The sequence below is a fragment of the Zwartia panacis genome (genome assembly GCF_030410395.1).
Lineage (GTDB): Bacteria > Pseudomonadota > Gammaproteobacteria > Burkholderiales > Burkholderiaceae_B > Zwartia > Zwartia panacis.
Map to the genome: position 1 here is coordinate 1 of NZ_JAUHHF010000005.1, position 113611 is coordinate 113611.

General features: G+C 51.6%; 111 protein-coding genes and 4 tRNA genes (1 of these 115 cut by a window edge). 38 read left to right on the forward strand and 77 right to left on the reverse strand.

The genetic code is table 11. The annotated features are described in order from the left end of the window. The 10 genes from QWY30_RS08500 to QWY30_RS08545 form a co-directional block, all read right to left on the reverse strand. A partial coding sequence (locus tag QWY30_RS08500) for a GTP-binding protein (RefSeq protein ID WP_290240118.1) occupies window positions 1–451 on the reverse strand: 451 nt, incomplete at its 3' end. Between the two features lie 87 nt (window positions 452–538). Next, window positions 539–613: transfer RNA gene (locus QWY30_RS08505), tRNA-Thr, on the reverse strand. Between the two features lie 101 nt (window positions 614–714). Next, a tRNA-Gly gene (locus QWY30_RS08510) sits at window positions 715–788 on the reverse strand. Window positions 789–824: 36 nt separating this feature from the next. Then, window positions 825–911: transfer RNA gene (locus QWY30_RS08515), tRNA-Tyr, on the reverse strand. A gap of 130 nt (window positions 912–1041) precedes the next feature. After that, the gene (locus QWY30_RS08520; protein ID WP_290240119.1) at window positions 1042–2637 is read right to left on the reverse strand and encodes a rhodanese-like domain-containing protein; all 1596 of its coding nucleotides are present in this window, start codon (window positions 2635–2637) and stop codon (window positions 1042–1044) included. Between the two features lie 28 nt (window positions 2638–2665). Continuing rightward, entirely contained in the window at window positions 2666–3574 is a 909-nt protein-coding gene (locus QWY30_RS08525) for a ParB/RepB/Spo0J family partition protein (RefSeq protein ID WP_290240120.1), read from the reverse strand. Continuing rightward, entirely contained in the window at window positions 3564–4382 is an 819-nt protein-coding gene (locus tag QWY30_RS08530) for a ParA family protein (protein WP_290240121.1), read from the reverse strand. The genes QWY30_RS08525 and QWY30_RS08530 overlap by 11 nt, the downstream gene beginning before the upstream one ends. Then, the gene (gene rsmG / locus QWY30_RS08535; RefSeq protein WP_290240122.1) at window positions 4375–5061 is read right to left on the reverse strand and encodes a 16S rRNA (guanine(527)-N(7))-methyltransferase RsmG; all 687 of its coding nucleotides are present in this window, start codon (window positions 5059–5061) and stop codon (window positions 4375–4377) included. The genes QWY30_RS08530 and rsmG overlap by 8 nt, the downstream gene beginning before the upstream one ends. Further along, on the reverse strand, window positions 5058–6974 hold the full coding sequence (mnmG, locus tag QWY30_RS08540) for a tRNA uridine-5-carboxymethylaminomethyl(34) synthesis enzyme MnmG (protein ID WP_290240123.1): 1917 nt from the start codon (window positions 6972–6974) through the stop codon (window positions 5058–5060). The genes rsmG and mnmG overlap by 4 nt, the downstream gene beginning before the upstream one ends. Window positions 6975–7142: 168 nt before the next feature. Further along, entirely contained in the window at window positions 7143–8204 is a 1062-nt protein-coding gene (locus QWY30_RS08545) for an AbrB family transcriptional regulator (RefSeq protein ID WP_290240125.1), read from the reverse strand. Between the two features lie 34 nt (window positions 8205–8238). Between QWY30_RS08545 and QWY30_RS08550 the strand changes: the two genes are divergently transcribed. After that, window positions 8239–9435: a methionine aminotransferase gene (locus QWY30_RS08550; protein ID WP_290240126.1), complete on the forward strand. Its 1197-nt coding sequence runs from the start codon at window positions 8239–8241 to the stop codon at window positions 9433–9435. 426 nt (window positions 9436–9861) lie between these two features. On the opposite strand, the gene mnmE is transcribed toward QWY30_RS08550, so the two are convergent. The 5 genes from mnmE to rpmH are packed head-to-tail and all read right to left on the reverse strand — an operon-like array spanning window position 9862 to window position 13837. Beyond that, entirely contained in the window at window positions 9862–11214 is a 1353-nt protein-coding gene (gene mnmE, locus QWY30_RS08555; protein WP_290240127.1) for a tRNA uridine-5-carboxymethylaminomethyl(34) synthesis GTPase MnmE, read from the reverse strand. Between the two features lie 20 nt (window positions 11215–11234). After that, a complete protein-coding gene (gene yidC, locus QWY30_RS08560; protein WP_290240128.1) occupies window positions 11235–12968 on the reverse strand; it encodes a membrane protein insertase YidC in 1734 nt (577 codons plus the stop codon). A 48-nt stretch (window positions 12969–13016) separates the two neighbouring features. Beyond that, entirely contained in the window at window positions 13017–13256 is a 240-nt protein-coding gene (gene yidD, locus QWY30_RS08565; RefSeq protein ID WP_290240129.1) for a membrane protein insertion efficiency factor YidD, read from the reverse strand. Continuing rightward, window positions 13253–13645: a ribonuclease P protein component gene (locus tag QWY30_RS08570; protein ID WP_290240130.1), complete on the reverse strand. Its 393-nt coding sequence runs from the start codon at window positions 13643–13645 to the stop codon at window positions 13253–13255. The genes yidD and QWY30_RS08570 overlap by 4 nt, the downstream gene beginning before the upstream one ends. Window positions 13646–13702: 57 nt before the next feature. Further along, a complete protein-coding gene (rpmH, locus tag QWY30_RS08575; RefSeq protein ID WP_006578231.1) occupies window positions 13703–13837 on the reverse strand; it encodes a 50S ribosomal protein L34 in 135 nt (44 codons plus the stop codon). 178 nt (window positions 13838–14015) lie between these two features. On the opposite strand from rpmH, the gene dnaA reads away from it, so the two are divergent. Genes dnaA through QWY30_RS08595 form a run of 4 tightly spaced genes read left to right on the forward strand, consistent with a single transcriptional unit; the run spans window position 14016 to window position 20277 of the window. Next, window positions 14016–15515 carry a chromosomal replication initiator protein DnaA gene (dnaA, locus tag QWY30_RS08580; RefSeq protein ID WP_290240131.1) on the forward strand — a complete coding sequence of 500 codons (1500 nt, stop codon included), beginning with the start codon at window positions 14016–14018 and terminating at the stop codon, window positions 15513–15515. A 3-nt stretch (window positions 15516–15518) separates the two neighbouring features. Further along, window positions 15519–16628, forward strand: a complete 1110-nt coding sequence (gene dnaN, locus QWY30_RS08585; RefSeq protein WP_290240132.1) for a DNA polymerase III subunit beta — start codon at window positions 15519–15521, stop codon at window positions 16626–16628. A gap of 2 nt (window positions 16629–16630) precedes the next feature. Next, window positions 16631–19096, forward strand: coding sequence for a DNA topoisomerase (ATP-hydrolyzing) subunit B (gyrB, locus tag QWY30_RS08590; protein ID WP_290240133.1), 2466 nt, complete (start codon window positions 16631–16633; stop codon window positions 19094–19096). Between the two features lie 26 nt (window positions 19097–19122). After that, the gene (locus QWY30_RS08595) at window positions 19123–20277 is read left to right on the forward strand and encodes an iron-containing alcohol dehydrogenase (RefSeq protein ID WP_290240134.1); all 1155 of its coding nucleotides are present in this window, start codon (window positions 19123–19125) and stop codon (window positions 20275–20277) included. 25 nt (window positions 20278–20302) lie between these two features. On the opposite strand, the gene QWY30_RS08600 is transcribed toward QWY30_RS08595, so the two are convergent. Next, entirely contained in the window at window positions 20303–20644 is a 342-nt protein-coding gene (locus QWY30_RS08600; protein WP_290240135.1) for a DUF1840 domain-containing protein, read from the reverse strand. Window positions 20645–20723: 79 nt separating this feature from the next. On the opposite strand from QWY30_RS08600, the gene argS reads away from it, so the two are divergent. The 3 genes from argS to QWY30_RS08615 are packed head-to-tail and all read left to right on the forward strand — an operon-like array spanning window position 20724 to window position 23809. After that, window positions 20724–22409 carry an arginine--tRNA ligase gene (gene argS, locus QWY30_RS08605; protein ID WP_290240136.1) on the forward strand — a complete coding sequence of 562 codons (1686 nt, stop codon included), beginning with the start codon at window positions 20724–20726 and terminating at the stop codon, window positions 22407–22409. Window positions 22410–22418: 9 nt separating this feature from the next. Then, complete coding sequence (locus QWY30_RS08610; protein WP_290240137.1) at window positions 22419–23141, forward strand: SPOR domain-containing protein; 723 nt, start codon at window positions 22419–22421, stop codon at window positions 23139–23141. A 29-nt stretch (window positions 23142–23170) separates the two neighbouring features. Continuing rightward, window positions 23171–23809 (forward strand): thiol:disulfide interchange protein DsbA/DsbL, encoded by a 639-nt coding sequence (locus tag QWY30_RS08615; RefSeq protein ID WP_290240138.1) that lies wholly within the window; start codon window positions 23171–23173, stop codon window positions 23807–23809. Window positions 23810–23875: 66 nt separating this feature from the next. Here the strand turns inward: QWY30_RS08615 and QWY30_RS08620 are convergent, their stop codons facing one another. The 3 genes from QWY30_RS08620 to QWY30_RS08630 are packed head-to-tail and all read right to left on the reverse strand — an operon-like array spanning window position 23876 to window position 26448. Beyond that, on the reverse strand, window positions 23876–24178 hold the full coding sequence (locus tag QWY30_RS08620) for a DUF1330 domain-containing protein (RefSeq protein WP_290240139.1): 303 nt from the start codon (window positions 24176–24178) through the stop codon (window positions 23876–23878). Between the two features lie 13 nt (window positions 24179–24191). Continuing rightward, window positions 24192–25418, reverse strand: a complete 1227-nt coding sequence (metC, locus tag QWY30_RS08625) for a cystathionine beta-lyase (protein WP_435433383.1) — start codon at window positions 25416–25418, stop codon at window positions 24192–24194. Beyond that, window positions 25390–26448 (reverse strand): MBL fold metallo-hydrolase, encoded by a 1059-nt coding sequence (locus QWY30_RS08630; RefSeq protein ID WP_290240141.1) that lies wholly within the window; start codon window positions 26446–26448, stop codon window positions 25390–25392. Before QWY30_RS08630 ends, metC begins: the two co-directional genes overlap by 29 nt. 77 nt (window positions 26449–26525) lie before the next feature. On the opposite strand from QWY30_RS08630, the gene QWY30_RS08635 reads away from it, so the two are divergent. From QWY30_RS08635 to QWY30_RS08680, 10 genes are all read left to right on the forward strand, one after another. Further along, the gene (locus QWY30_RS08635; protein ID WP_290240142.1) at window positions 26526–26906 is read left to right on the forward strand and encodes a MerR family transcriptional regulator; all 381 of its coding nucleotides are present in this window, start codon (window positions 26526–26528) and stop codon (window positions 26904–26906) included. A gap of 105 nt (window positions 26907–27011) precedes the next feature. Further along, a complete protein-coding gene (locus tag QWY30_RS08640) occupies window positions 27012–28619 on the forward strand; it encodes a carboxyl transferase domain-containing protein (RefSeq protein WP_290240143.1) in 1608 nt (535 codons plus the stop codon). Window positions 28620–28640: 21 nt separating this feature from the next. Further along, on the forward strand, window positions 28641–30659 hold the full coding sequence (locus tag QWY30_RS08645) for an acetyl/propionyl/methylcrotonyl-CoA carboxylase subunit alpha (RefSeq protein ID WP_290240144.1): 2019 nt from the start codon (window positions 28641–28643) through the stop codon (window positions 30657–30659). Between the two features lie 96 nt (window positions 30660–30755). Further along, on the forward strand, window positions 30756–31718 hold the full coding sequence (locus tag QWY30_RS08650) for a TAXI family TRAP transporter solute-binding subunit (RefSeq protein WP_290240145.1): 963 nt from the start codon (window positions 30756–30758) through the stop codon (window positions 31716–31718). Between the two features lie 133 nt (window positions 31719–31851). After that, window positions 31852–33876: a TRAP transporter permease gene (locus tag QWY30_RS08655; RefSeq protein ID WP_290240146.1), complete on the forward strand. Its 2025-nt coding sequence runs from the start codon at window positions 31852–31854 to the stop codon at window positions 33874–33876. Window positions 33877–33987: 111 nt separating this feature from the next. Then, window positions 33988–34446, forward strand: coding sequence for a Smg family protein (locus QWY30_RS08660; protein WP_290240147.1), 459 nt, complete (start codon window positions 33988–33990; stop codon window positions 34444–34446). 16 nt (window positions 34447–34462) lie between these two features. Next, entirely contained in the window at window positions 34463–35377 is a 915-nt protein-coding gene (gluQRS, locus tag QWY30_RS08665; protein ID WP_290240149.1) for a tRNA glutamyl-Q(34) synthetase GluQRS, read from the forward strand. A gap of 62 nt (window positions 35378–35439) precedes the next feature. Then, window positions 35440–38130, forward strand: coding sequence for a DNA topoisomerase III (locus QWY30_RS08670; protein WP_290240150.1), 2691 nt, complete (start codon window positions 35440–35442; stop codon window positions 38128–38130). 13 nt (window positions 38131–38143) lie between these two features. After that, entirely contained in the window at window positions 38144–38965 is an 822-nt protein-coding gene (gene panB, locus QWY30_RS08675) for a 3-methyl-2-oxobutanoate hydroxymethyltransferase (protein ID WP_290240151.1), read from the forward strand. Between the two features lie 18 nt (window positions 38966–38983). Next, a complete protein-coding gene (locus QWY30_RS08680) occupies window positions 38984–39478 on the forward strand; it encodes an SET domain-containing protein (RefSeq protein WP_290240152.1) in 495 nt (164 codons plus the stop codon). Window positions 39479–39512: 34 nt separating this feature from the next. Here QWY30_RS08680 and QWY30_RS08685 read toward each other — a convergent pair whose 3' ends face one another. Then, on the reverse strand, window positions 39513–39992 hold the full coding sequence (locus tag QWY30_RS08685; RefSeq protein ID WP_290240154.1) for a DUF3429 domain-containing protein: 480 nt from the start codon (window positions 39990–39992) through the stop codon (window positions 39513–39515). A 43-nt stretch (window positions 39993–40035) separates the two neighbouring features. Between QWY30_RS08685 and QWY30_RS08690 the strand changes: the two genes are divergently transcribed. Continuing rightward, window positions 40036–40815, forward strand: coding sequence for a ferritin-like domain-containing protein (locus QWY30_RS08690; RefSeq protein ID WP_435433380.1), 780 nt, complete (start codon window positions 40036–40038; stop codon window positions 40813–40815). Here QWY30_RS08690 and leuA read toward each other — a convergent pair. Further along, a complete protein-coding gene (gene leuA, locus QWY30_RS08695; RefSeq protein ID WP_290240156.1) occupies window positions 40805–42472 on the reverse strand; it encodes a 2-isopropylmalate synthase in 1668 nt (555 codons plus the stop codon). The two genes, QWY30_RS08690 and leuA, sit on opposite strands and share 11 nt — an antisense overlap. A gap of 374 nt (window positions 42473–42846) precedes the next feature. Further along, window positions 42847–43470: a hypothetical protein gene (locus QWY30_RS08700; RefSeq protein ID WP_290240158.1), complete on the reverse strand. Its 624-nt coding sequence runs from the start codon at window positions 43468–43470 to the stop codon at window positions 42847–42849. 16 nt (window positions 43471–43486) lie between these two features. Between QWY30_RS08700 and rpoN the strand changes: the two genes are divergently transcribed. Next, window positions 43487–44977 (forward strand): RNA polymerase factor sigma-54, encoded by a 1491-nt coding sequence (rpoN, locus tag QWY30_RS08705; RefSeq protein ID WP_494338497.1) that lies wholly within the window; start codon window positions 43487–43489, stop codon window positions 44975–44977. Window positions 44978–44991: 14 nt separating this feature from the next. On the opposite strand, the gene QWY30_RS08710 is transcribed toward rpoN, so the two are convergent. From QWY30_RS08710 to QWY30_RS08730, 5 genes are all read right to left on the reverse strand, one after another. Next, window positions 44992–45624 carry a hypothetical protein gene (locus QWY30_RS08710; RefSeq protein ID WP_290240161.1) on the reverse strand — a complete coding sequence of 211 codons (633 nt, stop codon included), beginning with the start codon at window positions 45622–45624 and terminating at the stop codon, window positions 44992–44994. Between the two features lie 23 nt (window positions 45625–45647). Continuing rightward, window positions 45648–47258 (reverse strand): peptide chain release factor 3, encoded by a 1611-nt coding sequence (locus tag QWY30_RS08715; RefSeq protein WP_290240163.1) that lies wholly within the window; start codon window positions 47256–47258, stop codon window positions 45648–45650. 47 nt (window positions 47259–47305) lie between these two features. Next, window positions 47306–48763, reverse strand: a complete 1458-nt coding sequence (locus QWY30_RS08720) for a DEAD/DEAH box helicase (protein ID WP_290240164.1) — start codon at window positions 48761–48763, stop codon at window positions 47306–47308. Window positions 48764–48966: 203 nt separating this feature from the next. Continuing rightward, window positions 48967–49980, reverse strand: a complete 1014-nt coding sequence (locus QWY30_RS08725; RefSeq protein ID WP_290240166.1) for a D-2-hydroxyacid dehydrogenase — start codon at window positions 49978–49980, stop codon at window positions 48967–48969. A gap of 30 nt (window positions 49981–50010) precedes the next feature. Next, window positions 50011–50799 carry a class II aldolase/adducin family protein gene (locus QWY30_RS08730; RefSeq protein WP_290240168.1) on the reverse strand — a complete coding sequence of 263 codons (789 nt, stop codon included), beginning with the start codon at window positions 50797–50799 and terminating at the stop codon, window positions 50011–50013. Window positions 50800–50886: 87 nt separating this feature from the next. Here QWY30_RS08730 and QWY30_RS08735 point away from each other — a divergent pair, with 87 nt between their 5' ends. Next, complete coding sequence (locus tag QWY30_RS08735; RefSeq protein WP_290240170.1) at window positions 50887–51231, forward strand: hypothetical protein; 345 nt, start codon at window positions 50887–50889, stop codon at window positions 51229–51231. Here QWY30_RS08735 and QWY30_RS08740 read toward each other — a convergent pair. From QWY30_RS08740 to QWY30_RS08750, 3 genes are read right to left on the reverse strand one after another with little or no spacing between them, the layout of a single operon-like run. Further along, window positions 51228–51878 carry an FMN-binding negative transcriptional regulator gene (locus QWY30_RS08740; protein WP_290240171.1) on the reverse strand — a complete coding sequence of 217 codons (651 nt, stop codon included), beginning with the start codon at window positions 51876–51878 and terminating at the stop codon, window positions 51228–51230. The genes QWY30_RS08735 and QWY30_RS08740 overlap by 4 nt on opposite strands. Window positions 51879–51880: 2 nt before the next feature. Then, entirely contained in the window at window positions 51881–53455 is a 1575-nt protein-coding gene (locus QWY30_RS08745; protein WP_290240173.1) for a gamma-glutamyltransferase family protein, read from the reverse strand. A gap of 10 nt (window positions 53456–53465) precedes the next feature. Next, window positions 53466–54287 carry an alpha/beta fold hydrolase gene (locus QWY30_RS08750; protein ID WP_290240175.1) on the reverse strand — a complete coding sequence of 274 codons (822 nt, stop codon included), beginning with the start codon at window positions 54285–54287 and terminating at the stop codon, window positions 53466–53468. Window positions 54288–54396: 109 nt separating this feature from the next. On the opposite strand from QWY30_RS08750, the gene QWY30_RS08755 reads away from it, so the two are divergent. Further along, on the forward strand, window positions 54397–54726 hold the full coding sequence (locus QWY30_RS08755) for an ATPase with chaperone activity (protein ID WP_290240177.1): 330 nt from the start codon (window positions 54397–54399) through the stop codon (window positions 54724–54726). Between the two features lie 26 nt (window positions 54727–54752). Here QWY30_RS08755 and ppa read toward each other — a convergent pair whose 3' ends face one another. After that, window positions 54753–55292, reverse strand: coding sequence for an inorganic diphosphatase (gene ppa / locus QWY30_RS08760; RefSeq protein WP_290240179.1), 540 nt, complete (start codon window positions 55290–55292; stop codon window positions 54753–54755). 202 nt (window positions 55293–55494) lie between these two features. On the opposite strand from ppa, the gene QWY30_RS08765 reads away from it, so the two are divergent. Next, the gene (locus QWY30_RS08765; protein ID WP_290240180.1) at window positions 55495–57555 is read left to right on the forward strand and encodes a sodium-translocating pyrophosphatase; all 2061 of its coding nucleotides are present in this window, start codon (window positions 55495–55497) and stop codon (window positions 57553–57555) included. Here the strand turns inward: QWY30_RS08765 and QWY30_RS08770 are convergent. Beyond that, window positions 57544–60213 carry a bifunctional diguanylate cyclase/phosphodiesterase gene (locus QWY30_RS08770; protein ID WP_290240183.1) on the reverse strand — a complete coding sequence of 890 codons (2670 nt, stop codon included), beginning with the start codon at window positions 60211–60213 and terminating at the stop codon, window positions 57544–57546. The genes QWY30_RS08765 and QWY30_RS08770 overlap by 12 nt on opposite strands. Window positions 60214–60521: 308 nt before the next feature. On the opposite strand from QWY30_RS08770, the gene QWY30_RS08775 reads away from it, so the two are divergent. Next, window positions 60522–60971 carry a TlpA disulfide reductase family protein gene (locus QWY30_RS08775; protein ID WP_290240184.1) on the forward strand — a complete coding sequence of 150 codons (450 nt, stop codon included), beginning with the start codon at window positions 60522–60524 and terminating at the stop codon, window positions 60969–60971. A 2-nt stretch (window positions 60972–60973) separates the two neighbouring features. Here QWY30_RS08775 and QWY30_RS08780 read toward each other — a convergent pair whose 3' ends face one another. From QWY30_RS08780 to soxC, 9 genes are all read right to left on the reverse strand, one after another. Beyond that, window positions 60974–61924, reverse strand: a complete 951-nt coding sequence (locus QWY30_RS08780) for an MBL fold metallo-hydrolase (protein ID WP_290240186.1) — start codon at window positions 61922–61924, stop codon at window positions 60974–60976. 8 nt (window positions 61925–61932) lie between these two features. Further along, window positions 61933–62379 (reverse strand): DsrE family protein, encoded by a 447-nt coding sequence (locus QWY30_RS08785; protein WP_290240188.1) that lies wholly within the window; start codon window positions 62377–62379, stop codon window positions 61933–61935. 3 nt (window positions 62380–62382) lie between these two features. Then, window positions 62383–64101, reverse strand: coding sequence for a thiosulfohydrolase SoxB (soxB, locus tag QWY30_RS08790; protein WP_290240190.1), 1719 nt, complete (start codon window positions 64099–64101; stop codon window positions 62383–62385). Between the two features lie 45 nt (window positions 64102–64146). After that, complete coding sequence (gene soxX / locus QWY30_RS08795) at window positions 64147–64779, reverse strand: sulfur oxidation c-type cytochrome SoxX (protein WP_290240192.1); 633 nt, start codon at window positions 64777–64779, stop codon at window positions 64147–64149. Window positions 64780–64796: 17 nt separating this feature from the next. Then, on the reverse strand, window positions 64797–65597 hold the full coding sequence (gene soxA, locus QWY30_RS08800) for a sulfur oxidation c-type cytochrome SoxA (RefSeq protein WP_290240195.1): 801 nt from the start codon (window positions 65595–65597) through the stop codon (window positions 64797–64799). A gap of 66 nt (window positions 65598–65663) precedes the next feature. Continuing rightward, a complete protein-coding gene (gene soxZ / locus QWY30_RS08805) occupies window positions 65664–65978 on the reverse strand; it encodes a thiosulfate oxidation carrier complex protein SoxZ (RefSeq protein ID WP_290240197.1) in 315 nt (104 codons plus the stop codon). 84 nt (window positions 65979–66062) lie between these two features. After that, the gene (soxY, locus tag QWY30_RS08810) at window positions 66063–66515 is read right to left on the reverse strand and encodes a thiosulfate oxidation carrier protein SoxY (RefSeq protein ID WP_290240199.1); all 453 of its coding nucleotides are present in this window, start codon (window positions 66513–66515) and stop codon (window positions 66063–66065) included. Between the two features lie 70 nt (window positions 66516–66585). Further along, window positions 66586–67695, reverse strand: a complete 1110-nt coding sequence (locus QWY30_RS08815; protein WP_290240200.1) for a c-type cytochrome — start codon at window positions 67693–67695, stop codon at window positions 66586–66588. Further along, window positions 67679–69040, reverse strand: coding sequence for a sulfite dehydrogenase (soxC, locus tag QWY30_RS08820; RefSeq protein WP_290240203.1), 1362 nt, complete (start codon window positions 69038–69040; stop codon window positions 67679–67681). The genes QWY30_RS08815 and soxC overlap by 17 nt, the downstream gene beginning before the upstream one ends. 207 nt (window positions 69041–69247) lie before the next feature. Between soxC and QWY30_RS08825 the strand changes: the two genes are divergently transcribed. From QWY30_RS08825 to QWY30_RS08835, 3 genes are all read left to right on the forward strand, one after another. After that, window positions 69248–70147 (forward strand): dienelactone hydrolase family protein, encoded by a 900-nt coding sequence (locus QWY30_RS08825; RefSeq protein ID WP_290240205.1) that lies wholly within the window; start codon window positions 69248–69250, stop codon window positions 70145–70147. Window positions 70148–70242: 95 nt separating this feature from the next. Next, a complete protein-coding gene (locus tag QWY30_RS08830) occupies window positions 70243–70575 on the forward strand; it encodes a c-type cytochrome (RefSeq protein WP_290240207.1) in 333 nt (110 codons plus the stop codon). Between the two features lie 12 nt (window positions 70576–70587). After that, window positions 70588–71865, forward strand: coding sequence for an NAD(P)/FAD-dependent oxidoreductase (locus QWY30_RS08835; protein WP_290240209.1), 1278 nt, complete (start codon window positions 70588–70590; stop codon window positions 71863–71865). A 74-nt stretch (window positions 71866–71939) separates the two neighbouring features. Here the strand turns inward: QWY30_RS08835 and QWY30_RS08840 are convergent. From QWY30_RS08840 to petA, 6 genes are all read right to left on the reverse strand, one after another. Next, window positions 71940–72015 (reverse strand) — tRNA-Thr (locus QWY30_RS08840). Window positions 72016–72091: 76 nt separating this feature from the next. Further along, the gene (locus tag QWY30_RS08845) at window positions 72092–72529 is read right to left on the reverse strand and encodes a ClpXP protease specificity-enhancing factor (protein ID WP_290240211.1); all 438 of its coding nucleotides are present in this window, start codon (window positions 72527–72529) and stop codon (window positions 72092–72094) included. Between the two features lie 42 nt (window positions 72530–72571). Then, window positions 72572–73183 (reverse strand): glutathione S-transferase N-terminal domain-containing protein, encoded by a 612-nt coding sequence (locus QWY30_RS08850; RefSeq protein ID WP_290197006.1) that lies wholly within the window; start codon window positions 73181–73183, stop codon window positions 72572–72574. Between the two features lie 89 nt (window positions 73184–73272). Further along, on the reverse strand, window positions 73273–74130 hold the full coding sequence (locus QWY30_RS08855; protein WP_290240463.1) for a cytochrome c1: 858 nt from the start codon (window positions 74128–74130) through the stop codon (window positions 73273–73275). A gap of 19 nt (window positions 74131–74149) precedes the next feature. After that, window positions 74150–75529, reverse strand: coding sequence for a cytochrome b (locus QWY30_RS08860; protein WP_290240213.1), 1380 nt, complete (start codon window positions 75527–75529; stop codon window positions 74150–74152). A 57-nt stretch (window positions 75530–75586) separates the two neighbouring features. Beyond that, complete coding sequence (gene petA / locus QWY30_RS08865; protein WP_290240215.1) at window positions 75587–76228, reverse strand: ubiquinol-cytochrome c reductase iron-sulfur subunit; 642 nt, start codon at window positions 76226–76228, stop codon at window positions 75587–75589. A 133-nt stretch (window positions 76229–76361) separates the two neighbouring features. Between petA and mscL the strand changes: the two genes are divergently transcribed. Next, window positions 76362–76811, forward strand: a complete 450-nt coding sequence (gene mscL, locus QWY30_RS08870) for a large conductance mechanosensitive channel protein MscL (RefSeq protein WP_290240217.1) — start codon at window positions 76362–76364, stop codon at window positions 76809–76811. A 16-nt stretch (window positions 76812–76827) separates the two neighbouring features. Here the strand turns inward: mscL and QWY30_RS08875 are convergent, their stop codons facing one another. Beyond that, window positions 76828–77586 (reverse strand): Nif3-like dinuclear metal center hexameric protein, encoded by a 759-nt coding sequence (locus QWY30_RS08875; protein WP_290240219.1) that lies wholly within the window; start codon window positions 77584–77586, stop codon window positions 76828–76830. Window positions 77587–77605: 19 nt separating this feature from the next. Between QWY30_RS08875 and QWY30_RS08880 the strand changes: the two genes are divergently transcribed. After that, on the forward strand, window positions 77606–78757 hold the full coding sequence (locus tag QWY30_RS08880) for a trypsin-like peptidase domain-containing protein (protein ID WP_290240221.1): 1152 nt from the start codon (window positions 77606–77608) through the stop codon (window positions 78755–78757). Between the two features lie 8 nt (window positions 78758–78765). On the opposite strand, the gene QWY30_RS08885 is transcribed toward QWY30_RS08880, so the two are convergent. The 27 genes from QWY30_RS08885 to QWY30_RS09015 all read right to left on the reverse strand — a co-directional run bounded on the left by QWY30_RS08885 (window position 78766) and on the right by QWY30_RS09015 (window position 102942). Continuing rightward, window positions 78766–79128, reverse strand: coding sequence for a helix-turn-helix domain-containing protein (locus QWY30_RS08885; protein WP_290240223.1), 363 nt, complete (start codon window positions 79126–79128; stop codon window positions 78766–78768). Between the two features lie 268 nt (window positions 79129–79396). Then, on the reverse strand, window positions 79397–80134 hold the full coding sequence (gene tatC, locus QWY30_RS08890; RefSeq protein WP_290240225.1) for a twin-arginine translocase subunit TatC: 738 nt from the start codon (window positions 80132–80134) through the stop codon (window positions 79397–79399). A gap of 47 nt (window positions 80135–80181) precedes the next feature. After that, window positions 80182–80667, reverse strand: a complete 486-nt coding sequence (gene tatB, locus QWY30_RS08895; protein ID WP_290240226.1) for a Sec-independent protein translocase protein TatB — start codon at window positions 80665–80667, stop codon at window positions 80182–80184. A 51-nt stretch (window positions 80668–80718) separates the two neighbouring features. Continuing rightward, entirely contained in the window at window positions 80719–80970 is a 252-nt protein-coding gene (tatA, locus tag QWY30_RS08900) for a Sec-independent protein translocase subunit TatA (RefSeq protein ID WP_290240228.1), read from the reverse strand. A gap of 14 nt (window positions 80971–80984) precedes the next feature. Further along, window positions 80985–81353: a histidine triad nucleotide-binding protein gene (locus QWY30_RS08905; protein WP_290240229.1), complete on the reverse strand. Its 369-nt coding sequence runs from the start codon at window positions 81351–81353 to the stop codon at window positions 80985–80987. Between the two features lie 15 nt (window positions 81354–81368). Continuing rightward, complete coding sequence (locus tag QWY30_RS08910) at window positions 81369–81731, reverse strand: phosphoribosyl-ATP diphosphatase (RefSeq protein WP_290240231.1); 363 nt, start codon at window positions 81729–81731, stop codon at window positions 81369–81371. Further along, window positions 81728–82153: a phosphoribosyl-AMP cyclohydrolase gene (hisI, locus tag QWY30_RS08915; RefSeq protein WP_290240233.1), complete on the reverse strand. Its 426-nt coding sequence runs from the start codon at window positions 82151–82153 to the stop codon at window positions 81728–81730. The genes QWY30_RS08910 and hisI overlap by 4 nt, the downstream gene beginning before the upstream one ends. Before the next feature lies 1 nt (window position 82154). Continuing rightward, window positions 82155–82958, reverse strand: a complete 804-nt coding sequence (gene hisF / locus QWY30_RS08920) for an imidazole glycerol phosphate synthase subunit HisF (RefSeq protein ID WP_290240236.1) — start codon at window positions 82956–82958, stop codon at window positions 82155–82157. After that, on the reverse strand, window positions 82955–83695 hold the full coding sequence (gene hisA, locus QWY30_RS08925; protein ID WP_290240238.1) for a 1-(5-phosphoribosyl)-5-[(5-phosphoribosylamino)methylideneamino]imidazole-4-carboxamide isomerase: 741 nt from the start codon (window positions 83693–83695) through the stop codon (window positions 82955–82957). Before hisA ends, hisF begins: the two co-directional genes overlap by 4 nt. 30 nt (window positions 83696–83725) lie before the next feature. Next, window positions 83726–84382 (reverse strand): imidazole glycerol phosphate synthase subunit HisH, encoded by a 657-nt coding sequence (hisH, locus tag QWY30_RS08930; RefSeq protein WP_290240241.1) that lies wholly within the window; start codon window positions 84380–84382, stop codon window positions 83726–83728. A 3-nt stretch (window positions 84383–84385) separates the two neighbouring features. Next, a complete protein-coding gene (hisB, locus tag QWY30_RS08935) occupies window positions 84386–84973 on the reverse strand; it encodes an imidazoleglycerol-phosphate dehydratase HisB (RefSeq protein WP_290240243.1) in 588 nt (195 codons plus the stop codon). 38 nt (window positions 84974–85011) lie between these two features. After that, window positions 85012–86319, reverse strand: coding sequence for a histidinol dehydrogenase (gene hisD, locus QWY30_RS08940; protein WP_290240464.1), 1308 nt, complete (start codon window positions 86317–86319; stop codon window positions 85012–85014). Window positions 86320–86369: 50 nt separating this feature from the next. Further along, window positions 86370–87050, reverse strand: a complete 681-nt coding sequence (gene hisG / locus QWY30_RS08945) for an ATP phosphoribosyltransferase (protein WP_290240245.1) — start codon at window positions 87048–87050, stop codon at window positions 86370–86372. Window positions 87051–87061: 11 nt separating this feature from the next. Further along, window positions 87062–88318, reverse strand: a complete 1257-nt coding sequence (gene murA, locus QWY30_RS08950) for a UDP-N-acetylglucosamine 1-carboxyvinyltransferase (protein WP_290240247.1) — start codon at window positions 88316–88318, stop codon at window positions 87062–87064. Beyond that, complete coding sequence (locus QWY30_RS08955) at window positions 88319–88561, reverse strand: BolA family protein (protein ID WP_290240249.1); 243 nt, start codon at window positions 88559–88561, stop codon at window positions 88319–88321. Window positions 88562–88630: 69 nt separating this feature from the next. Further along, window positions 88631–89422 (reverse strand): ABC transporter permease, encoded by a 792-nt coding sequence (locus QWY30_RS08960; RefSeq protein WP_290240251.1) that lies wholly within the window; start codon window positions 89420–89422, stop codon window positions 88631–88633. Next, entirely contained in the window at window positions 89419–90210 is a 792-nt protein-coding gene (locus tag QWY30_RS08965; protein ID WP_290240253.1) for an ABC transporter ATP-binding protein, read from the reverse strand. Before QWY30_RS08965 ends, QWY30_RS08960 begins: the two co-directional genes overlap by 4 nt. 4 nt (window positions 90211–90214) lie before the next feature. Continuing rightward, complete coding sequence (locus QWY30_RS08970; protein WP_290240255.1) at window positions 90215–90841, reverse strand: MlaC/ttg2D family ABC transporter substrate-binding protein; 627 nt, start codon at window positions 90839–90841, stop codon at window positions 90215–90217. 9 nt (window positions 90842–90850) lie between these two features. Beyond that, entirely contained in the window at window positions 90851–91639 is a 789-nt protein-coding gene (locus tag QWY30_RS08975; RefSeq protein WP_290240257.1) for an MlaA family lipoprotein, read from the reverse strand. Between the two features lie 14 nt (window positions 91640–91653). After that, on the reverse strand, window positions 91654–92157 hold the full coding sequence (gene mlaD, locus QWY30_RS08980) for an outer membrane lipid asymmetry maintenance protein MlaD (protein WP_290240259.1): 504 nt from the start codon (window positions 92155–92157) through the stop codon (window positions 91654–91656). Window positions 92158–92170: 13 nt separating this feature from the next. Continuing rightward, window positions 92171–92956 carry a lipid asymmetry maintenance ABC transporter permease subunit MlaE gene (mlaE, locus tag QWY30_RS08985; protein ID WP_290240261.1) on the reverse strand — a complete coding sequence of 262 codons (786 nt, stop codon included), beginning with the start codon at window positions 92954–92956 and terminating at the stop codon, window positions 92171–92173. Continuing rightward, on the reverse strand, window positions 92953–93786 hold the full coding sequence (locus QWY30_RS08990; protein WP_290240262.1) for an ABC transporter ATP-binding protein: 834 nt from the start codon (window positions 93784–93786) through the stop codon (window positions 92953–92955). The genes mlaE and QWY30_RS08990 overlap by 4 nt, the downstream gene beginning before the upstream one ends. Before the next feature lie 123 nt (window positions 93787–93909). After that, the gene (locus QWY30_RS08995) at window positions 93910–94896 is read right to left on the reverse strand and encodes a Bug family tripartite tricarboxylate transporter substrate binding protein (protein WP_435433384.1); all 987 of its coding nucleotides are present in this window, start codon (window positions 94894–94896) and stop codon (window positions 93910–93912) included. A 37-nt stretch (window positions 94897–94933) separates the two neighbouring features. Then, window positions 94934–96400: a glutamate synthase subunit beta gene (locus tag QWY30_RS09000; protein ID WP_290240267.1), complete on the reverse strand. Its 1467-nt coding sequence runs from the start codon at window positions 96398–96400 to the stop codon at window positions 94934–94936. A gap of 9 nt (window positions 96401–96409) precedes the next feature. Then, the gene (locus QWY30_RS09005) at window positions 96410–101146 is read right to left on the reverse strand and encodes a glutamate synthase-related protein (protein WP_290240269.1); all 4737 of its coding nucleotides are present in this window, start codon (window positions 101144–101146) and stop codon (window positions 96410–96412) included. Window positions 101147–101289: 143 nt separating this feature from the next. Then, on the reverse strand, window positions 101290–101976 hold the full coding sequence (locus tag QWY30_RS09010; protein WP_290240271.1) for a hypothetical protein: 687 nt from the start codon (window positions 101974–101976) through the stop codon (window positions 101290–101292). A 21-nt stretch (window positions 101977–101997) separates the two neighbouring features. Continuing rightward, entirely contained in the window at window positions 101998–102942 is a 945-nt protein-coding gene (locus QWY30_RS09015; RefSeq protein WP_290240273.1) for an SdiA-regulated domain-containing protein, read from the reverse strand. Window positions 102943–103127: 185 nt separating this feature from the next. On the opposite strand from QWY30_RS09015, the gene rpoH reads away from it, so the two are divergent. Both rpoH and QWY30_RS09025 read left to right on the forward strand, forming a co-directional pair. Beyond that, window positions 103128–104009, forward strand: a complete 882-nt coding sequence (gene rpoH, locus QWY30_RS09020) for an RNA polymerase sigma factor RpoH (protein WP_290240274.1) — start codon at window positions 103128–103130, stop codon at window positions 104007–104009. Between the two features lie 86 nt (window positions 104010–104095). After that, a complete protein-coding gene (locus QWY30_RS09025; protein WP_290240276.1) occupies window positions 104096–106681 on the forward strand; it encodes a cation:proton antiporter in 2586 nt (861 codons plus the stop codon). On the opposite strand, the gene QWY30_RS09030 is transcribed toward QWY30_RS09025, so the two are convergent. Further along, complete coding sequence (locus tag QWY30_RS09030) at window positions 106647–107492, reverse strand: NUDIX hydrolase (protein ID WP_290240278.1); 846 nt, start codon at window positions 107490–107492, stop codon at window positions 106647–106649. The genes QWY30_RS09025 and QWY30_RS09030 overlap by 35 nt on opposite strands. Window positions 107493–107712: 220 nt before the next feature. Here QWY30_RS09030 and coxB point away from each other — a divergent pair, with 220 nt between their 5' ends. The 5 genes from coxB (at window position 107713) to QWY30_RS09050 (ending at window position 111888) form a co-directional block, all read left to right on the forward strand. Next, a complete protein-coding gene (gene coxB, locus QWY30_RS09035; protein ID WP_290240280.1) occupies window positions 107713–108870 on the forward strand; it encodes a cytochrome c oxidase subunit II in 1158 nt (385 codons plus the stop codon). A gap of 107 nt (window positions 108871–108977) precedes the next feature. Then, window positions 108978–110606: a cytochrome c oxidase subunit I gene (ctaD, locus tag QWY30_RS09040; RefSeq protein ID WP_290240282.1), complete on the forward strand. Its 1629-nt coding sequence runs from the start codon at window positions 108978–108980 to the stop codon at window positions 110604–110606. An 8-nt stretch (window positions 110607–110614) separates the two neighbouring features. Next, window positions 110615–110731, forward strand: a complete 117-nt coding sequence (locus QWY30_RS15970; RefSeq protein WP_028817143.1) for a hypothetical protein — start codon at window positions 110615–110617, stop codon at window positions 110729–110731. Between the two features lie 21 nt (window positions 110732–110752). Continuing rightward, the gene (locus tag QWY30_RS09045) at window positions 110753–110977 is read left to right on the forward strand and encodes a DUF2970 domain-containing protein (RefSeq protein ID WP_290240284.1); all 225 of its coding nucleotides are present in this window, start codon (window positions 110753–110755) and stop codon (window positions 110975–110977) included. Window positions 110978–111012: 35 nt separating this feature from the next. Beyond that, window positions 111013–111888: a cytochrome c oxidase subunit 3 gene (locus QWY30_RS09050; RefSeq protein ID WP_290240286.1), complete on the forward strand. Its 876-nt coding sequence runs from the start codon at window positions 111013–111015 to the stop codon at window positions 111886–111888. A gap of 84 nt (window positions 111889–111972) precedes the next feature. Here the strand turns inward: QWY30_RS09050 and QWY30_RS09055 are convergent, their stop codons facing one another. After that, the gene (locus tag QWY30_RS09055; RefSeq protein ID WP_290240288.1) at window positions 111973–112176 is read right to left on the reverse strand and encodes a twin transmembrane helix small protein; all 204 of its coding nucleotides are present in this window, start codon (window positions 112174–112176) and stop codon (window positions 111973–111975) included. 35 nt (window positions 112177–112211) lie between these two features. On the opposite strand from QWY30_RS09055, the gene QWY30_RS09060 reads away from it, so the two are divergent. Then, window positions 112212–113006: an SURF1 family protein gene (locus QWY30_RS09060; RefSeq protein WP_290240290.1), complete on the forward strand. Its 795-nt coding sequence runs from the start codon at window positions 112212–112214 to the stop codon at window positions 113004–113006. Window positions 113007–113181: 175 nt separating this feature from the next. Then, window positions 113182–113611 carry the 5' portion of an SCO family protein gene (locus tag QWY30_RS09065; RefSeq protein WP_290240466.1) on the forward strand. 149 nt of this gene lie beyond the right edge of the window, so 430 of the gene's 579 nt are visible here — the first part of the coding sequence; its start codon is at window positions 113182–113184; the stop codon falls past the right edge of the window.

Consider the following 113611-nt stretch of genomic DNA (forward strand, 5'->3'; position numbering starts at 1 on the left):
CGACCAGCTCAAGCAGCTCAGCATCATCAACCATGTCGGCCTTGTTCAGGAACACGATGATGTAAGGCACGCCCACCTGACGCGACAGCAGGATGTGCTCGCGAGTCTGGGGCATTGGGCCGTCAGCGGCGGACACCACCAAGATTGCGCCGTCCATCTGGGCAGCGCCCGTGATCATGTTCTTGACGTAGTCGGCGTGGCCGGGGCAGTCAACGTGAGCGTAGTGACGGTTAGCCGTCTCGTACTCGACGTGGGCAGTGTTGATGGTAATACCGCGTGCGCGCTCTTCGGGAGCGGCGTCGATCTGCGAGTAGTCTTTTGCTTCGCCACCAAACTTCTTGGACAGAACAGTCGTGATCGCTGCGGTCAACGTCGTTTTGCCGTGGTCAACGTGGCCGATTGTGCCGACGTTAACGTGTGGTTTAGTACGTTCAAACTTGCCTTTTGCCATGGCTGACTCCTGACCTGAGTTGAAGCTAATTAAATTGATGAAAATAAAATGTTGTTGTACTAGCAGCGCTAAATACTGTAAGGCTTCTGGTGCCCATGACGCGGATCGAACGCGTGACCTCTCCCTTACCAAGGGAGTGCTCTACCACTGAGCCACATGGGCGCATTCGCCGGGCACGCCCCACGAACCTAAAATCTGTAAATCTTATCCTGCAACGTGAACTATTTTTACTACCTTACTGCTTAGGTACCTGCACTTGCCGCTGGAGCGGGTGAAGGGAATCGAACCCTCGTCGTAAGCTTGGAAGGCTTCTGCTCTACCATTGAGCTACACCCGCCCTATCGAGTTTGCGTCCGTCTAAACAGTCGCTACTTGGTGGAGAAGGTTGGATTCGAACCAACGTAGGCGCAAGGCCAACAGATTTACAGTCTGCCCCCTTTAACCACTCGGGCACCTCTCCACAAGAGAACCAACGATTATGAACGAACAATTCCTAATTGTCAAGAGCTTAGCTTCTTAACATGACAGAATAGCTTCAAAATTTGCTTTCAGGTTTCCTAAGTGAGCTAAATATTATTTATGTTTGGAGCCTAGTGCGGCAATCTAAATCCGTTTCGCTCTTGTTCGTCAATTTGGGCGAGCAAATTCATTTCCCAAGCCAGATATTGTCTAGCTGCCGCTTTGTTTCCATCATGGCGATCGTGCACAAAAAACAGATAATCGATGCACTCTTCATCAGTTGGGTTATTTTCAGTGGCTTCAAGCGGCAGATTTTCTTCTTTCCAGGTTGCGGGGGAATCGAGATTGACGCAAATCTCCTGAGTCCCCATTTCCCTGAGATCTTTTGCAGCCAATTCTGCTGTTTCCATATCTTCGGCAAGTAAAAGAACAGGGCTGTTTCCAAGTTTTGTTGATAACTTGCTCAAAACAGGACGAATCGACCACAAGGCGTTTTTAATGTGAGATTCGCGATATTTCATACTTGGTCTTAGGTCAATGAGTTTTGCTCCGGCTTTCATATATTCAGCAATTTCTTTGGCTTGAATTTTGTTCAAACGCAAATTTTTGTTTTGATGCTTCGACTCAACAGTTTTTAATTCTTTCGCTTCTTCAAACGCGTTCTCCCACACGGATACATCCCAACCAAGCATAGCTAACCATGAAGCCATTGCCGGGGCGCGAACACCTTCCTGATCGATCAAGACGAGTCGGGCACCTCTTACGCCAACATATTGATCCGTTGCCTGAACGAGCTGGCCTCCTGGCGTATGTTGCGCACCTGGGATTGTTCCGCTTGCATATTCTTCGGGTGTACGGACATCACAAAGAAATGTTGTGCGCTCAGAATCATCCAGCCATTTTTGGACGGTTTTCACATCCACAAAAGCAACATGATGTTTTTCAGCCAATCTTCTTGCGCGTTCTTTTCGGACATTGATCGACTCAAAATTTATCTGCTCTGGATACTTTCTACTTTCACCATGATCCAGTTTGAAGTCTTCCAAATACCAGCCCTGGGTACCATTTTCAAGTGCCAGAACCTTGTTCGGTATGCCGAGATTAATCAGCGTTTGCGCACCAATAATGCTTCTGGTTCTTCCTGCGCAATTAATCACTATCGTTGTATCTGCATGTGGAACGATTTCCTCAATACGGAGTGCCAGTTCTCCATTCGGGCAGCAGATTGCCGTTGGAATACTCATCTTTTTGTATTCGGTAAAAGGGCGCCCGTCCAGAACAACTAGGTTCTCTTTGTTGGCTATTTTTTGATTCAGTTCTGCCGCAGTAATTCTTGGGGTGTTGAACGCATGTTCTGCGAGCTCTCCAAATGCTTTGCTAGGTAAATTTACACCGGCAAACACTTCGTACCCTGCTGCCCGCCATGCCGGCATGCCACCTTCGAGTACGTGTATGTGTTGATATCCAAGTTCGCTTAATCGCCGACATGCTTTGTTTGATAACTCACCAGATACGTCGCCTATCAACACCATACGTACATTTTTACGGGGAACCAATCTGACGACTTCAGTTTCAAGTTTGCTATATGGAACCGATACAACATAAAAAAGGTGCTCTTCTCCATATTGTCCGTGTTCACGCACATCTAGTAATGCGATTTCTTGGCCATCGTGCAACCATTGTTTGAGTAAGGGTGCTTTGATCTGCTCAGGTTTATTCTGACTCATTTGTTTTGTCTCTTTTTTCGTATGATCTTTATTGATCTAGCTCTTCTTTGAGTTGCATTTTTTCGATCAATGCTGAGCAATGATCCCAACCATGGAATTCAATGATGATTTGTCCTTTACCTTTCGCGTTTGCTTTTAATGACAATTTGGTTCCAAGCTGATCTGAAAGCGTTTCTTCCAACCTTGCAATATCTCTTGAGCCTGATGCATCACGTTTGGCTGGTTTCGATGTGTTTTCAACGCCTGCGCGTGTCACGAGCTTTTCGGCATCGCGAACAGATAATCTTTTTGCAATGATTTGGTTAGCAAGTTTAATCTGTGTCGCGGTATCAACAGCAAGCAACGCTCGAGCGTGACCCATATCAATATCACCCGCAAGCAACATCGTTTGAACAGGTACGGCCAAATTCAACAGCCTTAATAAATTGCTTGTAGCGGATCTTGAGCGACCAATTGCGGTAGCTGCCTGTTCATGTGTCAGGCCAAACTCATCTAATAAACGCTTTACTCCCTGTGCTTCCTCTAAAGGATTAAGATCTTCACGCTGAATATTTTCAATCAGCGCCATGGCTGCCGCGTGTTCGTCTGCGACCTCCCGCACCAATACAGGCACCTCTGTTAGACCCGCTAACTGTGCGGCTCTGAAGCGTCTTTCACCTGCGATAATTTCATAGCGTCCTTTGGCGTCCTCGAGTGGACGTACCAAAATTGGCTGCATGATTCCTTGCGCCCGTATTGAATCGGCAAGCTCTGCCAACGCACCTTCATCCATTCTTGTTCTTGGCTGGTATTTTCCAGCTTGGAGTTTTGAAACAGACAATACATTGGGCGAAGTTGTCTGCTGTTCTGTCTGTCCTAGCTGGTTTAAACCGGGCGCATCTGCTCCAAGCAGCGCTTCGAGTCCGCGACCCAGACCCTTGGGTTTTTTAGTTGCCATCTTTATTCCTGTCATGAGTGTTTTTCTTGACGCGTTCAATGACTTCAGCACCGAACGCAATGTAGGCTTGCGCACCGCGTGAGCTCGGGTCATAGTTGACGCCCGGCATTCCATGACTCGGGGCTTCCGCTAACCTGACATTACGTGGGACAACTGTTTTAAATACTTTGTCACCAAAGTGTGCTTCTAGTTGGGCTGAGACTTGTTGTTGCAACGTGACGCGAGGATCGTACATGACCCTTAAAAGACCAATCAAACTCAGTTCTGGATTAATGTTTCGATGAACTCGTTTGATGGTATTGACCAGATCAGACAAGCCTTCCAGTGCAAAATATTCACATTGCATCGGAATGATGACGCCGTGTGCCGCCGCTAATCCGTTGAGCGTTAGCAGTGATAGTGTTGGTGGGCAATCAATCAGTACAAAATCATAATCTTGCGCGACATCATCTATTGCTTGTTTAAGTTGAAGCTCACGCTCATCCATGCCGACTAGATCTATTTCTGCACCTGATAACTCTCTATTTGCAGGAAGCACATCGTATCCACCATTTTCTGAGGAAACTCTTGCTTCTTTGATTGTCGCTTCTCCGATTAGTACATCGTATAAGTTATGCGCCAATGCACTTTTATCAATCCCGCTACCCATCGTTGCGTTGCCTTGAGGGTCAAGATCAATGAGTAATACACGTTGTTTGTGTTTGGCGAGTCCTGCAGCCAAATTGATTGCCGTCGTTGTTTTTCCCACACCACCTTTTTGATTTGCGATACAAAACACGCGTGCCTTTTGTGGAATTTGATCAGTCATTGTGTTCCTTTTTTTTCATCCATACCAGGCACCGCTGGGCATTCAATTCGGGTACGTTCAAATTTTCAATTTTATCGACATGCCAGTTGGTGTTTTTTTCTAGTTCTTCGATTTCTTGATGAGGCTCTTTTCCTTTCATCCCAAGCAACACCCCATCTTTTTTTACGTGTTCACCTGCTAACTGAGCAAAATCTACGAGGCTTGAAAAAGCTCTGGATGTCACGATATCGTAGGGCTCTGCTTTTAACTGTTCGACTCGCGACTGAATTGCCGATAGGTTACTTAACTTTAATACCCCGGCAATTTGTCTGACAAAGGTCATTTTTTTTCCAACAGTATCTACACAAGTCACTTCCGTATTTGGAATCATTATTGCGATCACCACACCAGGCAATCCTGCGCCCGAACCAACATCTAATATTCTGATTGTGTTCAGATTTTGCTCTTTGATATGTTTTAACAACGGAGCAATGATCGCCAAGCTATCGAAGACATGTTGTACAAGCGCTTGTTTAGGCTCCCTAATCGCCGTGAGGTTGTACGTTTTGTTCCATTTTAATAGTTGAGTTAAATACTCAAGTAGTTGCTTTTTTTCTTCATTTGTCGCTTGTAGCGCTAAATCCGAACATGCTTGATCTAAATCCCGAGCATGTTGAGTCGTAAATATATCTGTAATCATTCAGTCGCTTTATTAGATTGACCGTAGTGGTGTCTCTTTAGATGAATCAGCAAAAGTGATATTGCTGCCGGCGTGATCCCAGATATTCTTGAAGCTTGGCCAACTGTTTCTGGTCGGTGCATTCTGAGCTTTTGTCTGACCTCAAAGGACAGACTTGTAATCGCATCAAAATCTAATGTGGAAGGAATTTCTTGGGTCTCATACGACTGTTGACGGTTGATTTCTTCTTGCTGTCTAGCAATGTAACCCTCGTATTTAATCTGTATTTCTACTTGTTCTGACTGTTCACCCGGGGGTAAACCTTCTGGCATCTCGACATGTTTAAGAAAGCGCATAGACATCAAGTCTTGGTAAGTAACGTTAGGGCGCTTTAATAAATCTGATAGTAAGTACTCGCGTGCAATCTCTTTGCCCAAAGCGCTTTCTGCCGCTTCTGGCGCTAACATTCTTGGATTAACCCAAGTACTTCTTAATCTTTGTATTTCTTTTTCAACAGCCTCATGTTTCTCATTGAATGCTTTCCATCGAACGTCATCCACTAAATTAAACTTTCTTCCAATTTCTGTTAATCGCCAATCTGCATTATCTTCTCTTAAGCTTAATCTGTACTCAGCTCTTGATGTAAACATACGATAGGGCTCAGTCACACCTTTTGTGACAAGATCATCGACTAGAACACCGATATACGCTTGATCTCTTCTTAACAAAAGTGGACTTTGGTCACGTGAATATTGCGCAGCATTGATACCTGCTAATAAGCCTTGGGCTGCAGCTTCTTCGTAACCAGTCGTGCCATTGATTTGGCCAGCAAAAAACAAACCTTCAATGGACTTTGTTTCAAAGGATGACTTAAGTTCTCTTGGATCAAAATAATCATATTCAATCGCATAACCCGGCCGAACAATATGTGCGTTTTCAAGACCTTTTAGCGAGCGAATGAGATTTAATTGAACATCAAAAGGTAAAGAAGTTGATACTCCGTTTGGATAAACCTCATGTGTGTCTAAACCTTCTGGCTCAAGAAAAACCTGATGAGAATTCTTATCTGCGAACCGGTGAACCTTATCCTCTATAGAGGGACAATATCTTGGACCAACTCCCTCAATTACTCCACTATACATAGGTGAGCGATCAAGTCCCCCACGAATGATTGCATGCGTTTGTTCATTTGTATGAGTCACCCAACAAGGTATCTGTCTTGGATGCATTGCTGTTGATCCAAGAAAAGAAAATACCGGTACAGGATCTAAGTCACCCGGTTGTTCTTCAAGGATTGCGTAATTAATTGTTCTACCGTCTATTCGAGGTGGCGTACCTGTTTTTAGTCGTCCTTGTGGAAGACTCATTTCTTTGAGTCTTCGACCCAGAGAAGTTGAGGAGGGGTCTCCGGCTCGGCCCGCTGTGTAATTTTCAAGGCCTACGTGAATGAGTCCATTTAAAAAAGTACCTGCAGTGAGTACGACGGCTTTAGTTCGAAACACTACGCCTGTTTGGGTAACTGCGGCAACAACTCGATTTCCTTCTACGAGCAGATCGTCTACAGATTGTTGAAATAACCATAAGTTTTCTTGATTCTCCAACCGCGTACGAATTGCTTTTCTATATAAAACACGATCTGCCTGAGCACGTGTTGCTCGAACTGCGGGACCTTTCGAACTATTCAATATTTTGAACTGTATGCCAGCTTCATCTGTTGCAATTGCCATTGCACCACCAAGAGCATCTATTTCTTTTACCAAATGCCCTTTTCCAATTCCTCCAATAGATGGATTGCATGACATCTGACCCAAAGTTTCGATGTTATGCGTCAACAATAGCGTTTTTGCACCACTTCGCGCAGAAGCCAACGCTGCCTCTGTTCCAGCATGTCCGCCACCAATTACGATTACATCAAATATTTTTGGGTAGTCCATGACTTATCTTCCAACTGACAGCACTCATTATAAACTTCCGCATGTTCCACGTGAAACACTCGATTTAATTCCATCTTTATGCAAAATTAACTATGTCATTACTATTTATGTTTCACGTGGAACATAACAAATATTTTGTGGATAAGTTATGTATAACCTGAGGAATAACTATGTATAAGTCGGGAAAACTTTCGTAGACTTTTCGAATCTAGAGACCACGAATTGATAAAGAGGACCCGTTAAAAGAACCACTCCAACCATTCTAGAAACTTGAAAGGCTGTCACAACAGGAACACCAAGTTGTAAAACTTTTGCAGTAATAGCCATTTCGGCAATACCACCAGGCGCTACGCTCACGGCTAAAGTTGAAAGTGGCAATTCAGTAAATTGATCTAACAGTAGGGCATATCCAAAGGCTAGAAGCAAAGCAGTCGCACTAAAAATAACTACATAAAACAAAAACTGCGGCGCTTTCTTAAAAAACCCTGGACGAAACCTGTCACCAAGTGACCACCCAATGAAAAGTTGAGCAATTTTAGAAAGTTCTGGCGGAACGATTGAAAAATGAATTTGATTAATCGTTAAAGCCATTGCAACAAACATGGGTCCTAATACCCAAGCATTCGGTATTTTGAAATACTGGCCAATCAAGCCACCTAAAGCGGTTAATACACCCAACCAAATCAAACCAGAGAAAGAAAAAGCTCTACTTTCAATAGTTGTGAGATCGATACCTGCCACATTAAACAACTCACAAGCAAATGGTACGGCTAGAACCACTAAAATGACTCTAACTGTATGTGCGCTAGCCACCAAGTCTGGTCTGACGCCGTAACGTTCAGCCAAGACCGCCATTTCATTTGCACCGCCAATTGCAGAAGAAAACCAGGCCGTTTTAAGATCAACATGTCCCAAACGATGAAGTAAACAAGTCCCGTAAACTGCAAGCAATAAAGCAAGAAATAAACCTAAAAGCATGGCAAACCAATGGCTTGCAACAACTGCGATCACTTGTGGAGTGAAATAAAGGCCAAGAGTGAGACCAATAACCCATTGGCCAAAGTTTCGCAAAGGGGAGGCACTACAGACAGGGACTGCCAACAACCTCAATGCAGCAACAACAAGAAGAGGGCCCAGCGTCCAAGGTAAAGGAATACCGAGATATTGTGCAAAAAATGCTCCGGTTATCGATGCTGTTAGTCCTACTACCAGTTTTAAAAAGATATTCACAACCCAACAACCATAAAAAAATGCGTATTATCAAATGATTGAAAAAATAAACAATCACACCATGCAAATCAAATCAAAACTTCCAAATATTGGCACAACAATATTTACTACCATGAGCAAAATGGCTTCTGATTATCAGGCCATCAATCTTGGTCAGGGATTTCCGGATTTCAATGCTGATCAAGAATTATTAAATTTAGTCACAGACGCAATGATAGCGGGGCACAATCAATATCCATACATGAGCGGAGTGGCGGAATTACGTCATGTTATTAGTGAGAAGGTTGATACCTTATATGGCCACAAATATGATCGTGACACAGAAATCACCATTACAAGCGGGGCGACAGAAGCCATCATGGCTGCCGTATTGAGTACGGTAAATAGTGGGGATGAAGTCATTGTCATTGAGCCATGTTATGACTGTTATGTACCCGCTATCAAGTTAGCTGGTGGTAAGCCCGTTTTTGTACAAATGATTCCTCCAACACAACATAAAGAAAATTTTTCTGTAGATTGGAATCAAGTAAAAGACAGTGTGAATTCAAAAACACGAATGTTGATTATTAATTCTCCTCATAATCCAACAGGCGCTGTTTTTACAGATCAAGATCTGGATGCATTGGAGGCTATCGTTTCTGATACAAACATCATTGTTTTATCTGATGAAGTTTATGAACATATTGTTTTTGATGGCAATAAACATTTGAGTGTGGCATCAAGACCAAGATTGGCTGAACGATCGTTTGTTATTTCTTCGTTCGGTAAAACAACTCATACAACCGGCTGGAAAATTGGGTATTGTTGTGCTCCAGTAGTGCTCACGACAGAATTACGAAAGGTCCATCAATTTATCGTCTTTACTGTTCCTTCACCATTTCAACATGCCCTTGCTGCATATACTAAAAATTCACAGACTTACTTAACATTGCCAGCGTTTTATCAATTAAAGCGTGATCGTCTTGCTTTAGCCTTGAGAGATACAAAATTCATACCTTTGAATAGTCCAGGTACTTATTTTTTATTAGCGGATTACAGCAATATTTCAGATTTAAATGAGTCTGAGTTTTCAATTTGGCTTGCTCAAAAACATGGTGTAGTTGTGATTCCAGTTTCTGCTTTTTATGCAAATCCAAACGATCTCTTAGCGAATCATAAGCTTGTGAGATTTTGTTTCGCAAAAAAAGAAAGTACGTTAGACGAAGCCATTGAGAGATTAAAGAAAGTTTAATTTTATCTATAGTTGATGAGAAGAATTGATTTAAACATGAAGACTTGATGATTGAAATAGCCGAGACAGGTTCTCTCTTTTGAAAATTTCAGAACTTTACTGTGCTGTATATCTTTTTGTTTATATATAAAAACTAATAGATAAGACACTCTGTGGATAACAGGTATAACTTTAAAAACATGTTTAAAATCAATTATTTATAAGATAATTTTTCTGTGTGTGAGTTCTGTTTGGCATTGTGGAGGAACTTGAACAAGTTTTCTCATTCAGCATTTAAGAGCGGTTGTTCTTATTTCATACACAAAGTGTCCACAATTGCTGAGCCTATGTTATCCACAGTTAAAAAACATGAAAAAATTTTGTAACAATTGGAAGACGGGTCAAAAAACAACAAAAATCTCCTCGAATCTTAAAAATTACTTATATTTATTTACCAATACAAAAACGAGAAAAAATTTGTCCTAACAGGTCATCAGGACTCATCTGACCTGTAATGGTGCCTAAAAAATCATGAGCCAAGCGTAATTCTTCTGCAAAAAGGTCTAAAACTCTGTCGTCTTGTTGAGCATGCATTTCTGCTAATTTCAAATGATGAGACGCAGATTCGAGAGCATCAATATGACGCTGCCTTGCCAACCAAGGAGACTCTTGACCTGGTTGCCATCCAGCAAGATACAGAAGTCGATCTATTAAAAGTTCGAGACCGTTTCCTGTTTTTGCTGAAATATAAATAACATCCTCACCTGAAGGAGGAATGGTTTTTAATAAATCTGCTTTATTAAATACAGTCAGTAATGTACTTTTCGGTGATCGGTGAAATGCAATTTTTTCATCTATTGCTAGGTTGGATTTTGTAGCGTCTTTTAAATTAAGCACCACATCAGCTTTTGAAATTTCTGCCCAGCTACGTTCAATACCGATAGATTCAATTTTGTCAGTTGTATCACGTAGACCTGCCGTATCAACAATGGTGATAGGTACACCTTGTATATGGATCAATTGAGTGACTTTATCGCGGGTTGTTCCTGCAATGTCTGTCACGATTGCAAGATCCTCACCTGATAGCGCGTTAAGAAGGCTGGATTTACCTACATTGGGTTCGCCAGCAAGCACGACATGTAAACCTTCTCTAAGAACAAGTCCTTGTTTGGACTGTTTTAGAACTAAATTCAAATTTTCTTGAATTTTGTTCAAACGTTCACGTGCTTGATACTTTTCGAGAAATTCAATTTCCTCTTCCGGAAAATCCAATGTCGCTTCCACCATCATCCGCAATTGAATAATGGATTCTGATAACGCGTTAATTTTTTTGGAGAAATGTCCGCTAAAAGAAGACATCGCAGCACGAGCAGCCGTTTCAGAAGAAGCATCGATCAAGTCAGCAATGGCTTCTGCTTGAGCGAGATCAATTTTGTCGTTTAAGAAAGCACGAAGCGTAAATTCACCAGGATCGGCCATACGCAGCCCAAACGCTGAACCGACATGCAGACATTGCTTCAAAAGAGTTTGCATGACTGCGGGCCCGCCATGGCCTTGCAGCTCTAATACATCTTCTCCAGTATATGAATGTGGTGCCGAAAAAAAGATCGCGATACCTTGGTCGATCGGTTCTCCGTGTGAATCAGGAAAAACACAGTAATGAGCCCGTCTTGGCTTCAGATCTTGTTTAAGTAGCGCATAAGCAAAGGGCCCCAGTTGGGGCCCAGATATACGTATGATGCCAACGCCGCCCCGTCCAGGGGCGGTGGCAATCGCAACAATTGGATATTTATTTAGCATGCTTCAAGCTTGATTAAACATTAGCGATGCGCGATTGCTGCAGCTGCTGCGATTTGACGCATGACATACCATTGTTGAGCAATAGAAAGAATATTGTTTACACACCAGTACAAGACTAAACCAGAAGGGAAAAAAAACATCATCGCACCGAATATCAAAGGCATGAACATCATGACTTTGGCTTGCATTGGATCAGGTGGTGTTGGGTTCAACTTCATTTGGATAAACATCGTTCCCATCATGACAACAGGAAGAATGAAGTAGGGATCTTGAACTGCCAAGTCTTTAATCCACCATATCCAAGGAGCGCCCCGGAGTTCTACGCTCGAACCAAGAACATAGTAAAGAGAAATAAATACGGGGATCTGAATCAAAATCGGTAAACAACCTCCCAGAGGATTGATCTTTTCAGTCCGATACATCTCCATCATGGCGGTATTGAGCTTTTGACGGTCGTCACCAAACTTTTCTTTGAGCGCCTGCAAACGCGGAGCGACCATTTTCATTTTGGCCATTGAGCGATAGCTTGCCGCTGAGAGGGGATAAAAAGCCGCCTTAATCAAGATGGTGAGTACAACAATCGTCCAGCCCCAATTGCCAAGAATGGTGTAAATCCATGTCATGAGCGCAAACAAGGGCTTGGCAATGATGGTTAATAAACCATAATCGACAACCAGATCCAAACCAGGTGCGACTTTTTCAAGATCTTCCTGATCTTGAGGTCCGACCCATAATTTGGCCGGAACACTCAGTTGACCGCCTGGAGCGATTGAACCGACGGGTTCAATACTACGGATGGCAAAAAGATTTTTTTGCAATTCAGTCATCTCATAGCTGCGGGTTTTACCTTGTGGTGGCACCCAAGCAGTCACGAAATAGTGTTGAACCATCGCAAACCAGCCGTTGTCAGCTTCCTTGATGTACGTTGCTTTTCGTTTTTCAATCTCAGAAAAAGATACTTTTTGGAATTTGTCTTGATCAGAATAAATGGCAGGACCCGTGAAACTGACGGGACCTGACATAAAGCTTGGTGTGGAATTTTCACTGGCGGCATCTTTGCCATCGCGAGTAATTTGTAAATACACCGAAGGGCTAATAGGTTGAGCCGTCAGGTTTTCAATCTGGTGATCAACGAGAATTTCGTAACTGGAACGCTTCAGTGTGAAAGATTTAGTGAGCTTTACACCACTTGATTCTGAAACAAACTTGATCACTAACTGATCACCATTAAGTTCGCGATCTGAAGTGGCTAGTGTGTAAGGAGCAAGATGTGTCGGGTATAGACTTCCAGCAGGCGCGCCAGTCAGTCCCGACTGGACAACATATACTTGCCCACCCCGATTGTTAAGCAGAACAAAAGGTTTGTCTTTCTCTTCACGGCTCGGAAAATCAAGAAGATCTGCACGCACGAGCTGTGCACCTTGAAGATCAAAGCTCAGCGCCAGAACATCTGTTTTAAAGCTCACGGTTTGTGGCTCAACCGCAGCAGCCGTTGCAACACCAGGAACATTACTAACCGAACCGGTGGAGATCGCAGGCGTGGCAGGAGTAACAGGAACACCCGTAGGAACACCGGCAGGAACACCCGCAGGCGTAGTTGTAGCTTCTGCAGTAGGTGTTGCGGGAGTAGAAGCTGTTGTTGGTGGCTGTCCACCTAATAGGGAGGGGTTCCCTTGGTGAATCTGCCAATTGTTCCACAGCATAAGCAGCGAAAACGAAAAAATCATCAATAAGATGGTGCGTCGGATATCCATTCTTGCCTAAATAAAAAAAGCTCACCAGCGAAGGCTCGCAGTTTAGCGTTAATCAGAGTGCTTGCGTTGTGGAACGGGATCATGACCACCCTGACACCACGGGTGACAGCGTGAAACTCGACGAATTGCCAAGAGCAATCCAAAAAAGGGACCTCTAACTTGAATCGCCTCAATTGCATAATTGGAGCAAGTCGGCGTAAAACGACACCAATGACCGAGCCAAGGACTAAGCAAATATTGATATGCCTTGATTGGAGCAATCAATATCGTTTTTAGTAGGCTTATCATCGTCGAGCCCGCAAAAAGTGGGCATCTGCTTCTTGACGAGCTGCCAGCTTGAGTTGGGTGAGCGATAAAGAAGTAATTGGTTTGTGAAGCCGGACAACAAAATCACTTGGTGGCAAATCGTGACGCCTGGCACGGAAAGCTTCCCGAACAACGCGTTTTAAAGCGTTTCTCGTGCTCGCGTGATGAGCAAACCTTTTTGCCATGATGAGCCCAAGCCGAGCGCAAGGGATGACGGATGTATCTGAAAATACTGCTAAATCAGTAGCTTGGCGTAAGTGAGCAGTCACTACGAAAAACGCCCCACGGGCAATACGGCGACCCGCGAGGGCCGCAGCAAATTCGGTGGGGCGGTGCAAGCGCGCCGCCGCAGGAAACGTGGCGCGAGACATAACAAAGCAAAGGAGCGATAGAAAAGGTCGTGAACAGTTTCTTCGCAACCAGCCGTATTAGACGGCTAAACGCTTGCGGCCTTTGGCGCGGCGAGCGTTGATGACAGCACGGCCACCACGAGTTTTCATCCGAACACGAAAACCATGCGTGCGCTTGCGGCGGGTGACGGAGGGTTGGTAGGTACGTTTCATGATTAAGGGCCCAACAAAGAGCGAAAAAGTTTAGGAATATCTCGAAAAGCCCTCCATTTCATCAAAAAATACGAGACAAGTCAAATGTTTACCTTCGTCAACTCGTATAAATACGAGTAGCGCCTGTGGATAACCTTGACCGACACAGGGTAGAATCGAGGTTTGATCAGTGAGTCACATGAACGAGTTTTGGCAATCCTGCGTCTCTCATTTAGAGCAGGACTTCCCCCCACAGCAAATCAGCGCATGGATACGTCCGCTGGTACCGCTCGCCTTTGATGAAACAAAGGCGCAGTTACGTGTGTCCGCGCCAAATCGATTCAAACTGGACTGGGTGAAAAAGAATTTTGCTCAACAGATTGAAGCATTTGCTTCAAAATGGTTCGACCAGCCCGTTCAAGTATTGTTTGAATTGCCTGCATCCACAGCGGATCGCTCAAAACAATCTATGGTTAACGGCGCCTTCGCAAGAACGGAAGACCATCGAACGGAGAATGTGAAAGGTTCCAGCATTTCTGGTACCACATACACACAGTCTGGCTTAGATCACGTTACCGCGAACAAAGGGATAGACCCGCAAGGATCAATCAATGAAAATCTTATTGGATCAAACGATCCCGTAAGAACGCCGGCATCCATGACGCCAGTTGATGACAAGTCCAGGTTAAATGTTGATTTAACCTTTGACAATTTTGTCACCGGAAAAGCAAACCAGCTTGCAAGAGCTGCAGCATTACAAGTGGCGGAGAATCCTGGTACTTCGTACAACCCACTATTTTTATATGGCGGGGTAGGATTAGGAAAAACACATCTGATTCATGCAATTGGAAATGCCATGGTGGCAGCGGGCCACGGTGTGCGAGTTCGATATGTGCATGCGGACCAATATGTTTCTGATGTGGTGAAAGCATATCAACGCAAAGCATTTGATGACTTCAAGCGCTATTACCATTCTTTAGACTTGTTACTAATCGATGATATTCAGTTCTTTTCGGGTAAAAATCGAACACAAGAAGAGTTTTTCTATGCGTTTGAAGCAATGGTGGCCCAACGCAAACAAATCATTATCACCAGCGATACCTACCCGAAAGAATTGGCAGGGATTGATAGTCGTTTGATTTCACGTTTTGATTCAGGACTCACTGTGGCGATTGAGCCACCGGAGCTGGAAATGCGTGTTGCCATATTGTTGCGTAAAGCCGAGCAAGAAGGGATGACCATGCCCGAAGAAGTCGCATTTTTTATTGCCAAACATTTAAGAAGCAACGTTCGGGAATTAGAGGGTGCGCTGAAAAAAGTAGTGGCTTACGCACGGTTTCACGGACGTGATGTGGCAAACGTCGATATTTGTAAAGACGCGCTCAAAGATTTGTTATCCGTTTCTAGCGGGCAAGTAACAGTTGAAAATATTCAAAAAACAGTGGCTGATTTTTACAAAATCAAAGTCGCTGATATGTACTCAAAACGACGACCCGCCAACATTGCGATGCCGCGTCAGGTCGCGATGTATTTAGCAAAAGAACTGACGCAAAAGAGCTTACCGGACATTGGAGATATGTTTGGTGGGCGAGATCACACGACTGTTTTACACGCTGTCAGAAAAATTGCCGATTTGCGTGCCAAACAAGCAGACCTTAACCATACGCTGCATGTGCTCGAACAAACTCTAAAGGGATAATTCATGCAACTTGTACAAACCCCACGTGACGCGCTTTTAAAGCCGTTATCGACCGTCGCCGGAATCGTAGAGCGCAGACATACGTTGCCAATCCTGGCAAATATTTTGCTGAAAAAAGAGGCTGATCGGGTTTCATTCATTGCGACAGACCTCGAGGTTCAGATTACGACACATGCGGATTTCGGCGTAGGTCAAGATACGGAGTCGCTCACGGTCGCGGCACGGAAATTTGTGGATATTTTGCGCGCGCTGCCTGACACAGGAGATGTGAAGCTGTCGACTGCAAGCGGCAAACTCGCGATTCAATCTGGCAAAAGCCGATTTTCATTACAGACGCTCGCCGCGACAGAATTTCCGACCATGACCCAGCCAGATCGCTGGGACGTGTCACTTACCATGTCGCGCAAAACGCTGAAGCACCTTTTCAATATGGTGCACTTTGCAATGGCGCAACAAGACATACGTTATTACTTGAATGGCATGTTGATGGTGTTTGAACCGGGCATGTTAAGAGCGGTTGCTACAGACGGACATCGTTTGGCACATAGCTCCACCCCAGTTGAGGGTGTATCGGTCAAACACGAAGTCATCGTGCCACGCAAAACAGTTCTTGAAATGCAACGGTTGCTGGACGACAGCGAAGAGCCCGTAACAGTTGATGTTGCGGCGGGACAAATTCGATTCTCTTTCGGACACGTTGAATTGGTGTCTAAGCTGGTTGAAGGAAAGTTTCCGGATTTCAACCGTGTAATTCCAACGAACTATACACGTCACTTCGATGTCTCTCGCGAAGTGTTGCAGGGCAGTTTGCAGCGTGCGGCTATTTTGACAACGGATAAATTCCGCAGCGTCAGATTGCAACTGGGACAGCATCTGCTCAAGATTTCTTCCACCAACGCCGAGCAAGAAGAGGCGCAAGAGGAAATTGATATTGATTATGGTCACGAAGCTCTGGACGTTGGTTTCAACGTGAGCTATTTGCTGGATTTTCTGGCCAACGTCAAAGCAGAAACGATTCGCTGGTCCATCATGCCCGATGCGAACGCTTCAGCCCTTATTACTTTGCCCGATGACGAATCATTCAAATATGTCGTCATGCCAATGCGGATCTAAACATGTCAGATAACAATCAACAAGCGGATCAAACACCTGAAGATCTTGACGCCTATGGCGCGGACTCGATCAAGATGCTCAAAGGTCTGGAGGCTGTGCGCAAGCGTCCAGGCATGTACATCGGCGATACGTCCGACGGAACAGGTTTGCATCACATGGTGTTCGAGGTCGTCGATAATGCGATCGACGAAGCTTTGGCAGGACATTGTGATGACATCGTGGTGACGATCCATGGAGACAACTCCATTTCAGTCACGGATAACGGCCGAGGGATTCCAACGGATATCCACAAGGATGACGAGTTTGGTCGCAGCGCTGCTGAGATCGTACTGACCGAATTGCATGCAGGCGGCAAGTTTGACCAAAACTCTTATAAAGTTTCTGGTGGCTTGCATGGTGTGGGTGTTTCTTGCGTGAATGCGTTGTCTTCCTGGCTGAAACTGACGATTCGTCGTAATGGACAGGTGCATGAAATGGAGTTTCGTCAGGGCGAGCGTGTTCAGCCTTTGACGGTCACAGGCAAAACAGAAAAGCGCGGAACGGAAGTTCACTTTCTGGCTGACACGACAATTTTCAATAACGTTGAGTATCACTACGAGATCTTATCCAAGCGTCTGCGTGAACTCTCGTTTTTGAATAATGGCGTCAAAATCAGACTGGTGGATCAACGTCAGGGCAAAGAGGAAAACTTTGCCTTTTCGGGTGGAGTGAAAGGCTTTGTCGAATACATCAACCGTACAAAAACGGTCTTGCATCCGAATGTGTTTTCAGTCAGTACCGAATCCAATGCTGGCGGAACACTCGTGGGTGTCGATGTCGCCATGCAATGGAACGATGGCTATAACGAACAGGTTTTATGTTTTACCAATAACATTCCTCAACGGGATGGTGGTACGCACCTGACGGGTTTACGCGCCGCGATGACGCGTATCTTGAATAAATATATTGCGGACAACGAATTAGCCAAGCGCGCCAAAGTTGAAACAACCGGCGATGACATGCGTGAAGGGTTGACCTGCGTCTTGTCAGTCAAGGTCCCTGAACCAAAATTCAGTAGTCAGACAAAAGACAAGCTTGTTTCAAGCGAAGTGCGGCCTGCTGTGGAAGAGGCTGTCGCGCGCACGCTCGAGACGTGGCTGCTTGAAAATCCGATCGACGCTAAAGCGCTCTGCGCAAAAGTCGTTGAGGCTGCGCGAGCGCGCGAAGCCGCCCGCAAGGCGCGTGAAATGACGCGTCGTAAAAGTGTCCTCGAAGGCGCAGGTTTGCCAGGCAAGCTCGCAGACTGTCAGGAAAAAGACCCGGCTTTGTGCGAACTGTATATCGTCGAGGGAGACTCTGCAGGGGGCTCGGCCAAGCAGGGTCGCGACCGGAAATTTCAGGCGATCTTGCCATTGCGTGGCAAGGTGTTGAACGTTGAAAAAGCGCGCTTTGACAAGCTCATCGCGAGCGAACAAATCACGACACTCATCACCGCACTGGGTACGAGTATTGGTCCGGATTTCAATGTTGAAAAACTACGATATCACCGTATCATCATCATGACCGACGCGGACGTGGACGGCGCGCACATTCGCACGTTGCTGTTGACATTGCTCTATCGTCAGATGCCCGAGCTGGTCGAGCGTGGTTATATTTATATTGCCCAGCCGCCACTTTACAAAGTGAAGTCCGGTAAAGATGAGCGATACCTCAAAGACGAGGTAGAAGAGTCCAGCTACATGTTGCAAGTTTCTCTCAAGGATGCTTCGCTCGTACCACGTACTGGCGCTGAACCCATTTCAGGGGATGCGTTGGCTGAGCTCGCCAAACAGTACGTGATGGCCGATGGAGTGATTGCAAGATTGAGTCGATTTATGGATGAGTCGACACTTTCCGCGATTGTTGGCGGCGCGACCGTGGAGCTCGACACAGCAGAAAACGCCGCGGCATCAGCCAAGCGTTTACAAGCCGCTCTCGAAGACCCGTTGCTCCCTCATCAGGTTGATGTTGTTTCTGAATACCATCAAGGCTCGGAAAGATTCCGTTTGATCGTACGACGCAAACATCATGGCAATGTTCGCGTAACGGTTCTTGATCCGGACTTTGTGAACGGGGCGGATTACGCTGTTTTGGCGCGGGCGGCTGCGACCTTCCAAGGTCTTGTCGGTAAAGGCGCTGTCGTGGCTCGCGGAGAAGGTGAAAAGCGTAAAGAATCCATGGTTGCGGATTTCCGTGAAGCGATGCAATGGTTGCGTAGCGAAGCCGATCGCAACGTGAGCAAGCAACGTTACAAGGGCTTGGGTGAAATGAATCCGGAGCAATTGTGGGAAACAACGATGGATCCTAAGGTTCGTCGTTTATTGCGCGTGCAAATTGAAGACGCAATTGCGGCCGATGAGATTTTCACGACGCTCATGGGTGACAACGTCGAGCCTCGACGCGCTTTCATCGAGACGCATGCGTTGCAAGCGGCCAATTTGGATGTGTAAATAGTTTTGTAATAAGGTTGTTTGTGATGACGATTTCAAGTTTTTTGTGCCCGACGACTATTTTTATGGGCGAGGGGTCATATCAAAAAATCTCTGAAATCGTCCGCAAGCTTCAGTGCCGCCGAGTATTTATCGCGCTTGATGGTGCGTTAGTCTCCAGCGATTTTTTCGCTCAAATCAAACGACTGTTGGCTGATGAGAATATTGAAGTCGCAACTTATACAGAAATTGAGCCCGATCCAAGTGCGCACACCGTAGAGAAGGCTTTTGAGGTCTGTCAGGCTCATCAAGCAACAGTATTGCTGGCAATCGGTGGTGGCAGCACAATAGACGTCGCCAAAGCGGTCGGTATTTTGGCCACTAACGGCGGACGTATCCATGACTATGAGGGAATTGAGAAGTTTTCCACCCCTCCTCTACCGTTGATCGCGATTCCAACCACAGCGGGTACGGGCTCTGAAGTTTCGGGATCATGTGTGATCTCCGATACTGAGAAAAATCTCAAAATGTCGATTCGTCATGCGGCGCTTAATCCCGCCGCGTTCGCGATTCTCGATCCCTTGGCCTTGCGGACCGTACCAGGACATGTCGCTGCGCATTCCGGAATCGATGCGTTTGTTCATGCGTTCGAGTCTTATATTTCGCGCCAGTCGAATCTGATGACTGACGCGATCAATTTGCAGGCAATTGAATTATTGGCCGGCAATATCAGGCAGTTTGTCGCCAATCGTGAAAATCTCGACGCGGGTTTAAATATGTTGGTGGGTTCTGCCCTGGCTGGCATTACCTTTGGACAAACAGGTCTGGGCAACGTGCACTGTATGGCACGGTTTGTGGGCGCTCGTTTTCATTTGTCGCACGGCCTGTCCAATGCGGTGTGTTTACCGCACGTCGCACAATTCAATTTGGCTGCCTGTCCCGAGAAATATGCGCGCGTTGCATTGGCAATGGGGCGCCCTGTACAGCAATGGCCTGTGCTCGATGCGGCACAAGCCGCTGTCGAGGCTATTCGTAAAATGTGCGAGGATCTTGGCATTCCTTCCAGATTGCGGGATGTCGGAGCGACACCTGAGACTTTTGAAGAGATGTCAGAGCAATGCCTGGCGGCAAATTACAACCGCTGGAATCCTCGACAGACAACGGTGGTAGATTTCCGCGCGCTGTTTGAGCGGGCGTATTAGGGATGAGCCAAGGCTTTTAATGCCTTTACCAGCTAGAACCTGCTTCCCACATGACGGGAACTTGCTGGGCTTGGGCTCGCTTGAGCAAGTCTAAAAGAGGAAAAGAGCGCTGCCTCAGGCCGACGGGTAAAGAAAGCGCATCTTTGGGGTGGTCCGTTTCCTGATCATCGTCCTGAGTTTGTCGGGGTTCCGCGGCAATTGCTTGTTCAAGACGTGCAATGGCGTCCTGAAGATGCCCTGGCATGAAAACGCCTCTAGACATCAAGTCCTTGTCGTCGGTTTTGCCGATGATTTTTAACAATGGTTTGGCGTGTTGTGCCAGCATTAAAATATCCGCACCGGCTTTACTGCTGAATGTGACAAGCATGATGATCTCTCTTTGGTTGCTTAGGCATAGCTTAATTCAGGCTATGATTTAAGTCTTCCTATTGTTACTGCCTACGCCCATGCTCCTCGAGCAACAAAACACCCTGATTTCCTGTATCCATCGCGCTGTGGCCGCTGTATTGCCAGAAGCAACGCCAACAGTTTTGCTGGAGCGCCCCAAAGTTGCCGCACATGGTGATTTGGCGACCAACGTTGCCATGCAGCTGGCGAAGCCCGCCAAGCGTAATCCACGTGAACTCGCTCAGGCGATTCTGGATGTGTTGTTGAATGATCCGCAAGCGCGCACGCTGATTGACCAGGCTGAGCTTGCAGGACCCGGTTTTATCAATTTCCGGTTGACGCATGCGGCCCGAACCGCGGTCATGGATTTGATTGTTCAGCAGGGCGAGGCGTTTGGTCGTGCACCGCGACAAGCGCAAAAAGTATTGGTCGAATTTGTATCGGCCAATCCGACGGGTCCCTTGCATGTCGGTCACGCCAGGCAAGCAGCACTCGGTGATGCGCTGTGTCGCTTGTTTGATGCGAGCGGATTTGAGGTGAGCCGTGAGTTCTACTACAACGATGCCGGTAACCAAATTCAGAATCTAGCGATTAGTGTGCAAGCGCGTGCACAGGGTATCGACCCGGATTCTGATCATTATCCAGCGGATGGTTATCGGGGCGATTACATTGTTGATATCGCGCGTGACTTTGTTGCCAAAGCAACAGTCAGTGCCAGCGATGCAGAGCCTGTTTTGGCGAATGGTGATTTGAATGACCTTGACAATATTCGCCGTTTCGCAGTGACATATTTACGTCGCGAACAAGATCTCGACTTGCAAGCATTTGGTTTGGCGTTTGATCATTATTATCTAGAGAGCTCACTCTATACCTCTGGTCGTGTTGAAGACACCGTCAATAAGTTGATTGCAAGTGGACATACCTATGAAAGCGAGGGCGCGTTATGGTTGCGCACAACCGAGCTTGGAACGGGTGACGACAAAGACCGTGTGATGCGAAAGTCTGAAGGTGGTTACACCTATTTTGTGCCTGACGTTGCCTATCATGTCACCAAATGGCAGAGAGGATTTACGCGCGCGATCAATATTCAGGGTAGTGATCATCATGGTACGGTTGCACGCGTACGCGCGGGTTTGCAAGCGTTATCGATGGGCATACCCGCGGATTATCCGGCATATGTTTTGCACAAGATGGTCAAAGTTGTGCGCGGCGGCGAGGAAGTCAAAATTTCCAAACGTGCCGGCAGTTATGTCACGTTGCGCGACTTGATTGAATGGGTGGGGCGCGACGCGGTTCGTTTCTTTTTGATCCAACGCCGTGCCGACACGGAGTTTGTTTTTGATGTGGATCTGGCGCGCTCGCAGAGCGAAGAAAACCCGGTCTATTACATCCAGTACGCGCATGCCAGGATTTGTTCTATGCTGGCAACGGCTGGTTTAAGCGCTGCCGAATTGCATGCGGCTCCAGTGAATTTACTCACTTCACCTACGGAGCTGGCCTTGATGCAAAGGCTTGCAGAGTTTCCAGCACTGGTGACTGAGGCGGCGGCTGAGTTGTCTCCGCATTTGGTTGCGTTCTGGTTGAGAGACTGCGCTTCTGATTTTCATTCCTGGTATAACGCCGAGCGCGTGTTGGTTGATGATGTCGCGCTTAAGCACGCACGTTTGCGACTGGCAGACGCGACTCGCCAAGTCATTGCCAATGGCCTGGAATTACTGGGTGTATCGGCTCCGGAACGGATGTAAGATCATCAAATGGCAAAACATAAATCATCCGGTGGTAGCACGATGTACGGCGTCCTGGCTGGCTTGTTGATCGGTCTGGGATTAGCCGCAGGCGTCGCTTACTACGTCATCAAGGCGCCAATGCCTTTTATGGATAAGGCGAGCCGGTCACCTGATGAGCAGGTGAGGCCTGATCCTCGCAATGCTCCCGATCCTAACGCTGCTTTGGGTGGTCGTGATACCGGTCCTGTCACTGCCCCGAGCGCGCCTGACCAACCCACAGGCCAGACCGGCGTAGCTGTAACGGGCCAAGCTGGACAGCCCGCAGCAGGCACAGCCAAGCAAAATGGTGATGCCCTGGGTTCTTTGATCGCAACCTTGACACCAGCACCAAGTGCCGGTTCACGTGCTTCGCAAGGGGCTTCTGGCTCGACATCGACAGCGAGCCGGTCAGAGGCAGGATCAGCAACAGTGGGTCCAACAGGATCGGCGAGCACCTCGTCGACAACTCCGCCCAAATCCAGCGGTCCTTATTATTTGCAGGTTGGCTCTTTCAGAGTGTTAGAGGATGCCGAAGCGTTGCGCGCCAAAATTCTCCTGATGGGGATGCCCGTTGAGATTCAGCGTGCTGAAGTTAATGGTTTGCAGGTCAATCGCGTGCGTGTGGGGCCGTTCGAACGAATCGACGACATGAATCAGACTCGTATCCGTCTAGGTCAGGAAAAAATACCCACTGCGGTTGTTCGGCAGTAAACCAATTTTGTCACTTAGGACGAATCACTATGACACAGAATATATTTTCACGTCTCGCACTGATTATTTTTGCGATGGGTGCGATGTTTTTTTCAACTGCGGGTTTTTCGCAAAACGCGCCTGCTACAAAAGGTAAATTCATTGAGCTCACGCCAGCTCAACCAACAGAGCCAGGCAAGATCGAAGTATTGGAATTTTTCTCTTATGGTTGCGGACACTGTGCAGCGATTGAACCGCTGTTGGAAAAATGGATCAAAGCGCAATCTGCTGATGTCATAGTGAGAGGTGTACCCGTAGCATTCAATGCCAGTATGAAGCCGCTGCAGCGTCTGTATTATGCGCTCGAGGCGTTGAATCGCATGGACTTGCATCCGAAAGTGTTCCAGGCGATCCATCAGGAAAAAAAGCGCTTATTTACCAAAGCAGAAATTAAAAGCTGGATCGCGACTCAGGGTGTAGATCCTGAAAAGTTTGATGCGGCATTTGAGTCGTTTGGGGTGTCTTCCAAGACAGGTCGCGCGGACCAGCTCGTGACGGCTTATCGTATTCAAGGGACCCCGACAGTTTCCGTGGCTGGGCGGTTTGTGACCTCACCTTCAGAGGCGGGTGGTTATCAACAAACCCTGGATGTCGCGAGTGAGTTGATCCGTCAGGTGAGAGGCAAATAATTTAATACCCGTATTGATCCAATGCTGATTAAAGAAAGCCCGCTGCGTAAACAGCGGGCTTTGTTCTTATGTTCCACGCATAATGTAAAACGTATGAACGTGCGCGTATTTGTCGCGGTGAAGTTTAGCTTCTTGGTAGAGATCTGAATCGTAAAACGCCAAAGCGTCTTCGTAACGGTCAAATTCCAGCAAGACGCGTCGACGTTGATCATCGGGGCCGTTCTTGACCGTGACCTCGCCACCCCGCATCACAAAACGACCGTTAAACGCAGCAACAGCGGCGGTTGATCGGGGTTGGTAGTGTGCTTTGAAGTTGTCCATGTCATGGACCTCAAGCTCAACAAAAACATAGCCCTTATCTTTAGACATCAAAGACCCCTCGTTATTTTTTGATTTTGGCTAACGCTTGCTTCAAGTCGGCGATCAAGTCGTCGACAGACTCAAGCCCAATATGCAAACGAATCAGAGCGTGTTCGTGATGTTTCCAGTGTTGATGTGAGGACAAGGTGCCGGGTTCGACCCATTGCACCAGACTTTCAAACCCACCCCAGGAAAAACCAATACCAAAGAGTTCGAGCGCATCGACAAAAGGCTTGGCCGCTTCTGGTGTGCAATTGAGCTCAATAGACAACATGCCATTGGAGCCTGTGCAGTCACGTTGCCATAGAGAATGGCCCGCGTCTTTATGCCATGCAGGATGATAAATCTGTAATACTTCTGGTTGTGTATCCAGAAACTTGCAGACTTCGAGGGCGTTTCGGGCATGCTGAGGCATGCGAACGGCCATCGTTTTCACGCCGCGCAACGCGAGCCAGGCATCATCGGCGCTGACGGAGTTGCCCATCGCGTATTGTGCGGAATGAATGCGGGCGGCAAGCTTTTGATCTTTGACGATAACAGCGCCGAGCATGACATCGGAGTGTCCGGAAATGTATTTCGTGCCAGCTACGATGGAGACGTCTGCACCGAGCATCAGCGGTCGGTAGATGTACCCAGAACCCCATGTGTTATCGGTCGTGAGGATCAAGCCATGGGCCTTGGCCTGCGAGGCGAGCGCGGGCATGTCAAGCATTTCGTACAGCAACGACCCAGGTGACTCGACGTAGATCATTTTCGTATTGGGTTGAACCAGTTGCGCAATATCGTCGCGTTCTGCGGAAAAGTAGGTCACGGAAATACCAAAACCCTGGAGCAGTGCACGATCGAGATTTCGAACGGGGCCATAGACGCAGTCAGATACGAGCACATGGTCGCCGGTTTTCAACAGACCCAGAAAAGCGATATTGATGGCGGCCATGCCTGAGGGTGCGAGTACGCAATAACTGCCACCCTCGAGTTGCATGAATACGTCTTCGAGTGCGCGGTGTGTGTCCATGCCCGAGCGACCATACGTAATGGCCCGCTCTCCAGCCAGACGACGCGTCATGGCGCGATCAAGTGCGGCCAGGTTTTCAAAGCGGACCGTGCTGGTGCGCATGGAGGGCAGGCTGACCGGCGCGGTGCCTGTCTCGGGGTCGAAGGGGGCGCTACCGATATGGAGGAGTCGGGTATCAAGGTGATGTGTAGTCAAGACGCGTCCTTTATGTTCTGACGAAACGGATAATGCCATCTGCGCAAAGTTCACGAGAAAGCTTGCCCTCGAAATATAGAGCATGTAAATGCGCGATGGCTTCGCCCATTGCAAATGTCGTTTGATGCAAGTCTAGCTTACGCTTGAAAAGAACGGGCAGGATATCGGTTGTCGATTGAGGTGTGACACAGGCTTCAAGGACTTCGGCGAGTCGTTCGGCATGATGCTCGTGTTGCTGGGCGATGCGTTCGTGCAAACCTTTGAAGGGTTTGCCGTGCGAGGGCAAAATCAGCGTGTCGGCCGGAAGATGGTTAAAGTTGTCCAGTGAGTTTAGATAAAGTGGTAGCGGGTTGCCCAGTGGTTCGTAGTCGAAGACACTGACATTGGTTGAAATGCGCGGGAGGACCATATCACCAGAAATCAGCACATTCTTATCCGGGCAGAAAAGTGAAATGTGTTCGGGCGCATGTCCGTATCCTACGATGGCCTGCCAGTCGTGTCCGCCGATCTTTAATTTTTGTCCATCAAGGATGCGCGCGTATGAGGTTGGCATTTCGGGTACTAAGCTGGGGTAGTAGGATGCGCGGGCACGGATTTGTGCTAGTGCTTCGGGGTCCGTCATGCCGTGACGACCCAGATGCTGTGCGGCGCTCTCTCCTCCTGTGCCACCATTGCTTTGTCCCATGGACCAGAGTTTGGCGGTTGTATAGTCCGTCATGCTCATGGTGAGTGGTACATCCCACTTTTTGCAAAGCCAACTTGCCAGGCCGACGTGATCAGGGTGCATGTGTGTCACCACGACGCGCAGCACTGGCAAGCCCTCCAGTTGCGTTGCAAAGATCTCTTCCCAAAGCGTCTTGACCTCGTCACGGCTGATGCCACAGTCGACAATGGTCCAGCCTTCTTTGCCATCGATTTTGTCGCGTAAAAGCCAGAGATTGATATGGTCAAGCGCAAAAGGTAATGGCATGCGGATCCAGCGCACACCCGATGCGAGCTCCATAGTTTTGCCGGGACCGGGCATAGTGTCTGCAAACGGATATTGCAGCTGATGCTCGAGTGGGTTCATGTTTTGATATCTCCAAGCTTGACGGTTTCTTCAAGCCATCATAATTTACGTTTACGTAAACTGCTATCGCAAACACCATGACCCCACCGACCTGGACGATTTCGGATCTGTCTAAAGAGTTTGACATTACGCCGCGTACGATTCGGTTTTATGAGGATCACGGCATCCTGAATCCGGCACGGGAGGGAAATAAGCGTATTTATGTGGCGCGTGACCGCACCAGGCTGAAGCTCGCATTGCGGGGTAAAAGGCTGGGATTCACGCTTTCAGCGATCCGCGAGCTGGTGGATATGTACGAAGGACCGAGAGATACAGTGCCTCAGCTTAAGCATTACTTGTCGGTCCTGGAGAGTCAGCGGGCGAGTCTCGAGCAGCAGCGCGTGGATCTGGAGGAGACATTGGCCGAAATTGTGCAGCAGCAGCGGCAATGTGAGGTATTGCTTAAGGCTAAAAAGTGACTATCAGGGCACGTTGCTTTATATTAGTATTGACGTTTACGTAAACGTCAATTTAATCTTCAATACATACGGCTATGCAAACGTAAACTTAATGAGAGCACAGAGATGCCAATTATCGAGTCGAAAATCAATGGTCGATCGGCCGAGTTTGCGAACAATGCCAGTGCGATGCGTGAAAAGGTATTCGAACTCAAGGCAGTGCTGGAAAAAATTGCGCAAGGTGGTCCAGAGGCCGCGCGGCAAAAACATATTGCAAGAGGAAAGTTACTGCCACGCGAGCGTGTCGAGCAATTGCTGGACCCGGGCACGCCTTTTTTGGAGCTTTCTGCGCTTGCGGCATATGGCATGTATGACGACGATGCACCCGCTGCGGGCATCATTACAGGCATAGGACGCGTCTCGGGCATAGAGTGTGTGATTGTTTGCAACGACGCGACGGTAAAAGGGGGTACGTATTACCCGATGACCGTCAAAAAACATCTTCGTGCCCAAGAGATCGCGGCACAAAATCACTTGCCATGCATTTATCTCGTGGACTCAGGAGGCGCAAACCTGCCACAACAAGAGGATGTCTTTGCGGATCGTGAGCACTTCGGGCGGATATTTTTTAATCAAGCCAACATGTCGGCTCAAGGCATCGCACAAATCGCAGTCGTCATGGGCTCATGCACGGCGGGCGGTGCCTATGTGCCTGCAATGAGCGACGAGTCCATCATCGTCCGCGAACAGGGGACAATATTTTTAGGTGGCCCACCGCTCGTGAAGGCAGCAACAGGCGAACAGGTCTCGGCCGAAGACTTGGGTGGCGGAGATGTCCATACAAGGTTGTCTGGTGTGGCAGATCATTTGGCCATCAACGATCATCATGCCTTGCAACTCGCGCGCAAAGCAGTGAGTCATCTGAATCGACAAAAGCCGCAACAGCTAGCATTGCGGGAAACGCGTGAGCCTCTCTACGATCCGGAGGAGCTCAATGGCATCGTACCTGCGGATACACGTAAATCCTATGATGTCAGGGAGATCATTGCGCGACTGGTGGATGGTTCGGAGTTTGATGAGTTTAAAGCGCGTTATGGCACAACATTGGTAACAGGATTTGCGCATCTCCAAGGCATGCCTGTTGGAATCATTGCGAATAACGGCATTCTGTTTTCAGAGTCGGCGCAAAAGGGTGCGCATTTCATAGAACTTTGTGCGCAAAGAAAAATTCCGCTTATTTTCTTGCAAAACATCACGGGTTTTATGGTGGGTCGTAAATACGAAAATGAAGGAATCGCTCGCCATGGGGCCAAACTTGTCACGGCAGTCGCGACAGCTGCAGTACCGAAATTCACAGTCATTATTGGCGGATCTTTTGGTGCGGGAAATTATGGAATGTGCGGCCGAGCGTATTCTCCAAGATTTCTCTTTATGTGGCCTAACGCCCGTATCTCGGTCATGGGAGGCGAACAGGCAGCCAGCGTCTTGGCGACGATACGGCGAGATGGTGTGGAGGCGAAAGGAGGCGTGTGGACGATCGAGCAAGAGCAGGCCTTCAAAGCACCGATACTCGAGCAGTTCGAAAGAGAAGGACATCCTTTCTACGCCAGCGCAAGGCTCTGGGATGATGGTGTGATTCAGCCCTCGGACACACGTCGAATTTTAGGACTCAGCTTGTCAGCGGCGCTCAATGCTGTGATCCCGGATACACGCTTTGGCGTGTTTCGTATGTAAAGGCTTGAACAGGAATATAAAGTGTTTAAAACAATACTGATCGCCAATCGCGGTGAAATAGCCTGTCGAGTCGCAGCGACTGCACGCAAGCTTGGCATGAAGACCATCGCCGTCTATTCGGATGCTGATGCGAATGCAAAACATGTGACGAGTTGTGACGTCGCAGTTCGAATTGGTGAAGCGAGTGTTCAGCAAAGTTATCTGAAGGGCGAGACAATCCTTGAGGTTGCGCAACGATTTGGTGCGCAGGCGATTCATCCAGGATATGGATTTTTGTCTGAGAACGAGACATTTGCGCAGGCATGTACGCATGCTGGCGTCACGTTTATCGGACCACCTGCATCCGCGATTGCAGCAATGGGAAGTAAGTCGGCAGCAAAAAATCTGATGGCACAAGCCGGAGTACCACTTGTACCTGGTTATCACGGAGAGAATCAGGAGCCTGGATTTTTACAGCAGCAGGCGGATGCGATCGGATATCCCGTATTGATTAAAGCGAGCGCGGGTGGTGGAGGAAAAGGGATGCGCGTCGTGGAGTCTCCCGAGGACTTCAGTGCTGCGCTGCTTTCGTGTCAGAGAGAAGCAAAGGCGAGCTTTGGTGACGAGCGTGTCTTGATCGAGCGTTATTTGCAAAAACCGAGACATATTGAAATCCAAGTATTTGCCGATACTCAAGGCAATTGCATTTATTTATTTGAAAGAGATTGTTCCATTCAGCGTCGACATCAAAAGGTGATCGAGGAAGCACCTGCGCCAAATATGGATCCAGAGATGCGACTCGCGATGGGCGAGGCCGCGGTGGCTGCTGCTCAGGCGGTGGGGTATGTGGGTGCCGGGACGGTTGAATTTATCGTCGAGCCTGATGGTCGGTTTTATTTCATGGAGATGAATACGCGCTTGCAAGTTGAACATCCCGTAACTGAGATGATTACCGGGATTGATCTGGTGGAGTGGCAGCTGCTGATCGCCGCTGGTGAGCGATTGCCATTGACGCAAGAGCAACTTCCAATGTCGGGCCATTCCATTGAGGCGCGGCTCTATGCGGAAAATGCAGAGAATGGGTTTTTGCCTTCAGTGGGTCGTCTCTCGCATCTGCAATTACCCGAGCATGTTGAGTTTACGAACGGGAATATCCGCGTGGATGGGGGGGTGCGCTGTGGCGATGAGATCTCTCCTTATTATGATCCGATGATCGCGAAACTCATTGTGTGGGGCGCTACGCGCGAGCAAGCACGATTCCGTATGCAGCAGGCACTCGCAGAAACGCAAATTACGGGGGTGCACACAAACGTCAATTTTCTTTCCAGACTGATTGCAGACGATTCGTTTGCGCAAGCAGATCTTGATACTGGTTTTATCGAGAGAAGGCGCGACACATTGTTTCCGTTCGGCCAAACCCGATCAGATCATGTGTGTGCGGCTGCGGTGTTAGCGGTCTTGTCCGAGGAGTCCTTCAGCGCGGCATCGCAGCCATCCAGATCGCGTGCTTCAGTCGACCCTTGGGCCATTCAGGATGGATGGCGGCTAAGCGGGGTATATCGCCGTCAATTTATCTGGTTGGATGGTGATACACGTACACAGGTTTTTTACATATGCGACACGGGTAAGGAAAGACTTGAATTTGAGGGATGCTTACGCGATTTATCGTGGACAGCCCAGCGTATGCCAAGTGGTGCATGCCAGCTGACATATGTGCTCAATGGCGTGCGTCGAACGGCCACTGTTCAGAAGCAGGGTGAGCGTATCGATGTGTTTGTGGAAGGCACGCATACGGTGCTCTGCTTACAAGACCCCCTCAGGCAGGCCTTGCAGGGCGAGTCGCATCTAACTGGGGGCCTGACGGCACCCATGCCAGGGAAAATAATTGCTGTGCACGTGAAAGCAGGTCAGAAAGTGAAACAGGGTGATGCACTGTTAGTGATGGAAGCCATGAAGATGGAGCATGCAGTCATCGCCCCTAGCGAGGGTGTCGTCAAAGAGGTGTTTTTTAGCGTGGGCGAGCAAGTCAGCGAGGGTGTGGCGCTTATTGGGTTGGAGTAAGGTGCAAATTTGTTGCAGTTAATTACAATCAATCAGCAAAAGTACCAGTTAAACTGACAACGTTGTCGTCCGATTATCTAATCAGGGAGTAACGCGATGTTCTTAAAATCTCTAGCCAAAGTTTTAGGTGCTGTGGCACTTGTTGCGACCGTTGCAGCGCCAGCCCAGGCCCAGCAGTTTTTCCGTATTGGTACCGGCGGCACAGCAGGTACTTACTACCCAGTGGGCGGAATGATCGCCAATCTTGTGACCCAGCCCGGAAAACTGATCGCTTCTGCGGTGGCCAGCAACGGTTCCGTTGCAAACGTGAACGGTATTATGGGTGGCTCACTTGAGTCGGGTTTCAGCCAGTCGGATGTCGCGTACTGGGCGTATTCTGGAACGGGTACGTTTGCCGGAAAACCCAAGGCCACGGATTTGCGACTGATCGCAACGCTCTATCCTGAAAGTATCCATCTTGTCGCCCGTAAAGGTTCAGGGATCAAGTCTGTCGCCGATCTGCGTGGCAAGCGTGTGTCCATGGATGAACCAGGTTCTGGCACATTGGTCGATGTGCGTTTGATTATGGGCGCTTTTGGCATGACCGACAAAGATGTCAAAGCCGAATATATGAAGCCCAATCAGGCGGGTGAAAAATTGAAAGACGGTGGTTTGGACGCCTTCTTCATCGTGGCAGGTGCTCCTGTGGCAGCAGTCGCTGAGCTTGTCTCCAGTGGTGCGGGTGTTGAGCTGGTACCGATCGCAGGCCCAGAGATCGATAAGTTGCGCGAATCGCAGCGCTTTTTTACGCCTGACGTGATCCCCGCAGGTACGTATCAGGGCGTGGGTGAAGTCAAGACTATCGCTGTGAATGCTCAGTGGATTACCTCTGCCAAGCAACCCGAAGCTGTCGTGTATGAGATCGTGAAAGCAGTCTACTCAGATGCCGCACAAAAGGCTCTGGCAGCCGGTCACTCCAAAGGCAAGCTGATTACTCTTTCCAATGCTGTGATGGGCGCTGGTATTCCCTTCCATCCAGGTGCGGAAAAGTTTTATAAAGAAAAAGGTTTGTTGAAGTAAAGGCCACGGCGTCATGAGCCCGATACTCGCGACGCCCACGGTTGAGTATGGAGTGCTGAAGGCGGTGAGCGCGAAAGCGAAGCACCGCCTTTATTTTTGATCAAAGTGATCATTCGTTTATGAAGAGTCTGCTATGCAAATCGATGAAGTGAAAGCCCAGGCACTGACGGAAAAATATGACCCGGAGATACGTTTTCGGCCCCTTGCAGCAGGTGCGACATGGATTGTCTCAGTCCTGTTAGTGTCCCTCTCCATCTTTCACTATTACACGGCAGGCTTTGGTTTGTTGCGGGAGTCGACGCATCGTGGCGTTCATCTTGCTTTTGTGTTGAGTCTGATTTTTTTGGTGTTTGGTTTTAATAAGCGCGCGTATCAGCGTGAACCAAAGTCGACATGGTTTGCGCCGGGCGGAATTCCTTTGTATGACTGGTTGATCGCGCTGGCGCTCGCATTGACCGTTTTGTACATCCCTTACATTTTTGAAGAGCTGGCTTTCAAGGTCGGCAATCCTGACACCATTGATGTGGTGATGGGAACGATCTTGCTGGTGGGTTTGCTCGAAGGTACGCGTCGCGCGATGGGATGGCCTCTTCCCATCATTGCGATTGTTTTCATGATCTATGCAATGTTCGGTCAAGACTTTCCGGGCTTGCTCAAACACGCCGGAAATAGCTGGTCACAAATCGTGAATCATCTCTATCTCACGAGCCAGGGGGTATACGGTGTAGCGATTGGGGTGGTGGCCACTTACGTATTTCATTTTGTGCTGTTTGGTGTGTTGGCGACCCGAATTGGCTTGGGTCAGTTGTTTCTTGATGTGGCTTCCGCTGTGGCGGGTCGCTACGCTGGTGGCCCTGCCAAGGTATCGGTGTTTGGTTCTGCATTGTTTGGGATGTTATCCGGGTCGTCGATTGCAAATGCAGTGACGGTGGGTTCATTGACTATTCCAGCGATGATCCGGGTGGGATACCCCAGACACTTTGCCGCAGGCGTTGAGGCGGCCTCGAGTACGGGAGGACAAATCACACCGCCGATCATGGGTGCCGCGGCATTCCTGATGATTGAGTTTTTAAATATTCCATATCGGGACATTGCACTGGCCGCAACGTTTCCAGCTTTTCTATATTTCTTTGGCATGTTCATGCAAGTGCATTTTGAGGCGAAGCGCCAGAATTTGCGCGGCTTGACTGATGATGAAATGCCGAAGTTGAAAGAGTCTTTCCGCAAGCGTTGGCCGACCTTAATCCCTCTGGTGGTGTTGATTGGCGTGTTGGTGAGTGGCCGCACGCCTTATCTTGCTGCGTTCGCCGGTATCACAGCGTGTATCGTGGTGGGTCTTCTCAATCCGGTTCAGCGCCTACGTTGGAGAGACCTTTACGACGCGTTTGAAACGGGTGCCAAGTACGCGCTGGCGGTTGGTGCCGCAGCGGGTACGGTTGGCATTGTGATTGGAGTCGTCACTCTGACTGGAGTCGGCTTTAAAGTTTCCTACATCGTGATCGCGGCCTCTCAAGCGATGGCTTCGGCAGCTGCTTTTGTATTGCCAGAATTTTTGACCAATATACAGGTCTTGACACTGATCTCTGCGCTGGCGATTACGGGTCTGGTGTGTATCTTGATGGGTTGTGGAATTCCGACGACCGCAAACTACATCATCATGGTTGCTGTGGCCGCACCCACGCTTGTGCAGCTGGGTGTCCAGCCACTTGCGGCGCATATGTTCGTGTTTTATTTCGGTATTTTGGCGGACCTGACGCCTCCGGTGGCGTTGGCCGCATATGCTGCAGCGGGGATGGCGGGCAGCGATCCGTTTAAAACAGGCAATACCGCTTTCATGCTGGGAATCAGTAAATTGTTGGTTCCCTTTGTATTCATATTTTCACCATCATTGCTGCTCGTCCTCAAAGGATTTACCTGGGAAGAGTTTTTTATTACGTTAGGTGGAACGATGATTGGCCTGGTACTGCTGTCAGCTTCATTTTCCGCATATTTCTTGACGCATATGAAAGTCTGGGAAAGATGGACCTTTGCGATCGCTTCGCTATTGTTTATCGCACCTGGCTGGGAAAGTGGTTTGGTCGGTCTTGTTGTCGCGCTGCCTGCTGCCATCGCTCAATATGTGCGCCGGACGGAGCCGCGTGCAGCGATATCAACCTGATCGCTTTCATGGGCATTTAAGATAGCGTTTGTTGTTTTCTATTTTTAAGGGTAAAGTTATTTCACATGAGGGGTCTGACAGACCCCGGTTAAAACAGGAGCCGTAGCTGCCATGTTCGATATCCTGGTTTACCTGTTTGAGAACTATTACACCCCCGAAGCCTGTCCCTCGGCGGACGTGCTGGCAAAAAGGCTTGCCGCCGCCGGTTTTGAGCACACCGACATCGATGAGGCTCTAGGCTGGCTGGTTGGTTTGGCTGAAACCACCGAGCAGTGCGTCGAGCTTTCCCATACGCCTGGAGATGGTTTCCGCGTATATGCGGAAAACGAGCAGCAACATCTGGGCGCTCAGGCGATTGGCTTCATCACTTTTCTTGAGACGACCCAGGCCCTGTCACCTGCCCTGCGTGAAATCGTGATTGATCGCGCCATGGCGACCACGGATGGTTCGGTATCGCTCCAGAAAATCAAAATTATCGCTTTGATGGTGTTGTGGAGCCAAGAGTCCGAAGTTGATCATTTGATCCTCGAGGAGCTTTTACGCGACGACGGTGACCGTCTGCTGCACTGAGCTGTTCGGTTTTCAAATGCCTTACGTTGGTCGTTTTGCACCCAGCCCGAGTGGTCCTCTTCATGCAGGTTCTGCTGTGGCGGCGCTGGCCAGTTATTTGGACAGCCGCGCACACGGGGGCGCCTGGCTTGTTCGCATGGAGGATCTGGATACCCCTCGTAATGTTCCCGGTGCAGATCGCGTCATCCTGCAGCAGTTGCAAACTTTAGGTATGCAATGGGACGGAGAGGTTTTGTATCAATCTCAGAGATTGAGTGCCTATCAGCGCGCATTTGATGCCCTTTTGTCGTTAAATCTGGTTTATCCATGTGCTTGTACGCGCCGGGAGATTGCGGATTCAGTATTACGTTTGCAAGGGCATTTTCCCGAGGGAGAGCGCCCCTATCCCGGGACGTGTCGCTCAGGGCTGCCAGAAGGGCGTCAGGCGCTTTCCTGGCGGCTGCGTGTGCCAGAGGGTCAGACGGCCTTTCAGGATCGTTGGTTAGGTCCTATGAGTCAAAACGTCGCGCAGGCAGTGGGAGATTTTGTCTTGCGCCGCGCGGACGGCATTTGGGCATATCAATTAGCCGTTGTGGTGGATGATGCGCATCAGGGGGTCACTCATGTGGTGCGCGGGGAAGATTTACTCAGCAGTACTGCGAGACAGCGCTTGCTGGGTCGTCTTTTGGGATTGGCACCAGTGGAGTACTTGCACGTACCGCTCGTGACCGATGAGGCGGGTCAGAAACTGTCCAAACAAAATGGTGCTGCGGCTCTGGATTTATCAGAGCCTTTGGTTGTTTTACAGCGTGCCTGGGAGGCTCTGGGTTTTGACCCTTTGCCCGTTATGGACGTCAAAGGGTTCTGGGCCGCGGCGATCCCCGTTTGGGTGCAAGGCCAGAGTCGTGCTAACTTGCACGGCATTAATCACCGCTTTTATGATCCGCGCTAGACTGAATGATGTATTGAATTCGGATTTTGCGTGTTGAGTATGAAAGCCGTATCTGGAAAAGAATGACTAAGACACTAATTATTGCTGAGAAACCATCAGTTGCCCTCGACATTTCCCGGGCACTTGGAGGTTTTACGCGTGAAGGCGACTACTTTGAAAGTGACAAATATGTTTTGTCCTCAAGTGTCGGTCACCTGTTGAGTCTGGTGGCGCCTAATGATCCTGTGAAAGGAAAATGGAGCTTTACCCACCTGCCTGTTATTCCGCCACAGTTCGAGTTGAATCCAAGCGATAAAAAGTCGGCTGAACGACTGAAAATGCTGGTGCGTCTCATTAAACGCAAAGATGTGACGGCACTGATCAACGCATGTGACGCCGGTCGAGAGGGTGAGCTGATTTTTCGCTACATCGAACAATATGCGGGTCAGAAAAAACCCGTGCAGCGTCTTTGGTTGCAATCCATGACGCAGGACGCGATCAGAGAAGCCTTTGCCAACTTGCGTCCTGATACGACGATGAAGCCGCTTGAAGCCGCGGCGCGTTCGCGTGCCGAAGCTGATTGGCTGGTCGGGATCAACGGTACGCGTGCCATGACGGCCTTTAACAGCAAGGATGGTGGGTTTTTTAAAACCCCCGTTGGCCGTGTGCAAACCCCGACACTGGCAATTGTTTTTGAGCGGGAAGAAAAAATCAGGCGCTTTGAGCCGCGGAATTATTGGGAAGTGAAGGCGACTTTTGTCGCGGCTGCGGGTTTGTATGAAGGGCGGTGGTTTGACCCAAACTTCAAGAGGGATGCAGAAGATCCAAGCAAGCACGAGTCACGGTTGTGGCTTGAGGCTGCGGCTAAAAGCGTGGTTGCGGCGTGCCGTGACCAGCCCGGTGTGGTGACTGAAGTCGCCAAGCCCAAGACCGAGGCTGCTCCTGCGTTGTTCGATTTGACGTCCTTGCAAAGAGAGGCCAACGGCCGGTTTGGCTTTTCAGCCAAGGCGACGCTTTCGCTTGCGCAGAGTTTATATGAGCGACACAAGGCGTTGACGTATCCGAGAACGGATTCCAAGCACTTGCCTGAGGACTACATCAATACGGTACGTGCCACGATCGATGGCATCGCCGAGGGCAATGGGGTTACAAGAAACCTGGCCGCTCACGCCAAAACCATCAGTAAAAATGGTTGGGTCAAGCCCAATAAACGCATTTTTGATAACAAGAAAGTGTCTGATCACTTCGCGATCATTCCGACATTGCAGATTCCCAAAGAGCTGAGTGAAGCTGAAGCAAAGCTCTATGACTTAGTGGTGAAGCGTTTTCTGGCGATTTTCTTTCCGTCGGCCGAATACAGGATGACCACGCGCACAACGACGGTGCAGTCTCATCAGTTTAAAACCGAGGGCAAGGTTCTTGTCTCGCCAGGCTGGCTCGCTGTGTACGGTCGCGAAGTCCAAGAAGAGGATGCGACATTGGTTGCGGTTGTCGAGGGCGAGAAAGTTCGCACCGAGGATGTCGATGCGATTGCAATGGTCACCAAGCCGCCCGCTCGTTACAACGAGGGTACTTTGCTATCCGCGATGGAACATGCGGGCAAGCTCGTCGATGACGATGAGTTTGCGCAGGCTATGGCAGCTCGCGGCCTTGGAACGCCCGCGACACGCGCCTCCATTATTGAAGGCTTGCTGAATGAAACTTACCTTCGTCGCGAAGGTCGTGATCTGGTGCCGACTGCCAAAGCGCGTCAGCTGATGACGCTGTTGAATGGCTTGGATGTCAAGGAACTGACGTCACCGGAATTGACGGGTGAGTGGGAACACAAGCTGCAACAGATCGAGCAAGGTGAACTTGAGCGCGATGCGTTCATGCGTGAAATTGCGCAGATGACGCAAGTGATCGTCAAGCGCGCGAAAGAATATGATCGCGACACTGTGCCCGGAGACTATGTCACGCTGTCTACGCCGTGCCCAAAGTGCGGAAGTGTGGTTAAAGAAAACTATCGTCGATATGCATGCACAAGCTGCGACTTTTCAATAGGCAAACATCCTGGCGGACGCACGTTCGAGCCTGCTGAAGTCGAAACACTCATCACGGATAAACATATCGGACCGTTGCAGGGCTTTATTAGCAAAATGGGCCGACCGTTTGCTGCGATCTTGAAGCTTGATCCTGATTCAAAATTAGAATTTGATTTTGGTCAGCGCGATGAAGAGTCAAACGAGCCTGTGGATTTTTCCGGACATGCCCCGCTTGGTGCTTGCCCGAAATGTTCAGCGCGAGTCTTTGAACATGGCATGAGCTATATCTGTGAAAAGTCTGTGGGTCCGGAGCGCAATTGTGATTTCCGTTCTGGCAAGGTGATTTTGCAGCAAGAGGTGAGCGCTGAGCAGATGTCGAAGCTGCTCAATACCGGTAAAACGGATTTGCTGGAAGGTTTTGTTTCAAGTCGCACCAATCGCAAGTTCAAGGCGTATCTCGCACGTGGCGAAGATGGCAAAGTCAGCTTCGAGTTTGAGGCGCGTCCTGAGAAGCCCGGGCGTAAAACTGCGACAAAAACGGCCATAAAAACGGCTGTAAAGAAAGCGACGAAAACGGCAACAAAGGTCGCTGCGAAAAAAGCCGCAACGAAAACAGCGACGAAAACAGCGACGAAAACAGCAACGAAAACAGCAACCAAGACGGCTACGAAGGCTGTCAAAAAAGCGGTTAAAAAAACAGCAAAGAAAGCGACTAAAAAAGCAGTTTCTGACGCAGCGTTAGATGAATGATTAGGGAATGAATATGAGCACGCATGCAGAAGTTAAGCGGATGACTGTCCCGCAATTGTTGGCTTGTAAAGGGCAGCGAAAGATTGTCGCGTTGACCGCGTACAGCGTGCCGACGGCAAGAGTGGTGGATGATTATGTCGACTTCATTTTGATCGGAGACTCGACGGCAATGGTCGCCTACGGGTTGCCAAACACCTTGTCGATTTCTCTTGAGCAGATTGGACACCACACTGCCGCAGTCGTGCGCGGAACAAAGCGCGCGTGCATCGTGGCGGACTTGCCATTCGGCAGCTACCAAGAGTCTCTGGGCCAGGCATTTCGCAGTGCCGGTTATTTGCTGAGTCAGGGTGCGGATGCGGTCAAGCTTGAAGGTGGAGAAATCATGGCTGAGACGGTGGAGTATCTCGTGAGTCGAGGTATCCCGGTTTTAGCGCACGTGGGGTTGATGCCTCAGTACGTCAATACGATGGGCGGTTATTTGGCCCAGGGTAAAACACCTGACTCAGCTGCGAGAATTTTGGCCGATGCGTTGGCTCTTGAAAAAGCCGGTGCTTTTGGTGTGGTGCTCGAAGGTGTTGCCGAGGCCCTTGGTGCCGAGATCACATCGAAGTTATCGATTCCCACGATCGGCATTGGCGCTTCGCCTTCGTGCGATGGTCAGATTCTGGTGACCGATGACATGCTTGGCCTGAGCGGTAATCGCGTACCTAAGTTCGTCAAGCGCTACGCCGATCTGGATACGATTATGCGTAACGCGGTTCAGCAGTATGCCGATGAAGTGCGTGGAGGTAAATTCCCCGAAGCACAGCATTGTTTTGGTGTGAAACGCACCTGATTTTTTGACGTTTAATTCATGACAACAACTGAGAAGCCCTGGCACATCGTCAGGCGATCCAAGGTACACGGCAATGGTGTGTTTGCCGCGCGCAATATTCCTGAAGGTACGCGCATCATCGAGTACGGTGGCAAAACGATCAGTGCCAAAGAGGCGGACCGTCGTCACCCGACCAATCCCGATGACCCCTTTCACACGTTCTTTTTTTCCCTGAGCTCGGGCAAAGTCATCGATGGCAATGACGAAGGAAACGATGCGCGCTGGATCAATCACTCATGCGAGCCTAATTGCGAAAGTCAGGAGGGCAAGGGTGGTAAGCGCGTTCATATCGTCGCCAAGCGGGATATCAAGCGCGGTGAAGAGCTGAATTACGATTACGGTCTCGTGATCGATGATGAAAAGCTGACTAAAAAGCTCAAGTCTCAGTATGCTTGCCGCTGTGGCGCGCCTGGTTGTCGATTGACGATGCTGGCTGTGCCTGACAAGAAGAGCAAAAAAACGAAAAAGGATTAACTCCTTGATGTAGGCAAGTCGCCTGCGTCAGTGATTAGTTCATTTGCCACCAGACCAGGCTGAGCGCGCTGGTGGCGCCAAGCGTTAGCAAGGTGCGCAGTCTGAATACCCAGCGGGGGATCAACGCGGGAAAGCTGCGCATGAGCAGACCATCGAGCACCCATTGAAGCGCTAAGCCGCCAATGAGCATCTTTAAGCCCACAGCAGGTTCGGTCATGATGGAGGCCCAGCCAATCAGCGCGGGCACCACACTCCAGATAAACATCGCCGCGCGAGGCGCAGTCGCGGGCGCATGCACCGCCATGCCCCACCAGAGCGCACCGACAAAGCTCAGAATGATGGCCCCATACATGATGAGTGCCATCAATGCGAGCAAAGGGTCGAGCCCGCTCGGGAGCTGAGTCGAGAGAGCCAGGCCCCAGAACGGCAATACACCCAGTAAGCCGGGAATGAGTGCTGCAGCCGGAATACGGGCGGGCGTGGATGTATGTGGTGCGTTGAGAAGATCAGACATAATTGCAATATTACCAATTAGGTCGAAAACTGTTGAGTAAAACGTGACTGAGCTACGAGAACTCGCTTTGCATGCGTTGTGCCAGACAACATCCCAGGCCAAGGCTGCGGTGTTGGAAGGCGTCGCACCGGACTCGCCCATTGATTCCGAGCGAACGCTCGTCCCTCAGAGCGCGATCCCAGGTCGACCACCTGTGGAGTTGGTCCCTCCCTCCGGCTTGCGTTTGCGAAGTGTGCATACCCTTGAGGGGCGAGCGATTTTGATTCATGCCTTGGCGCATATCGAGTTCAATGCGATTAATTTAGCTCTGGATGTAGTCTGGCGATTTAGCAAGATGCCCGAGTCGTTTTATCGTCAGTGGATAGGTGTTGCGCTTGAGGAGTCGGCGCATTATCAGATGCTTGAGTCGCATTTGAATGCGATGGGATATGGCTACGGAGATTTCCCGGCGCATGACGGGCTGTGGGAGATGGCTGAGCGCACGCAAGACGATGTGCTGGCGCGTCTGGCGCTTGTGCCGCGGACACTCGAGGCCCGAGGGCTGGACGCTTCACCAGCTGTGCGCCACAAGCTTGCAAGTGGAGGAGATCCCAAAGGAGCGGCGATCATCGATATTATTTTGCGTGATGAAATCGGCCATGTGGCAATCGGTAATCACTGGTTCCGCTGGTTGTGCTCGGAGCGGGGGCTTGAGCCCGTTCAAACGTATGCGGAACTTGCAAAGCAATACCGTGCGCCGACACTTAAAGGACCTTTTAATGTCGAGGCACGGTTAGCTGCCGGTTTTAAGCCTGAGGAGATTGCTGCACTGATCAGGCCTTGATATGACGATTCAAGGCGCTCAGGACGGCTTTAAAGGAGGCTGTCACGATATCGCGATCAACGCCAACGCCAAAACCTGTCGCGCCATCCTCGATACGGGCTTCGACATAGCAAGCTGCACGCGTATCAGTTCCCATGCCGATAGCGTGTTCGTGATAGTCCATGATCTTGACGGGGATGCCCAAGCAGTCCACAAATGCTGAGATCGCACCATCGCCCGAACCCGTCAAGGTTCGTCGCTCACCGCCGACATCGAACTCCGCTTCGATCGTGAACAACTTGCCCTCGGCTGCGCTCGGATCACCTGTAATGCGGTGTTTGATGAGTTTCCAAGGCTCGGTCTGTGTCAAATATTCCGTATTGAAGATGCTGTAAACATCGGCAGCGGTGACCTCGCGACCGGTCTCGTCGGTGACGCGCTGGATCGCACGGCTGAATTCGATTTGCAATCGGCGAGGTAAAACCAGTCCGTGTTCTTGTTCGAGCAAATAAGATACGCCGCCTTTGCCGGACTGACTGTTGACGCGAATCACCGCATCGTAGCTGCGACCGAGGTCTGCAGGGTCGATAGGCAAATACGGAACTTCCCAGATGGCATCCGCCTTTTGTACGGCAAACCCTTTCTTGATCGCGTCCTGGTGGGAGCCTGAAAATGCGGTGAATACGAGATCGCCAGCATAAGGATGGCGTGGATGCACGGGGAGTTGATTGCAAAATTCAACACAGCGACGTACTTCGTCGATGTCCGAAAAATCCAGTCCAGGGTGAATACCTTGTGTATAGAGGTTTAAAGCCAGGGTAACGAGATCGACGTTACCCGTGCGTTCACCGTTGCCGAACAAACAGCCCTCGACGCGATCAGCACCGGCCATCAAGCCGAGTTCTGCTGCGGCGACAGCGGTACCCCGATCGTTATGGGGGTGCAAGCTGATGATGATGCTGTCGCGCTTGTTCAGATTGTTATGCATGTATTCGATTTGATCGGCATACATGTTGGGCGTCGTGGCTTCGATGGTCGCGGGCAAGTTATAAACAATTTTGCGTTGTGGTGTGGGTTTCCACGTTTCTGTGACCGCGTTGCACACCTCAAGGGCGAAGTCTGGCTCGGTGGTGCTGAAGACTTCGGGGGAATATTCGTACAACCAGTCTGTTTCTGGGTGCTTCGCCATGCAGGCCATGACACATTTCGTGCCTTCAATGGCGACTTGTTTGACCTCTTCGCGGTTCATATTGAACACGATGCGGCGAAAACCAGGTGCGCAGGCGTTGTACAAGTGAATCATCGCGCGCTTGGCGCCGGCGGCAGCCTCGACGGTGCGCTCGATGAGCTCCGGACGGGCTTGTGTCAAGGCGATGATGGTGACGTCATCGGGAATGAGCTTGTCATCGACGAGCTTACGCACGAAGTCAAAATCTGTTTGTGACGCAGAAGGGAATCCCACCTCGATTTCTTTGAAACCGATTTTGATGAGCATGTCAAAAAAGCGCAGTTTGCGCTCGACACTCATCGGCTCGATCAGTGACTGGTTGCCATCGCGCAGATCTGTGCTCATCCAGATGGGCGGATGGGTAATCCGCTTGGTGGGCCAGGTGCGTTCAGAAAAATCACGTTCGAAGGGTTTGAACGGGATATATTTTGTGGCGGGATTCGAAAGCATGTTTAACCTCAAGTCTGTTTCACAGATGTCCTGTGTTGGGAGCATCGCGATAGTCTATTGCTGGTTTTGACCAGCGCCCGGTGATGACGGGTGTATGACAGGGAGTGTTTGGGGGTAATGCGAGTGGCCAAGGGCTGCCGGACTGCCACGGGACGCTAGGTCCGGCAACCGATCGCTAGTAGCAGTGGTAGTAGGCTGAGTGTGGATGCGCGCGCAGATGATCCATCGCCCTGAAAGGCGGTGTTGGTCAACTGGAAGCAGGCGATGCCTGAAATTTGTGCTTGCATACCCATTAGATAAACATAAATATCAGCGAAAAGCAAGCCCTATCAGCTGTGAGTGATGCAGGACGGTGCTTTCCAGCAACATGCGACTCAGGCAAGTAGGGTTGGTTCACGCTGCCCACCGTTCTCGAGCGGGTTCGCTGGTGGAGCGGTATCTTTAGGAGTTAAAGCGAGTTCGAGCTCAAGTTTTTGGGCGCGCGCTAAGTCTAGTTTGCGGGTACGGCCAGTGCGTAGTTGGGAGAGAGTGGTTTGAAGGTTCCCGACGGTGATGGGTGTCGACTGATCGCGCCAGACCCAATTCAGCACGTCGAGGGCTTCGGGGCTGAGTCCTGCGCAGAGCTTGCGAAACTCTCCGAGCGGAACCAAGGCTGACCGACCACGTTTGATGCTGCCGCGGACCCAGCTCATCAGGGCACTCAAGACAAACAGGACAAGCAAAGCGGCAATAAACCACCAAAAGAATTTTTGATACTGCATGACAAAATCAATCACGGTTTTGCCAAGTATCTCGTTCAGTCCGGAAACATGCAGCACAAATTCAAGCCAACCTTTGCCGCGTGCAAGAATACCTTGTACGCAATAAAGGAGAAGTGCCAACACACTGAGCAGCACAACCAGGCGAATGATCAGCCGTGGAAGTCCCAGGCGCAACAACGTATTGCCCAGAAGATAGACATCTTTTCGGATATTTGCGGTGTTTGGTGTGTTCATCATGCAAAATATTGTACCTATGACTCGCAATTTTCTCGAACTTCGTCTTGGTCAGAGCTTGACGCTGACTCCGGCACTGCAACAGTCCATCCGACTTTTGCAGTTGTCGACGCTCGACCTGGAGGCCGAAGTCGCCCGCGCGCTGGCGGAGAATCCCTTGCTGGAACAGGAGGGAGAGGGCTTGCAAGACCCCGGGGCCCTGGGGTCGACCGTACGGGTCGGCGAGGTGTTTGAAGGCGTGACGGCCCCTTCTGACGAGTCTCAGGTGGATTCTGAGGTGCCGGCGAACTCTGGCTCAGATTACGAGCAGTCTTTTGAGCGTGAACGGCTGGAGTTTTCCTCGGAGTCTCGTCATTCCAGGGACGACGACATGCCGGATCGACCTGAGGCTGCCCGCGAAAGCAATTTGCGGGAATATCTGCTGGGTCAGCTGGGTACCACGAGGCTGAGCGAGCGGGATGCCGCGATCGTGGCTTTGTTGATTGAAGAACTCAATGAAGATGGTTTTTTGGCCTCACCTCTTGAAGAGATCATTGACTGGATGAGTCCGGAGCTGGGTTTGGAGCTGGATGATTTTCGGATGGCTCTGAAGTTTTTGCAGTCCTTGGATCCGCCGGGTGTGGGCGCACGGGATTTGGCAGAGTGTTTGGATTTGCAATTGCAGTTTGCGGATCCTGATCGCTTGCCTGAGGTGAAAGACAAAGAATTATTGGCCCTGGCTCGCCGACTGTGTCAGCACCTAAGTATTTTGGCCACTGGCAACATGACCAAGCTGCGAGAAACACTGCGTTGCGATACTGAACTTTTGCGCCGTGCGCATGCATTGATCGTACGATTGAATCCTCGCCCGGGCAGCCCATGGAACAAACCCGCAGCTGATTTCGCGGTGCCCGATGTGATTGTGCGCAAAACACGCAAGGGATGGGAGGCACACCTTAATGAAGCCGTGATGCCGAAACTGCGAGTCAATGCGATGTACGCTGAGGCGTTAGGGAGTCCGCGCGGTGGCGCAAACAGCGCCCTGCATGGGCAGTTACAGGAAGCCCGATGGATGATCCGCAATGTCGCTCAAAGATTTGAAACGATTTTGCGAGTTTCCCAGGTCATTGTCGCGCACCAGCAAAACTTTTTTAACAAGGGCTGGGAAGCGGTGAGACCGTTGACACTCAAGGATGTTGCGCTTGAGCTGGGGATGCACGAGTCGACGATTTCTCGCGCGACGACTCAAAAATACATGGTCACTCCCTTCGGGACGCTTGAGCTTAAAAGATTTTTCAGCACAGGGTTGTCAACGGAAGGTGGTGAGGCGACCTCTTCGACGGCCGTCCAGACACGTATACAGACATTGATCCGCCAGGAGGATCGCTCACGACCTCTCTCGGACAGTCAGTTGGTGACGCTCTTGGATAAAGATGGAATCACGATCGCGAGAAGAACGGTCGCAAAGTACCGAGAACAAATGCGTATACCGACCGCACCACTGCGAAAGTCTCAGGCTGGAGCGGGTTAGCGACTTGCGTGACTTTAACCGCCTGGATTATTGACGGTTGTGCGGTCTGGACAGTCTGAGACTTTGCCCCAGGCGTTGTTGGGCCCGCAATATTTGGATTGTGCGGATTGTATGCAACCAGGACGCTTAAAGAAGCTAGCGCTATTGCACTGGGCGAGTTCTTTTTTCAGTAACTCTTGCCATGAGACGACAAGGTTGGACGAAGGCGCAGCTGGACGCGCAGATGATGAGCCGGAATCCGTATGACGGACATCAATCGTGCGAACAGAGTCGGTGTCCGTACTGGAGCCGTTGCGTTCACTGTCGCGGCGTTCGGAGTTTTCCTCGTCGTCCTCATCGTTTTCTTCACCGTCTTTTTTATAGGAGTTCGCATCCGCGCGCGAGGCGATGATCGGTGCAATAGTCCACTCGACGGGCTCCATTTCCTTGGGTACGCCCAGCGTTCCATCAATGCGGGGCTGGGGCGGTTGAGGCGCAAGAGGTTTGCCGTCGGCGTCCAGAACTTGCCCCGATTCACTCTCGGAATTGGATGCCGAGGAAATGGACTCGGGGGCTTGTTCGACGAGCCACAGACCAAGTTGCCGTCCGCCTTGCCAGGAGGCGATCACAGCAAGCAACAGTAAGAGGATAAGGGCGCGCCAGGACATAGGGATCTCTGAATTGCGTGATGTCAGACTTTGTCAGCGAATACTTGGCCACCATGTTCACGCATCGCATGAAACCGAATCGCCGGATGGCGTTCTTCGGCTACCCGAAGTTGAGCCGTCGACGAGACGAGGAAAGCCGGTGCTTCGACGACATCATAGGCGATATGCGAAGCGTTCGCATCGATGAATTTACGCAGTTCTTTTGGATCTTCGGCGGTGATCCAGCGAGCCATGTTGTAGCGAGAGGGCATCAGACGGGCTTCCGCGCCGTATTCCGCCTGCAGGCGGTGTGCGACGACCTCGAACTGGAGTTGCCCGACTGCGCCAAGCAACAGTGCGCCACCTGCGGCGATGGGCTTGAACACTTGAATCGCACCTTCCTCACCCAATTGGAGTAGACCTGTGCGGAGTTGTTTAGTACGAAGGGGGTCTTTGGTCTCAACCGCCTGAAAGAGTTCGGGCGCAAAAAATGGCAAACCAGTGAAATGCAGGGATTCGCCTTCGGTCAATACATCGCCCAAATGCAAAATGCCATGGTTCGGGATGCCGATCACATCACCGGCATAAGCTTCGTCTACGAGTTCACGTCGCTGTGACAGAAACGAAACGACGTTATTCGGACGGATTTCTTTGCCGTTGCGAGAGACTTTCAGGCGCATGCCGCGCTCGAACTTTCCGGAGCTGACGCGCACAAACGCGACACGATCCCGGTGCGCCGGATCCATATTGGCCTGGACCTTGAACACAACACCGGTGAATTTTGGTTCATCGGGATGCACGACACGTTCAAGTGCCTGGCGTGAACCTGGCGGTGGAGCTTGATCGACCAAGGCGTCGAGTACCTCTTGGACGCCAAAGTTATTAATCGCCGAACCAAAAAATACGGGTGTTTGTTTGCCAGCCAGAAAAGCGTCGCGATCGAAGGTGGGGGCGGCAGCTTGTATCAGTTCGATTTCGCCTTTTGCTTGCTCAAAAGCCGAGCCGAAACGTTGGGCGATTTCCGGATTGTCCAACCCGTCGATAAAGTCATCCGAGTTGTCGTTGCGTCGTTCTTGACCGGGGCGAAATAGCCGCATACGGTCGCGCTGGATGTCGAACACGCCACCAAACGCTTTGCCCATGCCGACTGGCCAAGAAAAAGGCACGGCATCCATACCGATATGCTGTTCGATTTCGGACAGTAGCTCAAGCGGATCGCGCACCTCACGATCCATTTTGTTGATGAAGGTGATGATCGGTGTGTTTCGTGCCCGACAAACCTGAAGTAAGCGGATGGTTTGTGGCTCGACACCGTTTGCGGCGTCGATGACCATCAGCGCCGCGTCAACGGCAGTCAGAACACGGTAGGTGTCTTCGGAGAAGTCCTGGTGTCCGGGCGTGTCGAGCAAATTGATCACGCAATCGCGGTATTCCATTTGCATCACGGAAGAGGCAACGGAGATGCCACGTTGTTTTTCGATTTCCATCCAGTCCGAGGACGCATGGCGGGAGGCCTTGCGTGCCTTGACGCTACCGGCGATCTGAATCGCACCCGCGAAGAGCAAAAGCTTTTCGGTGAGTGTTGTTTTACCGGCGTCAGGGTGGGAAATAATGGCGAACGTTCTGCGTCGCGCGACTTCAGCTTGAATACTCATGATGGCGAATTTTACAGGCTGAACAGGTCAGCCTGTGTTCGGGCTAATTACTTGTTAAAGAGAGCGGGGCGACGGGGGCGGTTTGCTTGGCTAGGACTGTTAGGACCTGAACCGCTGCGAACGGGACCCCCGGTGCCCGAGCGTGTGGGCGTGTGGCCGGTTGGGGCGTTACGTCCGCTGCCCTGACCTTCACGGCGTGGCGCCTGTCCGGTGCTTTGGCCAGCGCGCGCTGGACGCGGAGCGCCAGAATGACTCGTGCCAGCCGGGCGTGATGACCGTTGTGGTGGGCGACGCGGACCGTCTCGACGTCCCTCGGCACGGGCATCATCGTCGGCGCCATGCGAGGAAGCAGGAGAAGCGGTCCAACCCGTCGGAGCTGGAAGCTGTGGAATCTGCTTTTTAATGATGCGCTCGATAGCCTTGAGGTATTTGATTTCGCTCGAGTCCACCAAGGAAACTGCAGAACCCGCGGCACCTGCCCGACCAGTCCGACCGATGCGGTGGACATAGTCTTCGGGGACGTTGGGTAATTCGAAGTTGACGACTTGAGGGAGCTGGTCGATATCGAGACCGCGTGCAGCGATGTCAGTGGCGACCAGTACGGCAACCTTGCCTTTTTTGAAGTCATCTAGCGCGCGTGTGCGAGCGGCCTGACTCTTGTTTCCATGAATGGCTGAGGCGGACAGGCCGTCTTTGACAAGCTTTTCAGCGAGACGGTTTGCGCCGTGCTTGGTGCGTGTGAAAACAAGTACTTGGTGCCAGCCACTCTCTCGGATGATGTGGCTCAAAATATCGCGTTTGTGTGCTTGGTCCACCATATGAACAGTCTGATCGACGCGTTCGGCAGTGGTGTTACGTGCAGCGACTGAAACTTCGGAGGCATTAGTGAGAACGCCCTTCGACAATTCGCGGATTTCGTCCGAGAATGTGGCGGAGAAAAGGAGGTTTTGACGCTGGCGCGGGAGCAATGCAAGGATTTTACGGATGTCGCGGATAAAGCCCATGTCGAGCATGCGATCGGCTTCGTCCAGAACTAGGATTTCGACACCAGACAAGTCGACGTTGCGCTGCTGGCAATGATCCAGCAGGCGTCCGGGCGTGGCCACCAGGATGTCGATGGGTTTGCGTAAAGCGGATGTCTGGGGATTGATATTGACGCCACCAAAAATCACCATCGAGGAGATTTTGGTATGAATGCCGTAGGTTTTGACGGACTCTTCGACTTGAGCGGTCAGTTCGCGCGTCGGCGTCAGTATCAAGACGCGAGGACGACCGGGCTTGCGAAGCTCGAGAGGCTTGGCAAGAAGCATGTGAAGAATCGGCAGGGTAAAGCCGGCTGTTTTGCCGGTTCCTGTTTGTGCGGCGGCCAGCAAGTCCCCTCCCGCGAGAACGCGAGGGATGGCTTGTGCCTGGATAGGGGTGGGTGCGGTGTAGCCAGCATCGGCAATTGCACGCAAAAGGGGATCGGCTAACCCGAGGTCAGCGAAAGTAATCGTAGTAGACAAGAGAACAGCTCCATCGTCGTGCCGGCCCGCAAGTGAATGCGGACTCCAATCGGGGCAGACGAACAGGGAGTAAAAACGCCTTGGAGGCGAGCGCCCACAGAGTTGGGGCTTAGCGAGGCACGAGGACTGGAACTTTGTGCCGTAACGCTATTGTACGCTAAGCGAACTCTGGATGGCGGGTTTTAGTTTGAAAGTGAAAAGTTTCAACTCAAGCGTGCAACGTTGATGAAGGGTTCTCCGCGCGCATAGTGTCCGAGATTTTCGAGGAATTTCTCTGCCATTCGCTGAAGGATCGCGTCCGAGAATCCAGCTGTATGTGGAGTCGCGATCACATTGGGCATGTCCCAAAGCGGGGACTCTGCTGGCAAGGGCTCTTGCGCAAAAACGTCTAGGTAGGCGCCGGCGAGGCGACCATTTTTGAGGGCATCAATCATGGCGATTTCGTCGATGACCGCTCCTCTGGATATGTTCACGATATGTGCCGAGGGCTTCATCAATCCGAGCGCTTTCGCACTCACGAGATTGGTGGTTTGAGCCGTTAACGGGCATGCCAGCACGAGCCAATCAGTCTCTGGCAGGATGCTGTTGAACTGATCGAACGACACGACACGAGTGTCTGGAATTGTGGAAGACGCGGATTGGCGCACGACAATAATGTTGAGTCCAATCGCTTTCAACCACGCAGCTAGTTTTTGACCGATAGGCCCCCAACCGACAATGGTGGCGGTTTGCCCTTCAAGCTCTGGAGGCAGGCCCACTTTGAAAAAAGGTTCCCATGCATGGGCACGTTGCGCAGCCGCGAGTTGTGGAAAGCGACGCGCAAGCGACAGCAATCCAGTCAGCGCGGTCTGCGCCACGACGCCCGCACTCGCCCCAGAGGAGCTTGTGACGGTAACGCCTCTGGCCATTAGGTCTAAAAAGATTTGTCGGTCAACACCAGCGGAATGAATATGTACCCATTTCAGAGCTTTGGACCCCATCAGTGCATCGTAGACATACTGTGTTTCCGGAACGATTTTATGTTTGGTTGAGCTCGAGGTGACATCTCGAGAAACAAAGCAAAAATCCGCATCTGCGGTGCCTTCATGCATTTGTTTTGCGGTCACACGAACATAACCCTGAGGACCAAGAATGGACTCGATTTTGGGTGCCAGCTCGGCGGCGGTTTTGTCCGAAAGCAAGATGCGTGGCGGGTGACTGAGTTTCTGAATGGACACTTTTAAGACCTTGGCAAATGAATGAAGGGTTTAATTGCGATAAGAGGTGTCTGTGCGATCCAGCTTGCGCAGTAGAGCAGGCCACTCCATCACGCCATAAGGACGTCGTGTCCCGGGCTGATAGTTGTTCCAGGTTTCATCCAGCACTTTTTGTGAAACTTTCATCAATGGGCTGTTACAGGACATCGCACCAATTTGAGCGCGGCAGGAAAGCTCAAGGCGGTGCATCCAGTTAAAGGCTTCACCAATCGTGCGACCAACTGTTAGTGCACCGTGGTTGCGCAAGATCATGGCTTCGCTGTTACCGAGATCCTTGCACAAGGACTCCTGTTCAGCCTCGTCCAGCACGACGCCTTGGTAGTCGTGATAGCTGATTTTCAGGAAACGCATCGCAGTCTGTGTCAGTGGCAGTAATCCGCATTCGAGAGAGGACACTGCCATCGAGGCCCAACTATGGGTGTGAATCACGCATCCCACATCGGGTCGCGCATGGTGAACCGCGCTGTGAATGACTGCGCCGGCCTTGTTGATTCCGTAATTGAGATCGCCAAAATCAGGTTTGGTGATGATGTTACCTTTGTGATCAACCTTCAGCAGGCTCGAGGCTGTGATTTCTTCGTACATCAAGCCATAGGCATTGATCAAATAAGTCCCTTCTTCGCCAGGTATGCGCGCAGAGATGTGGTTGGCGATCATATCCGCCATGCCATACATTTCAACGAGTCGATAGCAGGCCGCAAGATCCACGCGTGTTTGCCACTCGGCATCCGAGACTTTGCCTTTGAGTGAGGGAATTTGAAGTACACCTTCTTTTGACATGACAGTTTGCCCCTGAAGTTTTTTGTCTAAAAATAGCGTTATGCTTAGCAACGAAGTTTTTGTTTGTGCCAATACCAGAGAATATAGATGAAAATGTTGCCCTTTGTCGCTTCAATGGCTGTTGTCAGCGCGCTTGCTGGCTGTCAGGGCAGCGCTGTGTATTATCATCGCGATCCTGGTCGCCAGATTGTGGTGCTGGACCAACGTGAAATCAGCATCATTCCCCTCGGAAACGACATGTGGGAAGCCTATGGAGGCAAACAAGGCGGGTGGTTTGGCACCGACTTTGACAAACAGAAAGCCCGACAGATCGAGGGTATAGAAAAAGTCACTGGGTGTCGCGTGATTTCGACAGAGTTTCCCGACAAAAAAAATGACAACAAGCTGTTGATCCATGCGAAGGTTGATTGCAGCGCGCAGCTCGGCCGCTAGTCCTCACCGATCCCCTTTCCCGAGCGAACAATCGCACTCATTCTCTGGTCCCTTTCACTGGAAAGCTGTTCACTCAACGCTTGCGCGATGCCATTGCGATCGGCGAGGTCGCGGTTTTGGCTGACTTTCCATTTGGCTTGAACGCGTGTAATGCTCAGTTCGATGCCCACGATTGCGTTGAGCATCTTTTCAATAAAATCCGCGGGCGCGTCAGAAACTTGCCAGGTGCTCTTTCTGGTTTTTTCCATCGACCGGGTGAGGTCTGTGACGATCAGGTGTTTGGTCGCCTCATCATGGATGACAGAGAGTGTCCCGTAAACATGCACGACAGCGTAGTTGTATGTGGGTACAACTTGATGATGAACTTGTTTGGAGGGATACCAGTTTGGCGTAATGTATGCCTCTGGTCCCTGAAAAACGACAAGCGACTCTTGAGCGGGCGCAACGTTTTTCCAAACTGGATTGCCCTTGGCCACATGACCGATCAATTTCCCGCCTGCCGCAAGATTGCCATCAAGCAAGAAGGGGATATGGTTCGCCTCGAGCGCGCCTTCGTGTTGTGTGACCAGTGTCCCGAGCGGGTAGGCTTTGAGCAGTGATGTTAATGAATCAAGGTCTTGCTGATCAAAATGTTTTGGTAAATACATATTCAACCGCCCGCGATCGCATCACCATATGGCGACATGATTTCAGTGCATCCCATATTCATCTCGCCGTCGCGCATCACCCCTGCCGGACAGGCGAATGAGTATGGATAGATATTACGACGTGTCTGAATGACAGGCATTTCTTTTTCGAGCGCAGCGATGATTTCAGCCGAGAGCGTTTGATCAGCGGTGATTTTTCCACTACCGCTGACATCGATGCGAGGGGTGTGGAATGCCTCTTCGAGATTGAGCCCATGGTCAATCATGAATGAGCTCAACTGCATGACAGCGCCGAGAATTTTGCGACCACCAGAAGCGCCGATGGCAAAACGGCGACCTTGCGCATCTTCACCAATCACGGGCGAGTAATTCGCGAGGCAACGCTTGTTCGGTGCAAGCGAGTTGGGCTTGCCGGGCTCGGGATCAAACCACATGATGCCGTTGTTCAGCAGCATGCCTGTCGAGGGTGATACCACGCGCGAACCAAAAATGGACAGCAAGGTTTGCGTGACTGCGCACATGTTTCCTTCGCGGTCGACCACACTGAAGTGTGTGGTGGAGCCAGGCGCTTTGGGAGATTCATGGTCCCCCATATTTTCAAAACGCAGCTTGAATGCCGCATCGAGTGCGCGGGCATAACCGGCGTACGTGGCGGCGTTGGGTTTGCCCTTTGTCGGAGAAAGTTCGCGCGCGAGTATGTCGAGCGCTTTCCCTAAAGTTGGCCCGCCGGTTAGTCCAGCCGTCGCATAGACTCGACCGCCACGATAGTTGATCGTGAGTGGCTCGACGATCGATGCTTGATAGTCGCGCAAGTCTTGCACACTCAGGCATCCGCCTTTGGCTCGCACATCTTTTGCCAGTTGTTCGGCAATATCGCCCTTGTAAAAAGCGTCGGCTCCACCCTCTGCGATTTGCAGGAGTGTTTGTGCGAAGGCTTTCTGGTTAAGATGTTTTTCGGCAAGAGAGGTCCACTCGCCGGCAATTGGCCAGTGTCCGTCATCCAGAAACATCTTGGCCGTGTCAGGATCTTTACTCAGAACGCGCGCGTTGGCCGCAGTCACAAGAGTGGTGTACCAATCCACTAACAGGCCTTCGTCCGCGAGTTTTGCTGCCGGGGTCACCAAATCTTTCCAGGGCATGCGACCGAAATGTTTGTGGGCCAGATCCATGCCTGCGACTGCACCAGGCACAGCGACTGCAGTCGCGCCCATGACGTTGCGATCTTCGACCACAGCAGGCCAGGGAAACAAATCCGAGGATTTACCAGCGCCACTCAAGGGGTAGTCGGCAGGATTGAGTTCACGCGGTGATCTGCAACCAAAATCAATGACACGCGCTTTGCCCTCTTTGGCGCGCCATAACACCATGGTGCCGCCCGCCGCAGGTCCGCTCATCCAGGGTTCGACGACACCAATCGCAAAGGAGGTCGCGATCGCAGCGTCGACGGCGTCTCCGCCTGCATCAAGCACGGCTGCCCCGACTTCGGCGGCCCGACGGTGCTGTGCGGCGACGACGCCTGCTTTGGTGGCGACGACAGTTTTGCGGACAATTTGTGAACTGGAAAAGTTTTCAAGCATGTGGAGCCCGTTAGGAAAGAGTGCTCAGCCAATCTATGACGACTGGAGTAAAAATATTTGTGCGGGTCACTGGAAAGAAATGACCGCCGTTTTCAAATAGATGAAGGTCTGCGTCCCTGAGCATCGTTTCGAGCTCTTCTTGTAAAAATGACGGCACGATCAAATCGTCGCGTGCGCCCAAGATGAGTTTTGGAACAGAGATGCGATGAATTTCACCGCTACGATCAAAGGCCACTAGGGCATCTAGCCGTTCGGCTACGATGCGTTGCGCTTCAGGTGTAACAGGGGCATTGGCACGCGCGTTTTCCAACACGGTCCAGTTATTGTTTAGCCAGTTTGCATCGTGTCCCATAAACACAGAGGAACATGCGTAGCCAACGGGGTCGCGAAATAGCATTTCGCGACGGGTTGAAAAGAGCTCTTTTCGATGACGACTGGGCTTGCCCCACGTGGCGCTGAATACGCAGGCGCGCACACGCTCAGGTGCAAGCAATGCCATGGTTTGCGCGATGCATCCGCCTGTCGAGTGACCAACGAGGATGGTTTCCTGAACATTTAACTGATCAAGAACGGACAGGCAGTCTTTTGCAAGCTGATCGATTGTGCAAGGCGCGGAACCCCCTGAACTTTTGGCGATGCCGCGTTGATCCAGTCTGAGGGTGCGGTAATGGGTCGAAAAAGCAGGGATGCAAGGGTTCCAGAAGTTTGCGGTGCCACCTAAGCCGCTGATGAGCAGGAGCGCGGGTCCAGTCCCATTTTCCAGCACCCGTAGCGCGGCACCATCTGGCAGATTGACAGTGTGTTCGAGCAAGGGGCTGGCTGAAGAAGACATTGGTGTAGGCTTATAAAATCACATATGCTGAGTAGTATCGTGTAAACACCAGCTGTTGCCAACCCAGGACACAACATGAAATACATACAAGCACTGTTGCGGTGCAGCGATGAGTGACGGCAATCAGATCATTATTCCGCCCTCGTTCATCGCTTTGTTTATTGAACCAGGGCGCACGAAGCCCAGTGCGACGCGAGAGCACATCTACGCACGCTACGATTTGTGTGAAGATCTGGCCAACTTGCTGACAGAGCAAGCGACCAACAAGCTGTGGGAGTTGGGTATTACCGAAGCCGATGTGCTGGAAAGGATTCACCAAGGGCTTGGGGATGTGGAGATTGGTCTGACCGCGGCAGAAGCACAGTGGGTGATTCTTAGGCTTGCGGAAATTCTAGGCTGGCAGGAGAGGATCCCGCCAAGCCACAGTCAAACCAGATAGCAAACTGAACAAATCAAAGACTGAAATTAAGATTTGTTTTCTTCCTGGTAACGCTTGATGCCAGTCAGGATCTCCTGATGTGCATCGGCAACGCCACCCCAACCTTGAACTTTGACCCATTTACCTTTTTCAAGATCTTTGTAGTGCTCGAAAAAGTGCTGAATGGCGTTTAGACGCATTGGATGCACATCTGAAGCCTGTTTCCAGTGGCTGTAGATCGGTAGGATTTTGTCCTCGGGAACGGCCAGAAGTTTGGCGTCTTCGCCGCCCTCGTCTTCCATGTTGAGCACGCCCAGTGCACGGCAACGTACCACCACGCCTGGGATCACAGGAAAGGGAGTAATCACCAACACATCCACTGGATCACCGTCACCCGCGATGGTTTTGGGAATGTATCCATAGTTACAGGGGTAGTGCATCGATGTGCCCATGAAGCGATCGACAAACAAAGCGCCTGAATCCTTGTCCACCTCGTATTTGATCGGGTCAGCATTCATTGAGATTTCAATGATGACGTTAAATGACTCGGGAAGATTTTTGCCCGGGCTGACTTTGTCGAGACTCATTATGGCTCCAGATGAACGAGGTTAACTAGTAGATACCCTAATGTTAACAAAATTAGACAAAATCGTTCCTATCGGCCCCATTCTGTTGGATACTAGCCCTGCTGGATGACTATCTGCTTCATGACTACCTGGTTCGCGAGCGAGCCTTGGCGGGCGCTCGATATCAACAATAAAGAGACACACCAATAAAGGAGTTCATAGAATGAGCAACGTCACGTTGGGCCTCTACTTTGCCTTGGGCTGTGGAGTATTAGCGGTTCTTTATGGTTTTTTTGTCCGATCCTGGATTCTTCAGCAAGGGACAGGCAATGCCCGAATGGTTGAAATCGCGGAAGCGATCCAGCAGGGGGCAAGCGCTTACCTTTCCCGACAGTACAAAACAATCGCTCTCGTGGGTGTTGTTTTAACGGTTCTGATCGCCCTCTTTATCGATGCTCTCACTGCAGTGGGTTTTGTTCTGGGTGCCGTGCTCTCTGGCGCCTGCGGGTTTATCGGCATGAATGTTTCTGTACGTGCAAACGTACGAACAGCGGAGGCAGCAACCAAGGGTATGAATGAAGCCCTGAATGTTGCTTTCAAGGGCGGCGCGATTACAGGCATGCTCGTGGTGGGGTTGGGTCTGCTAGGTGTTGGTTTGTTTTATCTTTATTTGCAAGCAACCGGCAAAGAGCAAAGCATGTCGGTGATACTCCACCCCTTGATCGGTCTCGCGTTCGGTTCTTCACTGATATCGATCTTTGCGCGACTTGGCGGCGGGATTTTTACCAAGGGTGCCGACGTGGGCGCGGATCTAGTCGGAAAAGTAGAGGCAGGGATTCCAGAAGATGATCCCCGCAATCCCGCGGTGATCGCGGATAACGTGGGCGACAACGTAGGCGACTGTGCGGGCATGGCAGCCGATCTGTTTGAAACCTATGCGGTCACCTTGATCGCGACGATGGTGTTAGGCGCCTTGATGATCAAAGTCGCGACGGCCGAGGCGGTGGTCTATCCCCTCGTGTTGGGGGGCATATCCATCATCGCGTCCATTATCGGATGCAGCTTTGTCAAAGCGACCCCAGGCATGAAAAATGTGATGCCTGCCCTGTACAAAGGCTTGGTGATCGCAGGTGTGATTTCGCTGGTGGCGTTTTATTTCGTAACGGACTGGATGCTGCCTGACAACATGCTCGCCGATGTCGGGTTTGCAACCGGTGGAAAAATGCGGATGTTTGGCGCGACAGTGGTTGGTTTGGTGCTGACTGCGCTACTCGTATGGATCACGGAGTACTACACCGGAACAGACTATGCTCCAGTCAAACACATCGCTAAAGCCTCTAGTCAAGGTCATGGCACCAATATGATTGCCGGCCTCGGCGTGTCAATGCGCTCGACAGCTTGGCCAGTGCTATTTGTGTGTGCAGCGATTTACTCGGCCTATTGGCTTGGAGGTATCTATGGCATCGCGGTTGCTGCAACGTCCATGCTTTCGATGGCAGGTATCGTTGTCGCGCTGGATGCTTACGGTCCCATCACAGACAACGCAGGAGGCATCGCGGAGATGGCAGGCTTGCCACAGTCCGTGCGTGACATCACCGATCCTCTCGATGCGGTGGGTAATACAACCAAAGCGGTCACAAAGGGCTATGCCATTGGGTCTGCAGGTTTAGCCGCACTTGTGCTGTTTGCCGACTATACGCATGCGCTTGAGGCGAATGGTCTGAAGGTGACGTTCGATTTGTCGGATCACCGCGTCATCATTGGTTTATTCATAGGCGGAATGATTCCTTATTTATTCGGTGCGATGGCGATGGAAGCCGTCGGTCGTTGTGCGGGTTCAGTTGTCGATGAGGTTCGTCGACAATTCCGCGAGATCAAAGGCATCATGGAAGGAACGGCCAAGCCAGAATATGACAAAGCGGTTGATATGCTGACAACTGCCGCGATCAAGGAAATGATTATTCCCTCGTTGCTGCCCGTCGTGGCGCCAATCGCCGTCGGTTTGATTCTCGGGCCCGAGGCGTTGGGCGGGTTGTTAATGGGGACGATCGTAACGGGATTGTTTGTGGCGATCTCCATGTGTACGGGAGGTGGTGCGTGGGATAACGCCAAAAAATATATCGAAGAGGGACACTACGGTGGAAAGGGGTCTGAAACGCACAAGGCCGCGATAACCGGGGATACGGTAGGCGATCCTTATAAAGACACCGCTGGTCCTGCGATTAATCCTCTTATCAAAATCATTAATATTGTGGCTTTGTTGATTGTGCCTTTAATGATCTAGTTCTTCTAACGGAGCAGGTTTGCCGTATAGGTAGCCTTGATAAAGCGTGCAGCCCAGTTCGAACAGGCGGGCACGCTGCTCTGCCGTTTCAACGCCTTCGGCAATCACCGATAAGCCAAGACTGTTGCCCAGCGTGACGACAGTCTGGGCGATCGCGGCATCGCTTGGGTTTGTCACGATATTTGTGATGAAGCCTTGATCGATTTTTAGCTGATCCAGAGGAAGTCTTTGCAGATAGGATAGAGAGGAAAAACCTGTCCCGAAGTCATCCAGAGAAAAACCGATTCCGTGCCCTTTCAATTCAGTCATCTTAGTGATCAGACTTTCAATTTCATTCACCAACATGCTTTCGGTGAGCTCAAGCTTCAGGCGATAACCGGGGGCGCCTGTTTTTTTCAAAATCGCCAAGACTTGTTCAACATAGTTTGGTTCATGGAACTGAGTGGCGCTGACATTGACGGAAATAGTCAGGTGTGATTTTTCCGGATCGTGTGTCCAACTCGCAAGTTGCTTGCATGCGGTTTCCAATACCCAGTGACCCAATGGAATCACTAAACCGCAGTGCTCAGCGGCCAGAATGAATTGACCGGGAGCCACGATGCCTCGGGTGGGATGATGCCAACGTACCAAGGCTTCAAACCCAACCAGTTTGTCATGCGCATCCATTTGGGGCTGATAATAAAGAACGAAATCATTATTTTTAAGTGATTCGCGAAGATCGGCTTCGAGCGTGACTCGTGCACTGACAAGTTCCTGCATCGTGGGATCGAAAAATTGAAATGCGCCACGACCAATTTTCTTGGCTTGATACATGGCCAGCTCGGCATGTTTCAGTAACGTGTGCCCACTTTCCAAGTCATTTGTAAAAAGCGCGATACCAATGCAACATGAGCTGTAGTGTTGCGTATTGTTCAGCGCAAATGGTTGATGAATAGTCGCGAGAATTTCACGAGCTGTGAGTTCGGCAGTTTTAGCAGCATCTTCAGGTATTGCGCTTAAACCACTCAACAGGACAGCAAATTTATCCCCCCCGATACGCGCAACAAAGTTTCCTTCGGGGAGAGCATCCGTGATTCTTTTCGCAACCTCTTTGAGCCAAAGATCACCCTTATCGTGACCAAAAGAGTCATTAAGCGATTTGAAATCGTCTAAATCGATATGTAGTAACGCACCGAGATATTGGAAATTTTTACGTTCTTCGAGCACAAGATTCAAACGCTGCATGAGTAGTCGTAAGTTCGCCACGCCCGTCAGTGAATCAAAGTACTCCATGTATTCAATTTGATCTGAAGCTTTCTTTTTTGCAGTGATGTCTTGCGTGACAGACAGGAGGCATGCCTCACCGTTCAGAGAAATCGTATTGGCAGAGACAAGCGCGTAAATCATTCGTCCGCTATGAGAGACAAAGCGCGTTTCGAGGTGTTCGCATGATCCATGAGTTTGGAGGGTATGCAAAAAGGCCTCACGATCAGCAAGCGAGGCCCAGATACCGATGTCAAGCGCAGTTTTCCCGATGATTTGCCTGCGTTCCCAACCGAAGATTTTCGAGTAACCATCGTTGATATCTAAAAATTTACCGTCTTTGAGTCGTGTCAGACTCACAGCATCGGGGCTGGTGCGAAAAACGGTACGGTACCGTTCTTCGCTTTCTTTGAGTGTCTCCTGTCGAGTATTCAACTCTGCCAATAGTCTATTAAAGCCGGTGATGAGTTGGCCAATTTCATCTTGTCGACCAATTGGGAGAGGCTCCAATGTGGACTCGGGATTCGCAAGTTGTGAAAGTTTACGCGCGGTTGCTTCGAGGGGTTTGAATTCTCTGACCAGCATCCACCAGATGAGTCCTCCGGATAGAAAAGTGAGTAATAGAGTGAAGATGAGGATACGTCGCTCCAAACTCGTGATGGGAGCGAAGGCGACCTTGGTCGGTAATTCGACCGCTACATACCAATTCACATTATTCAGGTGTTTGACGCCAGAGATGACTTCGAAGCCACGAGGGTTTGTAAACACCTCGCTCCCCTCGAAACCGCTGATGAATTTGTCGACGACAGGGTTAACGAGTGGCCCCGGCAAGCGTTCCATCAGGCGCTCTTTGTCGGAACTCGCGACAATCACGCGATGTGTCGCGTCGATTAATAAATAGCTACCTGAGCCACTCACATAACTGTGCTCTATTCTGTCCATGAAATTAGATTCACTCAGATTAATCACACCGGCCAGTGCGGCAATGACTTTGCCATTTTTATCTTTGATCGGGACACCGATGCCAAAAATCGGAGCTTTGATCTGACGGCCCATGACTGGTCGACCGATGGTGTGGTTTCCATCTCTGAGCGTGTTGGCGATGTAGTCACGATCGATGAAGTTGACCCCTACCCGTTCAAGACTAACCGGGAGCGAAGCGATCGCGGTTCCATTGCGATCCGCAACGAACGTCCCTCCGTTGAACAGGCTTTGAAAAACGGGTAGTTCTTCGAGTAAGGCTTGCAGCTCTTTATCGGATTGGATGTTTCTTTTTTCGATAGTCTGAGCAACACGCTGCAGAGCGAGGACACGCGTGTCAATCTGATCGCTGATATCGGCCGCCATGAGCGCCGCCATCGAGTGCTGTTGGTCACCCAACACCCGTTGCATGTCGTCACGCAAGCTATAGCTCACCGCATAGCCAAACGACCATAAACTCAGTAAAAAAATTACCAGTGTTAAAAGCGTAATACGGGTTTTAAGTGAGTTTTTTTGAAAATGGCTTAAATTCATCTATACCCTCACTTGCGACTTCCTTCAGCACAGAATACACCTTTTGGCGTATAAACAGCGGAACATACACATCATCATTTGGCTGATGTACTGATGAGATTTGAACAATAGAATGTCACCAAGCTTCGTGCATCACAAAAAATAAGAGGTGTTTTTTGAGGCAATATCTGACTTTGTTGCGGTTAATTTCAATCTCGTTTTTGACCCTAATGTTGCATGTCGGTCCGTCACATGCCATCAGTGTCGGCGATCAATTTAAATTTGACAAGCTTGTGACGATCGACGGGGAACAAATTGTTGAAAGTACGTTGAAAGGTAAGCATTTAGTGATACAAGTTTGGGCAACCTGGTGTCCCTATTGCCACCGACAAAACGCCAATCTCAAGGAGCTTGTCAGGCGAACGCAAGGCGGCAATCTTGTTGTGATCGGTCTGTCAGTCGACAAGAATCCAGAGACCGTCATGAGTTATGTCAAAAAAAATGAAATCAATTTCCCGGTAGTGATGATGACACCAGAGCTGGATCGAATGATTGGAAAAAGACGGGGTATTCCAGAGGTGTACGTTGTGGATCCATCAGGTCGAGTGATTCAAAAAGACTTCGGACAGATGGTGGATCTGGATGTATTTGAGCTGGCTCGGTTCAATCGACGTGACTGATATCACTCGTTTTGGATGGAAAGATAAATGTTGTAAGCGTTCATGCGGTTTGCAGCGTTGAAAAGCGGTACCTTTTCATATCGGGACCAGTCAGTCGCAAGATAGGCGTCATCAAAAGGCTCAAGATCCCGGGCTGCTTGCTCCATCGCTTTGCGTACAAAGACTAGGTAATCACGGGTGAATTTCAAATCTTCAGCAGCAGAGGTCGACGCTGGACCATGGCCCGGCACGATCACGGTGGCTGGTCGATTCAATAACTTGTCCAAAGATTTAATCCAGCCCAAGCTGTCAGCGTTGCCGACATAGGGAATCCGTCCGCGAAAGACCAGATCCCCCGCGAATAGCACGCCTTCGGTTGGGAAATAGATCGCCAAATCATCGGATGTATGCGCAGGCCCCATCTTAATGAGCTCGACGTCCAGACCTGAGAGCATTAAACGCGTATCTTCTACGATCCACTTTGAGGCAGGTACAAGCCGAGTGTCGTCATTGATCCAAGGTGCAAGTTCTATACGCGAGGTTTGTAGCCTGAGTTGCGCGGTGTCTGAACCCAGGTACTCTTTCGCACTTTCTTGTGCGATGACCGTCGCACCAATATCAATCAAGCTTTGCAAACCGTAAATATGGTCTGCGTGGTAGTGAGTCGCGATGACGAATTGAATCGGTTTGTCAGTCAGCTTTCGAATTTCGTCGATGAGTTGTTTGCCAAGAGCGGGCGAACCAAGCGCGTCGATCACCACAACCCCATCGGGGCCGATCACGACACCCGCATTGGAAATAAAGTTTTTATTTAAGGACGATCCCAGCGCAGATTCACCCTGAGCGTAATAAGCGTTTTTGCCAACTTGGGTGAGTGTAAGCGAACGTTCGTTGGCGTAAGTGTTCAAACCAAGCAGCATGAGCATCGCGATGACGACGTGCAGCGGTCGTGCAAAGCGTACTCGCAGAATCATTAGAAAACCTATGGTTTGATGTAGGCAAATTTCTGTTGTGCCTGCAAATCTGCAAGTCGCGCAACACCTGATGGGGTAAAGGTCGCCTCAAGTAAAAACTGATCTTTTTTGAGGTTTCTATTTTTGAGAGTGATCTCGCATACTTCAAAGTTTACGCCCCGCGAAACCAGTGCGGCGACAAGCGGGGCATATTCAGCTTTGGACTTTTTGTCCTGGGCACCTTCCATGACGAGATCGACGCCGTTTGCATGCATCACGACAGTAATCTTTGTGTCTGGAGCGACATCAAGATGATTCCGAATATTTCGGAGTCCTTTGATGCCCTGCAATTCAGCATCATCGACATGGTAGACAACTTTGTTGCCTTCTTTGACCGGAGACTGTTGGGCAATCGCAGCTGGAGTTACCACGAAAAGAGCAGCACTCAGAACAAGCGTGGAGAAGATTGATTTCATGATTTATCCTGACATTCCCGGGTTGTTTGCAGCGCCTTTGATGATAGGCAAGTTTGGAGTTTTGGCGGCGACAGTTTTGATCTGTCTGAGATAGGTCGACATCACATCCCAGATAGGTTCTCCGCCGGCATCGCGCGCGGCTTCCGAAACGGGTGCCCAACCGGCGACTTTATAGGTTTTTGAGGCTTCGATTGTTTGAGCACCTATACGCATATCAGATATTCTGTTGCCTGCTGATGCGGTGGGATCGATTGTGTATTGCATACCGCCTACTCTCACCATATCGCCACCCTGCTGATAGTAGGGGTCAGGATTGAAGAGGTTGTCCGCGACGTCTTCGAGAATCGTTTTGATCATCTCTCCGCTCATGGGCGTGAGTGTCGTGTATGGGTAGGTAATGGCTGTTTGATCCAGCAGGTGTTCCATGGTGATGGCTTGACCAGGCAAAATCGATGTTCCCCACCTGAAACCCGGAGAGAAGGCGATTTCGGCGCCTTTCATTTCCATCAGACCGTCTACGATCAATTGGTCGAATGTCCCGTTGAAATTGCCCCGGCGGTAGAGTGAGCCTTGTGCAGTTGCGAGTTTTTCGTTGAGTTTAGTTTCAAAGGGCGCACGGATTTTGTTGATCAGATCATCCATGGCTTTGTCAGCTGGCAAAAGATCTGCAAAAACTGGCATCAGACGATATCTAAAGTCAGCAACCTGACCATTTTTAACATCAAGATCCAACACGCCAAGAAATTTGCTGTTGGAGCCCGCATTGGTCACAAGGGTCACGCCACCAGGATTACTGATTTTGACCGGTACGGGCACGCCATCGTGCGTGTGGCCACCCAGGATGGCATCAATACCTCGAACGCGACTGGCCATTTTCAGATCGACATCCATGCCATTGTGCGAGAGGAGAATGACGGCCTGCGCGCCTTTGGAGCGTGCGAGGTTCACCGTTTTTTGCATATTCTCTTCGTCAATACCGAAAGACCAGTTTTCAACCAGATAGCGGGGATTCGCGATGGGGGTGTATGGAAAAGCTTGTCCGATGATCGCAACAGGTATCCCGTTCATTTCGCGTATCACGAACGCGTCAAAAACGGGATCTTCAAAATCCGTTGTTTTGATATTTTGCGCGATAAAGTCAATTTTCCCGGCGAAATCCTTTTCAACGATTTCTTTGACACGCTGTTCGCCAAGGGTCATTTCCCAGTGCGCGGTCATGATGTCGACACCGAGCGCCAGACAGGCGTCCACCATGTCTTGACCTTTGGTCCAGAGTGCGGTGCCTGAGCCTTGCCAGGTATCACCGCCATCCAGCAGCAGCGCACCAGGACGTGTCGCCCGGACCTGTTTAATGAGCGTTGCCAAATGCGCAAATCCACCGACTTTTCCAAACTGTAGGGCCGCTTTGTCAAAGTCAAGATAAGTGAGCGCATGAGCATCGTGCGTGCCAGGCTTGATCCCGTAATGTTTCAGGAAAGCATCGCCCACCAGATGCGGTGGTTTTCCAAACTGACTCCCAAACCCTAAATTGACGTTGGGCTCGCGGAAGTAAATGGGTTTGAGTTGTGCGTGACAATCGGTAAAGTGCATGAGGTGCACATTGCCGAATTTTGGCATGTCGTATAAAGAAGACGCAGCCTGTGCACGGCTTGTGCCCGCTCCAAGTGAGAGACCCGCCGCCGAGGCGATGGCCATCAGCTGCACAAATTCACGACGACTCATAGCCATTATTTGCTTCCTTGCGACAAGATACTTGCGAACAGTGGATTATTTGTTGACGGGTGACGCGGGATCCAACAAGAGCGCCATCACATCCTTGATTTGCTGTTCGGTCAGCAGATTAAAGTGCGCCATACGAGGCATGTTGCTGCAAGCGTTATAGGCTTTGGAATTACTGATCCGGTTCCAGGTATAGACCAAGATGGGTTCGCTGTTGCCGCGCATTTTTCCATACGCTAACAGTGAAGGACCAATGGTTCCGTGAGAAATTTCTTCCTTTGTGATTTGATGACAGTTGTAACAGCCCCCACCATTCACAGTTTTGAGCGTGTCACTCCATGTCGCACCACGGCCGCTTTGGGCGACCGCTTCACCAGCCTTCCAGTCGCCTAAGTACTTGCCATCAGAAGGTGGTTTGATTGCCGCAAGTGCCGCTTTTTGAAGTTCTTCAGCTTTCTTTTGTCCTGCTGCGCTTGCGCGAAATTTTTCGTCGGAACATAAAGCTTGAAATTCATCCTGCTTGATGCGATCCAGTTTCGCAATGCCTTGCTCACGGAAACTGCGTTCCATCACAGCTTGCACGGCGGGGTCAGTTTGTTGTGCCAGACTGGTTGCAGGGGTCCCTAGTGTTAGTAAGAGCGCGCTCAAACCAAGCGCGAGTTTTGTCAGTGTTGTTTTCATTTGTATGCTCCCGCGAATTAGCGCTTCAAGCCAGGGGTCTGAACCGTACCGCCATTGGCTGTGTTGGCCATAAAGACGGATAGTGCGATGGTGGCTTCGGATCCGTAGATGGGGAAAGGCATGCGTTGCTGACGATAGCAGTCGTTCAGACGTTGTTGCATCGTCCAGAAAGTCCCGCTGGAAACGCGATAGGCAGGCCAGCTCCCCCAGCCCTCTGCAGCACCTTTTGCAGTGGTCAGGTTGGGCAAATCTTGCATGCGAATGCGTTTGTTATCGACCGCATGACAAGAGGCACAGGAAAAATCCATTGGACCTCCCTGCAAATTAAATATCTTTTCACCGAGCGCCAGCATTTCCTTTTCTTTTGGATGTGTGGCCGGCACATTGATCTTTAACCCTTTTGACTGTGTGACAACGTAGGCGACAATGGCTTCCAGATCTTTGCGTACGCCTTTGCCAAAGGAGCCTTTCACGATGTCCGCTTCAGGAATCCCTTGCAAGGTATCCATGCACGTCATGAGCCGCGATTCAAGATCCTGAACACGATCGGTGTCTTTGAAATAGCGAGGGAGTTGCGCGGAGGCGCCTTGAACCACACCAGGTCCCAGTCCGAGATCGCATTTTTCAAGGCTCGCGTTTTTGGGGCCCGCAGGTTTGGACCAGAGCTCTTCACCTTCGGCCTCGTAAAGCTCTGAGGGGTTGCCGTCTGCCAACATCCGACGGTATTCGGCAAGCTGGTCGGATGCGGATTGCGCATAAACCATCGGAGTCGTACCGATCAGGCTTGCGACAAGCCCAGTAAAAATAGTGCGCTTCATGGAGTGTCTCCTATATCGCCTGCCTGATGGGATGACAATGTTGCATCCTTCGGGAAAGACAAATTTTTATTTGATATCGGTTTTATCGGTGCGTGTTTCGCCTTTGTTGTCGACCCAGGTCACGGAAATGGAGTCACCCTTTTTTGCGGAGCCATTCAGTTTGAAATGAAGAAACGGATCCTTGGAGACCGCGGGTCCAAACTGTGCGCCGTAGACGAGTTTGTCGCCGACCTTGGCTTCGACGGTTGAGATAAACCATGCGGGGATCGCCGTGCCTTCTGGTGTTTTGCGCTGACCTGTTTCCATATCGTGTTTCATCAGAACGCGAACATCCACGACGCCGTCTTTTTCTGTTGCACGAATACGCATTGGACTTGCCATGATTAATTCTCCTAGACTGTCTGTGTGCCCCGAGCGGGCAATTCTTTGTATTGAAAAAGGATAAGGTGTTGATTGCGCAAGGGGTTAACCGCCACAACCGCCCAGCGTGACTTTGACTTCTTTCGAAGCCATCAGCCACTTACCATCCACCTTGGCCAATGCAAAGACATTGGAGGTCTGACCCATTTTGACGCGTGTTGATGCAAACGCTTCCGCGCCTGCGGGGATGATAAACATCGCGGCCATCGCATTTGGATTCTTTTCTACCAGAATCGCCATTTCAGTCGCTTTCAAATTGGTTTCCACACCGACAGGAACAACCGCGCCGTTTTCAGCGATATCTGGCGCACGTAGTATCACTGCATCTGATTGTTGAGGTGCGCTACCGCCCAATACTTTGACGACGTCATCGAGAGTTTTCGCTTCGAAAGCGGCCTTATTCCAAGTCGCAGCTTCAGCTTCGGTCATCAGACCTGCGCTCGCCATCAGACCGACCAGGGCCGTCATTTGCAAAAGTCTGCGTCGCTGTACGTTCATGATTGTTCCTTTACGGATAAATATAGAAAAGAAAAAATATTGTTAGTCGAAAAGTGTATGAAAATGAAAATTAAGAACCGTTCAGCATCCACTTCACCAGGCGAGTGATTTCGTCATCCGGGACTTGGGGGTGGGGAGGCATCGGTATCGCGCCCCAGGCGCCCGAGCCACCGGCTTTGACTTTAGCACTAAGCTTGGCGACTGCATCCTGATCTTTATACTTTTTAGCAATATCGCTCATTGAGGGACCGACTCCCTTCGCTGCAGGCGCATGACAGGCCGCACAATTATTTTTTGTGAACGACTGTTGAAGGGCTGCTGAGTCTGCTTGAGCTGTTGTGGATTGAGCAAGTGTGACGGAGCCGGCGTTGACGGCCGTCTGTGCGCTTGCCACTTTGGCGACATATTGGGCGCCAGGCAGATTTTTGAGAGGGGGTTGTGTCGAATCAATGCCGCGATAAGGGCCGTACGTCCGATTTTGTTCTGCGATGTTGTGGTGTGCATTCCTGGCGAAGTCAGGCAGGGTCGATGTAATCTTGACTTCTGGAACGCAGTTTGTCATGCATGCGTCTGCTTTGACATCCGGTGTTCCTGATACTGTCCACATTCCGTGTTGAGTGGTCATGCCGTTTCGGTTTGGCATACGTGCTTGAACTTCCGCAATATTCTGGTCGCTTAATTTGAAATCCTCTGGGACGATTTCACCGAGCGCCAGTATATAAGCGACCAACGCGTAGGTATCGTCGGCCGACAGGGTTCGCGGCGCGTTCCAGGGCATCGCGCGATAGATGTAGTCGTACAGGGTCGATACGGTCGGAACTTTCATGAGCGTTGTACGCTGCGGCTGATTTTGAGAGGTCAGTGATGCAACCTTTCCCGTCTCAATATCTTTAGCCGTTGTACCGCCCACGATGGGTGTAAAGACCTCATTCGATTCGCCAAAGGCTCCATGACAGCTGGCGCACTTTGCTTCCCATATTTCCTGACCCTGGTCGGCCGTGCCTGCGCCCTTTGGTAAGCCCTTGAAGTCGGGTCTGACATCGATATCCCATGCCGCGACTTCCGCCGGTGTCGCAACACGACCGATCCCGGTGTATTGCGAGACATCCTGTGCTTGAACAAGCGCGCTCGCAAGCGCCAGGCCAGCAAGGCTAGTGAGAGTTTTAACCAACTTGTACATTGCTGACCTCACCGTTGATATCGACTTTCCAGGATTGAATGGCGTTGTTGTGATAAATGGATCGCGTTCCGCGCACTTCCCTGAGCATGCGGATCGGGGGCTGTACATATCCAGTCTCGTCGATGGCACGCGACTGCAGGATGGCGGGCTTTCCATTCCAGGTCCAGTTGATGTTGAAGCGTGTCAGGGCTTTGCTCAAGATGGGCGTTTCAAGTCTGGCCTCTCGCCAGTTGCGACCCCCGTCGACTGAAACATCGACGCGTTTGATTTTTCCACGACCGGACCAGGCAATTCCGCTGATGTTGTAAAAACCAGTGGTGAGAAGCTGTTGTCCGCCCGACGGCGTTGTGATGACTGATTTGCATTCCTGGATGGAGGTGTATTGTCTGTGCATGCCATCGGGCATGAGATCGACATAGTGAATCGATTCGTCCTTGGCGCCATAGGGCATGTCGCCCACCTCGATCCGGCGCAGCCATTTGACTGAACTCACGCCCTGGACCCCTGGAACGAGCAGTCGCAAGGGATAGCCATTTTCCGGGCGTAACATTTCGCCGTTCATACCCCAGACAACCAGTACGTCATCGCGCGCCATTTCCATTGGAATGGTGCGCGTCATGCCTGATCCATCACCACCCTCGGCCAGGACGTATTTCCCCTTGGAGTAGTCGGCACCGACCATATCCAGCAGAATGGAAAGAGGCACGCCCGTGAACTCGCAACAGGAAATCATGCCGTGCGTGTATTGAACGGTCGGCACGGCGACATTACCCCACTCCATTCCGGTATTGGCACCACACTCGATGAAGTGAATCCGCGAGACCGAAGGTAAACGCATCAGGTCTTCCATCGTGAAGACCATGTCTTTTTTGACGAGTCCATTGATCATCAAGCGATGTTGAGCGGGATCTACGTCGTACCAGCCTTGATGGTGGCGTTCAAAGTGCAAACCGCTTGGCGTGATGATGCCGAATAGCCCTTGCAAGGGGGCAAAGGCCACAGAGGCTGCTGAAACACGTGTCAGACCAGGTGATTCACGCCGCTGTAGATTGGCCTCGTACTTCGAGGGCATGCCGTAAGGTTTGGCTGCGACGGGCTGTCCAAGCGTGGTTTGCCAGGCTTGTTTTTGCAAAATGGCAGGTTCCCCCTGGTTGGCCCGGACCGGTGCAGTCATGCCCCCGGCGGCGGCTGCCATGGCTCCAAAAAAACTATGACGCAAGAAGCCCCGACGCGTATCGTCCATTCCTTTTTCGGTCAACTCAGTGGCGAAGTCTCTGGACAAAAAGTTCTCAGGAGCTTTTTTTAGTTTCCCAGGCTCAAGCGCGAAGTCTTTTGGATTCAACATAGTTCTAGCTCGTTTGAAACTTTGATTGAAGTAGGAGTTCTTTTTCTAATGATATCTATATATTACTTTGTTATAAACAAATTTCTCAAAGTAATAAGTAGGTAAAAGTACCTATTTCCCCCTTTAGACTAGGCGAGGCTTACCCTAATATAGAGGCCAGAGCGCTTCATTCGCCCACAAATTAAAATAATACTTAGGAGAGTATGCATGGGTCAGGATCACATCACAGACATCGAGGCCTTGGGTGGCCACTCAACTCGTTCACGCAGAGAGTTTTTGCGTAATACCTCCGCAATCGGAATGGGCTTGGGATTTGCATCTGTCGCACAGCCGACTTTTGCACAAGTCATACAAACTGATTTTGTCGGGATCAAGGCGGGTGAGGAAACAATCGTCGACGGCGATACTGAATTATTTGCATACGTGGCTAGGCCCACCAATGCGAGTGGCGCTCTACCCGTAGTCGTGATCGCGAGTGAAATTTTCGGCGTCCATGAACACATCGCTGACATTGCACGCCGATTTGCCAAGTTAGGTTATCTGGCGATCGCACCCGAATTTTTTACCCGTGCAGGTGATCCATCGGCACTCGGAACGATGGCGGAAATTGTGTCGCAAATCGTTTCAAAAACGCCAGATAAACAAGTCATGTCAGATATCGAGGTGGCGATTAAATGGGCGAGCGCGCATGGAGGAGATCTTAAAAGAATCGGCATGACTGGGTTTTGCTGGGGTGGCCGCATCACGTGGTTAGCCTGCGCGAACATTCCCCAAATACGCGCAGGAGTCGCCTGGTACGGAAGACTGGTGGGAGACAAAAGTGACAACTTTCCCCAGCATCCCGTTGATTTGGCCGATAAACTCACAGCACCCGTACTCGGTTTATACGGTGGAAAGGATACCGGGATCGGACTGGATACTGTGGACAAGATGAAGGCGGCACTCAGCGCGGCAACAGGTAATCAGGCAGCTGCGCAGAGCAGGTTTGAAATCTATCCCGATGCGCCACATGCGTTTCATGCCGATTATCGTGCGACCTACCAACCCGGTCCGGCAAAAGATGGCTGGGAAAAATGTCTGCAATGGTTCAAGAAAAATGGCGTTTAATAGCGTGTGAATTCGAGGGTTAACCTTGATTGCCAAGCGGACATCGTAAAAGAGACGATGACGGGCAATCGTGAAAATGTTTAAGGAGTATGGCTATGCGAAAGTATCTATTGAGAGCAGCGCTTGCGTTATCGGGGGTCTTGGGTTTGGCGATGACTGGCGTCACGCAAGCGCAAGATATTCAAGCGCAGCGTTTATACAACCAGAGTCTCGCCGCGACATGCGCAAACTGCCATGGAACAAACGGAGTGAGTGTGCCGGGTGTCGCGATACCGATGATTCATCAACTCTCGGAATCGGTCATGTATGAACGTCTGATGGAATACAAGTCTGGCAAACGAACCGGGACGATCATGCACCAGCTCGCAAAAGGCTATACCGACGAACAACTCAAAACAATTGCTAGCGTTCTGGGCAAGAAAAATTAAAGGGGTATCAACATGAATCGTCGTCATTTTCTCGGACAAAGCGCAGCCATCGCCGGATTGGCCGTTGGCATAAACGGTCAAGCACATGCGAGCGCGCTGAAATCGGCCCAGATCGTAGTGGTCGGTGCAGGTTATGGTGGTGCGACTGCCGCAAAATACTTGCGCATGATGTCTAACAATACCGCTCAGGTCACCGTGATCGAGCCTAACCCGCAATTCATTTCATGCCCACTCTCTAACCTAGTCGTGGGTGGATCACGCCAAATTAACGAGCTATCAGTTGCCTACGGTGGACTCGAAAAAAATCATGGCGTGAAAATGGTGAAAGATTCGGTCGCAAGCATTGACCAGCAGAAGAAAACGGTTCAGCTGGCATCTGGACAAACAATTAAATATGACAAGCTTGTGCTGTCACCCGGTATCGGTTTGATGATGGACAAGATCGAAGGACTAGATGCGGCCAATAAAGCGGGCGTCACACTGCAGGCCTGGAAAGCAGGCCCTGAGACCGTAGCTTTGCATAAGCAAATCGCAGAAATGCGCGATGGCGGTGTGTATGCGTTGAGTATTCCGCTCGCCCCTTATCGTTGCCCGCCAGGACCTTATGAGCGCGTGTGCCAGGTTGCAAACTACCTGAAGAAAAACAAACCGAAATCAAAAGTGTTGGTGTTTGATGCAAACCAGGACGTGACGTCGAAAGGCAAGTTATTCAAAGAGGCGTGGGCGAAACTTTACCCCGGCATCATTCAATACACGCCTGAGCACAATGTCACGGCGATTGATGCAAAGACACGCACCATCAAATTCGAGGTGCAGGAGGATGTCAAAGCCGACGTGTTGAATATTTTGCCTCCGATGAGTGCGGGAGATTTGATCGTGAAGTCAGGTCTGGCCGATGCGAATGGTCGTTGGTCAAACGTGAACTTTTTGAATTTTGAATCCGCGACGGCCAAAGATATACACATCATCGGTGATTCGATTCAGATCGCTCCAGCAATGCCGAAATCCGGCCACATGGCTAACCAGCATGCCAAGGTGACGGCTGCTGCGATCATTGCTGAACTGAGTGGATTGCCTATCAATCCGCAGCCAGTATTGACCAACACATGCTACAGCTTTGTGAACGATACAGATGTGGTGCACGTTGCCAGCGTTCACCAATATGTCGCCGCTGAAAAGACCTTTAAGACTGTTCCGGGTTCAGGCGGGTTGTCTCCAGAACCCACGGCGCTTGAAGGTACTTACGCTTGGGGATGGGCGAAAAATATCTGGGCAGATAGTCTCGCGTAAAAGAAGGGCTCGGTAGGACTGAGCCGCAAAGAAAAAAGCTGTCAGGTTTGCACCTGACAGCTTTTTTTAATTTGTGGTGCCGGAGAAAGGAATCGAACCCTCGACCTTCTCATTACAAGTGAGCTGCTCTACCAACTGAGCTACTCCGGCGTTTGGCAATCAAGCCAAAACTTCAACAACGGACAGAATTATAAATGATTTGTCGCAAACGTTCTTGCGATATTCATTATTTGACGATAGAAAGTTTTGGACGCTTGTTGTCAGGAGGTTTGGGACCTTCGGAGTCTGGCGTCGCGTGTGAGACTGGCGTAATCGTAGTCGCGCTTTCAGTGGGCTTTTCAGCGGGCTCTGAGGCTTCCACTTCAAAACCCATGCCCGCCCCCGTTTCTCGCGCATAGATCGCGCTGACGGCCGAAATCGGTACATAGAGATCTTCGGTGATGCCACTGAAGCGCGCCTGAAATTCAATCGCTTCATTACCGATCACTAAACGATTAGTGGCTAAAGCACCGATGTTCAGGGTGATTTGGCCATCACGCACATGCGCACGAGGCACCAGAGTGTTGGCATCAACTTGCACAACAATCTGGGGTGTGTAGCCGTTGTCTGTGCACCACTCATGTAGTGCACGGATCATGTACGGTTTAGTGGATGTTTCAGCCATAAGAGGTTTCAGTCTCTAGCGGTTTGAGCAATGTTTCAGCCATTAACGGCGCATGACCTTTTCTGAAGGAGTGAGTGCCTCGATATAGGCGGGACGTGAAAAGATTCGCTCGCCGTATTTTTGAATCGGTGCAGCCGTCTTGGGAAGCTCAATGCCATAGTGATCCAAACGCCACAATAGAGGAGCCATTGCGACGTCCAGCATGGAGAATTCTTCACCGAGCATGTACTTATTCTTGAGCAGCAAAGGTGCGAGTTGCGACAAACGGTCACGAACAGCTGCGCGAGCAATATTAAGTCGCTTCTCATCGCCCCGAATGGAACGGTCTTCGAGTGCGGCGACGTGGATGAACAACTCTTTTTCAAAGTTGTACAAGAACAACCGCGTGCGAGCGCGCATGACAGGATCCGCGGGCATGAGCTGAGGGTGAGGAAAGCGCTCATCGATGTATTCGTTGATGATGTTTGATTCATACAGAATCAGATCACGCTCAACCAGGATCGGCACTTGACCATAGGGATTCATGACAGAAATGTCTTCGGGCTTGTTGTACAAGTCGATGTCACGGATTTCAAAATCCATACCCTTTTCGAACAACACAAAGCGGCAGCGATGTGAGAAAGGGCAGGTGGTTCCGGAGTAAAGGACCATCATGATGGATATCCGTCCTAAAAATAAATACAGATAAAAAAAGCAAAAAGCCAGCGTCTACGTCAAGCAGACGCTGGCCCCAATAAAACGACTTACTTGACGTGTTTCCAGAACGAAGCGTTCAGGCGCCACGCAATCACAAAAAAGATACCAAGGAACAGCAGAACCCAGACACCGATTTGTTTGCGCTTTTGCTGGATAGGCTCTGCCATCCAAGTCATGAAGCCAGTCAAATCCGCCATGTCGCGGTCGTAGGCAGCGGCACGCTGGGGATCAAGCGCCTTGAATTTATGCTCAACCGAAGGCTTGCCAGTATAGTTCGCCAGAGGTTCAGCCTTGGAGACAACATAACCCGCTGGGTCGTATGTGGTGATAATTCGTTCCCAACCTGCAGGCTTGCCGGCTTGCGCGGCAGCTTTTTGCGTTGTCACGACAGTCATTTCACGAGGACCCTGACGCTCCCACAGAACATGTGGCATGCCGGCATTGGGGAATGCTAGGTTATCCCAACCTGTTGGTTTGCTTGTGTCGCGATAGAACGTGCGCAGGTATGTGTAAATGTAGTCCGAGCCGGTTGGGCCTGCATTGATGGACTTGGCGCGTGCCATCAGAGACAAATCTGGAGGCGCAGCGCCAAACCATGCTTTGCCGTCCTTGACAGAGACCGAACCCATCATCAGATCGCCGACTTTCTCGCCTGTGAACAGCAAGCTTTCACGGATTTGCTGGTCGGTCAGACCAATATCCTTGAGCTTGTTGTAGCGCATGGCGGAGGCGCTGTGACAGTTGAGGCAGTAGTTCACAAACAGTTTCGCGCCGTTTTGGAGCGAAGCGATGTCATTGATGCGATTCGGTGCGCGCTCAAGCGGGAAATCTCCGCCTGCGGCGTTCGCGCCGGTGCATGTGATCACTAGGGCAAGAGCACAAAGCAGCTTCTTGATCATGGTCATTCCGTAAATAAAGTTAAGCTCAATGTGCGTGGAACGTGACACGGTCAGGGACCGGCTTGAACGTTCCAAGGCGACTCCAGACAGGCATCAGCAAGAAGAAGCCCAAGTAAATGAGCGTTCCGATCTGAGACATCAGGTTAAAGACGTCGGTCGGAGCTTGCGTACCCAAGTAGCCCAGCACAATAAAGTTCACAAAGAAGATGCCGTAAAGCACTTTGTGCCAACCTGGACGATAGCGAATGGACTTGACTGGGCTGTAATCCAGCCATGGGAGGAAGAACAGCAGCACCACTGCGCCGCCCATGGCGACCACACCCCAGAACTTCGCATCGATCGTACGCAGCAATACAGCCACCACGAGCAACACTACAGGCACGATCAGCTTTGCAATGCCCTTTGTTTTAAAGAACATCACAATCGCAGCTACGACAGCGGCACCGGCCAGAACCCAGGTAAAGTCATCAGTCGTTGCACGTAACATCGAGTAGAAGGGCGTGAAATACCAGACCGGGGCAATGTGAAGCGGTGTCTTAAGTGGATCCGCTGGCAGGAAGTTGTTGAACTCCAGGAAGTAGCCACCCATCTCAGGGGCGAAGAAAATAATCGCCATGAAGATGATGAAAAAGCCGGCCACACCAAGAATGTCGTGAACAGTGTAGTAAGGATGGAAAGGTATCCCATCCAGCGGACGTCCATGCTTGTCTTTCTTGGCTTTGATGTCCACGCCATCGGGGTTGTTGGAGCCGACTTCGTGCAACGCGATCACGTGCGCGGCAACCAGACCCAGAAGAACCAAGGGGATCGCGATCACGTGGAAAGCAAAAAAGCGATTCAATGTTGCATCTGAAACCACGTAGTCGCCGCGAATCCAGATGGACAGTTCAGGCCCAATGAAAGGAATGGCAGAAAACAGGTTGACGATCACCTGAGCGCCCCAGAAGGACATCTGTCCCCAGGGGAGGAGGTAACCGAAAAACGCCTCGGCCATCAGGCAGAGGAAAATACCTACACCGAAAATCCAGACCAGTTCGCGGGGTTTGCGATAGGAGCCGTAAATGAGTGCGCGCGTCATGTGGAGATAAACGACGATGAAGAACATCGACGCGCCCGTCGAGTGCATGTAGCGGATAAACCAGCCGCCTGGCACTTCACGCATGATGTATTCAACAGACTGGAACGCGTACTGCGCGTCGGGTTTGTAATGCATGACGAGGAAAATACCTGTCACGATCTGCAACACCAGTACGAGCAGTGAGAGTGAACCAAAGAAATACCAAAAATTGAAATTTTTGGGTGCGTAGTACTCGGACAAGTGCGCCTTGTAGCTAGACGTCAGCGGAAAGCGACGGTCTATCCATCCTAGCAGTCCGGTCGTTTCGACGGATTTTTCGCCAGCCATGAAACGGCTCCTTTACTTTAATCAGTGTCGCGATGTGCGTTGTTAATCAAAGGCCGATCAGGCCTTGTTGTCCTCGTCAACACCGATAATGATTTTGGTGTCGCTCAGGTATTGGTACGGTGGCACTTCGAGGTTATCTGGCGCAGGTTTGTTTTTGTAAACACGACCGGCCATATCGAACGTCGAACCATGGCATGGGCACAGGAAGCCGCCATCCCAGTTGTTGGGTAGGCTAGGCTGCGGTCCCGTCTGGAATTTCGGCGTCGGTGAGCAACCGAGGTGCGTGCAAATACCGACCGTCACAAAAATATCGGGTTTGCGCGAACGCCATTCGTTTTTGGCGTAAGGGGGCGTCACACCTGGGCGATTGGAATCCGGATCTGCGAGGTCCGGATCGTTTTGCTTGAGCGTGCCAAGTTGTTCTTTGGTACGGTGAATCACCCAGACGGGTTTACCGCGCCATTCGACAGTGCGCATCTCGCCCGGGGCGATGGTGCTGATGTCGACTTCGACGGGGGCGCCTGCGGCGCGGGCCTTTTCTGAGGGCGCAAATGTGCTTACGAAGGGAACAGCTAAAGCGGCTCCGGCGACACCACCTACGGCACAGGTCGTGCCGATCCAGAAGCGGCGCGAAGGGTCGGCGGGCAGGGTTGGGGGAACCGCGCCTTCGTCGTCATGCAGAATCGAATCCTGACTCATCTTCCTATCCTTATTGCAGCCAACACGTTCGAGCGGACGTGCTGAAGACTGGTTCACACCAAACTTGTTACAAATTTTCTAACCTCTTATTATAGCCCTACGATGCACACACTTTCATCATGGGAATCAAGAAATGAATCAAGCTCGAGGATTTTTAAAGGAATTTCGCGCCTTCGCAGTTCGGGGCAACGTTGTTGACCTTGCAATCGGTGTGATTGTGGGTGCTGCGTTTAGCAAAATTGTGGACTCGCTGGTCAAAGACATTGTGATGCCGATCGTGAACTTTTTGGTCGGAGGCGCGATGGATTTCAGCAACAAATTCTTTGTGTTGTCGCGCCCGGTCGATTATGCAGGTCCTGAAACGTACGCTGATCTGACAAAGGCAGGTGCGACTGTTTTTGCCTGGGGTAACTTTGTCACCATCGTCATTAACTTTATTTTGCTGGCGTTTGTGATTTTCTGGATGGTCAAGGCAATCAATACCGCCCGCAGCAAAATGGATCTGGAGGCTCAGGCCGAACCACCCAAAACGCCTGAGGATGTGCTCCTTTTAAGAGAAATTCGTGATTCTTTAAAGAAATAGAACACATAATCGCTACTTAAACCGGATTGTCGATATCAACGAAATCGACTCGAATGCCGAATGTGTCCTGGATGGCGGCGCCTAGCGCCTGGACACCATAGCGCTCAGTTGCATGGTGTCCGGCGCTGATGAAGCCAACATTGGCTTCTCGTGCCAGATGCACGGTAGGTTCAGAGATTTCACCAGTGATGAAAATCTGGGCGCCTGCGTCAATCGCATGCGTCAGCATGCTTTGAGCCGCACCAGTGCACCAGGCCATGCGGCCGGCAGGCATGCCCGCATCGCCGATCACTTGCGGGACTCGACCCAGGGCTTTTTCAACGCTGGCAGCCACCTCGCCTAGCGTGCGCGCACCTGGCATGTGACCCAGCCAAATCAGGTTGCCTGGTCCAGCGGTTTCATTTGAGGGTATTAAGCCAAGAACCCGAGCGAGCTGGGCATTGTTGCCAAGTTCTGGGTGGGCATCGAGAGGCAGATGGTAAGCAATCAGGTTGATATCACTGGCAAGAATGCTGGCCAGCCGGCTTTTGCGTGTACCGAGCACCCGGGAGTCTTCGCCCTTCCAGAACCATCCGTGATGGACAAGTAACGCATCGGCGCCCCGTTCAGTGGCCACGTCAATCAAGGCCTGACTCGCCGTCACACCCGCGATAATATGAGAGATTGTTGATTTGCCTTCAACCTGCAAGCCGTTCGGGCAGTAATCGCTGAAGGACGTGGCATTGAGTTTGGTGTCGAGCCAAGCGCAAAGCTCGCGAGTTGCAATCGATTTCATTATTTTCCCTGGTAGCAAGATGCGTCGTATTTGGCTGATATTCGCTCAGACCGTCACGGTATGTTTAGCGATTTTATTCGTGGTGGTGACTTTGCGTCCGGATTGGTTGCGTTCGACCAGTACCCAAACAAGTCATATGGTCGCGCCGAGTGTCTCACCTGCAGCTGTTCAGTCGCAAGCGCCTGGTTCTTACGCGGATGCCGTATCAAGAGCTGCCCCTGCGGTTGTCAACATCCACACAAAAAAACGCATTGAAGTGTCGCGTCTACCGCTCCCACAAGATCCAGTGTTACGACATTTTTTTGAGCAGATGCCTGGCTTCAAGCAAGAGCAGGAATCAACCAGTCTGGGCTCAGGTGTCATCGTCTCCGCACAAGGCCATGTCGTAACGAATTTTCACGTGGTGGAGGGCGCAGACGAAATCGTCGTCGCGCTGCGCGATGGTCGCCAATCACGCGCGAAAACAATCGGTATTGATCCTGAATCTGATCTCGCCGTATTGCAAGTCTCACTCACTGATCTGCCGGTCCTCCCATTTGATGTTGCAAATTCGCCTCGTGTCGGTGATGTCGTGTTGGCAATTGGCAACCCTTTTGGTGTCGGACAAACCGTCACAATGGGTGTCGTCTCTGCATTAGGTCGTGCTGGGTTGGGAATCAATACATATGAAAATTTTATCCAGACCGATGCAGCGATTAACCCAGGTAATTCAGGCGGTGCCTTGATTGATACGCTGGGTCGCTTAATTGGGATCAATACCGCTATTTATTCCAAGTCTGGCGGATCGCTTGGGATTGGTTTCGCGATCCCTGCGCAAGCGGCTCAAATGGTTGTAGGGCAAATTGTGCGCAATGGTTTTGTCAGTCGTGGCTGGCTGGGTATCGAAACTCAGGATGTCACACCGGATTTAGCCAAGGCATTTAAATTGTCCACTCCGGAGGGGGTCATCGTCGCAAGCGTGATGCGCGATGGGCCAGGCGCCAAAGGTGGCCTGAAGGTGGGTGACATTATCCTGAAGTTGGATGGAGAGCCTGCTGCCAGTACACCCAGGGTCATGACCTCCTTGGCATCCAAGGCGCCAGGTACCCGGGTGTCTCTGGAGATTTATCGAAACGGGCGAGCGCAAACACTGTCGCTCACCCTGGGACAGCGACCTGTCAGGCCGCGTTAGCTTGAAAATTAAGAGGCAGCTGGAGGGTTCGTGCCGGAAACGCCCGTGGCTTCGGTGTCTGTGCCTGGAGGATGTTCGACGAAAAGATTTTCTGCTTGCGTCAGCAGGGGGCGTCGGATCGCTGGACGCAGATGATGGAAAATTTCCTGTAATCGTGCTTCATCATCATCGGCGGTGTAGAACCAGCTCACGGGCATCTTGAGGATTTCGGCCACTTTGCACATCAACTGATAGTCAGGTGAGTGCTTGCCTCGCTCATACTGATTCATCCGGGCGCTGGCAGACATAGGATCGATCCCGGCAAGTTTGCCGAGTTTTTCTTGCGATAACCCTGCGCGGAGGCGGGCTTGTTTGAGACGGTGAGCGAGCACAGTGGTCCCTTTGAAGTTCTTGCTGCTTGAATATAAAAACAAATTGGCAGGTCTACAAGAGGCGATACCCGAAGCCAAAGCCATAATGTTAAATTTAGAAAACGCCAGAAGATATACCTTTCCAGCAACGTTCACAACATATTTTTTGTAAGATTTCTTGAGCGTCTTTGGTAGATAAGCGTAAACAGACCTACCAAAAAGAGTGGTTCCATACGCTGTAAGTACTATCTTTAGGTTTTTTGCAGCGAAGTTGTATTTTCAACTTTTTTCAAATTGTGGAATCGGTTGCTTCGGGTTTTGTTTCTTCGGATCGTGGTTTGATGCCGCGCGCCAATAAGATTCCGATTTCATACAGCACACATAAAGGCACTGCCAGTAAAAACTGGCTCACAACATCGGGAGGCGTGACGACAGCCGCGATGATGAAAGCGCCCACAATCACATAACCCCGCGCTTGCTTGAGCTGCGCAATGGTAACGATGTTCATCCGTACCAGAAGAATGACCGCGACAGGGACTTCAAACGTAATGCCAAAGGCCAGAAACATCGTCATGACGAAGCCCAGATAGGCCTCGATATCCGGAGCGGGCGTGATCGACTGTGGTGCGAACGAAGCAATAAAACTAAACACTGTTTTAAAAACAACGAAGTAGCAAAACGCCATACCTGCCAGAAAAAGCAAGGAGCTCGAAACGATCAGTGGCAAAGCTAAGCGTTGTTCATGACGGTAGAGACCGGGTGCGACGAAGGCCCAGACCTGATAGAGCACGACAGGAAGTGACACCACAAAGGCCGCCATCATCGTGACCTTGACTGGAACCATGAAGGGTGTAATGACCCCTGTAGCGATCATGCGGGTGCCGTCAGGTAAAGAGGCAAGCATTGGGGCGGCCAACAAGTCGTAAATCGCCGAAGCCCCAGGGTACATGAACAAAACGATAAAGACGGCAAGCATCGTGCCGACGGCGCGCAAAAGGCGCGTACGCAATTCCACGAGGTGTGACATGAAACTTTCGCCACCCTGGGGGTTATCTTGTGAATGCTCTTCAGTACTCAAGTTTTTGATCCGGACGAAGTCTCTGGGGTGGCTGCGGCCGTAGTCGTGGCACTGGGGCGTATATCTGCAGCGCGCACAGCATCGATTTCAAGTTGCGCTGGTGCGGGAGGCGGTGTAGGGGCTTGCGCTGTAGTCGCTGGCGTGCTGGCAGCATCAGGTGAGCCAAGCGGTGTTTTCAGCTCATTGAGCGTGGACATCGTTGACTGTTCAAAAGCCTCAAGCGGTTGACGCAACGCAGTCTCGGTGTTTTGAATGCTCGATTTCACGCTTTGCGCGGCATCTTGCATCTGTTCTTTGAGTTTGCGCAACTCATCGAGTTCGATCTCGCGCTGGATGTCGGATTTGACATCCCCAACATAGCGTTGCGCGCGACCCACCAAGTGACCAATGGTCCGGGCGACCTTCGGCAAACGTTCGGGGCCAATCACGATGAGCGCGACCACCCCGATCACGAGCAATTCAGTAAAGCTGATGTCAAACATGGTGATAAAAGGGCCAGATAGACTCAGCTAGAAGGAAATCAGGAAAAGCGCTCAATGTGTGCTGGACTTTTCTTTAGCTTGCACATCAATCGTTTCGTTTGAGGCGACACGCTGTGCAGGCGCGGCTTCCGCTGCCGCGGTTGTCGCATCAGCTTCTTTGGCGTTTGGGTCTTTCATCCCCTCTTTGAAACCTTTGACGGCACCACCAAGATCGGCGCCTATATTGCGGATTTTTTTGGTGCCAAACACCAGTGCCACAATAACCAGAACAATCAACCAATGCCAGATACTAAAAGTGCCCATGACGGTTCTCCGAATTAGGCCACGGTGGGGGCTGGCCCTTTCCAGGGACGACTACCACCGTAAATATGAAAATGGAGGTGCAAAACCTCTTGACCACCTTCGACACCGGAGTTGGCCATCAAGCGAAAACCGCCGGATGGTCCGGGATTGCAGCCGTTGTCGAGCGCGATTTGAGGTACCTTGGATAGCATTCTACCTAACCAAACGGCATCTTCGGGATTAATCTCTTGCATTGAGACAATATGCCGTTTGGGGACCATTAGCAAATGAACTGGCGCGGCAGGGTTGATATCGTGAAAGACCAGGCAATCCTCGTCTTCGTGCACGATTTTTGCCGGCAATTCGCCTCGCACAATCTTGCAAAATACGCAGTGTTCACTCATGAAATCTTTGGATCCTCAAGGGTTTTTCAAGCGCGAAGCTTTTTCCTGCAGTCCTGAGACACCTTCGCGTCGGGCTAATTCTGCCACGACTTGTTCGGGACGCAGACCATTTTCTGTCAATACCACTAGACAGTGAAACCATAAATCAGCCATTTCGGACACGATCCGCTCTGGTTGCCCGTCCTTGGCGGCCATGACAAGCTCGGTTGCTTCTTCGCCGATTTTTTTAAGCGCAGCATCCGGGCCTTTGGAAAATAGTTTGGCAACGTAGGAAACAGCCGGATCTCCGCCACGGCTGGGTAGTCGGGTTTCCAGAAGATCGGCGATGCGGGAAATCACCCATTCGGAAACGTCAGGAGTCGCGTTGTCTTTGTTCATTTGTAGATGAGTTCGGGGTCTTTAAGGACTGGATCGACGATGACCCACTGTGAGCTTGGACTATTTTCTGCGCCCGCAACATGGTCCAGCCTGCGGTAGAAGCAGCTTGCGCGACCCGTGTGGCAGGCGATGGCACCAATTTGTTCGACTTTGAGCAACAGCACATCTCCATCGCAGTCCAAGCGCAGCTCAAGCAGGCGCTGCACGTGACCGGATTCTTCGCCTTTGCGCCATAAGCGATTCCGCGAACGCGACCAAAAGACTGCTCGCCCTGTCGCCACTGTCTCTGCAAGCGACTCTGCATTCATCCATGCCACCATCAAAATTTGACCGGTCTGCGCATCCTGAGAGATCGCAGGGATCAAACCTTGGGCGTCAAAATGAACTTCTTCAAGCCATGCGGGAAGCTGAGGTGTGGTCATCTCAGCCGATCCTGACGGGAATACCTTGGCGCGCCATAAATTCTTTGGCCTGACCAACGGTGTATTCACCATAATGAAAGATGCTCGCTGCCAGAACGGCACTGGCACCGCCGATCGTGACCCCGTCCGCAAGGTGCTGGAGATTACCGACGCCACCAGAGGCGATCACAGGGACCGAGACGGCATCAGATACTTGGCGCGTCAGTTCGAGATCGAAACCAGCTTTAGTACCATCGCGATCCATACTGGTCAGAAGAATTTCACCTGCGCCATATTCAGCCATTTGACGGGCCCAGGCAACGGCATCGATCCCTGTGCCGCGCCGACCACCGTGCGTAAAGACTTCCCAGCGCGGTGTTTCGCTATCAGCAACACGCCGCGCATCAATCGCGACAACGATGCATTGGGAGCCGTGATAATCCGAGGCGGCGCGCACGAGCTCCGGGTTGGCAACGGCAGCGCTGTTCATTGAAATTTTGTCAGCGCCCGCGTTGAGCAGACGCTGGATATCGCTCACTTGCCGCACGCCGCCACCTACTGTGAGCGGGATAAAGACTTGAGAGGCGACTTGTTCGATGATGGGGAGAATCAGATCGCGTCCATCGCTTGTCGCAGTGATGTCCAGAAAAGTCAGTTCATCCGCGCCTTGTTCGTTGTAGCGGTGTGCGATCTCGACTGGATCGCCAGCATCCATCAGCTGAACAAAATTAACGCCCTTGACCACGCGACCCGCTGTGACATCCAAACAAGGAATGATTCGACGTGTCAGTTCGCTCAGGGTCCCGGGCGTTTGTTTAATTGTCATGGCGCAAGTTCATCCGCGCGTTTTTGCGCGGCTTCGAAATCAAGCGTACCTTCGTAAATGCTGCGGCCAAGAATAGCGCCTTCGATCCCTTCTTCTTCAACCGCGCAGAGGGCATCGATGTCGCGCATATCGGTGACGCCGCCTGAGGCGATCACTGGAATACGAACGTGCTGGGCCAGTCGAACAGTGGCTTCGATATTGACGCCTGAGAGCATGCCGTCACGACCGATGTCCGTATAGATGATAGCTTCGCAGCCATAGTCCTCGAATTTTTTGGCAAGATCTGTCACGTCATGTTTGGTGAGTTTGCTCCAGCCATCCGTCGCAACCTTGCCATCCCGGGCATCGAGTCCAACGATGATGTTCCCGGGAAACGCACCGCAAGCATCGTGTAAAAAGCCAGGATTTTTGACCGCGGCTGTACCGATGATGACGTAGGAAATACCAAAGTCGAGGTAGCGTTCGATCGTGTCTAGATCGCGAATGCCTCCACCGATCTGAACGGGAATATCGTCTCCCACCGCACCCACAATCGCTTTAATCAGCGCTTCATTTTTGGGTTTGCCGGCGACAGCACCATTGAGGTCGACCAAATGCAGGCGCCGCGCGCCACGCTCGAGCCAGTGCGTCGCCATGGCTGTGGGGTCTTCGGAGAAGATGGTTGCATCATCGAGGTCGCCTTGGCGAAGTCTGACACATTGTCCGTCTTTGAGGTCAATTGCGGGGATCAGCAGCATTGTCTTTTGTGATCAGTCACTTTCAGGTTGTTAAGGTTGCCAGTCTACAAAATTTCGATACAGACGCAAACCATGATCGGCACTTTTCTCTGGATGAAACTGTACGGCAAAGATGTTATCTCGTGCCACAGCGCAGGCGAAGGGACCGCCGTAGTTGCTTTCACCTACGATGAGGGCAGAGTCAGACGGAACAGCATAGTAACTATGTACAAAATAAAAAGGCGTCGCATCGGGGATGCCCGACCAAAGTTTGTGCGTGCGCACCTGGTGGACTGGATTCCATCCCATGTGTGGAACTTTCAGACGGTCCGTGTGGTTGCGCGTGTCGGATGTCGGCGCATCGAACGCGGGTCCTTTGAAGCGCTTCACCTCGCCTTTGAAAATACCGAGACTCACAGTGTTGCCCTCTTCGCTGCGTTCGAACAACATCTGTTCACCCACGCACACACCAAGCAGAGGCTTGGTTGCTGCAGCCCGTAACACGGCATCGCGCAACCCCGCTTCATCAAGTGTGCGGATACAGTCGGCCATCGCACCTTGTCCGGGAAACACAACTCGGTCAGCGGCATCGATTTCAGTGGCGAGCTTGCATAAACGAATATCGGCTTCCGGCGCTGCGTGTCGTAGCGCGCGCTCAACAGAGTGATAGTTCCCCATGCCGTAGTCGACAATGGCAATTGAAGTCATGACTTAAAGCACACCTTTCGTGGATGGCACGACACCCGCAATACGGGGATCTAATTCGAGCGCCATACGCAGCGCGCGACCCGTTGCTTTGAAGATGGTCTCGCACTGATGGTGCGCATTGACGCCGCGCAAGTTGTCGATATGCATGGTCAGCAAGGCATGGTTGACCAGACCCTGAAAAAACTCGATAGTCAGGTCGACATCGAAATCACCCACACGTGCACGCGTGAAAGGGACATGAAACTGTAAGCCTGGGCGTCCCGAAAAATCTACAACCACGCGAGACAGCGCTTCATCCAGAGGAACATAAGCATGTCCATAGCGGCGAATGCCAGCTTTGTCTCCCACCGCCTTGGCAATGGCCATGCCCAGCGTGATGCCGACATCCTCGACGGTGTGATGCGCATCGATGTGCAGATCGCCCTCGGCATGAACCTCGAGATCGATCAAGCCGTGTCGTGCGATCTGATCAAGCATGTGGTCCAGAAAAGGAACACCCGTGTTGAGCTTCTGGCGACCAGTGCCGTCCAGATTGATCGCGACGCGGATGCGCGTCTCGTTGGTATTGCGGGTAATTTCTGCGGTACGCATAGGGATGTACTCGAATGTACTTTATAGCTCAGGATTGTCTATTGTATGTTGGTCAAGCGGTAACGTGCGCTGGCAGCGTGAGCCTGAAGGCCTTCACCGAGGGCAAGCTCGTTTGCCACTTTGCCTAGCGTTTGGGCGCCAGCCGCAGAGACATGAATCAAACTGGATCGTTTTTGAAAGTCATACACGCCTAGCGGGGATGAGAATCTTGCTGTGCGCGAAGTTGGCAAGACGTGATTGGGACCCGCACAATAGTCTCCCAGTGCTTCAGAACTGTGACGCCCCATAAAAATTGCGCCTGCGTGGCGTAATGCCGGTAGCAATGCGTCTGGATTTTCACAGGAGACTTCGAGGTGTTCGGGTGCGATGTTGTTGCTGATGTCACAGGCCTCTTGGAGGTCGCGCACCAAAATCAAGGCACCACGGTCACGCAAACTGGTGCGGATAATTTCCGCACGGGGCATGGTCGGCAAGAGCTTTTCGATCGAGGCCTCAACAGCGTCCAGGTATTGCGCATCCGGACATAACAGAATGGCCTGGGCGAGCTCATCGTGCTCAGCCTGGGAAAACAGGTCCATCGCGATCCAGTCCGAGGGTGTTTTACCATCGCAAATGACCAAAATTTCGCTTGGACCCGCGATCATGTCGATGCCAACCGTTCCAAAGACGCGTCTTTTGGCTGCGGCAACATAGGCATTGCCGGGACCGACGATTTTGTCGACAGCTGGAATGGTCGCAGTCCCATAAGCGAGCGCACCAACTGCCTGTGCTCCACCAATGGCAAAGCAGCGATCCACCCCCGCGATCGCGGCGGCAGCCAACACCATGGCATTGCGCTGCCCGCCCGGGGTGGGCGTGACCATGATCACTTCGCTCACGCCGGCAACTTTGGCAGGGATGGTGTTCATCAGTACAGACGAGGGGTAGGATGCCTTACCTCCTGGCACGTACAGACCCACTCTGTCCAGTGGCGTGATTTGCTGACCGAGACGCGTGCCATCGGCTTCGGTGTAGGTCCAGCTTTCTTGTCTTTGATGAGCGTGATAAGTTTTCACACGCTGAGCAGCAATTTCAAGGGCTTCGCGCTGAGCGCCGGGAAGGTTGGCGAGTGCTGACTCCCACTCGCGACGTGGAATTTCGAGGGCTGCGACTGAATCAACGTCGACATGATCGAATTGACGTGTAAAGCGCAGCAGTGCGTTGTCGCCTTCGCGACGAACCTGTTGAAGGATACTGGCAGCTGCGGCATCAATAGCATCATCCTGCTCGGCATCAACAGCCAGCAGATCGGACAGGGTTGCTTGAAACTCGGGATCGCGTGAGTCCAGACGTGTGATTGTAGGCATCATCAAAGAACCCCTCTTTTGAAGGGGTCATCAAAACAAATAGAGCTCTATCATGCCACAGAGCTTGCGCTTGCACGCTCAAAGGCATCCAGTAAAGGCTGTAATTCGGCGTGACGGGTTTTAAGCGCTGCACGATTGACCACGAGTCTCGAAGAAATCGGCATGATGTCCTCAACGGCAATCAGGTCATTGGCTTTGAGCGTATTGCCTGTAGATACCAGATCGACAATGGCATCAGCCAGTCCAACTAGGGGCGCGAGTTCCATCGAACCGTAGAGCTTGATCAGGTCGACATAAACGCCCTTGGCTGCGAAGTGTTCGCGCGCTGCGGCCGTGTATTTGGTCGCCACGCGCAGGCGTGCGCCCTGTTTCACGGCGGCTGCGTAGTCAAAGCCATTGCGTACGGCAACCGCCAAGCGGCATTTGGCGATATTCAGGTCGATGGGTTGGTACAGCCCGCCAGGGTGTTGCGCTGCGTGCTCGATGAGTACGTCTTTGCCGGCGATTCCGAGATCCGCCGCGCCATATTCAACATAAGTGGGCACGTCTGAGGCACGCACAATAATCAGGCGCAGACCGGGGTCACTGGTGCCGATAATCAGTTTGCGTGATTTTTCAGGATCTTCGCTGACGGTGATGCCAGCGGCTTTGAGCAAAGGGAGTGTTTCTTCAAAAATACGTCCCTTGGACAAAGCCATGGTCAGGGGGCGCACGCGTGCGTCGGTACTCATGGCGTTTTCCTTTAACTGGATATTCTTTCGATTTGAGCCCCCAGGGCTCTGAGTTTGTGTTCCATGCGTTCGTAGCCGCGGTCAAGGTGGTAAATACGCTCTACCAGGGTTTCGCCCTCGGCGGCCAAGCCGGCGATGACCAGGCTGGCTGATGCGCGCAGATCGGTCGCCATGACAGTCGCGCCAGACAAACGATCGACGCCTCGTACCACCGCAGTATGGCCATCGATATCGATATTGGCGCCTAAACGCAAGAGTTCCTGAACGTGCATGAACCGGTTTTCAAAAATGGTTTCCGCAATCACGGAGGTCCCGTCGGCAATGGTGTTCAGTGCCATTAATTGCGCCTGCATGTCAGTCGCAAAACCCGGGTATTCGTGGGTACGAAAATCAACAGCCTTGGGCCGCTTATGCATGCTTGCCTGAATCCAGTCATCTCCAGTCTGGATCGTAAGACCCGCTTCTTGAAGCTTGGATATAGTCGCGCCCATCGTTGCAGGGGCGGCGCGTCGCAGCATGATGTCACCGCCTGCTGCACCGACCGCACACAGAAAGCTGCCCGCTTCGATTCGGTCCGGAATCACATCGTGCGTGGCGCCATGCAAGGAAGCGACCCCTTCGATCACAATGCGATCGGTGCCATGTCCCTTGATGCGCGCACCCATTTTAATGAGAAGCTCCGCCAGGTCGACAACTTCAGGCTCGCGTGCGGCATTTTCCAGGATGGTTTGTCCATCGGCCAAGACTGCCGCCATCATCAGGTTTTCTGTTCCTGTGACGGTCACCATATCAGTGCGTACGACTGCGCCCTTGAGTTTTTTGGCTCTGGCCACAACGAAGCCGTGTTCGATTTTGATGTCTGCCCCGAGCGCGGCAAGCCCTTGGATGTGTTGATCCACAGGTCTTTGACCGATGGCGCAACCGCCAGGCAAGCTGACGCGGGCTTCGCCGAAACGCGCCAATAAAGGACCCAGCACCAGTATCGAGGCGCGCATGGTTTTAACGAGCTCATAAGGCGCTTCGAGCGCGGTGAGTTGATCGGCGGTAATGCTCACCGTATCGTCGCTTGCGCGATCGGTGCGAACGCCTAATTGCCCGAGCAATTTGAGCGTGGTCGCAATGTCGTTCAGTTTTGGAACATTGGTGAGCGTGACCGTATCCGCGGTCAACAGACCTGCACATAAAATCGGCAGAGCCGCATTCTTGGCGCCTGATATGTCAATCTCGCCTTTGAGTGTGCGACCCCCTGTGATGCGAAGCTTGTCCATTTAGCGGTTTCCGTTGAACTCTTCGGGAGTCAAAGTACGCATGGAAAGCGCATGAATCTCTTGTTTCATCCGGTCGCCCAGCACGCTGTAGACGAGCTGGTGACGGGCGATTGGACGCTTGCCTGTGAAAGCGGCGCTCACAATCAAGGCCTCGAAGTGCGAACCATCACCCGTGACCTCAAGGTGTTCGCAAGGCAACCCTGCAGCGATATAGGTGCGGATGTCTTCAGGAGTGGGCAACATGTTGAGGTCTGTCCTTGATCAAAGTATGTGTGTAATACAAGTCTGGTATTTTTTCAGTGCTCTTCAATCTTAGCTTCTGAGTTTGTAACCGGTCCCTAGCAAACGAAGCGCGAACAGGGTGAGCGCGATGAACACTCCCCCCACCACGGCTAGACTCTGCCAGGGAGAGACATCGGCGATACCGAAAAACCCATAGCGAAACCCGTCAATCGTATAAAACAGAGGATTCCAGTGAGAGACTTTCTGCCAGAAAGGGGGCAGCGTATGAACTGAATAAAACACGCCTGATAAAAAGGTGGCTGGCATGATGAGGAAATTCTGGAATGCAGCGAGCTGATCAAATTTTTCAGAGGTCAGACCGGCAATCAAGCCCAGAATAGCCATAATGCCGCAAGACAGCACTGCAAAAACAAATGCCCAGATGGGCTGTTTGACACCAAGTGGAACAAAATAAAGCGAGACGAGCCAGACACAGGCCCCGACTGCGATGCCACGCAAAATACCGGCGATCATGTAGGCGCTGAAAAATTCGCGGTGTGAAATCGGCGGTAGCAGGACGAACACGAGGTTGCCTGTCACGCGACTTTGAATCAGTGAAGAAGAGGGATTTGCAAAAGCATTTTGCAACATGCTCATCATCATCAGTCCAGGAATGAGAAACGCGGTGTATGGAACGGTTCCGTAGACTTGGATACGATCCTGCAACACCTGTGCAAAGATCACCAGGTAGAGCAAAGCGGTAATGACGGGTGCCGCGATTGTCTGAAAACCCACTTTCCAGAAACGCAACAATTCTTTACCCAGCAAAGTTGGAAAGCCGGAGCCCGCGCCAGGGCGTGCGGTCAGAAGCACGCGCGTCATACTTGTTTCTCCAGTTCGTTGGTGCCCGAATGATTCATGATTTGCACAAATGCCTCTTCGAGGCTGCCGCCGGTACGGGCCAAGAGGGCTTCGGTTGATTCGAGCGCGACGATTTGACCGTGTTTAAGCATCGCGACTCTGCCGCACAGTGCTTCTGCCTCTTCGAGGTAGTGTGTTGTCAGCATGATGGTGTGGCCTTCGCGATTGAGACGGGAAATAAACTCCCACAGGCTGCGGCGCAGGTCGACATCAACGCCCGCGGTCGGTTCGTCCAGGACGATGACAGGCGGACGGTGAACAAGTGCCTGAGCAACTAATACCCGACGCTTCATGCCACCGGACAGCGCACGCATATTTTCATCCGCTTTGTCAGAAAGGCCTAGGTGAGCAAGGATCTCATCGATCCAGTCGTCGTTTTTTCTAAAACCAAAATATCCTGACTGGATGCGCAGTGTTTCGCGCACTGTAAAAAACGGATCGTAGACGAGCTCTTGCGGGACGACACCGAGTGATCGACGGGCCGCCTGATAGTCGTTTACGACATCATGTCCACAAACACTCGCGCGACCCGCACTGGCGAGACACAGACCAGCCAATACGGAAATGAGAGTTGTTTTGCCCGCACCGTTGGGTCCGAGCAAGCCAAAGAACTCACCATGCTCGATGGTGAGCGAGACATCGTCCAGTGCTTGAAAGCCCGGGCCTTGTGGTTTCGTAAACAGCCCGCGCCAACCGGTGGCCCGAGGAGGATAAATTTTTGAAACGTGTTCTAGCGAAACTGCAGACATAGGTTTATTGTGCTCGCTGGTTGAGCGCGGCAATCAGGCCGTCAATGCCGTTCTGGTTAATTTGCTGAGTAAATTGATTGCGATAGTTTTCAATCAGCCAGACATTTTCCACATTGATGTCGTAGATCTTCCAGCCTTGAGGTGTTTTTTCAAGGCGGTAGTCCAGCGAGAACGGTTGTGAGTTCGCGCGTTGTGTGACGAGGGACTTCACGACAACGTCATTGGCATTGGCGTCACCCCTGAAGGGCAGCGTTTTGATGCTGGTTGAATCGTTGACTTTGGTAAATGCACCGCTATAGGTTCGCGCAAGCGTCCCTCTGAATGCGGCACTGAGCGCAGTTTTTTGATCGGCCGTCGCTTCTCGCCAGTTTCGACCCGCAGCGAGGCGCGTCGTTTTTTCGAAATTGACGTATGGCAGGATCATTTCATCCACAATTTGGTTGATACGCTTGATGTCGCCTGAACGCGCTGCAGTATCCGCTTTAAGGGCCGTTAAAACTTGATCCGCCACCTGTTGCACAAATTCATTGGGTGACCCCATCGGATTAGGCTTTTGCTGAGCATTGACGCCCGCAGAAAGCCCTGAAGCAAGTGCCAAGAGTAGAGTTAAGCGTGCAAGATAAGCAAACATGTTCATACCTTATTGGTTACGAGGAGGCAGGCCGAGTGCCTTGCGATCTGCGGAGACGGCTTCGTCATCTTCGTAGCTTGGCAAGCTTTCTGCGTCAGCAATCGGTCCTTTGACTTGAACTTCGCGACGTTTGAGATAGGCATCGCGGATAAAGCTGTAGCGGTCCAGCGCTGTGCGATCAACGGTATCGCTGACTTCGAGCAAGGCTTCGCGACGCTGGACGACCTCCAGTCCGTAGATCGAGTTTCGAACTGAAATATCGGTCACCATCTGACCATAGCCGAATTGATTGACATATGCGTCAGCGATGAGACCCGTGCCATCACGAACAGTACTTGCCCCGATCAGCGGCAAAACAATATAGGGTCCCGAACTGATTCCCCAGACGCCTAGGGTGACACCAAAATCGTTCGGGATGCGTTTAGCGCCTGTGGTGCTGGCAAGGTCCAAACAGCCGCCCAGGCCTAGGGTAGTATTGAGCATGACCCGGCCAAACGTGTTGATGGCATCAATATGCCTTCCTTGAAGAGAGCTATTCACGCCTGCCCAGATATCTCCGATGTTCAAAAAGATGTTGTGGATGCAAGTTCGGATGGGTTGAGGCGTGATAGTGGCATAAGCTCGGGCGACAGGCTTGAAAATGGCGCGGTCAATCGTGTCGTTGAACTCAAAAACCGCCCGGTTGGAACTTTCCCATGGGTCTGCGGCGATCGGCGTGGTCACGGAGTGCGTCGCGCAGCCACCGAGAACAGCTAGTAGCCCGATGAGCAGGGTTTTATGAATAATATGCGTCTTCATAGTAGTAACCATTATTAATTTTTAGGCTTGGCTGAGCCCGAAGCGGGAGCCGTCTCACTACCTTGCTTTTCCGCAGTATTAAACAGAAACTGGCTAATCAGGCTTTCTAGCACGATTGCGCTCTGAGTGTATTGAATGGTGCCGTTGTTGGCGAGATTGGTGTCGTCCCCACCCGCTTCGAGACCAATGTATTGCTCACCTAATAAACCTGAGGTCAGAATTTTCGCAGACGAGTCAACGGGGAAAAGAAAACCTTTTTCCATATCCAGCTGGACGACAGCCTGGTAGGTCTTGGTGTCCAGAGAGATCGATGACACGCGTCCAACCACCACTCCCGCGCTTTTGACGGGAGCCCTGACTTTGAGTCCGCCGATGTTATCGAACTTGGCCGACAGGGTATAGGTCTGAGCGATGGAAAAGCTGCTTAGATTTGCGGCGCGTAAGGCCAGAAACGTGATGGCGATTCCACCCAGAAGCACAAAGAGTCCAACCCACCAGTCTGTTTTTTCAGTAGACATTTCGGTTCCAATATCAGTTGCTGAACATCAAGGCGGTCAGCAGAAAATCAAGACCCAACACTGCAAGAGAGCCGGCTACAACCGTACGGGTTGTTGCGCGTGCCACACCTTCGGGGGTCGGGCGGGATTGCCAGCCTTCGTAGAGCGCAATCAAGGTGACGGCAACTCCGAACACAAGGCTTTTGATGACGCCATTCATGACGTCTTTCCAGACGTCAACGCCACTTTGCATTTGAGACCAAAAGGCGCCAGTGTCGATGCCGATCATCAGTACACCTACAATCCAGCCGCCTAGAATACCCACCATTGAAAAGACAGCCGCCAAAATAGGCATGGCAATGACGCCTCCCCAGAACCGCGGGGCCAGCACTCGGCGAATGGGATCAACGGCCATCACTTCCATGGCGGCAAGTTGTTCACCTGCTTTCATCAGACCAATTTCCGCTGTCAGGGAGGTGCCAGCTCGGCCGGCAAAAAGCAAGGCTGTCACCACGGGACCCAGCTCACGGGTGAGTGAAAGTGCCACCAACAGGCCAAGTGCTTCTTCGGAACCGTAACGATTGAGGGTGTAATAACCTTGAAGCCCGAGCACGAAACCAACAAAGAGTCCGGACACAGCAATGATCAGCAGAGAATAGTTGCCAATGAAATGGATTTGTTGGGTGACCAGGCGCGGACGCGTCAAAGCAATGCCGCTGCGTCGCAGAAGCAGCAGAAAAAACCGCGTAAACATACCGAGCCCGACGATTCGGGTGCGCACCATGCGGCCGGTTATTTCGAGCGCGCGATTAGGACTCATCGACGCGCCTCTTGCTGTTTGAGCCAAGACTCGAATTTTGGCGTGCTGGGGTAATCAAAAGGCACCGGTCCGTCAGGCTCGCCTTTTAAAAACTGCTGAACATATGGATCTGGCGAATTGCCCAGTGTCGTTGGCGTTCCGTGTGCTTTGATGGCTCCCTGACCGATCAGATAAACATGATCCGCGATGGCAAAAGACTCCGTGATGTCATGTGTAATCACAACCGAAGCACAGCCGAGTCGATCCGAGAGGCTTCGTATCAGTCTTGCTGTAATCCCAAGTGAAATGGGATCGAGACCTGCGAAAGGCTCGTCATACAACACGAGCTCGGGTTCCAGAACAACTGCGCGCGCAAGCGCCACGCGGCGTGCCATGCCACCGGATATTTCTGAGACTTTGAGATGTGCAGCCGTGCGCAGCCCGACAGCCTCGAGTTTGTCCAGAACACGCGCGAGCAATTCGGAAGGCGAGAGTTTGGTGTGTTCTCTGAGGGGAAAAGCGACATTTTCAAAGACGTTGAGATCTGTGAACAACGCGCCTTGCTGAAAGAGCACCCCCATTTTTTGGCGCAGGGTTTGCAGCTGATCGCCAGTGACCTGAGCGAGATCTTGATTAAAGAGACTGACAACGCCAGCGCGCGCTTTGATTTGTCCCGTCGCTGCGCGCAGAAGGGTTGTTTTCCCAGAGCCTGATCCACCCATCAGAGCCACCACCTGCCCGCGTCGGACATTCAGAGAGATATCGCGCAAAATACTCACGTCTCCATAGCCCAGTGACACATCGGCCAGGCGTAAAACGAGATCGTCAGGTGCGGAAGAAAGCGAGGGCATCAGGAACCCGGTGAGGTCATCGCCAAATGGCTGGAACAGGTAAGAATACCCAGTGACCCTGCATTGTAGCGCTCGCTGCCCGGTGTTCGCGACCGACTGACGGCACAAAAGATGGCTGGAGACTTAATTCAGCTTGATATCTGCCGATTTAATGACTTTTGTCCATTTGGCGGTTTCTGAGGCGATAAAGTTGCCAAAAGCTTCAGGTGTGCCGCCCACCGCTTGACTCCCGACGCTTGAAATCGCAGTAGCGACGTCGGGGTCTTTGAGAATTTCGTTAAAAGCCTGATTCAATTTGGCGATGATGGGAGCCGGCGTCCCGGCCGGTACGATGATCCCTTGCCAATTGTAGGATTCAAAACCTTTTATGCCAAGCTCTGACATCGTGGGCACATCTGGAAGGATTGTCAGTCGCTCGGCGGAAGTGACCGCGATGGGGCGGACTCGGCCACCTTGAATGGAGGGTAGCGCCGCGTAGCCCATTTCAAACATCATGTTCAGGTGTCCGGCCATGAGATCTGTCGCTGCGGGTGAGCCCCCTTTGTAGGGCACGTGCGTAATATCGATTTTGGCGGAGTCCCTGAACATTTCGCCTGACAAATGATGCGCGCCACCCACACCAGAGGAGCCGAACGTCAGTTTGCCAGGTTCTTTTTTAGCCAGAGCGATAAGTTCGTCGAGCGTTTTGACCGGCATGTTGTTCGCCACGCTTAATACAAGCGGACTGTTTTCGATCAAAATCACGGGTGCCAGATCCCGGGCGACGTTATATGGCATCTTGGGCATCAGTGAGGGATTCACCGCCAGAGGGGCGAGATTTCCAGACCCAAGTGTGTAGCCATCGGGCGCGGCTTTGGCGATCATGGATGTCCCGATGACTCCGCCTGCGCCACCTTTATTTTCGACCACAACAGGTTGACCGAGTTTGTCTGAAAGCTTACGCGCCAAAAGCCGCATTCTGGTGTCAGAAAAGCCTCCCGGCGCATAAGGCACAATCAATGTCAGCCCCTTGTTCGGCCAGTTGTCTGTTGCCTGCGCTTGGGCCTGGATTGGCGCAAGAGATAAAACAGCCAACAAACCGGATACTGCGAATTGAAAGAGGCGTGACATTTTTTTCATGGAAGTGCCTGTAACCTGTAAGACCGGTTTAACGTGGAAGTTCGCTTGAGCCCATCAGGAACTCATCGACCGAACGAGCGCATTGACGACCCTCGCGGATCGCCCACACCACGAGGGACTGACCACGTCTCATGTCGCCTGCGGCAAAGACTTTGTCGACATTGCTCTTGTAGTCATCGGTATTGGCGCGTGCATTGCCGCGTGGATCCTGGTCAATGCCAAAAGCAGTCAAAACATTGCTGACGGGCGCGACAAAACCCATTGCCAAGAGCACCAGGTCGGCCTGGATATCAAACTCTGAACCTTTGATTTCCTGCATACGCATTTGTCCAGTGGTCTCATCCTTGATCCACTCGACGCGTGCAGCCACCAGTTTTTCAACTTTACCGTTTTTGCCGACAAGAGATTTGCTGGTGATGGCCCAGTCGCGTTCGGCGCCTTCTTCGTGCGAGGACGAAGTACGCAGCTTGGCGGGCCAATAGGGCCATGTCATGGCTTTGTTCTCGCTCTCGGGCGGGCGAGGCATGAGTTCGATCTGGGTGACGGATTTCGCGCCGTGGCGATTGCTCGTGCCCACGCAGTCCGAGCCGGTATCTCCACCACCAATGACCACAACGTGTTTGCCTTTTGCCAAAACCTGATTGCTGAGTTTGTCACCGGCAACCACTTTGTTTTGTGGACGCAAAAAGTCCATGGCGTACATGACACCATCCAGCTCACGTCCAGGAATAGGCAAGTCGCGCGGCGTTTCGCAGCCGCCCGTCAACACAATCGCATCGAATTCTTTTTGAAGCGATTCTGGCGTTTTGACCGTCAAACCTTTTTCGGGCGCATCGCCTGCCTGACCCACATAATGCGAAGCTTTGAAGGTCACGCCCTCCGCTTCCATTTGCGCGATACGCTGATCGATGAGTTTCTTTTCAAGTTTGAAATCAGGAATGCCGTAACGAAGCAACCCACCGATCCGGTCATTCTTTTCGAAAACCGTCACGTCGTGACCGACACGCGCCAGTTGCTGGGCGCAAGCCAAGCCTGCAGGGCCGGAGCCAATCACAGCCACTTTTTTACCTGTCTTTTGGGCAGGCACTTGCGGGACGACCCAACCTTGCTCCCAACCCTTGTCGATGATGGCATGTTCGATTGACTTGATGCCGACCGCGTCGTCGTTGATGTTGAGCGTACAGGCAGCTTCGCAAGGTGCCGGGCAAATACGACCCGTGAACTCGGGGAAGTTGTTGGTTGAATGTAAAACATCCAGTGCGGCGCGCCAGTTTTGGCGGTAAACAAGATCATTCCAGTCAGGGATGATGTTGTTGACAGGGCACCCATTGTTGCAAAAAGGGATGCCACAATCCATGCAACGCGCAGCTTGTTTGCCCGCCTGCTCATCACTCAGATGCAAAACAAACTCGCGCCAGTGCTTGAGTCGGTTTGCGGGTGGCTCAGAGGCCTCTTGCAAGCGTTTGACTTCTAGAAATCCAGTAATTTTTCCCATGATGATTCCTTAAGCTGCTTTTGGCTGAGGGTTGGCGGCGCGCCACATTTCGCCGAGCGCGCGCTTGTAGTCGACAGGCATGACTTTGATGAATTTGCCGCGCGCAGCTTCCCAGTTGCTCACGAGATCGCGTGCGCGGAAACTGCCTGTGTAGCGGAAATGATTTTCAACCAGACGCTTGAGAATGGCCTCGTCAGTTTCGCGCTCACCGCCACGGGTCATGCTGTGCCAGATATCGATGCCTTGCTCTTTAGTTTGCTCGGCAGATGACAACACAGGCTCAATCGCGACCATGGACATATTGCAGCGTTCGATAAAGGAGCCTTCCGGATCCCAGACGTAAGCAACACCTCCCGACATGCCGGCTGCGAAGTTGCGTCCCGTTTCGCCCAGCACGACAACTGTGCCACCGGTCATGTATTCGCAGCCATGATCGCCTGTGCCTTCCACGACTGCGGCGGCACCGGAGTTACGAACTGCGAAGCGTTCACCTGCGACACCGTTGAAATAAGCCTCACCGCCAGTGGCACCGTACAAGACAGTGTTGCCAACAATGATGTGGTCCGGACCGAAACCGCGGAAATCATTGGGTGAGCGAACGATGATCCTTCCACCCGACAGTCCCTTGCCGACGTAGTCGTTACCTTCACCGACGAGATCAAGAGTGATGCCGCGCGCCAGGAAGGCGCCAAAGCTTTGACCTGCGGTCCCGTTGCACTGAATGTGAATCGTGTCGTCAGGCAGACCTTCGTCACCGTACAGCGAGGCAACGCGACCTGACAACATGGCGCCAATCGTCCGGTTGCGGTTGCGCACAGGCACAATGAAGGAGACTTTTTCGCCGCGCTCAAGCGCTGGTAGGCTTCGTTCGATCAGCTGATGGTCAAGCGCCGCATCCAGTCCGTGATCCTGACCTTCGGTATGTCTGCGTGGGCTTGGTGTGGAAGGTTGATAAAAGACGCGCGAGAAATCCAGACCGTGTGCTTTCCAATGCTCGATACCAGAGCGAGTATCCAAGAGATCGACGCGACCAACCAGTTCGTCAAAGCTGCTAATGCCGAGCTGAGCCATGATTTCACGTACTTCTTCGGCGACAAAGAAGAAGTAGTTCACCACGTGCTCTGGCTTGCCCTGGAATTTCTGGCGCAGCACGGGATCTTGGGTGGCGACACCAACCGGGCAGGTGTTGAGGTGGCACTTGCGCATCATGATGCAACCTTCAACAACCAGCGGTGCCGTCGCAAAACCAAACTCGTCCGCACCCAGCAGCGCACCGATCACGACGTCACGGCCTGTTTTCATCTGCCCATCGGCTTGCACACGGATACGGCTGCGCAACTGGTTGAGCATCAGGGTCTGTTGAGTCTCGGCCAGACCGAGCTCCCAAGGCGTACCTGCATGCTTGATGGAGGACACTGGCGAAGCACCCGTGCCGCCGTCATGTCCAGAAATCGTGACGTGGTCGGCTTTTGCTTTGGCTACGCCGGCAGCAACAGTACCGACGCCAATTTCGGATACAAGCTTGACGGAAATCGAGGCGCGATCATTCACGTTTTTCAGATCATGAATGAGCTGCGCCAGATCCTCGATCGAATAGATGTCATGGTGGGGTGGTGGAGAAATCAGCCCTACCCCTGGTACCGAGCAACGCAGTTTCGCGATGTACTCCGAAACTTTGTGTCCGGGCAGCTGACCACCCTCGCCAGGCTTGGCACCCTGCGCCATTTTGATCTGAATTTGGTCCGCGCTCGAGAGATACTCCGCACTGACACCGAAGCGACCCGAAGCGACTTGTTTGATCTTGGAGCGCATGGAGTCGCCCTCCTGGAGCGCAACGTCTGCGGCGATACGATCAGCACCGAGTTCGCTGGCCAACGTGGCGCCCGCTTTGATGCCGCTTTTGCCAGTGCGCAACTCGCTGCGATAGCGCAACTCGTCTTCGCCGCCCTCACCGGTGTTCGACTTACCACCAATGCGGTTCATCGCAACGGCCAGCACGGAGTGCGCTTCGGTCGAAATGGAACCCAGCGACATCGCGCCAGTCGCAAAGCGTTTAACGATTTCTTTTGCAGGCTCAACCTGATCCAGAGGAATGGCGCGCGCTGGATCAACCTTGAACTCAAACAGTCCGCGCAAAGTCATGTGACGACGGCTTTGATCATTGATCAGCTGCGCGTATTCTTTGTAAGTGCGATAGTTGTTCGCACGCGTCGCATGCTGCAATTTGGCGATCGAGTCAGGCGTCCACATATGCTCCTCGCCGCGAACACGGAAGGCATATTCGCCACCCGTTTCAAGCGCGTTCGCGAGCACTGGGTCGTTACCAAAGGCTGCACGATGTGTGCGCAAGGCTTCTTCGGCGACTTCGAAAATTCCGATGCCTTCGATGGTACTGGCCGTACCTGAAAAATATTTGCTGACCAGATCGCTGCGCAGTCCGACGGCTTCGAAAATCTGCGCACCGCAATAGGACATATAAGTCGAGATGCCCATTTTGGACATGACTTTATTGAGCCCTTTGCCGATTGCTTTGACGTAATTTTTGATTGCTTTTTCTGGGTCCTTGCTGATCGCGGCGAGGCTTTCCATCGCCAGGAAAGGGTGTATCGCTTCGGCGCCGTAGCCACCGAGCAAAGCGAAGTGATGGACTTCGCGGGCCGATCCGGTTTCAACAACCAGACCCGTATTGGTACGCAGACCTTCACGGATCAGATGTTGGTGAATCGCCGAGGTCGCAAGCAAGGCCGGGATCGCCACATGCTCGCTATCGACGTTACGGTCGGTCAGGATCAAGACGGTGTAGCCGCTCTTGACCGCATCGACTGCACGCGCGCACAAGGCCGCCAGACGCGCTTCGATGCCGTCCGCCCCCCAGGCGGCAGGATAGCTGATGTGAAGCTCAAAACTACGGAACTTGTCGCCGGTCAGCTCGGAGATCCCTCGGATTCTAGCCATCTCTTTGTCATCAAGCACAGGCTGGTTGACTTCGAGGCGCAAAGGCGGGTTGACGTTGTTAATGTCGAGCAGATTTGGCTTGGGACCAATGAAAGAAACCAGGGACATCACCATTTGTTCACGGATCGGATCGATCGGCGGATTGGTCACCTGAGCAAAGAGTTGACGGAAGTAGTTGTAGAAAGGCTTGGCCTTGCTGGACAAAACAGCAAGCGGCGCATCGTTGCCCATTGAGCCGATGGCTTCCTCTCCTGATTCAGCCATGACTTCGAGCACGAACTTGAAATCTTCCTGGGTCCAGCCGAAAGCCTGCTGACGATCAAGCAGACTCGTAGTCTGCGCGGGTAGATTTGGCTTGGCAGGTGCGGGGAGCGATTCGAGCTTGACGCGCAGACGGTCGATCCACTGGCGATAAGGGCGCGAGTTGGCAAGCTGGGATTTGATTTCGGCGTCGTCAATGATGCGACCTTGTTCAAGGTCGATCAGGAACATCTTGCCAGGCTGCAGTCGCCACTTTTTAACAATGCGGTTTTCAGGAATCGGGAGTGTGCCGGCTTCGGATGCCATGATGACCATGTCATCATCTGTAATCAAATAGCGCGCAGGGCGCAAACCGTTGCGATCAAGCGTCGCGCCGATTTGACGGCCGTCAGTGAATGCTACGGCTGCTGGGCCATCCCAGGGTTCCATCATCGCCGCATGGTATTCGTAAAAAGCGCGGCGGCTTGGATCCATGTGTGTGTGCTGTTCCCAAGCTTCGGGGATCATCATCATCATGGCATGCGCAAGCGAGTAGCCTGAATTGACCAACAGCTCGAGGCAGTTGTCGAAAGTCGCGGTGTCTGACTGACCCTCGTAGACGATCGGGTAGAGCTTTTTGAGATCGTCGCCCAGCACGGCAGACTGCATCATGCCTTCGCGTGCACGTAACCAGTTGAAGTTGCCTTTTACCGTGTTGATCTCGCCGTTGTGGGCGATCATGCGATAGGGGTGGGCCAGCGGCCAGGCGGGAAAAGTGTTGGTTGAAAAGCGCTGGTGGACCAAGGCAACCGCCGAGACGGTCAGCGGATCGGCCAAGTCGCGGTAGTAGCGACCCACTTGATCGGCGAGCAATAAGCCTTTGTAGACGATGGTTCGCACAGAAGCCGAAGGCACAAAGTATTCTTTGCCGTGTGCGAGCCCCATGGCCTGAATGGCGTGGCTGGCTGTTTTGCGTATCACATAAAGCTTTCTTTCGAGTGCGTCCGGTACCATCACGTCAGCGCCGCGACCAATAAACAACTGGCGGATGACGGGCTCGCAGGCGCGGACTGCGGGAGACATCGGCATATCGGCATCAACGGGAACGTCGCGCCAGCCAAGTACGACTTGACCTTCTGCACGAACTGAGCGCTCAAGCTCTTGTTCACAGGCTAGGCGGGAGGCGATTTCTTTGGGCAAGAACACCATGGCGACACCGTACTCGCCTGGAGCAGGCAGAGTGACGCCCTGTTTGGCAAGCTCTTGACGGAAAAACGCATCGGGTATCTGAATCAGAATGCCTGCGCCATCGCCCATCAGCTTGTCTGCACCGACCGCACCACGGTGGTCGAGGTTTTCAAGGATTTTCAAACCTTGTTCAATGATGGCGTGGCTTTTTTGCCCTTTGATATGTGCAACAAAGCCAACGCCACAGGCATCGTGCTCATTGGATGGCGTGTAGAGACCCTGAGCTTGTGGCAAGCCCGCAACCGGAACAGAGGACGCCTGTACAGGTTTAGAAGGGTGGAAATTCAAAGGGAATGTCGACATATCGTGCTCCAGGACCGGGCTGCTATGTTGCAGCGCAAGAGCGTAACAATACCCTTGAAAATCAAGCGATGCAAGGAAATAAATAGGGGTGCGTCCCCATTTAATTTAGGGCACAACAATGGTGCAAATAAAATGGGGACGGATCATTGCTTTTTGGGACGGCCTCTAACCCCTGGCTGTACGCGACGGGTTGCCGTTTTTTGCAAATCGGCCATGAATCGCTCATCCCCAAGCGCCCATTGGCCGCGCAAGCAGGTGGAGATTTGTCTGTCCGAGGCAGATGGTAGTCCTTCGGATAGCTTGCGGCGATAGTTGGCCTGTCGGTCAAACGGCGTATTGCCGCAGAGCCAGTAGTCTGGATGAGGCTGCAGCCAGGAATACATCGCACCAGGTGCGCCAGTATGCGTACGAGCCGAAGACCAAGGCCAGGACTCGGCATCCTCGACAAGTTTTTCTCTCACAGGGTGTAATTCAAGCCATATCAGACTGGGTAATACCCAGAGGCCTGGTTGAGGAATAGTTGAATGATAGCGACCGGCAAAAACACTACCCGACCTGAGCTGTGCGGCCAAGTTGCGACCAAGGGCCTGTACGAGGGAAGGCAGGCTGGAGGAGGCCTCGGGCGTAGCCAAAATAACCATACTGCGAGGTGTGACTGCCCAGCCGTGCACGGCAACCTGATGCAAAGGGGCAAGCCGCCCAAGCCAGTTCAGTAGTTCTGGATAGGGCTGAGAGTCAAACGATTGAAGACTACGCTGTGTAGACTCAGAAAAATCAACACTGATGAGCTGGGCGTAACCCTCTGCGTAGAGCCGGGGTTGTCGGGCCATAGTCGAATATTAAGCCCGTAATCAGGGCTTTTTGAGCCTGTAAAAAAGGTTGGGCTCGCTGACGATATAAAGATTGCCGGAGTCGTCCGTCGCAATGCCTTCGGGTCGGGGCATGGGCTTGGCACCCTTGGGTGAGAGAGAAAGCATGCCGCGACCACGTCCCGTATCGCCATCGAGCTGAACAATCATTTGGGATTCCTCGCTCAGCAGGTAGACGCGACCGTTCGCAGGATCTGCCTCAACGGATGAAAGATCCGTTGCAAAAGGGACCTCGTCGAGCCAATGGCTAATGTTTTCGATACGCAGACCGCGTGAATCAGGTGATTGCAGATAGTTCAGACCACTCACCCGGTACAGGGTGCGAGGGCTATGTTCCTTTGAGATGTAAAGCCGATCGCGTTTGAGGTCGTAGCCCAGACCGTTGAAGCCTTGATTCGCGTCTTCACCCTCGCCAAAGCGGAGTAACAGTGCGAAAGCGCGGGTGACATCAAGGGCTTGAGGTGTCGATGGCATTTCGGTGAGGACGACCCGGTTACGCTTGCCATTGACAAGCGCGACACGATTGCCACCCATCCAAGCGATCCCATTGATGTCGGACATGCCTTTGACGGGGTAGGTTGCAAGCAGCTGTCCGTCCGTGGAGAGCGCGACAATAGCAGTGGGCTTGTTGATCACACCTAACAGGCGTTTTTGTAGCGGGTCATAAGCCAAACCTGCGAATTTGCCTTCCAGGCCCTGAACGGGGCGAGGCTGGTCGGGGGTGGCGAAGCCTGTGAGAGTGTTTCCACCCTCTGCAGCGATTTTCTTTTCCCACTCCGCTTGCTTGGCGGCCAAGCCCGAAATCCAGCGGTACGCGACCTGTTCGGCGTGGTAGTAGCGCACGCCGATGTAAGTCGCCCAACCCACAGCAATAATGAGCAGGCAGGCAAGCAAAATTTTGGAAAGAAACTTGACTAAGTCGGACATACCCGAATCCAGGGACAAACAAAAGCTCGAAACTGACTCAGTCAGTCTGGAAACCGCCCCTCAGATTAACACTCCGGCGAAGATTGCGGAACTTTTGCTATATAAAACCGTCATATTGGCACTCGCAGCGCTCGAGTGCTAATATCAAGACTCAGATGGCGCCTCGAAAACAGGAGTCTACGATTATGACAAATACGGCAGCTTTAACCTTGCAACCTAGTCAACTCGCCATGGCCATATCGAATCCCGGTTCGTTGGGAACGATTGAAGCCTATATCGCGACGGTCAACCGCTTGCCCGTGCTGACGCCGGAGCAAGAGAGCGGGCTTGCCCGACGTTTGCGTGACGAGCAGGATATTGAAGCGGCCCGGGAGCTGGTGTTGTCGCATTTGCGCCTCGTGGTATCCGTGGCGCGTCAGTACCTAGGCTATGGACTGCCTCACGCCGACCTGATCCAGGAAGGCAACGTCGGCTTGATGAAAGCCGTCAAAAGGTTCGACCCAGAACGCGGGGTTCGACTTGTTTCTTTCGCTGTGCACTGGATCAAAGCTGAAATTCATGAATACATCGTGCGCAACTGGCGCATGGTGAAAGTCGCCACGACAAAAGCGCAACGCAAGCTGTTTTTTAATCTGCGCAGCATGCGTCCGGACGGACAAACGCTCGACTCGAAACAAGTTGATGAGATCGCGGCGCATTTGAATGTTCGCACTGAAGATGTTCGCGAGATGGAGGTGCGCCTCTCCGGACGAGAAATGTCGCTGGAAAACCAGGACGATGACGAGGACGCATACGCTCCTATCGCATATTTGTCTGACGAGGGGCACTCTGATCCGACTCAGGTTCTGGAGCGCCGTGCCGAAGACTTGATGCGGGGTGCGGGTCTCGATCGTGCGCTGGATGCACTCGATCCCCGCTCACGCCGGATTGTCCAGGCGCGCTGGCTACAAGACGACAGTGGCGCGACGCTGCACGAGCTGGCTGAAGAGTTCGGCGTATCGGCCGAACGCATTCGTCAGATCGAAGTTGCCGCGATGAAAAAAATGCGTTTAGCGTTAACAAACTAAAAAACTAAATTCAATATCCGCCAACATCACGTACCATAAGGTTCTAAGAGCAGGCAACGCCTGCAGGGTTAACGGAATCAGTTGGTATGGATATCAATTCCTTTGTGTTTGGACTGACGGGCCTGCTCGCGCTCGTCTGCTTCATGCCGCCACTTGCTGGTCGGGTCAAGCTCCCTTATTCAGTTTTTTTGGCGATCGCAGGTTGCGTGCTGGGATATGTTTCTCACGTACACCAGTGGGCGCCCCCTGTCCTTGGGGAGTTTCTGACCATCATCAGCACGTTCGAGGTCTCATCCGAGACCTTTCTGGTTGTTTTTCTACCGATTTTATTGTTCGAGGCCGCGCTCGCCATGAATGTGCGCAGATTATTGGACGATCTGGGCCCCATTCTAATGATGGCGGTTGTCGCAGTCATTATCAGCACGGTCTTTGTAGGGGTGGTTTTATCGCAAATATCTGGCTTTAGTCTGGTGGTGTGCTTGTTGCTAGGATCGATCGTCGCCACGACGGATCCTGCGGCAGTGATCGGTATTTTCAAAGAAGTGGGCGCACCCGCCAGACTCAACACGCTTGTCGAAGGCGAGAGTTTGTTAAACGACGCAGCAGCGATCGCGCTTTATGCCGCATTGATGGGCGTGTTGTCACACACAACCGAGTTGAGTTTTGGGTCGCTCTCGCAAAATTTTTTATATCTGTTCCTTGGGGGCGGATTGACGGGTTTTGTGCTGGCAAGATTGGCCTGCCTGTCATTTCCTTTGCTGCGCGGTTGGCCGGCTGCGGAAATTTCGTTAACGATTTCAGTGGCCTATCTGTCTTATTTCGTTTCTGAGCACTATTTGCACGTATCGGGTGTGGTCGCGACAGTCGTTGCGGGTTTAGTGGTGGGCTCAACAGGGCGAACACGCATGGCGCCGACAACCTTTGTCACGCTTTCGCAGTCCTGGCACCAGTTTGGTTTTTGGGCAAATTCGCTGATTTTCTTGTTCGCGGCAATGCTCATTCCCAAGGTGATGGCCAATGCCACTTGGATTCATCTTTTTTACGTGTTTATTGTCTTCGTGGCTACGCTGACGGCGCGGGCAATCGTTGTGTTTGGTTTGGTGCCGCTCTTGTCTTTTTCCGGATTGGGCGCACGGATTGGTACTCGTTTTCGCGTGGTGTTGTGGTGGGGCGGGTTGAGAGGTGCGCTATCGCTCGCGCTTGCGCTGGCGGTCACTGAACGGACGAGTTTGCCGAATGAAGCGCGCGAATTCATCGCCATTACCGTGACGGGATTTGTGCTTGCGACGCTTTTCATCAATGGGTTGTCATTACAACCTGTCATCAAGATGCTGGGCTTGAATTTACTCACCAAAAAAGAGCGAGCCTTGCGCAACCAGGCGGTGATTGTCGCGACGGCGATGATTCAGCAGGAAACCGATGTGATCGCGCGTCTGGAGCAAGTGTCCGGCCCTGCGCGTGAACGTGTCTACACCGCATTCAATAAAAGCATCGAGGAAGGCAGTGACCTGCACATTGAGCATTTCTCTGTCAGAGAGCGAGTTGATCTCGGCTTGACGATTTTGGCGCGTCAGGAATATGAGCGGTACTTCGATGTGTTGAAGCATCAGATCATTGATCGCAATATGGCTGAGCGTCTGTTAGGTCGCGCAGAGCGACTTGAAGAAGCTGTTCGTTTAAGAGGTGTGCGAGGTTTTGAGTTCAGTACAGCGCGCTCAATGCGCTATCCCCGCCGTTTCAGGCAAGCGATGCGGGTGTACGAGATCTTTGGTGTGCAGAGGTGGTTGGCGCACGAGCTCAGCCAACGTTTTGTGGCGCTCATGTGCATGCGTTCGATTTCGCAGCAGTTGCTGGACTTCATTGATCAAAAGCTGAAAGATATCCTGGGCTCAGAGGCGTGCGAACAGCTCAGTGAAATGCATGGACACCGTTTATCACTTATTCGCGAAGCTTTGCATGCCTTGGAATTGCAATATCCGAATTATTCCTTGTGGATGCAGGAGCATTATCTTGGTCGCATCGCCAGACGACTGGAGCGTGAACGCTATGGTGAAATGTTTGATCAGTCTCTGATTAGTGGCGAGGTGTATGAAAATTTGTCGGATCAAGTCACTCAGCGCTGGGCCTTTCTAGACAAAAACGCGGCACTGGATATTGAGATGGATGCCGTGGAGCTTGTTTCAAGAGTCCCTTTATTGACCGGACTGCCACCTCAGGCACAGCAAGCAGTGACCAAGATGTTAAAGCCAAGACTTTTTTTGCCAGACCAGCTGATCTGGGGCAAAAAAATACCGCCATTTGGCTTGTACATTGTTGCATCGGGAGCCGTCACAATTTTGCTGCCTGATGGCACACATGTTGAGCTCGGTTCCGGCGAGTTTTTTGGTGAAATGTACTTGCTCGATCACGATGTGTCGGAAAATTTTGAGGTCAGATCGCTTGGTTACAGCAAGCTACTGTGCCTGCCTGCGAAAGACTTCGACCATCTGATGTCTCAGGACCCCGCGATCAAATCTGCCATTGAGCTTGTTGCCAAACAGCGCTTACGGGCGCTTGAAGTCTGGCGGTCTTATCAGAGTAGCTCGCAAGCCCATTCTCAACCGGCTGGGCAACAGGCCGGACAAACGACGGGGCACGCTACTGCGCCGTCCGCCGCCAGAGATCCTCAGTGATGACAATCGATGCCTCAAGCGTAAAGGCATCGTTTTTCAGCATATCCAAAAGGGTCTCAGTGTCCAGAAGCTTTATTTCCATCACTTCGCCATCGCGATTGCTCGGAATAATGTGGCTTGGTAGAACGCTCTCGCAGGTCAAGACGATCTCTGTTTGAAAACCTTCGGGAATCCGACGTTTCATTTGAGCAATCGCGCGAAGGGGTGTTCGGTTGACAATATCCGGGGCATCCAGGCCTGCTTCTTCGTCCGACTCTCTAACCAGAGCAAGTTCGGGATCCTCAAGATTGCCAACCAGGCCCCCAACGAGCGTATCCCACATGCCGGGATCCGTGGCTTTTGTGAGGGAGCGTCTGGCAACCCACAGGCGACCGTCTTCAGACCAGCCGCTCAGATGTACCGCCCTTGTGGTGAGGCCGAGTGGGCGCATGACCCCTCTTTCAATCGCTCCCACGCGTCTGGAGGATGTTTGATCGCGAGGGTCTTCCTGGGTCCAGATGTCCAGTAACTCATTTCGCCAGCCTGGCGTACACCCCGCAGCCCTCAGTTTCTGTGCGATTTCGGCTAAAAATGCATCCAGTGTGTCTCCAGATGTCAGATTTGGACCTAAATGTGCTGACGTTGTTTCGACCAGTACGTTCGGATGCCCGGACAATGCCTTTGCCGCACCGGGGAAAAGCCAGCCGCAGCGGTGACCCGCGATATATAAAGGCAAAGAGCCTGCGGCAGGCTCTTGCGAGGCGCGTTCCAGAAAGCCTTTCAAGAGAGCCTGAAGGCCTTGACGGGTGCTAAAGAGGTCTGACTTTGTCATATTGGGGATACGCCTGATGGGGTAAAGGGATTGTAGTGCAGCAGGGATGCCAAGCCTGCGCTACAATCACCACCGTTTCTTTGCGATACGTGCTAATCCTTGGGGGGTTTCCACCTGTGATTAGCCATACAATAATTTTGCGCAGGGCGGTCTCTCGGATGGGATATTTCCCCCGTTTCTCGATAGACTTGTCCAACGTGCGATGTGTTTAGAGGTCAGCATGAAGAAGTTGAGAGGGTTACTGGGCGCCTGTGCCATGCTTTTTGTAGGCATCGCAAGTGCACAAGTACAAGACATGCCCGGAGGGCCACGCGTCAATCAGCTCAATCTCCCCGAGGGAGTGAACCAGATCGCGCGTGATGTGGCGTGGCTGCATTGGTTCATGTTGATCATTTGCATGGTGATCTTCGTGGCCGTGTTTGGTGTCATGTTCTACTCGATCTGGGCGCATCGCAAGTCGCGCGGCGTCAAGCCCGCCACATTCCATGAGCACATGGGCGTCGAAGTGGCCTGGACAGTGATCCCCTTCCTGATCGTGATTGCCATGGCTCTGCCTGCAACCCGTACAGTCGTCGCCATGAAGGACACCAGTGGCGCGGACCTGACGATCAAGGTCACCGGCTATCAGTGGAAATGGGGATACGAGTACATCGATGGCCCTGCGACTGGCGTCAAGTTTTTGTCCAACCTCTCAACTCCCCGTGCTCAGATTGAAAATAAAGAGCCCAAGGGTCAGTTCTATCTGATGGAAGTTGACAACCCGCTGGTTGTGCCAGTTGGTAAAAAGATCCGCCTGGCTGTGACTGCCGCTGACGTGATCCACTCCTGGATGGTGCCGGACTTGGCTGTCAAGCAGGATGCGATCCCCGGATTTGTCCGCAACACTTGGTTCCGTGCGGACAAGATTGGCGAGTATCGTGGTCAATGTACCGAGCTTTGCGGTAAAGACCATGCCTTCATGCCGATTGTGGTCAAGGTTGTTTCCGAAGCCGACTATGCAAAATGGGCTGACGATCAGAAAAAATTGTTGTTGGCCGCTGCTGATGATCCAAATAAAGAATGGACTGGCCCAGAGCTGATTGCCCGCGGTGAGAAGGTCTATGCTGCGAACTGTGTGGCCTGCCACCAGGGTAGTGGCAAGGGCGTAATGGGTGCGTTCCCTGCGCTGGATGGCAGTCAGATCGTCATGGGCCCCAAGGCAGCAAACATCGATATCCTGCTCAAAGGCAAGCCTGGAACGGCAATGGCTTCGTTCGCCTCTCAACTCAATGATGTCGAGATTGCAGCAGTGATTACTTATACACGCGCAGCATGGACAAACGCAGGCAAGGGTAAAGACCCCATAATTTCACCTGCAGATGTCAAGGCTGCGCGCTAAGTGAGTGCGTTGTGGGTATTGTTGGTTAAGTCAAACGGATCAATTCGTATAGATCGTTGCTCTCGCTCACAAATGCGGGAGCAGCCTAAGCAGGATAGGAGTTCGCCATGAGTAGCATTCCAGCAGATCACATTGGTGGCCACGGCCACGGTCATGACCACGATCATGCGCACGACCACGACCATCACCATGGTCCGTCGCTGCATGGCTGGCGTCGTTGGTTGTTTGCGACCAACCACAAAGACATCGGTACGATGTATTTGATTTTCTCTTTCACGATGTTGCTCGAGGGTGGCGCTTTAGCCCTTCTATTGCGCACGGAGTTGTTCGAGCCAGGTTTGCAATTCTTCCGTCCCGAATTGTTTAACCAGTTTACGACCATGCACGGTCTGATCATGGTGTTTGGCGCCATCATGCCTGCTTTCGTGGGTTTTGCTAACTGGATGATTCCGTTGCAAATTGGCGCCTCTGATATGGCGTTTGCTCGGATGAACAACTTCAGCTTCTGGCTCTTGCCGGTGGCTGCGATTTTGCTGACCGCATCGTTTTTTGTGCCGGGTGGCGCAACAGCAGCGGGCTGGACGCTCTATGCCCCGTTGACCGCGCAGATGGGTCCAGGCATGGACCTCGCGATTTTTGCTGTCCACATCATGGGTGCCTCCTCGATCATGGGCGCGATTAACATCGTGGTCACGATCCTGAACATGCGTGCGCCTGGCATGACGCTGATGAAAATGCCTTTGTTCTGCTGGACATGGCTCATCACGGCTTACCTGCTGATCGCTGTGATGCCTGTTTTGGCAGCTGCGATCACGATGGTCCTGACAGACCGTCATTTCGGTACTGGTTTCTTTAATGCCGCTGTGGGTGGTGATCCAGTCCTGTATCAGCACATTTTCTGGTTCTTCGGACATCCAGAGGTGTACATCATGATTCTGCCGGCCTTTGGTATTGTTTCAGCCATCGTGCCCGCTTTTGCCCGTAAACAGTTGTTTGGCTATGCTTCGATGGTGTATGCGACAGCATCCATCGCGATCCTTTCCTTTATCGTTTGGGCGCACCATATGTTTGCCACAGGTATGCCTGTGACGGCCCAGCTGTACTTCATGTACGCAACGATGCTGATCTCGATTCCGACTGGCGTAAAAGTGTTCAACTGGGTGGCCACGATGTGGCGTGGTTCCATGACCTTTGAAACTCCCATGTTGTTTGCAGTGGGTTTCATTTTCGTGTTTACGATCGGTGGCTTCACAGGTTTGATCCTGTCCATGGCGCCTATCGATATCCAGGTGCATGATACCTACTATGTGGTTGCCCACTTCCACTATGTGCTTGTGGCCGGCTCCCTGTTCGCTCTGTTTGCGGGCACCTATTACTGGTTGCCAAAGTGGTCGGGCTACATGTATGACGAGCGCTTGGGCAAGTGGCATTTCTGGATGAGCATGATTTCGTTCAACATCACTTTCTTCCCGATGCACTTCATGGGTCTGGCCGGTATGCCACGCCGCTACGCCGACTACGCTGCTCAGTTCACCGACTTCCACCAGATCGCAACACTTGGCGCATTCTGGTTCGGTTTGTCACAATTGCTGTTCTTGTACATTGTCCTGAAGGCATATGCCGGCAAGGGTGAGCGTGCACCGGCGAAACCTTGGGAAGGCGCAGAAGGACTGGAGTGGACTGTTCCTTCGCCAGCACCTTTCCATACGTTTGAGACCCCACCACAGGTCAAATAGGATATTCAATGACTCCAGAGCAACGTCGTAAGAACAAGCGGGCAGGTTTGATTTTTCTGGTGCTCGTACTTGTGATGTTTGGCTGGACGATTGGCAGACAGTTTTATACGCATTACTTTTCCTGATTCAGGTGAGGCAGCAGGCACATGAGTCAGGATTTAAAAGAATTATCACAGCGCAAGCTGAACTTTTTCCAAACGCTCAAGGCCATTTCCTGGGCCATGTTCGGAGTAAGAAAAGGTAAAGGGTACGAAGAGGATATCGCCAAGCTCAACCCGGTTCACCTCGTGATTGCCGGGTTGTTGTTTGGTCTGATATTTGTGGTGAGTCTTGTGTTGATTGTCCAGTGGGCAGTCGCAAGTCTTAGCTAGAACAATATTTGATCATTTGTAGTCTGGAGAACAATATGAGTGCATCCCACTCTGCTCACGTCAAAGAGGCACCTTACTATTTCGTGCCTGCGGATTCTGCACATCCCGTGCGGGCTAGTTTCTGCTTGTTGATCGTGATGCTCGGCGCGTCCGCCTGGGTCAACAGCGTGGACGCTGGTAAGTGGGCCGTGCTGGTGGGTCTGCTAGGTTTATTTGTTGTCCTCTACAACTGGTTTGGCGACGCTATCCGCGAATCTGAAGCAGGACTGAACAGCAAACGCATCGACGTATCTTACCGTTGGAGCATGAGCTGGTTTATTTTTTCAGAAGTCATGTTCTTTGCGGCATTTTTCGGCGCACTTTGGTATACACGCACAGTGACCATGCCTTGGCTGGGTGACCTGGATCATAAACAGTTCCTCTGGCCAGAGTTTAATGCCGTGTGGCCTAACCTGGGACCTGCGGGCGTTGTTGAAGCGTTTGAAACAATGGGCCCTTTCTGGTTGCCGACGATCAACACAGCTTTGTTGTTAGCATCCGGTGTCACACTCACAATTTCACACCACGCGTTGCGTGAAAACCATCGCGGCAAAGCCAAGTTCTGGTTGTTTGCCACGATCGTTCTCGGCTTTGTATTCGTGGGCTGCCAAGCATACGAGTACATCTATGCATACTCTTCGTTGAACCTGCGTTTTGATTCAGGTGCCTACGGTTCGCTGTTTTACATGTTGACGGGTTTTCACGGGTTCCACGTGTTGCTCGGTGCAACGATGTTGACTGTAATCCTGATCCGATTGATGAAAGGCCATTTCACGGCTGATCACCATTTTGGTTTCGAAGGTGCAGCATGGTATTGGCACTTTGTCGACGTAGTCTGGCTCGGACTGTACCTGTTTGTGTATTGGTTCTAACGAGATCTTGAGGCAACTTTAGTTTGTTGCCCGGCGATAAGAAAGGCCAGCGCAAAGCTGGCCTTTTTTTATCGAAGTGATTGTTCAGCGTTTAAAGCCTGTTGTCTCAATCCAGCCCATCCAATGGGAAAACAACAGAAAAAGAAAAAGCGCCACAGACAAACTAATGCGCACAGTGAGTGCATTGACGGTTTTGTTTGAAGTCCCTTTGTCGCGCATGAGATAGAACAGCGCTGAGCCAAGACTGCCTAAAATACCGATGAACGCCAGAATGACTAAAACACGCATGACAGTCCTCTCATAAAGACGAGATTATCGCAGACATGACCAAGCCGGCATCAAATAGACTTACCTGGATTGCCCTAATACTGTTGGGGGCGGTCGCGGTCATCTGTCTCTTACTTGGACGCTGGCAACTCGAGCGCGCAGAGCAACGTCGGGAAATCGCCGCCACACTTGAGGCAGGTCGACGAGCCGCACCGCTGACGTTGCGACCGGGAATGCCTGTAATCGGACTTCAGGCCTGGCGTCCCGCGACCGCTGAAGGTCAGTGGCGACCCGAGTGGAGTGTTCTGCTAGACAATCGAAATCTCGATGGACGACCGGGCCTATGGCTTGTGACACCTCTGATGCTGGATCAAGAAACTGCGGTTCTGGTCCTGAGGGGGTGGTTGGAACGCCCCATTGCGAATCGTCCGGTCGCTAGAGTCCCTACTGAGATTTCAACTGTTCGCATCGAAGGGGAGCTTGCGCTTCGCGTGCCTAGACTATTTGAGTTGTGGACGAGCGAAGCGAACGCCGGCGCGAGTTTGCCTCAAGGCTGGAAAGGAATGACTCAGCCCGTTGAAGGCGAGATTGATCCAGTCTTGTTGCCTAGATTACAAAACCTCGATCTCGATCTATATGCACAAAGAACAGGACTCAAGTTTTTACCAGTGGTGTTGATGCAGCACTCAGGTAGCGTCGATGACGGCTTAAAGCGTGTGTGGCCAGAGCCTTCAGTGGACTCAGATAAAAATGTGGGTTACGCCATGCAATGGTTTGGTTTTGCCGGCATTGTTTTAATTGCCTTTTTGGTTGTGGTCTGGCGCCATGTGCGTCGACGCCAATCACCGTAAATGCGTGCTGCTATTCGAGCAGTTTGACGGATTCGCAGTAAAGTAACGTTTAGAAACTTATAGATGATTGAATGATGGAATTGCTGTGACTGAATCGTTCTCGAAATCAAAACTTGGCTATCAAAGGGCTGAGCAACAAACAAAACCGCGCTCTAAAACGCCTCTCATCATCATCATGCTGATGAGTCTGGCCCCGGTGATCGCGGCGCTTTTAGTTTATTTCAATCCCGAATGGAGACCAGAGGGTAGCGCTGCGTATGGCGAACTTGTCGAGCCACAACGGCCTATGCCTACCGCGCAAAATTTGCCTTTGACGACGCTGGATGGAAAGCCTTTTGACTTGAGTTCGCTCAAAGGCAAGTGGATCATGATGGCTGCGGACGGGGCGGCATGCCCTGACTCATGCGCACGCAAACTCTACATCATTCGAAATACCCATGCGAGTCAGGGGAAGCATGTCGAACGATTGACTCGTGTGTGGTTCATTACCGATGATGCGCCCGTTCCAGAAAAAGTGCTGGAGGCCTACAAAGGCGCAGTGATGGTAAGAGTCAATCCTGTCATGCTTCAGCAGTTTTTGCTCGGTGGAGCGCCGGGCTCTATGA

What these genes read in the sequence shown, in the direction of transcription:
- QWY30_RS08520 (WP_290240119.1), bottom strand. Translation starts at nt 2,637, where the DNA reads ATGAGTCAGAATAAACCTGAGCAGATCAAAGCACCCTTACTCAAACAA.
- QWY30_RS08525 (WP_290240120.1), bottom strand. Translation starts at nt 3,574, where the DNA reads ATGGCAACTAAAAAACCCAAGGGTCTGGGTCGCGGACTCGAAGCGCTG.
- QWY30_RS08530 (WP_290240121.1), bottom strand. Translation starts at nt 4,382, where the DNA reads ATGACTGATCAAATTCCACAAAAGGCACGCGTGTTTTGTATCGCAAAT.
- rsmG (WP_290240122.1), bottom strand. Translation starts at nt 5,061, where the DNA reads ATGATTACAGATATATTTACGACTCAACATGCTCGGGATTTAGATCAA.
- mnmG (WP_290240123.1), bottom strand. Translation starts at nt 6,974, where the DNA reads ATGGACTACCCAAAAATATTTGATGTAATCGTAATTGGTGGCGGACAT.
- QWY30_RS08550 (WP_290240126.1), top strand. Translation starts at nt 8,239, where the DNA reads ATGATTGAAAAAATAAACAATCACACCATGCAAATCAAATCAAAACTT.
- mnmE (WP_290240127.1), bottom strand. Translation starts at nt 11,214, where the DNA reads ATGCTAAATAAATATCCAATTGTTGCGATTGCCACCGCCCCTGGACGG.
- yidC (WP_290240128.1), bottom strand. Translation starts at nt 12,968, where the DNA reads ATGGATATCCGACGCACCATCTTATTGATGATTTTTTCGTTTTCGCTG.
- yidD (WP_290240129.1), bottom strand. Translation starts at nt 13,256, where the DNA reads ATGATAAGCCTACTAAAAACGATATTGATTGCTCCAATCAAGGCATAT.
- QWY30_RS08570 (WP_290240130.1), bottom strand. Translation starts at nt 13,645, where the DNA reads ATGTCTCGCGCCACGTTTCCTGCGGCGGCGCGCTTGCACCGCCCCACC.
- rpmH (WP_006578231.1), bottom strand. Translation starts at nt 13,837, where the DNA reads ATGAAACGTACCTACCAACCCTCCGTCACCCGCCGCAAGCGCACGCAT.
- dnaA (WP_290240131.1), top strand. Translation starts at nt 14,016, where the DNA reads ATGAACGAGTTTTGGCAATCCTGCGTCTCTCATTTAGAGCAGGACTTC.
- dnaN (WP_290240132.1), top strand. Translation starts at nt 15,519, where the DNA reads ATGCAACTTGTACAAACCCCACGTGACGCGCTTTTAAAGCCGTTATCG.
- gyrB (WP_290240133.1), top strand. Translation starts at nt 16,631, where the DNA reads ATGTCAGATAACAATCAACAAGCGGATCAAACACCTGAAGATCTTGAC.
- QWY30_RS08595 (WP_290240134.1), top strand. Translation starts at nt 19,123, where the DNA reads ATGACGATTTCAAGTTTTTTGTGCCCGACGACTATTTTTATGGGCGAG.
- QWY30_RS08600 (WP_290240135.1), bottom strand. Translation starts at nt 20,644, where the DNA reads ATGCTTGTCACATTCAGCAGTAAAGCCGGTGCGGATATTTTAATGCTG.
- argS (WP_290240136.1), top strand. Translation starts at nt 20,724, where the DNA reads ATGCTCCTCGAGCAACAAAACACCCTGATTTCCTGTATCCATCGCGCT.
- QWY30_RS08610 (WP_290240137.1), top strand. Translation starts at nt 22,419, where the DNA reads ATGGCAAAACATAAATCATCCGGTGGTAGCACGATGTACGGCGTCCTG.
- QWY30_RS08615 (WP_290240138.1), top strand. Translation starts at nt 23,171, where the DNA reads ATGACACAGAATATATTTTCACGTCTCGCACTGATTATTTTTGCGATG.
- QWY30_RS08620 (WP_290240139.1), bottom strand. Translation starts at nt 24,178, where the DNA reads ATGTCTAAAGATAAGGGCTATGTTTTTGTTGAGCTTGAGGTCCATGAC.
- metC (WP_435433383.1), bottom strand. Translation starts at nt 25,418, where the DNA reads ATGGCATTATCCGTTTCGTCAGAACATAAAGGACGCGTCTTGACTACA.
- QWY30_RS08630 (WP_290240141.1), bottom strand. Translation starts at nt 26,448, where the DNA reads ATGAACCCACTCGAGCATCAGCTGCAATATCCGTTTGCAGACACTATG.
- QWY30_RS08635 (WP_290240142.1), top strand. Translation starts at nt 26,526, where the DNA reads ATGACCCCACCGACCTGGACGATTTCGGATCTGTCTAAAGAGTTTGAC.
- QWY30_RS08640 (WP_290240143.1), top strand. Translation starts at nt 27,012, where the DNA reads ATGCCAATTATCGAGTCGAAAATCAATGGTCGATCGGCCGAGTTTGCG.
- QWY30_RS08650 (WP_290240145.1), top strand. Translation starts at nt 30,756, where the DNA reads ATGTTCTTAAAATCTCTAGCCAAAGTTTTAGGTGCTGTGGCACTTGTT.
- QWY30_RS08655 (WP_290240146.1), top strand. Translation starts at nt 31,852, where the DNA reads ATGCAAATCGATGAAGTGAAAGCCCAGGCACTGACGGAAAAATATGAC.
- QWY30_RS08660 (WP_290240147.1), top strand. Translation starts at nt 33,988, where the DNA reads ATGTTCGATATCCTGGTTTACCTGTTTGAGAACTATTACACCCCCGAA.
- gluQRS (WP_290240149.1), top strand. Translation starts at nt 34,463, where the DNA reads ATGCCTTACGTTGGTCGTTTTGCACCCAGCCCGAGTGGTCCTCTTCAT.
- QWY30_RS08670 (WP_290240150.1), top strand. Translation starts at nt 35,440, where the DNA reads ATGACTAAGACACTAATTATTGCTGAGAAACCATCAGTTGCCCTCGAC.
- panB (WP_290240151.1), top strand. Translation starts at nt 38,144, where the DNA reads ATGAGCACGCATGCAGAAGTTAAGCGGATGACTGTCCCGCAATTGTTG.
- QWY30_RS08680 (WP_290240152.1), top strand. Translation starts at nt 38,984, where the DNA reads ATGACAACAACTGAGAAGCCCTGGCACATCGTCAGGCGATCCAAGGTA.
- QWY30_RS08685 (WP_290240154.1), bottom strand. Translation starts at nt 39,992, where the DNA reads ATGTCTGATCTTCTCAACGCACCACATACATCCACGCCCGCCCGTATT.
- leuA (WP_290240156.1), bottom strand. Translation starts at nt 42,472, where the DNA reads ATGCTTTCGAATCCCGCCACAAAATATATCCCGTTCAAACCCTTCGAA.
- QWY30_RS08700 (WP_290240158.1), bottom strand. Translation starts at nt 43,470, where the DNA reads ATGATGAACACACCAAACACCGCAAATATCCGAAAAGATGTCTATCTT.
- rpoN (WP_494338497.1), top strand. Translation starts at nt 43,487, where the DNA reads ATGACTCGCAATTTTCTCGAACTTCGTCTTGGTCAGAGCTTGACGCTG.
- QWY30_RS08710 (WP_290240161.1), bottom strand. Translation starts at nt 45,624, where the DNA reads ATGTCCTGGCGCGCCCTTATCCTCTTACTGTTGCTTGCTGTGATCGCC.
- QWY30_RS08715 (WP_290240163.1), bottom strand. Translation starts at nt 47,258, where the DNA reads ATGAGTATTCAAGCTGAAGTCGCGCGACGCAGAACGTTCGCCATTATT.
- QWY30_RS08730 (WP_290240168.1), bottom strand. Translation starts at nt 50,799, where the DNA reads ATGTCAAAAGAAGGTGTACTTCAAATTCCCTCACTCAAAGGCAAAGTC.
- QWY30_RS08735 (WP_290240170.1), top strand. Translation starts at nt 50,887, where the DNA reads ATGAAAATGTTGCCCTTTGTCGCTTCAATGGCTGTTGTCAGCGCGCTT.
- QWY30_RS08740 (WP_290240171.1), bottom strand. Translation starts at nt 51,878, where the DNA reads ATGTATTTACCAAAACATTTTGATCAGCAAGACCTTGATTCATTAACA.
- QWY30_RS08745 (WP_290240173.1), bottom strand. Translation starts at nt 53,455, where the DNA reads ATGCTTGAAAACTTTTCCAGTTCACAAATTGTCCGCAAAACTGTCGTC.
- QWY30_RS08750 (WP_290240175.1), bottom strand. Translation starts at nt 54,287, where the DNA reads ATGTCTTCTTCAGCCAGCCCCTTGCTCGAACACACTGTCAATCTGCCA.
- QWY30_RS08755 (WP_290240177.1), top strand. Translation starts at nt 54,397, where the DNA reads ATGAGTGACGGCAATCAGATCATTATTCCGCCCTCGTTCATCGCTTTG.
- ppa (WP_290240179.1), bottom strand. Translation starts at nt 55,292, where the DNA reads ATGAGTCTCGACAAAGTCAGCCCGGGCAAAAATCTTCCCGAGTCATTT.
- QWY30_RS08765 (WP_290240180.1), top strand. Translation starts at nt 55,495, where the DNA reads ATGAGCAACGTCACGTTGGGCCTCTACTTTGCCTTGGGCTGTGGAGTA.
- QWY30_RS08775 (WP_290240184.1), top strand. Translation starts at nt 60,522, where the DNA reads ATGTTGCATGTCGGTCCGTCACATGCCATCAGTGTCGGCGATCAATTT.
- QWY30_RS08780 (WP_290240186.1), bottom strand. Translation starts at nt 61,924, where the DNA reads ATGATTCTGCGAGTACGCTTTGCACGACCGCTGCACGTCGTCATCGCG.
- QWY30_RS08785 (WP_290240188.1), bottom strand. Translation starts at nt 62,379, where the DNA reads ATGAAATCAATCTTCTCCACGCTTGTTCTGAGTGCTGCTCTTTTCGTG.
- soxB (WP_290240190.1), bottom strand. Translation starts at nt 64,101, where the DNA reads ATGAGTCGTCGTGAATTTGTGCAGCTGATGGCCATCGCCTCGGCGGCG.
- soxX (WP_290240192.1), bottom strand. Translation starts at nt 64,779, where the DNA reads ATGAAAACAACACTGACAAAACTCGCGCTTGGTTTGAGCGCGCTCTTA.
- soxA (WP_290240195.1), bottom strand. Translation starts at nt 65,597, where the DNA reads ATGAAGCGCACTATTTTTACTGGGCTTGTCGCAAGCCTGATCGGTACG.
- soxZ (WP_290240197.1), bottom strand. Translation starts at nt 65,978, where the DNA reads ATGGCAAGTCCAATGCGTATTCGTGCAACAGAAAAAGACGGCGTCGTG.
- soxY (WP_290240199.1), bottom strand. Translation starts at nt 66,515, where the DNA reads ATGAACGTACAGCGACGCAGACTTTTGCAAATGACGGCCCTGGTCGGT.
- QWY30_RS08815 (WP_290240200.1), bottom strand. Translation starts at nt 67,695, where the DNA reads ATGTACAAGTTGGTTAAAACTCTCACTAGCCTTGCTGGCCTGGCGCTT.
- soxC (WP_290240203.1), bottom strand. Translation starts at nt 69,040, where the DNA reads ATGTTGAATCCAAAAGACTTCGCGCTTGAGCCTGGGAAACTAAAAAAA.
- QWY30_RS08825 (WP_290240205.1), top strand. Translation starts at nt 69,248, where the DNA reads ATGGGTCAGGATCACATCACAGACATCGAGGCCTTGGGTGGCCACTCA.
- QWY30_RS08830 (WP_290240207.1), top strand. Translation starts at nt 70,243, where the DNA reads ATGCGAAAGTATCTATTGAGAGCAGCGCTTGCGTTATCGGGGGTCTTG.
- QWY30_RS08835 (WP_290240209.1), top strand. Translation starts at nt 70,588, where the DNA reads ATGAATCGTCGTCATTTTCTCGGACAAAGCGCAGCCATCGCCGGATTG.
- QWY30_RS08845 (WP_290240211.1), bottom strand. Translation starts at nt 72,529, where the DNA reads ATGGCTGAAACATCCACTAAACCGTACATGATCCGTGCACTACATGAG.
- QWY30_RS08850 (WP_290197006.1), bottom strand. Translation starts at nt 73,183, where the DNA reads ATGATGGTCCTTTACTCCGGAACCACCTGCCCTTTCTCACATCGCTGC.
- QWY30_RS08855 (WP_290240463.1), bottom strand. Translation starts at nt 74,130, where the DNA reads ATGACCATGATCAAGAAGCTGCTTTGTGCTCTTGCCCTAGTGATCACA.
- QWY30_RS08860 (WP_290240213.1), bottom strand. Translation starts at nt 75,529, where the DNA reads ATGGCTGGCGAAAAATCCGTCGAAACGACCGGACTGCTAGGATGGATA.
- petA (WP_290240215.1), bottom strand. Translation starts at nt 76,228, where the DNA reads ATGAGTCAGGATTCGATTCTGCATGACGACGAAGGCGCGGTTCCCCCA.
- mscL (WP_290240217.1), top strand. Translation starts at nt 76,362, where the DNA reads ATGAATCAAGCTCGAGGATTTTTAAAGGAATTTCGCGCCTTCGCAGTT.
- QWY30_RS08875 (WP_290240219.1), bottom strand. Translation starts at nt 77,586, where the DNA reads ATGAAATCGATTGCAACTCGCGAGCTTTGCGCTTGGCTCGACACCAAA.
- QWY30_RS08880 (WP_290240221.1), top strand. Translation starts at nt 77,606, where the DNA reads ATGCGTCGTATTTGGCTGATATTCGCTCAGACCGTCACGGTATGTTTA.
- tatC (WP_290240225.1), bottom strand. Translation starts at nt 80,134, where the DNA reads ATGTCACACCTCGTGGAATTGCGTACGCGCCTTTTGCGCGCCGTCGGC.
- tatB (WP_290240226.1), bottom strand. Translation starts at nt 80,667, where the DNA reads ATGTTTGACATCAGCTTTACTGAATTGCTCGTGATCGGGGTGGTCGCG.
- tatA (WP_290240228.1), bottom strand. Translation starts at nt 80,970, where the DNA reads ATGGGCACTTTTAGTATCTGGCATTGGTTGATTGTTCTGGTTATTGTG.
- QWY30_RS08905 (WP_290240229.1), bottom strand. Translation starts at nt 81,353, where the DNA reads ATGAGTGAACACTGCGTATTTTGCAAGATTGTGCGAGGCGAATTGCCG.
- QWY30_RS08910 (WP_290240231.1), bottom strand. Translation starts at nt 81,731, where the DNA reads ATGAACAAAGACAACGCGACTCCTGACGTTTCCGAATGGGTGATTTCC.
- hisI (WP_290240233.1), bottom strand. Translation starts at nt 82,153, where the DNA reads ATGACCACACCTCAGCTTCCCGCATGGCTTGAAGAAGTTCATTTTGAC.
- hisF (WP_290240236.1), bottom strand. Translation starts at nt 82,958, where the DNA reads ATGACAATTAAACAAACGCCCGGGACCCTGAGCGAACTGACACGTCGA.
- hisA (WP_290240238.1), bottom strand. Translation starts at nt 83,695, where the DNA reads ATGCTGCTGATCCCCGCAATTGACCTCAAAGACGGACAATGTGTCAGA.
- hisH (WP_290240241.1), bottom strand. Translation starts at nt 84,382, where the DNA reads ATGACTTCAATTGCCATTGTCGACTACGGCATGGGGAACTATCACTCT.
- hisB (WP_290240243.1), bottom strand. Translation starts at nt 84,973, where the DNA reads ATGCGTACCGCAGAAATTACCCGCAATACCAACGAGACGCGCATCCGC.
- hisD (WP_290240464.1), bottom strand. Translation starts at nt 86,319, where the DNA reads ATGCCTACAATCACACGTCTGGACTCACGCGATCCCGAGTTTCAAGCA.
- hisG (WP_290240245.1), bottom strand. Translation starts at nt 87,050, where the DNA reads ATGAGTACCGACGCACGCGTGCGCCCCCTGACCATGGCTTTGTCCAAG.
- murA (WP_290240247.1), bottom strand. Translation starts at nt 88,318, where the DNA reads ATGGACAAGCTTCGCATCACAGGGGGTCGCACACTCAAAGGCGAGATT.
- QWY30_RS08955 (WP_290240249.1), bottom strand. Translation starts at nt 88,561, where the DNA reads ATGTTGCCCACTCCTGAAGACATCCGCACCTATATCGCTGCAGGGTTG.
- QWY30_RS08960 (WP_290240251.1), bottom strand. Translation starts at nt 89,422, where the DNA reads ATGACGCGCGTGCTTCTGACCGCACGCCCTGGCGCGGGCTCCGGCTTT.
- QWY30_RS08965 (WP_290240253.1), bottom strand. Translation starts at nt 90,210, where the DNA reads ATGTCTGCAGTTTCGCTAGAACACGTTTCAAAAATTTATCCTCCTCGG.
- QWY30_RS08970 (WP_290240255.1), bottom strand. Translation starts at nt 90,841, where the DNA reads ATGTTTGCTTATCTTGCACGCTTAACTCTACTCTTGGCACTTGCTTCA.
- QWY30_RS08975 (WP_290240257.1), bottom strand. Translation starts at nt 91,639, where the DNA reads ATGAAGACGCATATTATTCATAAAACCCTGCTCATCGGGCTACTAGCT.
- mlaD (WP_290240259.1), bottom strand. Translation starts at nt 92,157, where the DNA reads ATGTCTACTGAAAAAACAGACTGGTGGGTTGGACTCTTTGTGCTTCTG.
- mlaE (WP_290240261.1), bottom strand. Translation starts at nt 92,956, where the DNA reads ATGAGTCCTAATCGCGCGCTCGAAATAACCGGCCGCATGGTGCGCACC.
- QWY30_RS08990 (WP_290240262.1), bottom strand. Translation starts at nt 93,786, where the DNA reads ATGCCCTCGCTTTCTTCCGCACCTGACGATCTCGTTTTACGCCTGGCC.
- QWY30_RS08995 (WP_435433384.1), bottom strand. Translation starts at nt 94,896, where the DNA reads ATGTCACGCCTCTTTCAATTCGCAGTATCCGGTTTGTTGGCTGTTTTA.
- QWY30_RS09000 (WP_290240267.1), bottom strand. Translation starts at nt 96,400, where the DNA reads ATGGGAAAAATTACTGGATTTCTAGAAGTCAAACGCTTGCAAGAGGCC.
- QWY30_RS09005 (WP_290240269.1), bottom strand. Translation starts at nt 101,146, where the DNA reads ATGTCGACATTCCCTTTGAATTTCCACCCTTCTAAACCTGTACAGGCG.
- QWY30_RS09010 (WP_290240271.1), bottom strand. Translation starts at nt 101,976, where the DNA reads ATGGCCCGACAACCCCGGCTCTACGCAGAGGGTTACGCCCAGCTCATC.
- QWY30_RS09015 (WP_290240273.1), bottom strand. Translation starts at nt 102,942, where the DNA reads ATGTCCGACTTAGTCAAGTTTCTTTCCAAAATTTTGCTTGCCTGCCTG.
- rpoH (WP_290240274.1), top strand. Translation starts at nt 103,128, where the DNA reads ATGACAAATACGGCAGCTTTAACCTTGCAACCTAGTCAACTCGCCATG.
- QWY30_RS09025 (WP_290240276.1), top strand. Translation starts at nt 104,096, where the DNA reads ATGGATATCAATTCCTTTGTGTTTGGACTGACGGGCCTGCTCGCGCTC.
- QWY30_RS09030 (WP_290240278.1), bottom strand. Translation starts at nt 107,492, where the DNA reads ATGACAAAGTCAGACCTCTTTAGCACCCGTCAAGGCCTTCAGGCTCTC.
- coxB (WP_290240280.1), top strand. Translation starts at nt 107,713, where the DNA reads ATGAAGAAGTTGAGAGGGTTACTGGGCGCCTGTGCCATGCTTTTTGTA.
- ctaD (WP_290240282.1), top strand. Translation starts at nt 108,978, where the DNA reads ATGAGTAGCATTCCAGCAGATCACATTGGTGGCCACGGCCACGGTCAT.
- QWY30_RS15970 (WP_028817143.1), top strand. Translation starts at nt 110,615, where the DNA reads ATGACTCCAGAGCAACGTCGTAAGAACAAGCGGGCAGGTTTGATTTTT.
- QWY30_RS09045 (WP_290240284.1), top strand. Translation starts at nt 110,753, where the DNA reads ATGAGTCAGGATTTAAAAGAATTATCACAGCGCAAGCTGAACTTTTTC.
- QWY30_RS09050 (WP_290240286.1), top strand. Translation starts at nt 111,013, where the DNA reads ATGAGTGCATCCCACTCTGCTCACGTCAAAGAGGCACCTTACTATTTC.
- QWY30_RS09055 (WP_290240288.1), bottom strand. Translation starts at nt 112,176, where the DNA reads ATGCGTGTTTTAGTCATTCTGGCGTTCATCGGTATTTTAGGCAGTCTT.
- QWY30_RS09060 (WP_290240290.1), top strand. Translation starts at nt 112,212, where the DNA reads ATGACCAAGCCGGCATCAAATAGACTTACCTGGATTGCCCTAATACTG.